At 61.2% G+C, this 111177-nt stretch carries 114 protein-coding genes and 2 riboswitches (2 of these 116 only partly in view); of the genes, 67 read left to right on the forward strand and 47 right to left on the reverse strand.

The genetic code is table 11. From position 1 onward, the window contains the following. Positions 1 to 430, forward strand: partial view of a PIG-L family deacetylase gene (locus ACP7B9_RS02125; protein ID WP_425860312.1) — the 3' portion only. Its footprint begins 449 nt before the window's first position; only the last 430 of its 879 coding nucleotides appear in the window; its start codon lies beyond the left edge, outside the window; it ends in the stop codon at positions 428 to 430. Beyond that, positions 427 to 831: a hypothetical protein gene (locus tag ACP7B9_RS02130; protein ID WP_425860314.1), complete on the forward strand. Its 405-nt coding sequence runs from the start codon at positions 427 to 429 to the stop codon at positions 829 to 831. The genes ACP7B9_RS02125 and ACP7B9_RS02130 overlap by 4 nt, the downstream gene beginning before the upstream one ends. A gap of 147 nt (positions 832 to 978) precedes the next feature. Here the strand turns inward: ACP7B9_RS02130 and ACP7B9_RS02135 are convergent, their stop codons facing one another. Continuing rightward, positions 979 to 1212 carry a hypothetical protein gene (locus ACP7B9_RS02135; RefSeq protein WP_425860316.1) on the reverse strand — a complete coding sequence of 78 codons (234 nt, stop codon included), beginning with the start codon at positions 1210 to 1212 and terminating at the stop codon, positions 979 to 981. A 110-nt stretch (positions 1213 to 1322) separates the two neighbouring features. Here ACP7B9_RS02135 and fdxA point away from each other — a divergent pair, with 110 nt between their 5' ends. The 6 genes from fdxA (at position 1323) to ACP7B9_RS02165 (ending at position 6110) form a co-directional block, all read left to right on the forward strand. Next, positions 1323 to 1646, forward strand: a complete 324-nt coding sequence (gene fdxA, locus ACP7B9_RS02140) for a ferredoxin (RefSeq protein ID WP_044572552.1) — start codon at positions 1323 to 1325, stop codon at positions 1644 to 1646. 10 nt (positions 1647 to 1656) lie between these two features. After that, positions 1657 to 2805, forward strand: a complete 1149-nt coding sequence (gene dapC / locus ACP7B9_RS02145; protein WP_425860318.1) for a succinyldiaminopimelate transaminase — start codon at positions 1657 to 1659, stop codon at positions 2803 to 2805. A gap of 216 nt (positions 2806 to 3021) precedes the next feature. After that, on the forward strand, positions 3022 to 4305 hold the full coding sequence (locus ACP7B9_RS02150; RefSeq protein WP_425860320.1) for a citrate synthase: 1284 nt from the start codon (positions 3022 to 3024) through the stop codon (positions 4303 to 4305). Positions 4306 to 4401: 96 nt separating this feature from the next. Beyond that, positions 4402 to 4587 (forward strand): hypothetical protein, encoded by a 186-nt coding sequence (locus tag ACP7B9_RS02155; RefSeq protein WP_425860322.1) that lies wholly within the window; start codon positions 4402 to 4404, stop codon positions 4585 to 4587. Positions 4588 to 4654: 67 nt separating this feature from the next. Next, entirely contained in the window at positions 4655 to 5281 is a 627-nt protein-coding gene (locus ACP7B9_RS02160) for a TetR/AcrR family transcriptional regulator (RefSeq protein ID WP_425860324.1), read from the forward strand. A 217-nt stretch (positions 5282 to 5498) separates the two neighbouring features. Further along, positions 5499 to 6110 (forward strand): hypothetical protein, encoded by a 612-nt coding sequence (locus ACP7B9_RS02165; RefSeq protein ID WP_425860326.1) that lies wholly within the window; start codon positions 5499 to 5501, stop codon positions 6108 to 6110. Positions 6111 to 6113: 3 nt separating this feature from the next. On the opposite strand, the gene ACP7B9_RS02170 is transcribed toward ACP7B9_RS02165, so the two are convergent. The 6 genes from ACP7B9_RS02170 to ACP7B9_RS02195 all read right to left on the reverse strand — a co-directional run bounded on the left by ACP7B9_RS02170 (position 6114) and on the right by ACP7B9_RS02195 (position 11912). Then, positions 6114 to 7004 (reverse strand): hypothetical protein, encoded by an 891-nt coding sequence (locus tag ACP7B9_RS02170; RefSeq protein WP_425860328.1) that lies wholly within the window; start codon positions 7002 to 7004, stop codon positions 6114 to 6116. A 42-nt stretch (positions 7005 to 7046) separates the two neighbouring features. Next, on the reverse strand, positions 7047 to 8036 hold the full coding sequence (gene dapD, locus ACP7B9_RS02175) for a 2,3,4,5-tetrahydropyridine-2,6-dicarboxylate N-succinyltransferase (RefSeq protein ID WP_425860329.1): 990 nt from the start codon (positions 8034 to 8036) through the stop codon (positions 7047 to 7049). A gap of 61 nt (positions 8037 to 8097) precedes the next feature. After that, entirely contained in the window at positions 8098 to 9681 is a 1584-nt protein-coding gene (locus ACP7B9_RS02180; protein WP_425860331.1) for a molybdopterin-dependent oxidoreductase, read from the reverse strand. A gap of 109 nt (positions 9682 to 9790) precedes the next feature. Beyond that, on the reverse strand, positions 9791 to 10573 hold the full coding sequence (locus ACP7B9_RS02185) for an anti-sigma factor (RefSeq protein WP_425860332.1): 783 nt from the start codon (positions 10571 to 10573) through the stop codon (positions 9791 to 9793). Next, the gene (gene sigK / locus ACP7B9_RS02190) at positions 10573 to 11184 is read right to left on the reverse strand and encodes an ECF RNA polymerase sigma factor SigK (RefSeq protein WP_425860334.1); all 612 of its coding nucleotides are present in this window, start codon (positions 11182 to 11184) and stop codon (positions 10573 to 10575) included. The genes ACP7B9_RS02185 and sigK overlap by 1 nt, the downstream gene beginning before the upstream one ends. A 50-nt stretch (positions 11185 to 11234) precedes the next feature. Beyond that, positions 11235 to 11912, reverse strand: a complete 678-nt coding sequence (locus ACP7B9_RS02195) for a fasciclin domain-containing protein (RefSeq protein ID WP_425860342.1) — start codon at positions 11910 to 11912, stop codon at positions 11235 to 11237. Between the two features lie 176 nt (positions 11913 to 12088). On the opposite strand from ACP7B9_RS02195, the gene dapE reads away from it, so the two are divergent. Then, positions 12089 to 13240, forward strand: a complete 1152-nt coding sequence (gene dapE, locus ACP7B9_RS02200; RefSeq protein ID WP_425860344.1) for a succinyl-diaminopimelate desuccinylase — start codon at positions 12089 to 12091, stop codon at positions 13238 to 13240. A gap of 83 nt (positions 13241 to 13323) precedes the next feature. Here dapE and ACP7B9_RS02205 read toward each other — a convergent pair whose 3' ends face one another. The 4 genes from ACP7B9_RS02205 to ACP7B9_RS02220 all read right to left on the reverse strand — a co-directional run bounded on the left by ACP7B9_RS02205 (position 13324) and on the right by ACP7B9_RS02220 (position 16642). After that, positions 13324 to 14166 carry an amino acid ABC transporter permease gene (locus ACP7B9_RS02205; RefSeq protein ID WP_425860346.1) on the reverse strand — a complete coding sequence of 281 codons (843 nt, stop codon included), beginning with the start codon at positions 14164 to 14166 and terminating at the stop codon, positions 13324 to 13326. Further along, on the reverse strand, positions 14163 to 14813 hold the full coding sequence (locus ACP7B9_RS02210; protein WP_425860348.1) for an amino acid ABC transporter permease: 651 nt from the start codon (positions 14811 to 14813) through the stop codon (positions 14163 to 14165). The genes ACP7B9_RS02205 and ACP7B9_RS02210 overlap by 4 nt, the downstream gene beginning before the upstream one ends. 89 nt (positions 14814 to 14902) lie before the next feature. Continuing rightward, complete coding sequence (locus ACP7B9_RS02215; protein WP_425860722.1) at positions 14903 to 15739, reverse strand: glutamate ABC transporter substrate-binding protein; 837 nt, start codon at positions 15737 to 15739, stop codon at positions 14903 to 14905. A 144-nt stretch (positions 15740 to 15883) separates the two neighbouring features. Continuing rightward, the gene (locus tag ACP7B9_RS02220; protein WP_425860349.1) at positions 15884 to 16642 is read right to left on the reverse strand and encodes an amino acid ABC transporter ATP-binding protein; all 759 of its coding nucleotides are present in this window, start codon (positions 16640 to 16642) and stop codon (positions 15884 to 15886) included. Between the two features lie 121 nt (positions 16643 to 16763). On the opposite strand from ACP7B9_RS02220, the gene ACP7B9_RS02225 reads away from it, so the two are divergent. The 5 genes from ACP7B9_RS02225 (at position 16764) to ACP7B9_RS02245 (ending at position 20151) form a co-directional block, all read left to right on the forward strand. Further along, a complete protein-coding gene (locus tag ACP7B9_RS02225; RefSeq protein WP_425860351.1) occupies positions 16764 to 17540 on the forward strand; it encodes a TIGR00730 family Rossman fold protein in 777 nt (258 codons plus the stop codon). Positions 17541 to 17584: 44 nt separating this feature from the next. Continuing rightward, on the forward strand, positions 17585 to 17965 hold the full coding sequence (locus tag ACP7B9_RS02230) for a DivIVA domain-containing protein (RefSeq protein WP_425860353.1): 381 nt from the start codon (positions 17585 to 17587) through the stop codon (positions 17963 to 17965). Further along, a complete protein-coding gene (locus ACP7B9_RS02235) occupies positions 17955 to 18524 on the forward strand; it encodes a DNA-3-methyladenine glycosylase I (protein ID WP_425860355.1) in 570 nt (189 codons plus the stop codon). Before ACP7B9_RS02230 ends, ACP7B9_RS02235 begins: the two co-directional genes overlap by 11 nt. Positions 18525 to 18526: 2 nt before the next feature. Beyond that, entirely contained in the window at positions 18527 to 19780 is a 1254-nt protein-coding gene (locus ACP7B9_RS02240; protein ID WP_425860356.1) for a hypothetical protein, read from the forward strand. Positions 19781 to 19983: 203 nt separating this feature from the next. Next, positions 19984 to 20151, forward strand: coding sequence for a DUF3117 domain-containing protein (locus ACP7B9_RS02245; protein ID WP_110485976.1), 168 nt, complete (start codon positions 19984 to 19986; stop codon positions 20149 to 20151). 87 nt (positions 20152 to 20238) lie between these two features. On the opposite strand, the gene ACP7B9_RS02250 is transcribed toward ACP7B9_RS02245, so the two are convergent. Next, entirely contained in the window at positions 20239 to 20871 is a 633-nt protein-coding gene (locus ACP7B9_RS02250; RefSeq protein WP_425860358.1) for an O-methyltransferase, read from the reverse strand. Positions 20872 to 21077: 206 nt separating this feature from the next. On the opposite strand from ACP7B9_RS02250, the gene sigE reads away from it, so the two are divergent. Together sigE and ACP7B9_RS02260 are read left to right on the forward strand one after the other, a co-directional pair. Next, positions 21078 to 21761: an RNA polymerase sigma factor SigE gene (gene sigE, locus ACP7B9_RS02255; protein ID WP_425860360.1), complete on the forward strand. Its 684-nt coding sequence runs from the start codon at positions 21078 to 21080 to the stop codon at positions 21759 to 21761. 128 nt (positions 21762 to 21889) lie between these two features. Beyond that, positions 21890 to 22324: a Sec-independent protein translocase TatB gene (locus ACP7B9_RS02260; protein ID WP_425860362.1), complete on the forward strand. Its 435-nt coding sequence runs from the start codon at positions 21890 to 21892 to the stop codon at positions 22322 to 22324. A gap of 130 nt (positions 22325 to 22454) precedes the next feature. Here ACP7B9_RS02260 and ACP7B9_RS02265 read toward each other — a convergent pair whose 3' ends face one another. The 3 genes from ACP7B9_RS02265 to ACP7B9_RS02275 are packed head-to-tail and all read right to left on the reverse strand — an operon-like array spanning position 22455 to position 25464. Then, positions 22455 to 23576, reverse strand: coding sequence for an Mrp/NBP35 family ATP-binding protein (locus ACP7B9_RS02265; RefSeq protein WP_425860364.1), 1122 nt, complete (start codon positions 23574 to 23576; stop codon positions 22455 to 22457). 12 nt (positions 23577 to 23588) lie between these two features. Next, a complete protein-coding gene (locus ACP7B9_RS02270; protein WP_425860724.1) occupies positions 23589 to 24143 on the reverse strand; it encodes a DUF1003 domain-containing protein in 555 nt (184 codons plus the stop codon). 37 nt (positions 24144 to 24180) lie between these two features. After that, on the reverse strand, positions 24181 to 25464 hold the full coding sequence (locus ACP7B9_RS02275; RefSeq protein WP_425860366.1) for a magnesium transporter MgtE N-terminal domain-containing protein: 1284 nt from the start codon (positions 25462 to 25464) through the stop codon (positions 24181 to 24183). Positions 25465 to 25599: 135 nt separating this feature from the next. On the opposite strand from ACP7B9_RS02275, the gene ACP7B9_RS02280 reads away from it, so the two are divergent. The 3 genes from ACP7B9_RS02280 to ACP7B9_RS02290 all read left to right on the forward strand — a co-directional run bounded on the left by ACP7B9_RS02280 (position 25600) and on the right by ACP7B9_RS02290 (position 27328). Then, positions 25600 to 26439 carry a general stress protein gene (locus tag ACP7B9_RS02280; RefSeq protein ID WP_425860368.1) on the forward strand — a complete coding sequence of 280 codons (840 nt, stop codon included), beginning with the start codon at positions 25600 to 25602 and terminating at the stop codon, positions 26437 to 26439. Between the two features lie 152 nt (positions 26440 to 26591). Further along, positions 26592 to 27047, forward strand: coding sequence for a hypothetical protein (locus tag ACP7B9_RS02285; protein WP_425860370.1), 456 nt, complete (start codon positions 26592 to 26594; stop codon positions 27045 to 27047). Further along, on the forward strand, positions 27044 to 27328 hold the full coding sequence (locus tag ACP7B9_RS02290; RefSeq protein ID WP_425860372.1) for a transcriptional regulator: 285 nt from the start codon (positions 27044 to 27046) through the stop codon (positions 27326 to 27328). The genes ACP7B9_RS02285 and ACP7B9_RS02290 overlap by 4 nt, the downstream gene beginning before the upstream one ends. 105 nt (positions 27329 to 27433) lie before the next feature. On the opposite strand, the gene ACP7B9_RS02295 is transcribed toward ACP7B9_RS02290, so the two are convergent. After that, positions 27434 to 29008, reverse strand: coding sequence for an aminopeptidase P family protein (locus ACP7B9_RS02295; protein WP_425860374.1), 1575 nt, complete (start codon positions 29006 to 29008; stop codon positions 27434 to 27436). A gap of 93 nt (positions 29009 to 29101) precedes the next feature. Here ACP7B9_RS02295 and ACP7B9_RS02300 point away from each other — a divergent pair, with 93 nt between their 5' ends. Further along, positions 29102 to 29950, forward strand: coding sequence for a PHP domain-containing protein (locus ACP7B9_RS02300; protein ID WP_425860376.1), 849 nt, complete (start codon positions 29102 to 29104; stop codon positions 29948 to 29950). Between the two features lie 85 nt (positions 29951 to 30035). Here ACP7B9_RS02300 and ACP7B9_RS02305 read toward each other — a convergent pair whose 3' ends face one another. Continuing rightward, positions 30036 to 31757: a DEAD/DEAH box helicase gene (locus ACP7B9_RS02305; RefSeq protein WP_425860726.1), complete on the reverse strand. Its 1722-nt coding sequence runs from the start codon at positions 31755 to 31757 to the stop codon at positions 30036 to 30038. 267 nt (positions 31758 to 32024) lie between these two features. Further along, positions 32025 to 33497 (reverse strand): RNB domain-containing ribonuclease, encoded by a 1473-nt coding sequence (locus ACP7B9_RS02310; protein ID WP_425860378.1) that lies wholly within the window; start codon positions 33495 to 33497, stop codon positions 32025 to 32027. Positions 33498 to 33562: 65 nt separating this feature from the next. Here ACP7B9_RS02310 and ACP7B9_RS02315 point away from each other — a divergent pair, with 65 nt between their 5' ends. Then, positions 33563 to 34267: a ferritin-like fold-containing protein gene (locus tag ACP7B9_RS02315; RefSeq protein ID WP_425860380.1), complete on the forward strand. Its 705-nt coding sequence runs from the start codon at positions 33563 to 33565 to the stop codon at positions 34265 to 34267. Positions 34268 to 34271: 4 nt separating this feature from the next. Here the strand turns inward: ACP7B9_RS02315 and ACP7B9_RS02320 are convergent, their stop codons facing one another. Both ACP7B9_RS02320 and ACP7B9_RS02325 read right to left on the reverse strand, forming a co-directional pair. Continuing rightward, positions 34272 to 34772 carry an AAA family ATPase gene (locus tag ACP7B9_RS02320; protein WP_425860382.1) on the reverse strand — a complete coding sequence of 167 codons (501 nt, stop codon included), beginning with the start codon at positions 34770 to 34772 and terminating at the stop codon, positions 34272 to 34274. A gap of 101 nt (positions 34773 to 34873) precedes the next feature. Further along, entirely contained in the window at positions 34874 to 35329 is a 456-nt protein-coding gene (locus tag ACP7B9_RS02325; protein WP_425860383.1) for an Lrp/AsnC family transcriptional regulator, read from the reverse strand. A gap of 110 nt (positions 35330 to 35439) precedes the next feature. Between ACP7B9_RS02325 and ACP7B9_RS02330 the strand changes: the two genes are divergently transcribed. Together ACP7B9_RS02330 and ACP7B9_RS02335 are read left to right on the forward strand one after the other, a co-directional pair. Continuing rightward, on the forward strand, positions 35440 to 35907 hold the full coding sequence (locus ACP7B9_RS02330; RefSeq protein ID WP_425860385.1) for a DUF2000 domain-containing protein: 468 nt from the start codon (positions 35440 to 35442) through the stop codon (positions 35905 to 35907). A 66-nt stretch (positions 35908 to 35973) separates the two neighbouring features. After that, positions 35974 to 37386: an MFS transporter gene (locus ACP7B9_RS02335; RefSeq protein WP_425860386.1), complete on the forward strand. Its 1413-nt coding sequence runs from the start codon at positions 35974 to 35976 to the stop codon at positions 37384 to 37386. Positions 37387 to 37580: 194 nt separating this feature from the next. Here ACP7B9_RS02335 and ACP7B9_RS02340 read toward each other — a convergent pair whose 3' ends face one another. Next, a complete protein-coding gene (locus ACP7B9_RS02340; RefSeq protein WP_425860388.1) occupies positions 37581 to 38834 on the reverse strand; it encodes an MFS transporter in 1254 nt (417 codons plus the stop codon). 176 nt (positions 38835 to 39010) lie between these two features. Between ACP7B9_RS02340 and ACP7B9_RS02345 the strand changes: the two genes are divergently transcribed. Continuing rightward, complete coding sequence (locus ACP7B9_RS02345; protein ID WP_425860390.1) at positions 39011 to 39964, forward strand: LysR family transcriptional regulator; 954 nt, start codon at positions 39011 to 39013, stop codon at positions 39962 to 39964. Here ACP7B9_RS02345 and purU read toward each other — a convergent pair. Both purU and cycA read right to left on the reverse strand, forming a co-directional pair. Then, the gene (gene purU / locus ACP7B9_RS02350) at positions 39961 to 40866 is read right to left on the reverse strand and encodes a formyltetrahydrofolate deformylase (protein ID WP_425860392.1); all 906 of its coding nucleotides are present in this window, start codon (positions 40864 to 40866) and stop codon (positions 39961 to 39963) included. The two genes, ACP7B9_RS02345 and purU, sit on opposite strands and share 4 nt — an antisense overlap. Further along, the gene (gene cycA, locus ACP7B9_RS02355) at positions 40863 to 42356 is read right to left on the reverse strand and encodes a D-serine/D-alanine/glycine transporter (RefSeq protein ID WP_425860393.1); all 1494 of its coding nucleotides are present in this window, start codon (positions 42354 to 42356) and stop codon (positions 40863 to 40865) included. The genes purU and cycA overlap by 4 nt, the downstream gene beginning before the upstream one ends. 154 nt (positions 42357 to 42510) lie before the next feature. Next, positions 42511 to 42627, reverse strand: a riboswitch (glycine riboswitch). A gap of 213 nt (positions 42628 to 42840) precedes the next feature. Further along, positions 42841 to 42936, forward strand: a riboswitch (glycine riboswitch). A gap of 149 nt (positions 42937 to 43085) precedes the next feature. On the opposite strand from cycA, the gene gcvP reads away from it, so the two are divergent. The 10 genes from gcvP (at position 43086) to ACP7B9_RS02405 (ending at position 54537) form a co-directional block, all read left to right on the forward strand. Next, positions 43086 to 45956 carry an aminomethyl-transferring glycine dehydrogenase gene (gene gcvP, locus ACP7B9_RS02360; protein WP_425860395.1) on the forward strand — a complete coding sequence of 957 codons (2871 nt, stop codon included), beginning with the start codon at positions 43086 to 43088 and terminating at the stop codon, positions 45954 to 45956. Between the two features lie 34 nt (positions 45957 to 45990). Then, positions 45991 to 47112 carry a glycine cleavage system aminomethyltransferase GcvT gene (gene gcvT / locus ACP7B9_RS02365; RefSeq protein WP_425860396.1) on the forward strand — a complete coding sequence of 374 codons (1122 nt, stop codon included), beginning with the start codon at positions 45991 to 45993 and terminating at the stop codon, positions 47110 to 47112. A gap of 205 nt (positions 47113 to 47317) precedes the next feature. Then, entirely contained in the window at positions 47318 to 47701 is a 384-nt protein-coding gene (gene gcvH, locus ACP7B9_RS02370; RefSeq protein WP_425860398.1) for a glycine cleavage system protein GcvH, read from the forward strand. Next, complete coding sequence (glyA, locus tag ACP7B9_RS02375; RefSeq protein ID WP_425860400.1) at positions 47698 to 49020, forward strand: serine hydroxymethyltransferase; 1323 nt, start codon at positions 47698 to 47700, stop codon at positions 49018 to 49020. The genes gcvH and glyA overlap by 4 nt, the downstream gene beginning before the upstream one ends. A 140-nt stretch (positions 49021 to 49160) precedes the next feature. Further along, positions 49161 to 50558 (forward strand): L-serine ammonia-lyase, encoded by a 1398-nt coding sequence (locus ACP7B9_RS02380; RefSeq protein WP_425860402.1) that lies wholly within the window; start codon positions 49161 to 49163, stop codon positions 50556 to 50558. Positions 50559 to 50607: 49 nt separating this feature from the next. Next, entirely contained in the window at positions 50608 to 51624 is a 1017-nt protein-coding gene (gene lipA / locus ACP7B9_RS02385) for a lipoyl synthase (protein ID WP_425860404.1), read from the forward strand. Positions 51625 to 51626: 2 nt separating this feature from the next. Then, a complete protein-coding gene (locus tag ACP7B9_RS02390; protein ID WP_425860405.1) occupies positions 51627 to 52439 on the forward strand; it encodes a methylenetetrahydrofolate reductase in 813 nt (270 codons plus the stop codon). A 76-nt stretch (positions 52440 to 52515) separates the two neighbouring features. Further along, positions 52516 to 52914 (forward strand): LexA family protein, encoded by a 399-nt coding sequence (locus tag ACP7B9_RS02395; RefSeq protein WP_425860407.1) that lies wholly within the window; start codon positions 52516 to 52518, stop codon positions 52912 to 52914. Between the two features lie 316 nt (positions 52915 to 53230). Beyond that, positions 53231 to 54190, forward strand: a complete 960-nt coding sequence (locus ACP7B9_RS02400; RefSeq protein WP_425860409.1) for a tyrosine-type recombinase/integrase — start codon at positions 53231 to 53233, stop codon at positions 54188 to 54190. After that, positions 54187 to 54537 carry a helix-turn-helix domain-containing protein gene (locus ACP7B9_RS02405; RefSeq protein WP_425860411.1) on the forward strand — a complete coding sequence of 117 codons (351 nt, stop codon included), beginning with the start codon at positions 54187 to 54189 and terminating at the stop codon, positions 54535 to 54537. The genes ACP7B9_RS02400 and ACP7B9_RS02405 overlap by 4 nt, the downstream gene beginning before the upstream one ends. Before the next feature lie 208 nt (positions 54538 to 54745). Here ACP7B9_RS02405 and ACP7B9_RS02410 read toward each other — a convergent pair whose 3' ends face one another. After that, complete coding sequence (locus ACP7B9_RS02410) at positions 54746 to 55165, reverse strand: hypothetical protein (RefSeq protein WP_425860413.1); 420 nt, start codon at positions 55163 to 55165, stop codon at positions 54746 to 54748. Between the two features lie 795 nt (positions 55166 to 55960). Between ACP7B9_RS02410 and ACP7B9_RS02415 the strand changes: the two genes are divergently transcribed. Further along, on the forward strand, positions 55961 to 57007 hold the full coding sequence (locus ACP7B9_RS02415) for a hypothetical protein (RefSeq protein WP_425860414.1): 1047 nt from the start codon (positions 55961 to 55963) through the stop codon (positions 57005 to 57007). Between the two features lie 87 nt (positions 57008 to 57094). Here the strand turns inward: ACP7B9_RS02415 and ACP7B9_RS02420 are convergent, their stop codons facing one another. Both ACP7B9_RS02420 and ACP7B9_RS02425 read right to left on the reverse strand, forming a co-directional pair. Continuing rightward, positions 57095 to 57676: a recombinase family protein gene (locus tag ACP7B9_RS02420; protein WP_425860416.1), complete on the reverse strand. Its 582-nt coding sequence runs from the start codon at positions 57674 to 57676 to the stop codon at positions 57095 to 57097. Positions 57677 to 58912: 1236 nt separating this feature from the next. Further along, positions 58913 to 59203: a hypothetical protein gene (locus ACP7B9_RS02425; protein ID WP_425860417.1), complete on the reverse strand. Its 291-nt coding sequence runs from the start codon at positions 59201 to 59203 to the stop codon at positions 58913 to 58915. A gap of 384 nt (positions 59204 to 59587) precedes the next feature. On the opposite strand from ACP7B9_RS02425, the gene ACP7B9_RS02430 reads away from it, so the two are divergent. Continuing rightward, entirely contained in the window at positions 59588 to 59761 is a 174-nt protein-coding gene (locus tag ACP7B9_RS02430; RefSeq protein WP_425860418.1) for a hypothetical protein, read from the forward strand. Continuing rightward, complete coding sequence (locus tag ACP7B9_RS02435) at positions 59758 to 60432, forward strand: hypothetical protein (protein ID WP_425860420.1); 675 nt, start codon at positions 59758 to 59760, stop codon at positions 60430 to 60432. The genes ACP7B9_RS02430 and ACP7B9_RS02435 overlap by 4 nt, the downstream gene beginning before the upstream one ends. Positions 60433 to 61008: 576 nt before the next feature. On the opposite strand, the gene ACP7B9_RS02440 is transcribed toward ACP7B9_RS02435, so the two are convergent. Then, positions 61009 to 61692, reverse strand: coding sequence for a TetR/AcrR family transcriptional regulator (locus ACP7B9_RS02440; protein ID WP_425860422.1), 684 nt, complete (start codon positions 61690 to 61692; stop codon positions 61009 to 61011). 173 nt (positions 61693 to 61865) lie between these two features. On the opposite strand from ACP7B9_RS02440, the gene ACP7B9_RS02445 reads away from it, so the two are divergent. Together ACP7B9_RS02445 and ACP7B9_RS02450 are read left to right on the forward strand one after the other, a co-directional pair. Beyond that, positions 61866 to 62771 (forward strand): VOC family protein, encoded by a 906-nt coding sequence (locus ACP7B9_RS02445; RefSeq protein ID WP_425860424.1) that lies wholly within the window; start codon positions 61866 to 61868, stop codon positions 62769 to 62771. Between the two features lie 302 nt (positions 62772 to 63073). Beyond that, a complete protein-coding gene (locus tag ACP7B9_RS02450) occupies positions 63074 to 63610 on the forward strand; it encodes a hypothetical protein (protein ID WP_425860426.1) in 537 nt (178 codons plus the stop codon). Between the two features lie 715 nt (positions 63611 to 64325). Here the strand turns inward: ACP7B9_RS02450 and ACP7B9_RS02455 are convergent. After that, entirely contained in the window at positions 64326 to 64871 is a 546-nt protein-coding gene (locus ACP7B9_RS02455; protein ID WP_425860428.1) for a hypothetical protein, read from the reverse strand. Between the two features lie 230 nt (positions 64872 to 65101). On the opposite strand from ACP7B9_RS02455, the gene ACP7B9_RS02460 reads away from it, so the two are divergent. After that, a complete protein-coding gene (locus ACP7B9_RS02460) occupies positions 65102 to 66271 on the forward strand; it encodes an IS30 family transposase (protein ID WP_425860430.1) in 1170 nt (389 codons plus the stop codon). A 486-nt stretch (positions 66272 to 66757) separates the two neighbouring features. Here the strand turns inward: ACP7B9_RS02460 and ACP7B9_RS02465 are convergent, their stop codons facing one another. The 3 genes from ACP7B9_RS02465 to ACP7B9_RS02475 all read right to left on the reverse strand — a co-directional run bounded on the left by ACP7B9_RS02465 (position 66758) and on the right by ACP7B9_RS02475 (position 68186). Then, on the reverse strand, positions 66758 to 67309 hold the full coding sequence (locus ACP7B9_RS02465; protein ID WP_425860432.1) for a pyridoxamine 5'-phosphate oxidase family protein: 552 nt from the start codon (positions 67307 to 67309) through the stop codon (positions 66758 to 66760). Between the two features lie 84 nt (positions 67310 to 67393). Beyond that, positions 67394 to 67834, reverse strand: a complete 441-nt coding sequence (locus tag ACP7B9_RS02470; protein ID WP_425860433.1) for a cytidine deaminase family protein — start codon at positions 67832 to 67834, stop codon at positions 67394 to 67396. Between the two features lie 49 nt (positions 67835 to 67883). After that, positions 67884 to 68186 (reverse strand): helix-turn-helix domain-containing protein, encoded by a 303-nt coding sequence (locus ACP7B9_RS02475; protein WP_425860435.1) that lies wholly within the window; start codon positions 68184 to 68186, stop codon positions 67884 to 67886. A 67-nt stretch (positions 68187 to 68253) separates the two neighbouring features. On the opposite strand from ACP7B9_RS02475, the gene map reads away from it, so the two are divergent. Beyond that, complete coding sequence (gene map / locus ACP7B9_RS02480; protein WP_425860437.1) at positions 68254 to 69024, forward strand: type I methionyl aminopeptidase; 771 nt, start codon at positions 68254 to 68256, stop codon at positions 69022 to 69024. A gap of 22 nt (positions 69025 to 69046) precedes the next feature. Here the strand turns inward: map and ACP7B9_RS02485 are convergent, their stop codons facing one another. After that, the gene (locus ACP7B9_RS02485) at positions 69047 to 69628 is read right to left on the reverse strand and encodes a nucleotidyltransferase family protein (RefSeq protein ID WP_425860438.1); all 582 of its coding nucleotides are present in this window, start codon (positions 69626 to 69628) and stop codon (positions 69047 to 69049) included. A gap of 55 nt (positions 69629 to 69683) precedes the next feature. On the opposite strand from ACP7B9_RS02485, the gene ACP7B9_RS02490 reads away from it, so the two are divergent. The 5 genes from ACP7B9_RS02490 (at position 69684) to ACP7B9_RS02510 (ending at position 73588) form a co-directional block, all read left to right on the forward strand. Further along, on the forward strand, positions 69684 to 70130 hold the full coding sequence (locus ACP7B9_RS02490; RefSeq protein ID WP_425860440.1) for a GNAT family N-acetyltransferase: 447 nt from the start codon (positions 69684 to 69686) through the stop codon (positions 70128 to 70130). Between the two features lie 94 nt (positions 70131 to 70224). After that, positions 70225 to 70695, forward strand: a complete 471-nt coding sequence (locus ACP7B9_RS02495) for an NUDIX hydrolase (protein WP_425860442.1) — start codon at positions 70225 to 70227, stop codon at positions 70693 to 70695. Then, the gene (locus ACP7B9_RS02500; protein ID WP_425860444.1) at positions 70692 to 71969 is read left to right on the forward strand and encodes a Y-family DNA polymerase; all 1278 of its coding nucleotides are present in this window, start codon (positions 70692 to 70694) and stop codon (positions 71967 to 71969) included. The genes ACP7B9_RS02495 and ACP7B9_RS02500 overlap by 4 nt, the downstream gene beginning before the upstream one ends. A gap of 34 nt (positions 71970 to 72003) precedes the next feature. Further along, the gene (locus tag ACP7B9_RS02505) at positions 72004 to 72420 is read left to right on the forward strand and encodes a DUF2809 domain-containing protein (protein ID WP_425860445.1); all 417 of its coding nucleotides are present in this window, start codon (positions 72004 to 72006) and stop codon (positions 72418 to 72420) included. Positions 72421 to 72460: 40 nt separating this feature from the next. After that, positions 72461 to 73588: an FAD-dependent oxidoreductase gene (locus ACP7B9_RS02510; RefSeq protein ID WP_425860447.1), complete on the forward strand. Its 1128-nt coding sequence runs from the start codon at positions 72461 to 72463 to the stop codon at positions 73586 to 73588. Here the strand turns inward: ACP7B9_RS02510 and ACP7B9_RS02515 are convergent. After that, positions 73565 to 73891, reverse strand: a complete 327-nt coding sequence (locus ACP7B9_RS02515) for a hypothetical protein (RefSeq protein WP_425860449.1) — start codon at positions 73889 to 73891, stop codon at positions 73565 to 73567. The two genes, ACP7B9_RS02510 and ACP7B9_RS02515, sit on opposite strands and share 24 nt — an antisense overlap. A gap of 85 nt (positions 73892 to 73976) precedes the next feature. Between ACP7B9_RS02515 and ACP7B9_RS02520 the strand changes: the two genes are divergently transcribed. Together ACP7B9_RS02520 and ACP7B9_RS02525 are read left to right on the forward strand one after the other, a co-directional pair. Then, positions 73977 to 74966, forward strand: a complete 990-nt coding sequence (locus ACP7B9_RS02520) for an LLM class flavin-dependent oxidoreductase (protein WP_425860450.1) — start codon at positions 73977 to 73979, stop codon at positions 74964 to 74966. Positions 74967 to 74975: 9 nt separating this feature from the next. Then, positions 74976 to 75338, forward strand: coding sequence for a VOC family protein (locus tag ACP7B9_RS02525; protein ID WP_425860452.1), 363 nt, complete (start codon positions 74976 to 74978; stop codon positions 75336 to 75338). A gap of 6 nt (positions 75339 to 75344) precedes the next feature. On the opposite strand, the gene ACP7B9_RS02530 is transcribed toward ACP7B9_RS02525, so the two are convergent. After that, on the reverse strand, positions 75345 to 76802 hold the full coding sequence (locus ACP7B9_RS02530) for an FUSC family protein (protein ID WP_425860454.1): 1458 nt from the start codon (positions 76800 to 76802) through the stop codon (positions 75345 to 75347). Positions 76803 to 76875: 73 nt separating this feature from the next. Here ACP7B9_RS02530 and ACP7B9_RS02535 point away from each other — a divergent pair, with 73 nt between their 5' ends. Further along, a complete protein-coding gene (locus ACP7B9_RS02535; RefSeq protein WP_425860455.1) occupies positions 76876 to 77376 on the forward strand; it encodes a MarR family winged helix-turn-helix transcriptional regulator in 501 nt (166 codons plus the stop codon). Positions 77377 to 77445: 69 nt separating this feature from the next. Then, entirely contained in the window at positions 77446 to 78021 is a 576-nt protein-coding gene (locus ACP7B9_RS02540; RefSeq protein WP_425860457.1) for a DinB family protein, read from the forward strand. Between the two features lie 16 nt (positions 78022 to 78037). Here the strand turns inward: ACP7B9_RS02540 and thiE are convergent, their stop codons facing one another. Beyond that, complete coding sequence (thiE, locus tag ACP7B9_RS02545; RefSeq protein ID WP_425860459.1) at positions 78038 to 78718, reverse strand: thiamine phosphate synthase; 681 nt, start codon at positions 78716 to 78718, stop codon at positions 78038 to 78040. Positions 78719 to 78853: 135 nt separating this feature from the next. On the opposite strand from thiE, the gene thiO reads away from it, so the two are divergent. From thiO to ACP7B9_RS02565, 4 genes are all read left to right on the forward strand, one after another. Further along, the gene (gene thiO, locus ACP7B9_RS02550; RefSeq protein WP_425860461.1) at positions 78854 to 80119 is read left to right on the forward strand and encodes a glycine oxidase ThiO; all 1266 of its coding nucleotides are present in this window, start codon (positions 78854 to 78856) and stop codon (positions 80117 to 80119) included. After that, positions 80116 to 80355 carry a sulfur carrier protein ThiS gene (thiS, locus tag ACP7B9_RS02555; RefSeq protein WP_425860463.1) on the forward strand — a complete coding sequence of 80 codons (240 nt, stop codon included), beginning with the start codon at positions 80116 to 80118 and terminating at the stop codon, positions 80353 to 80355. The genes thiO and thiS overlap by 4 nt, the downstream gene beginning before the upstream one ends. Positions 80356 to 80424: 69 nt before the next feature. After that, positions 80425 to 81240: a thiazole synthase gene (locus tag ACP7B9_RS02560; RefSeq protein ID WP_425860465.1), complete on the forward strand. Its 816-nt coding sequence runs from the start codon at positions 80425 to 80427 to the stop codon at positions 81238 to 81240. A 24-nt stretch (positions 81241 to 81264) separates the two neighbouring features. After that, entirely contained in the window at positions 81265 to 81921 is a 657-nt protein-coding gene (locus tag ACP7B9_RS02565; RefSeq protein WP_425860467.1) for a 4a-hydroxytetrahydrobiopterin dehydratase, read from the forward strand. Positions 81922 to 81988: 67 nt separating this feature from the next. On the opposite strand, the gene ACP7B9_RS02570 is transcribed toward ACP7B9_RS02565, so the two are convergent. From ACP7B9_RS02570 to ACP7B9_RS02595, 6 genes are all read right to left on the reverse strand, one after another. Further along, positions 81989 to 82294, reverse strand: coding sequence for a hypothetical protein (locus ACP7B9_RS02570; protein WP_425860469.1), 306 nt, complete (start codon positions 82292 to 82294; stop codon positions 81989 to 81991). A gap of 47 nt (positions 82295 to 82341) precedes the next feature. Further along, the gene (locus ACP7B9_RS02575) at positions 82342 to 82566 is read right to left on the reverse strand and encodes a DUF3107 domain-containing protein (protein ID WP_425860470.1); all 225 of its coding nucleotides are present in this window, start codon (positions 82564 to 82566) and stop codon (positions 82342 to 82344) included. Between the two features lie 62 nt (positions 82567 to 82628). Beyond that, complete coding sequence (locus ACP7B9_RS02580; protein WP_425860472.1) at positions 82629 to 83267, reverse strand: TetR/AcrR family transcriptional regulator; 639 nt, start codon at positions 83265 to 83267, stop codon at positions 82629 to 82631. A 137-nt stretch (positions 83268 to 83404) separates the two neighbouring features. Further along, the gene (locus ACP7B9_RS02585) at positions 83405 to 84208 is read right to left on the reverse strand and encodes a MetQ/NlpA family ABC transporter substrate-binding protein (RefSeq protein WP_425860474.1); all 804 of its coding nucleotides are present in this window, start codon (positions 84206 to 84208) and stop codon (positions 83405 to 83407) included. A gap of 70 nt (positions 84209 to 84278) precedes the next feature. Further along, positions 84279 to 84980, reverse strand: coding sequence for a methionine ABC transporter permease (locus ACP7B9_RS02590; protein WP_425860476.1), 702 nt, complete (start codon positions 84978 to 84980; stop codon positions 84279 to 84281). Then, positions 84974 to 85957, reverse strand: coding sequence for a methionine ABC transporter ATP-binding protein (locus tag ACP7B9_RS02595; RefSeq protein WP_425860478.1), 984 nt, complete (start codon positions 85955 to 85957; stop codon positions 84974 to 84976). Before ACP7B9_RS02595 ends, ACP7B9_RS02590 begins: the two co-directional genes overlap by 7 nt. Positions 85958 to 86253: 296 nt before the next feature. On the opposite strand from ACP7B9_RS02595, the gene moeB reads away from it, so the two are divergent. Together moeB and ACP7B9_RS02605 are read left to right on the forward strand one after the other, a co-directional pair. Beyond that, complete coding sequence (gene moeB / locus ACP7B9_RS02600; protein ID WP_425860480.1) at positions 86254 to 87447, forward strand: molybdopterin-synthase adenylyltransferase MoeB; 1194 nt, start codon at positions 86254 to 86256, stop codon at positions 87445 to 87447. A gap of 87 nt (positions 87448 to 87534) precedes the next feature. Next, positions 87535 to 88521 (forward strand): SDR family NAD(P)-dependent oxidoreductase, encoded by a 987-nt coding sequence (locus ACP7B9_RS02605; RefSeq protein ID WP_425860482.1) that lies wholly within the window; start codon positions 87535 to 87537, stop codon positions 88519 to 88521. A 27-nt stretch (positions 88522 to 88548) separates the two neighbouring features. Here ACP7B9_RS02605 and ACP7B9_RS02610 read toward each other — a convergent pair whose 3' ends face one another. Next, on the reverse strand, positions 88549 to 89901 hold the full coding sequence (locus ACP7B9_RS02610; protein WP_425860483.1) for a glutamyl-tRNA reductase: 1353 nt from the start codon (positions 89899 to 89901) through the stop codon (positions 88549 to 88551). A gap of 184 nt (positions 89902 to 90085) precedes the next feature. On the opposite strand from ACP7B9_RS02610, the gene hemE reads away from it, so the two are divergent. The 8 genes from hemE (at position 90086) to hemL (ending at position 98972) form a co-directional block, all read left to right on the forward strand. Next, a complete protein-coding gene (gene hemE, locus ACP7B9_RS02615) occupies positions 90086 to 91141 on the forward strand; it encodes a uroporphyrinogen decarboxylase (RefSeq protein ID WP_425860485.1) in 1056 nt (351 codons plus the stop codon). A 62-nt stretch (positions 91142 to 91203) separates the two neighbouring features. After that, positions 91204 to 92730 carry a protoporphyrinogen/coproporphyrinogen oxidase gene (locus ACP7B9_RS02620; RefSeq protein WP_425860486.1) on the forward strand — a complete coding sequence of 509 codons (1527 nt, stop codon included), beginning with the start codon at positions 91204 to 91206 and terminating at the stop codon, positions 92728 to 92730. 74 nt (positions 92731 to 92804) lie between these two features. Further along, positions 92805 to 93500 (forward strand): hydrogen peroxide-dependent heme synthase, encoded by a 696-nt coding sequence (gene hemQ, locus ACP7B9_RS02625; protein WP_425860488.1) that lies wholly within the window; start codon positions 92805 to 92807, stop codon positions 93498 to 93500. Continuing rightward, the gene (locus ACP7B9_RS02630) at positions 93497 to 94675 is read left to right on the forward strand and encodes a ferrochelatase (RefSeq protein WP_425860490.1); all 1179 of its coding nucleotides are present in this window, start codon (positions 93497 to 93499) and stop codon (positions 94673 to 94675) included. The genes hemQ and ACP7B9_RS02630 overlap by 4 nt, the downstream gene beginning before the upstream one ends. A gap of 17 nt (positions 94676 to 94692) precedes the next feature. Beyond that, on the forward strand, positions 94693 to 95673 hold the full coding sequence (hemC, locus tag ACP7B9_RS02635; protein ID WP_425860491.1) for a hydroxymethylbilane synthase: 981 nt from the start codon (positions 94693 to 94695) through the stop codon (positions 95671 to 95673). Beyond that, the gene (locus ACP7B9_RS02640; RefSeq protein WP_425860493.1) at positions 95673 to 96632 is read left to right on the forward strand and encodes a uroporphyrinogen-III synthase; all 960 of its coding nucleotides are present in this window, start codon (positions 95673 to 95675) and stop codon (positions 96630 to 96632) included. Before hemC ends, ACP7B9_RS02640 begins: the two co-directional genes overlap by 1 nt. 14 nt (positions 96633 to 96646) lie before the next feature. After that, positions 96647 to 97627, forward strand: a complete 981-nt coding sequence (hemB, locus tag ACP7B9_RS02645; protein WP_425860495.1) for a porphobilinogen synthase — start codon at positions 96647 to 96649, stop codon at positions 97625 to 97627. Positions 97628 to 97670: 43 nt separating this feature from the next. Beyond that, a complete protein-coding gene (hemL, locus tag ACP7B9_RS02650) occupies positions 97671 to 98972 on the forward strand; it encodes a glutamate-1-semialdehyde 2,1-aminomutase (protein ID WP_425860497.1) in 1302 nt (433 codons plus the stop codon). Positions 98973 to 99143: 171 nt separating this feature from the next. Here the strand turns inward: hemL and ACP7B9_RS02655 are convergent, their stop codons facing one another. The 4 genes from ACP7B9_RS02655 to ACP7B9_RS02670 form a co-directional block, all read right to left on the reverse strand. Next, positions 99144 to 99881: an amino acid ABC transporter ATP-binding protein gene (locus tag ACP7B9_RS02655; protein WP_425860499.1), complete on the reverse strand. Its 738-nt coding sequence runs from the start codon at positions 99879 to 99881 to the stop codon at positions 99144 to 99146. Between the two features lie 2 nt (positions 99882 to 99883). Continuing rightward, the gene (locus ACP7B9_RS02660) at positions 99884 to 100642 is read right to left on the reverse strand and encodes an amino acid ABC transporter permease (RefSeq protein ID WP_425860500.1); all 759 of its coding nucleotides are present in this window, start codon (positions 100640 to 100642) and stop codon (positions 99884 to 99886) included. 12 nt (positions 100643 to 100654) lie between these two features. Beyond that, complete coding sequence (locus tag ACP7B9_RS02665; RefSeq protein ID WP_425860502.1) at positions 100655 to 101587, reverse strand: ABC transporter substrate-binding protein; 933 nt, start codon at positions 101585 to 101587, stop codon at positions 100655 to 100657. Between the two features lie 344 nt (positions 101588 to 101931). Further along, positions 101932 to 102618 carry a 3'-5' exonuclease gene (locus ACP7B9_RS02670; protein WP_425860504.1) on the reverse strand — a complete coding sequence of 229 codons (687 nt, stop codon included), beginning with the start codon at positions 102616 to 102618 and terminating at the stop codon, positions 101932 to 101934. Between the two features lie 78 nt (positions 102619 to 102696). Here ACP7B9_RS02670 and ACP7B9_RS02675 point away from each other — a divergent pair, with 78 nt between their 5' ends. From ACP7B9_RS02675 to ACP7B9_RS02685, 3 genes are read left to right on the forward strand one after another with little or no spacing between them, the layout of a single operon-like run. Further along, the gene (locus ACP7B9_RS02675) at positions 102697 to 103131 is read left to right on the forward strand and encodes an MGMT family protein (protein ID WP_425860506.1); all 435 of its coding nucleotides are present in this window, start codon (positions 102697 to 102699) and stop codon (positions 103129 to 103131) included. Beyond that, positions 103128 to 106517, forward strand: coding sequence for an ATP-dependent helicase (locus ACP7B9_RS02680; protein ID WP_425860508.1), 3390 nt, complete (start codon positions 103128 to 103130; stop codon positions 106515 to 106517). Before ACP7B9_RS02675 ends, ACP7B9_RS02680 begins: the two co-directional genes overlap by 4 nt. After that, on the forward strand, positions 106514 to 110020 hold the full coding sequence (locus tag ACP7B9_RS02685; protein WP_425860510.1) for an ATP-dependent helicase: 3507 nt from the start codon (positions 106514 to 106516) through the stop codon (positions 110018 to 110020). Before ACP7B9_RS02680 ends, ACP7B9_RS02685 begins: the two co-directional genes overlap by 4 nt. Positions 110021 to 110059: 39 nt before the next feature. Here the strand turns inward: ACP7B9_RS02685 and ACP7B9_RS02690 are convergent, their stop codons facing one another. Next, positions 110060 to 111177 carry the 3' portion of a macrolide 2'-phosphotransferase gene (locus tag ACP7B9_RS02690; RefSeq protein ID WP_425860512.1) on the reverse strand. The gene runs 103 nt beyond the window's last position, so only the last 1118 of its 1221 coding nucleotides appear in the window; the start codon falls outside the window, past its right edge; the stop codon is at positions 110060 to 110062.

The raw sequence follows: 111177 nt of genomic DNA on the forward strand, positions 1-111177 counted from the left end.
CCCACTGTCGGAAACGGCGGCGTTGTTGGCCGCAGCCATCCGTGCCCTGCGTCCCGCCGTCGTAGTGACGTACGCGGCCGACGGCGGTTACGGTCACCCCGATCACGTGCGGGCCCATGAACTCACCCTGGCTGCCCTGCGGCAAGCCGCCGGGCCTGAAGGAGTCGGGCCTGAAGCCGCCGATGCCTGGGTTGTTCCGCAACTTTACACGATCGTCAGTGACCGGCCGGACCGTCCCCTGGAGGAAGGCGTACCGCGGCTGGCTATCGAAGGGGATCTGGCTGCCAAGACAGCCGCCATGCGGGCCCACCGTACGCAAATTACGGTGGACGGGGCGCGCTATGCACTCTCCGATGATGTCTGGAAGGACATCTCGGCCGTAGAAGAGTTTGTGACCCTGGACCCCCAGACTGTTTATGGGACACCATGACAAGGTCCCAGACTGAACGCAGGACCTCCACACCGAAACGCTGGGCCGTGCTGGCAGCCGCCGTAGGCGCGGGCGTTGGCGCAGGATTGTTAGGCACGTCGCTGCACGGGCACGCGTGGTACCCGGGCGGGGCAGAAAGCGCCATTCCTTATGGTTCGGCGCTGGCCCTGCTGCTATTGGCCGCCGTGAGCATGTTTGTTGGCCTGTGGAGTAAAAGTTCCTGGATTTCGGTGTGGTGCGGGGCCGCTGCCTACGCCACCGCCGGCCTACTGTCCCTGCAGCTGGGCACCTACGGCCTGATCTTCGACAACACCCAAGGCAGGGTGTGGCTTTACGGCATCGCCTTCATCACGCCGCTGGTGGCCCTAATTGTGTGGCGTCTGCTCCTGCCCAAAAAGTAGCTCGCCTCTCACACTCAACCCTCCTGCAGTTGTGGGGTGTTTTTCACCAACGCTCCTGCAGACGTAGGGGTCCCTCTGGGACGAACGCCCCGGATGTGACTGAGCGTTGGGAGAGGGGCAGCTGCACGGCCCACCATGCGGCCCGAATTAGGGCTGCAGGCGTCGCTCGCGCCGCGCGGGAGGCGGGGGAACAGGCTTGGCCAGCTGGACGTCGTCGTACATTATGGTGACCGGACCCAGGCGGGTGGTGATGGTGCAGCCGTGGCTGTCGCGGGCCGTAAGATCGCCGAGGGCGTCGGTCAGACCGCCGTCAATCCGGTAGCGGACAACCATGCGGGTGCCTAGGGGAAGTTCGGCGAGTCGGTCAAGTGCACTGTTCACCACTTCATACTAAGTCTCGCCAACGTGCGCGGGGCGGTGGCGGTGGGGGATAATGGGAGCGCCGGTGACGATTTGTGCCGGAATGAGACTTTGAAGGAAGGTTGGGGTTCGTGACGTACGTAATTGCGCAGCCGTGCGTGGATGTCAAGGACAAGGCATGCGTTGAGGAGTGCCCTGTTGACTGTATCTACGAGGGTGAACGCTCGCTCTACATCCACCCCGACGAATGCGTTGACTGTGGTGCCTGTGAACCCGTATGCCCGGTAGAGGCCATCTACTACGAGGATGACACTCCGGACGAGTGGGCCGAATACTACAAGGCCAATGTGGAGTTCTTTGACGTTCTCGGCTCGCCGGGTGGTGCTGCCAAGGTTGGCAACACGCACACCGATCACCCGTTCGTCGCGGCCCTTCCGCCGCAGAACCAGGACTGATTCCAGCACCATGACCTCAGCACCGCGCACGTTTGGCTTGCAGCTTCCCGACTACCCGTGGGACGCGTTGGCGCCTTATCACGCAATCGCCGCCGCACACCCTGACGGGTTGGTGAACCTTTCCATCGGCACGCCCGTGGATTCCACCCCTGCCTTGATTCAGGACGCTTTGGTTGCCGCGGCTGACGCTCCCGGCTATCCCACCACCCACGGCACGCTGGCCCTGCGCCAGGCGGTTGTGGACTGGTTCGCGCGGCGCCGCAACGTGCTGGGGCTCGATGCTGCCGATGTCATGCCAACGGTTGGCTCGAAGGAATTGGTGGCCTGGCTGCCGCTGCTGCTGGGCCTTGGTGCCGGCGATGTCATTGTGCGGCCCACCGTGGCCTACCCCACCTATGACATGGGTGCGGTCTTCGCCGGTGCTACCTCTGTGGCGGCGGATTCCCTTGACGAGCTCGACGCCGAAACTCGCGCCAAGGTGCGTCTGGTGTGGGTTAACTCGCCGGGCAACCCCACCGGGATTGTGCGTGGCGTTGAGGAACTGGCTGCTTTGGTGGCTGCGGCACGGGAGATTGGCGCCGTCGTCGCTTCCGACGAATGCTACGGGGAGCTTGGCTGGGGCGAGTGGGATCCGGAACGTGGCGGGGAAGCGGTTCCCAGCGTGCTTGATCCGCGCGTCTGCGGCGACTCTCATGAGAACTTGCTGGCCATCTATTCCCTGAGTAAGCAGTCCAACGTTGCGGGCTACCGGGCAGCATTCGTTGCCGGCGACAGCGCCATCGTGGCGAACTTGGTCAACAGCCGCAAGCACGCGGGCATGATTGTGCCTTATCCGGTGCAGGAAGCCATGCGTGTGGCGCTGGGGGATGACGCCCACGTCAGCGCCCAGAAGGCCCTCTACAGGGCACGCCGCGAGCAACTGGTGGGTGCGCTGGAGTCATTCGGTCTCACCATTCACCATTCCGAGGCCGGCCTGTACCTGTGGTGCACCGCAGATGAGGACACCTGGGTCACCATTGGGCGCCTGGCTGAACTGGGGATTGTTGCCGGTCCTGGCACGTTCTACGGCGATGCTGGTGCAGGTTTTATCCGTGTCGCCCTGACCGGAACAGACGAACGCATCGGTGCCGCAGTGGAACGACTCAACGCAAAATCATAGCGTTTTGGCGGAAACCGCCGACTTTTCGCCCTCAGGATTAGTGTTGAGGGCCTACTAAGCGGTAGTTTCGTAGATAGCCGTCTCGGCTACCGGACGCTTTTTGTGCTGTGTTTTTCTTGGGTATTACCTCCACGGGCGCGGGCGCCCGTGGATTTATAGAAAACAAGCATTGAACCAACCAAAGCCTTTCGAAGGCTACCTCATGAAGGGGACTCCATGTCTGATTCCACGAGCGCATCACTGCGCTACGACGGCGGAGAACTTGAACTTCCGCGCATTGAAGCGGTAGAAGGCAACGCCGGCTTCGACGTGTCCAAGCTTCTGGCCACCACTGGCGCTGTCACCTATGACCCCGGCTTTGTGAACACCGCGGCAACATCCTCGGCCATCACCTTCATCGACGGTGACAAGGGTATCCTGCGCTACCGCGGATACCCCATCGAAGAGCTGGCTGAGCACTCCAACTTCCTCGAAGTTTCCTTCCTGTTGATCTACGGGAACCTGCCCACGCCGGCAGAACTGGAAGCCTTCGATCAGCGCATCCGCCGTCACACCATGCTGCACGAAGACCTCAAGGGCTTCTTCAGCGGCTTCCCGCGCGACGCGCACCCCATGCCGGTGTTGTCCTCTGCCGTTTCGGCGCTGTCCACGTTCTACCAGGACTCCTTGGACCCGTTCGACGACGAGCAGGTTGAGATGGCAACCATCCGCCTGATGGCCAAGATGCCCGTCATCGCCGCCTACGCGTACAAGAAGTCCATTGGTCAGCCCATGCTGTACCCGGACAACTCCATGAACCTTGTGGAGAACTACCTGCGCCTGAGCTTCGGCCTGCCGGCCGAGCCCTACGAAATGGACCCGGTAGTTGTCAAGGCTCTTGACCTGCTCCTGATCCTGCACGCAGACCACGAGCAGAACTGCTCCACGTCAACGGTCCGCCTTGTTGGCAGCGCCAACGCCAACCTGTTCGCCTCCGTTTCCGCTGGCATCAACGCACTTTTCGGCCCGCTGCACGGTGGCGCCAACGAGGCAGTGTTGAACATGCTCCGCCAGATCCAGGAGAGCGGCGAGCCTGTCGAGAAGTTCGTCGAGCGCGTCAAGAACAAGGAAGACGGCGTGAAGCTCATGGGCTTCGGACACCGCGTCTACAAGAACTACGATCCGCGCGCCACCATTGTTAAGGCAACGGCTCACGAGATCCTGCAGAAGCTCGGCGGCAACGACGAGCTCCTTGACATCGCCATGCGTCTGGAAGAGGTCGCGCTGACGGATGAATACTTCATCTCCCGCCGCCTGTACCCGAACGTGGACTTCTACACCGGCCTGATCTACAAGGCCATGGGCTTCCCCGAGAAGATGTTCACGGTTCTGTTCGCGATCGGCCGCCTGCCGGGCTGGATTGCCCAGTGGCGCGAAATGATGAAGGACCCGGCCACCAAGATCGGCCGTCCGCGTCAGCTGTACACAGGCGAACCGGAACGCATGTACCCCTCGCGTTAATTTTTTAGGCACGACGGCGGCGGGAGACTTTTCCTTGGAAGAGTCACCCGCCGCTTTTCTTTTGCGTAACCTGGGATGAAAGTAAAAAATATGAAAATGTCGACACTTCTGCTGCACACCTTCTCCATGGCCTTCCCGATTGTTGTGCTGGTTCTGGGCATCATGGTGCTGGTTGGCAAGAGCGTTTTCCTGCCGTTCTTTATCGCCGCCCTGGTCATCATGCTGGCTCTGCTGGTGTTGATGCACCTGGACAAGAAGAAGAACCGCGCCGCCGGCAACTGAACGGGTCCTTCCGTCCTGTCGCGGCGCTGATTGAAGAATCATGAAACATCTGTGCTAAAAAAGATGTGTGCCTAAAATTGTTGATGCCGACGACCGCCGCGAGCTGGTTGCCAATGCTGTTTATGAAGTCATTGCCGAGCATGGGCTGACACAAGCCTCGCTACGTAATGTGGCCAAGGAGGCGGGCCTGGCGCTGGGCTCGGTGCGGCACTACTTCGACAACCAGGCCGAGCTCATGGAATTTGCCTTTCGGGTAAATTCCGAGCGGATCCACCTGCGTGCGCTGGAATCCCTGGAGGCGTTGGAGCAGGACCCGCTTCCCGAGGACCGTAGCGGACTGCTGGATAAGTGCGGAGCGGTTCTAGAGGAACTGCTGCCTCTGGATATCGCACGCCGGGCAGACGCCGTGGTGCACATGGAATTCATGCTCGACGCCAGGACCAACACCGGCCTCCAAGAGGCCGCGCAGGATGATTATCGCGCCACCGGAGCCGTTGTTGGCCGAGTCCTGCTCCAACTTATGGAAAGCCCGCTGGCAGCCGAGTCGCTGGTTCCCGTGGATGAGGCCGAACGGCTCATTGGCCTGTTGGACGGATTGAGCCTTCGCCTGGTCCTTCAGCCAGCCTGGGCTGCTCCTGAACAGGGCCGAGCAACGCTCCGCCGCCACCTGGAATCCCTCCTGGCCCCCGCCTAATTCAAACGCCGCACCACCTTACGGGGTTTAAACCGTTTCGCTCCCTCAGTCGTATGCACAGAGTGAGGGAGCGAAACGGTTTAAACCCCCGAAAGTGATGGGGCGTCTGGAGAGTGGGGGCACCTGAAGAGGGGGGAGTGCCGGAGGTCTGGCTTCGGAGTAATCTTGTCTTCAGGGATTGCTGCGCTCACAGTGCAGCAGGCTGGAGGCAGAAACTATGCATCATACCGGTGGCCCAGGCTGGCGGATCACCATGGACACGTGCACGCCCATGCTGATGGCACTGTATTTACGCGACGTAGCCGGGCTCGTTGGCGCCGGTACCCCGGCACTGTCGAACGTTGTGCCGTCGATCAGGGCGGCAGATCATTCCATGCTCACCTCCGGAGTCGGAGGAAAAGATGCCCTGCGCGATCAATGGGAAGTCTGGTGGGCCCGGTTGCTGCGCAGCCTCCCCGACGGCCCGTACGACCTCACGCCTCCTGAATTTCCGGAATTGGCCGGGATGCCTGCGCTCCAAAGGGTGGCTCACGCACACTATGGCGCTGCGTTGAGCTGGTCCCGGGAACAAGCGCAGCTGTATTCCATCATGACGGCTGAGCGGGAAACGCTGGGCGGGCACAAGATTCTCGCGGATCTGGTGCAAAACCGAGAGATGGAATTGGGTCGCAACGCCAGGGATTTCACGCTGACCATTGTGGAGGTTCCCTTGGCGGAACAGCGTGCCTGGTTCATTGAACCTGACCGCCTCATCATGAGTTCACACCTGCTAGCCGACCAAGAGGCCTTTCGCAGCTTTGTCCAGCCGGTCGTTGAAATGTTGGTCTAAGACTCAGCCCGCGGCAGGTGCTGCGGGCAGCAGGATGGAAACCTGGCCGCCGGTTGTTGCCTCGCTTGCCTGCCAACCCACGTTGTGACCATCCACATTGGCGTTCCTGTTCCAGACCTTGCCGTCGTAGCCGACTTCGGTAATGCCGTACTGATTGGCGTTGGCAAGAGCCCAGTGAGCCAGCATCCAGCCGTAGGCGTCAGTGACCTCAAGATGGACTGTTGTGCCAGCCTCCGCAGCGGACGTCGTTGCGGTTGTTGTAGTTAGTTGGCCGATTGCGGTCTGCGCTCCCGCTATGACGAGATCGGGGGTGCTGGCAGTTGTTGCCGGTGCGAGGGTGCAATTCAAGCCCTCTGGAGACTGTCCGGTCATGGCCGAGGCGAAGGCGCGGGAAAGTGATTCATGCTGGGCATAGGCGTGCGGGAACCCGGAGCGCTGGACGATCTGGGCTGCGTCGTTGATGGGCAGGTCCACGTAGTTTGGTACCTCGGCCAGGACGTCGTAAAACGCGTTGGTTGAGTACACCGGATCCATGATTTCTTCCACTGTGCCCCAGTCTTGGGACGGGCGTTGTTGGAAGAGCCCCACGGAATCCAGATCACCGTAATCGATATTGCGAAGCTTGGACTCCTGCAGGCCCGTGGCCAGTGCAATGGTGGCGGCACGTGCAGGCATACCCCGCTGTATGGCGATTGTGGAGATGAGCGCGGCGTTCTCACTCTGGTCCAATGCCAGTGAATATTCGGCATCTGCGACTGTGGCAGTACAACCAAGCGATAGTCCAGGGGCAAACGTGCCCTTGACTGTGTTGACTACCCAGATGCCGCCACCGATCAGGGCAGCAGCAGCGACGGCTAGAACCACTAGCCAACCGAGGGTGGCACGGCTTTTCATCGCCGGCCACCCTCTGGGTATGCAACTGCGGTAAGCAGGTGATTAGTTAGCATGCAGGCTTTCGTTCAGGGCAACGGTGGTGCCGAGGCGAGGAAGCACCTCTACCTCACCCGTTGTGGAGTTGCGGCGGAACAAAAGGTTCGCCACTCCGGAGAGTTCGCTGGCCTTGACGATCACGGTGGTGTCGTCGCCGTCGTCGTTCTTGGGGCCCAAAACCCGCACCCGGGTGCCGGCTGTGACGTACAGGCCAGCCTCGACCACGGAGTCGTCGCCGATGCTGATGCCGACGCCGGAGTTGGCGCCGAGCAGTACACGCTCGCCCAGGGTGATTCGCTGCGTGCCGCCGCCGGACAGGGTGCCCATGATGGAGGCGCCGCCACCAACATCGGTGCCGTTGCCTACAACAACTCCGGCGGAGATGCGGCCCTCAACCATGGAGGTGCCGAGGGTTCCGGCATTAAAGTTCACGAAGCCCTCGTGCATGACGGTGGTGCCCTCGGCCAGGTGCGCGCCGAGGCGGACGCGGTCGGCGTCGGCAACACGCACGCCGGCGGGGATGACGTAGTCGACCATGCGCGGGAACTTGTCGACGGAGTAGACGGTCACCGGACCGCGCGCACGGAGCTTGGCGCGAGTGAGTTCAAAACCTTCGACGGCGGCCGGACCGAAGTTGGTCCAGACGACGTTACTGAGCTTGCCGAAGACGCCGTCCAGATTGATGCTGTTGGGGGCAACCAAGCGGTGTGAGAGCAGGTGCAGGCGAAGGTAGGCGTCGACGGCGTCGGCGGGTTCGGCGTCGAGGTTAATCTGGGCAAAGACAACGCTCTGGTGCACGCCACGGGCGGCGTCGGTGCCGGATTCGGCCAGTGCGGTCAGTTCAGGGCTGGCCTCGGGAGCCTTGCCCAAGGCGTCAGCGGCGACGCCCAGAGAGGGTGCGGGGAACCAGACGTCCAGCACGGTGCCGGAATCTGTGATGGTGGCAAGGCCAAAGCCATGGGCGGAACGGTCGGTCAACGTCGCAGATTCAGTCATGGCCCCAGTCTATCGAGGCAGCCCCGGGTCCCCAACATCTGCTACCAGCGCTGGACACAGTTTAGGTGACCGTGAAGTTGATGGAGTGCCAACCGGTGGAACCGTCCGGCTCCGGGGGTGCCTGATCCTCAATCTGAAGCTCACCAGCGGTGTCGTAGGCGCGTACACGCACCTTGTGGTTGCCGGCAGGAGCGTCGTTCCAGATGTAAGACCACTGGCGCCACGTGTCCACCGAGGCTTCGGCGGCCAGCGTGGCCTGCTGCCAAGCGCCGTCGTCCAGCTGGATCTCCACTTTAGAGATGCCTTTGGTCTGGGCCCAGGCACTGCCGCCGATGGATACCTTTCCGGCCGGGATCCGGCCGAATGCGCGAGGCACCTCAACCCGGGAGGCTGTCTTAATCGGTCCGTGCGAGGACCACCCGCGGGACGTCCAGTAACCGGCCTTCTCCGCAAAGGTTGTGACCTCCAGATCGACGACCCACTTGGTTGCCGAAACAAAACCGTACAGTCCGGGGACCACCATTCGGACAGGAAAACCGTGTTCCAGCGGCAGCGGTTCGCCGTTCATGCCGATCGCCAACATGGCGTCCCGGTCGTCTTGGAGGACGGGTAGGGGAGTTGAGGCACTGAACCCGTCGCTGCTCGTGGAGAGGACCATGTCGGCACCGTCTTTTGGCTTCGCACGGGCCAAAACCTCCCGCAAGGGGAATCCTAGCCATTTGGCGTTGCCGGCTAGATTTCCGCCCACAACATTGGAAACACAGGTCAGGGTTACATGAGATTCAATCAGCTCCGATTTCAAGAGTTCATCGAAGGTGATGCTGAATTCTTCTTCCACCATGCCGTGGACCCGCAGTTCCCAGGACTCCGGATCGATCTCCGGCACGATCAAGGCCGTATCGATGCGGTAGAAGTCCTCGTTGGGGGTAACGAACGGGGTCACGCCGTCCACGGGCGCTTGTACGCCGGCTGGCAGGGCGGCCGCCCTGACCTTCGGTGTGGGAAGTTTTAAGGCCTCTCGAAAGGCCCTGGCCGTGTTCCGTGTTGCGGAAAGTACGCTGCCACCAAGACCGGCCACTACGGCCACTCCGGCCAAGGTTGCCGACTTGATGAGGAAGATCCGGCGGCTAGGGGCGACGGGGTGCGAGGACCGGGCCTCATCGGTGATATTGGCTTCTTCCGCCTTTGATTCCGTGGAGCTGAGGAAACGCAGGGCCCACAATCCGGCGGCCGTTCCAAGCAGGAGGGGCAAGAGATCGAAGGGTCCGGCGCCTGAGCGGGTAATGATGCAGGCCGCCATGACTATGGCGAAGGCGAGGACCATGCCCATGGCGGTACGGAGGGATTTCCGTGCCACTATTCCGGCGACGGCCGAAAGCGCGGCGGCCGCAATCCCCATGGAGAGCAACAGCACCATTTTGTCATTCGTGCCGAAGGTGGCGATCGCAAAGTTTTTCAGCCAGCCAGGCGTGAAGTCGATGAATGTTGAACCAACGGACGTCAGCGGTGAAGCCACCGGCCCAAAGAACGCCGCAACCAGTTCGGCTATGGCGAAGAGGACTCCTGCAGAAATGACCCCGGTCAGGGCTCCAATGCCTAGGCCGCGCCAGTCCTGCTTTTTGAACTCGGTGCTTCGCTTGCCCATGGGAGGCTCCTTTGAACTCTTTATTGGCTACCGCAGAATAGCCGGTAGAAGTACTTGTTGGTACTTCGGAGCCAAACACCCTCCGGATTGCTCCGGAGGGTGAAGGATTCTAGATTTCCTGTACCAAGATCGGTGTTGTGGTGGGTTTCTCCGAACCGCCGGCTGGCTCCACCGTGATGCCAACGTGGGTTGCCCCGCCCATTTCACCGTTGAGAAGTTGCATTGCGGGTGCTGTGGGGCTGTCCATCAATCCTGCTGGCACGGCGCCGGCGGCCGAGATGAACCAGAGTTCGTAGGTCTTGCCATCTGGCAGTGGCGGCATGTCGTTGACCATGACGGCAGCTTTGTTGGCCTTGCCCGAGGAGGCAACTGTCACCGTTCCGCCATCGGAGAGCGGAGTGGTTGCGATTTGGGCGTCAGGGGAACTCATGATCGCCAGCATGGCTTCCTGTTGTGCCTGTGAGGCGACCAGTTGCTCCTTGATGTCCTGTTCTGAGGAGTTTTGGCCAGCTACCCAACCGCCGACGCCAACGCCAGCAAAGATTGCCAGTGCTGCCGCGACGCTGAGAGCGGGGACCCAACGACGGCGCTCTGAAGCCCCACCCTGAGATCTCGCCTTTGCGCTGCGGGCCGAGGAGATATCCCGCACCACCGAACTTGCAGGGAGCTGGCGGGTATTGCGGATCGCTGCCATGACATCAGCCTTCAAAGCCGGTGGCGGGGTTTCCTCGAGTGTTCCGTAGGCCAGGAGGGCAGCCGTCTCGCTGAGACTGCGCACCTCCTCCAATGTTTGTGGATCGGTGAGGGCATGTCGTTCAAAGTCGCTACGCTCACCATTGGTGAGGGAGTTCAAGGCGTAGGAGCCGGTCAGTAAATGCAATTGTTTTTCCATCACGCCACCCCTAACTTGTCCCTGAGCCTGATCATGCCGTCTCGAATTCTTGTTTTTACAGTTCCGACCGGGATTTTGAGTAGCTCTGCCACTTCTTGATGTGTGTATCCACCGTAGTAGGCCAGGCTGATAGCTTCCCGTTGCGGGTCTGTGAGAGTCTCGAGAGCCTTTCGGACTCGTTCGCCTTCCATCTGTGTTTCCACGGTGTCGGCGACGTCGTCGTAACTCTCTTGAAACTCCTTGATGCCTTGTCGCAGGTCCCGGTCTGCGCTGGCTTGGCTGGCCCGGACTCTGTCAACGGCCCGTCGATGGGCTATAACAAGAATCCACGACATGGCCTTGCCTCTATCCGCATCAAAGCGCGAAGCTTGTGTCCAGACGTCGACGAAGACTTCTTGTGTGACTTCCTGGCTCTGGGCCGGGTCTCTAACTACGCGTCGCACCAGTCCGTAGACCCGTGGTGCCACTGCATCGTAGAGTTCTTCGAAGGCCGCCTCGTCGCCAAGGGCGACGAGGCGGATCAGGTCCTCATGGGTTGGTGGTGCCAAAGGCTCCACGGACCGCATCCAAGGTAAACGCATGGTGTCTACCTTGCCACGGTCCGTGCCCATGAGCCCATTCCTTCTCAGTTGTGTTGCTTATTATTTGTTGTCGCCGAGTGTTACTTCTTGGCCGGCGGCATCAGCACGGTGTCGATGAGGTAGACCGTGGCGTTGGCGGTCTTGACGCCACCGCAGATGACCTTAGCGCCGTTGACCATCAGGTCGTCTCCGCTTCCGGTGACTTCAAGGTTGCTTCCCTGAGCCGTTGGGTGCTCACCGGCAACATCGCTCGGTGCCAACTGGCCGGGGACCACATGGTAGGTCAGGATGGAGGTCAGCGTGTCGGAGTCGGTCTTCAGACCCTCGATGGTTTCTGCCGGGATCTTGGCGAAGGCATCGTCAACAGGTGCGAAGACTGTGAAGTCGCCGGAGTTCAGCGTGTCAACCAAGTTGACATCCTTGTTCAACTGGCCTGACACGGCTGCCGTCAGGGTCTTCAACAGCGGGTTGTTTGAAGCTGCTGTGGCAACGGGATCGGCGGCCATGCCGGCAACCGAGCCTGCACCGTCGGGAACGGCTGCTGCGTAAGCTGCACAGCCCGAGCCAACCAGATCTGACGCCGGGGCCATGGCTGCGCTGGTTGCCGGGGCCGGAGCCGAGGTAGCCATCGGTGCCTCAGAGGAAGCGCTGGGAGTTGTCGCTGAGCTACAGGACGTCAAGCCCAAGGCTGCGACGGCCAAGAGGCCAAGTCCCATGGTGATGCTCTTACGGGTTCCAAACTTCTGGGTAACGTTCATGATGATTCTCCGTAGTGTGAAGGCGGAAGGATTCCGTGGTGCTTCTCCCGTGTCGCTTCTCAAATGCTGATCTGCAACGGTGGGCTGTCAGGTAGTACTTCGGAGCCCCTAGGGAAGCGGATTGGAATGTCTTTGAGAAATCTTTTGACGTTTTCAAACGCCGGTAAACTGACCCAATGACCAACTCCACCAGTGCCGCCGCCCAACCCAAGCCCCAGCCACGTGAGTCAGGTGCCCTCAGGGGAGCCGCCGCCGTCGTTCTTGATTTGACGCAAGATGTGGCGCTTTTGACGGCGGCCCTGATGGACATCGAGAGTGTCTCCGCCAATGAGCAGGCCATAGCCGACGCCGTTGAGGTGGCCCTGCGTGCCCTGCCGCACTTGTCCGTCACCCGCAATGGGGATTCGATCGTGGCCCGGACCGAGCTGGGCCGAGCCGAGCGCGTGATTCTGGCGGGGCACCTAGACACGGTGCCGCTGCCCACCACGCCCGGATCGCGGGGCACGGTCCCGAGTAGCTGGGACGGTGAGGTTCTCTACGGCCGCGGCGCCACGGACATGAAGGGCGGCGTCGCAGTGCAGCTGGCCCTAGCCGCCACGATGACCGAACCCACCAAGGACATCACCTTTATCTTTTACGATCACGAGGAAGTTGCCGCGGTCAAGAGTGGATTGGGACGCCTGGTGCGGGAGAACCGGGAGCTGCTCGACGCCGATTTCGGCATTCTGCTGGAGCCCACCAACGGCACGGTTGAGGGCGGTTGCAATGGCACCATCCGTTTTGAGGCCACCACCCGCGGGAAGGCGGCGCATTCGGCCCGTGCGTGGATGGGGGAGAACGCCATCCACGCAGCCGCCCCGATCCTGGCTCGACTTGCCGCCTATGAACCGGCCACGATCAACGTTGACGGACTGGACTACCGCGAATCGTTGAACGCGGTCAAGGTCCATGGCGGCACCGCCGGAAACGTGATTCCGGATCTGTGTGTTGTGGAAATCAACTACCGCTTCGCCCCGGATAAGAGTCCGGATCAGGCCGAGGCGCACGTTCGTGAGTTGCTGGACGGTTTTGACCTGGTGCGCACGGATTTCTCGGCGGGCGCACGTCCTGGGTTGAACGCTCCTGCCGCGGCGTCGTTTGTTGCCGCCGTGGGCCGCGAACCCCTGCCCAAGTACGGCTGGACAGACGTTGCCCGCCTCAGTGAGATGGGTATTCCGGCCGTTAACTTTGGGCCCGGCGATGCACTCTTGGCGCACAGCGACAACGAACACGTCCACGCTGACGCCATCCGTGAGTGCCTGGCTGCCCTGACCCGCTGGCTCGCCTAAGGCGCGTTAAAAGGACGACGGCGGGAGGTTACCTTTTCGATGAAAAGGTAACCTCCCGCCGTCGTACTGGCGGGAAGCTGGAATCAGCCGGCGATGCCAGCCTTGGCCTTGACGACCTTCACGCGGGAAGACATCTTGTATTCGGTGTACTTGGCAATTCCGGAGAGGATCAAGCACAAACCGACGTAGATGACTGCCGCGACCATGAGTGCCGGGACCACTGGCGAACCGTACTGACCCTGGGATCCCAGGAAGTTCGCGTAGTACAGGATCTCGTTGTAGGTGATCAGGAAGCCAAGCGCGGTGTCTTTCATGATGACCACGAGCTGGGCAATAATGACCGGAAGCATAGCGCGGACTGCCTGCGGCAGCAGGATGGTTCGCAGTACCTGGCCGTTGGACAACCCGATGGCCAGACCGGCCTCACGTTGTCCCTTGGGCAACGACTCAATGCCGGCGCGGAATACTTCCGCCAGCACGGATCCGTTGTACAGGATCAAGCCAACCACCACGGCGATAAAGGGTGTGATGCCCTTGACCCCGGCCGAAGGGAGACCGTAGTACATGATCATCATCAGGATTAGCAGTGGTACGGCACGGAAGAGTTCCGTGAACCAGTAGCACGGGATCCGGACCCATTTGGTGTCGGCAAGCCGGCCGAAGGCCAGAATAATGCCGAGCACCAGGCTGCCCACAGCCGCCACGGCGAAAGCCTTCAGCGTGGCGCCGATGACCGTCAAGAACATTTCCTGAACGCGTGGGAAGGTGAAGATCTCCCACTTCTTGGCCGTAAATTGCCCCGATTCATTGAACCGGAACAGGATGAAGGCAATGACGCCGACAACGACAATGACTGTGACGATGTTCAGGTAGACGTTGCGGGTGCGGGCCTTGGGGCCGGGCACGTCAAAAAGTACAGCACTCATCGCGCCACCTTCCACTTCTTCTCAAGGTAGCGTTGCAGCGGTGACAAAATGCCCAAAACAAGCACCACAAAGATCAGGGCAACCCACAACAAACCGGGCAACAGCGGTTCGCCGAGGTCGCTGAGGGTGGCCCGGATGGCGCCTGCTTCCAAGACCGAGAATCCGGCGGCAACCGTGGTGTTCTTCAACAACGCGATGAACACGCTGAACAGCGGCGGCACTACCGAGCGGAATGCCTGGGGCAGCACTATCAGGCTCAACGTCTGCATAAAGGGAAGGCCGATGGCCCGAGCAGCCTCGGACTGGCCCACTGACACCGTGTTGATGCCGGAACGGATGGCCTCGGATACGTACGTGGCGGTGTAGAGCGAAAGGCCGATGATGGCGGCATTCATGAAATCGATGTGCGGCAGTCCCAGCTTTGGGTAGCCCAAGGCAAAGAACGCCAGGATAAGTGTCAGTGGCGTGTTGCGGACGGCGTTGACATATAAGGTGCCAGCTGCCCGCATGGCAGGGGCAGGGGAGACCCTCATGCCCGCCACAATGGTGCCAAGGATCAGGGAAAAGATCGCCGAAAAAATGAACAGGATTCCGGTGTTCTTGAACCCGTTGAGAAACAGCTCGCTGTTATCAGTAATTACATTCACAGGCCAGTGTCGCTTTCAGTGAATTAGAGAGGACGAAGTGGTGGTGTTGTGCCTGCCATGGGCTGGCGCAACACCACCACTGGCGGGTTTTAGTACTGGTCGACCGCGGGCTGCTCAACCTTGGTGCCCGAGAGGCCCAAGGTTGCATCGTAGATCTTGGTCCACGTTGCGCCACCATCGGTGAGCGTCTTGTTCAGGAACGTACGCAGAGCCGTATCGCCCAACTTCATGCCAACGCCGTACTTCTCAACTGTGAACGGCTCACCAACAACCTTCAACTTGTCCGGGTTCTGGGAAGCGAAGCCCAACAGGATGGCCTGGTCGGTAGTGACCGTATCGACAGTGCCGCTCGTGAGTGCCTCAACACACTTGGAGTAAATGTCGAAGCTGATCGGGTCTGCCTTCGGGAAGTTTTCCTTGATATTTTGGAAGGGTGTGGAGCCCGTGGCGGAGCAAACCTTCTTGCCGTCCAGATCCTTCTCACTCGTGATGGTGGTATTGTCCTTGGCCACCAAAAGGCCCTGACCGGTGATGAAGTACGGGCCGGCGAAGTCGACGAGCTTCTTGCGCTTGTCGTTGATGGAGTAGGTACCTACGTAGAGGTCAACGTCGCCATTGGCCAGTGCGGTCTCGCGGTTGGCTGACGGGATTGCCTTGAATTCAATCTTGTCTGCGGCTACGCCCAAGGAGGCTGCCATCCAGGTTGCGATCTGAATATCGAAGCCTGTGCGCTCACCCGTTGCGGCATCGAGGTAGCCCAAGCCGGGCTGGTCTTCCTTGACACCGATCCGGATTTTCCCGGAGGACTTGATTGCGTCAAAGGTGGGGCTGCCTGTCAGGGCAACATCCTTCGCTACCTCAAATGCGGGGGCGTCTCCGCCGGCGGACTCGCCGCCAGTGGTGTCGCCACCACCACAACCGGTCATGGCTAGGGCCGATGCCGTCAGTAGTGCGGCGAAGCCGAGAGTTGTCTTGCTAAAGAACTTTTTCAAGGGAGGTTCCTTTCATAATCGGCCAGATACGGCCGGTGTAATGAGTGGCTGGAATAGCCGGAATTCTGTGAGGGGTGACTATCCGTTGGTCAGGATCTTCGAGAGGAAGTCCTTGGCGCGCGGCGTCTGCGGATTGGTGAAGAATTCCTCCGGAGTGGCTTCTTCAACAATCTGACCGTCCGCCATGAAGATGACCCGATCGGCAGCCTTGCGGGCAAAGCCCATCTCGTGGGTGACAACCACCATGGTCATGCCTTCCTTGGCCAACTCGACCATGACATCCAGGACCTCATTGATCATTTCGGGGTCAAGGGCGCTGGTGGGCTCATCGAACAGCATGACCTTTGGCTTCATTGCCAAGGCCCGTGCAATTGCGACGCGCTGTTGCTGCCCACCGGAAAGCTGGGCGGGCAGCTTGGCTGCCTGGTGCCCAACACCCACTCGTTCCAACAGGCTCAAGGCGAGCTTGTCGGCGTCGGTCTTGCTCATGCCCTTGACCTTGATGGGGCCGAGGGTGACATTTTCCAGGATGGTCTTGTGTGCAAACAGGTTAAAGGACTGGAACACCATGCCGACGTCGGCGCGCAGGTTTGCAAGCTGCTTGCCTTCCTTGGGGAGTTCCTTGCCATCAATGGTGATGGACCCGGTATCGATGGTCTCCAGCCGATTGATGGTGCGGCACAGTGTTGATTTGCCGGAGCCGGAAGGACCAATGACAACCAGAACTTCGCCCTTGGCGACCTCTAAGTTAATTTCTTGAAGCACATGGAGGGAGCCGTAGTGTTTATTGACAGCTTTTAGCTCCACGAGCGCAGGAGCATGTGCGGGATTTGTCATGGATCGAATCTATCGACATTTCCGAGGGACAGTAAAGGTTTCGGCCATGTCGGTGTGGATCGTAACGGTAACGAGATGTTGTGACACTGGACACGGCGGTTGATCGCGTACCCTTGGGGGCATGAGTGCACCTACAGGATCCAGCGGCCCCGCCAATTCCCCGATTAAGGGCTTTGGTGCGTGGCGAAAAAATGGTGCTATCCATGAGACCGCAGACGCAAGGCTCCTTGAGACACCGCGCAGCAGCGACTTCACCCACACCGACCCGTGGCGAGTGATGCGCATCCAAAGCGAATTCGTCCAGGGTTTTCAGGCCCTCGCCGAGGTCGGCCCGGCCATCAGCGTCTTTGGCTCTGCCCGCACCAAGCCCGAATCCCCGTACTACGCCACCGGCATGGAGGTGGGCCGGCGTTTGGTGGAAGCCGGCGTTGCCGTCATTACCGGCGGCGGCCCAGGTTCAATGGAGGCTGCCAACCGCGGCGCCGCGGAGGCCGGGGGACTGTCCATTGGCTTGGGCATCGAGCTCCCCTTTGAACAGGGCATGAACGAATGGGTCGGCCTAGGCGTCGACTTCCGCTACTTCTTCGCCCGCAAGACCATGTTCGTCAAATACGCCCAAGGTTTTATTGTGTTGCCCGGCGGACTTGGAACCCTCGATGAGTTGTTTGAAGCCATGGTCCTGGTGCAGACAAGCAAGGTGGTCCAGTTCCCCATAGTCCTCGTCGACAGGACGTTCTGGGGACCCTTGCTCGACTGGATCCGAGACGTCATGGTCGCCGAGGGGCTGGTTTCGCCGGGAGATCTAAACATCATCTCCCTAGCCGACACGGCCGAAGAAGCCGTGGAACTTGTCATGTCCGGCAAGGCCGGGGACAGGGTCGCCGCGCAGGAGGGATGAGTGCATAACACGCCAAGCCGCTGCGCATCTGGCACCATGTACCTGTGACCTATTTCCTGATCTTTCTTGCCGTGATACTGGCCGCAGTGGCCGCGTTTTACGTGGTGGGGCTCAACAAGCCAGCCGCTGACGCTTCCACGCGCGCTCCTGTGTATGACGACGCCCTGGCACCTCCGGTGGCGAACCTCCCACCGGTGCTGTTGCCGGGTGCGCCAGTGCCCGCCGATGTTGACCGGTTGCGTTTTTCGTTGGGCTTGCGCGGCTACCGGATGGATCAGGTGGACGAGGTCCTCGACGGGTTGCGCGATGAGCTGGCTGCCAAGAACCTGCGCATTGCTGAGTTGGAAGCTTTGGCCGCCGTCACGCCCGCGTCTGTCACGCCCGCCGCCGGAACGCACGACGTCGGAGACCTCCGTGAGCAGTGATGGCAAGATCCGCTGCGCCTGGCCCGGACTTGAAAACGATGAGCTGTACCAGCGATACCACGACACCGAATGGGGCCGTCCGGTAACCGGCGAGGCCGAACTGTTTGAACGGCTGAGCCTTGAAGCTTTCCAATCCGGGCTTAGCTGGATCACCATCTTGCGCAAGCGAGAGTCTTTTAGGGCAGCTTTCTCCAACTTTGACCCCGCGGCCGTTGCCGAGTTTGGGCCAGAGGATTTTGACCGGCTCATGGCCGATGCCTCGATTGTGCGCAACCGCCTGAAGATCAATGCCACGATCGGCAATGCCAAGGCCATGTTGGCGCTTCCGGACGGCGTAACTCTTGGTTCCTTGATTGCCGGCCACGCCCCGGCGGCCAGGCTGGCGGGTGAACCGGTTCCGGCTCAAACGGTCGAGTCCAAAGCCCTTGCCAAGACCCTGAAGAAGTATGGCTTCGCGTTCGTGGGGCCGACAACTGCCTACGCCATGATGCAGGCCATCGGCATCGTCAACGATCACCAGCACGACTGTTGGCTGGCTGGCGGCACGGAACCGCGTTGACGGTGAGCGGCGATAACACGGGGGATTCCTTAGCGGGGCGGGCTGCCAGCGGCACCATCAACGATGCGTTGTACGCGGCTGTGCGCCGGCTGCTGGCACCCCTGCGCCGGGCTCCGTGGTGGCTGAAGGTAACCCTGCTGTATGTCGGGGCGCGAATCGTCAGCTTTGCCATCTTGCTGGGTGCTGCATGGCATGCCGAGGAGTCGCCCTGGGGTGGACGGCAGCCCGACTACCTGACGTTCATCGACCGCTGGGATGCCGGCTGGTACGAGAGAATTTTCGACGGCGGCTACCCCACCTCCATTCCGCGGAACGAGAATGGCACGGCCCAAGCTAACCAGTGGGCGTTCTACCCGGTGTTCCCGTTGTTGGCCCGCGGGTTGAGTGCCGTCACGGGGCTCGGCTGGCCGGCCGCCGGTGCCATTGTTGCCACGACAGCAGGGTTGGGCGCGGCGTTGATGATCTACGTCCTGTTCAGAAACTTTGCCTCCCCCGGGACAGTGTTGTGGGGAGTGGCCTTCTTCGCCATGTTCCCCATTTCGCCCATATTGCAGGTTCCCTATGCGGAATCGCTGGGCGTCCTCTTCCTTGCGGCGGCGCTGCACCTGCTCGTCAGGGGCAAGTACTGGGCGGCGTTGCCCATGGTGGTGCTGCTGTGCCTTTCGCGACCGGCAGGAGTGCCGTTTGCCGCCGTCGTTCTTGTTCATCTAGTGCTGCGGTGGCGGAGGCGCGATCCTTTCCCGCGGCGGGACCTAGTAGCCGGTGCGGTGCTGCTGGTCGCCAGCGGGATCATGGCCTTCGCATGGATGCTGATTGCGTGGTGGGTGACGGGTGAACGTACCGCCTACACCGACACTGAAACCGCCTGGCGCGGCTCGAAACTGGTGCTTTTCAAGCCCTGGTTCGACGCCGGTGTTGACTTGGTGGGACCACTGTGGGGACCGGTGCTGCCCGTGCTGTTTGTTGTGCTGGTGGCACTGTACCTGAACTCGAAGGCGGTGCGGCGGATCGGCCTTGAGTTGCGGATCTGGTGCGCCATGTACCTGCTGTATTTGCTGGCCGTGCTGCATCCGCAATCGAGCACGTTCCGTATGCTGCTTCCGCTGTTCCCGCTGGCGTTGGCGGCCGCCTTCATTTCACGGTCACGGGCGTACCGTTGGACTGTCTTGGTGATGTTCTCTACCCTGCAGATTGTGTGGGTTGTCTGGCTCTGGCAGTTTTCCGCCATTAGCACCGGTCAGGCGTGGCCACCCTAAGGGACGGGCCTAAGAGACAGGTGAGGTTACCAATCGGTAGCTAGATGTCAAAAAACGTGCTCCGGTGACTCGTCGAAGAACGCGCCGATTAGCACCCGGGCCCTCACATACGGAATAATAGGCTGTGAGCAAGACAACATCAAACGCCGCGATGAGGAAAACTCAGGCGCGGCGTGAATGCACTACGAAAAGGGGAACTCCTGATGGCAGCCATGAAACCGAGGACCGGCGACGGTCCAATGGAAGTGACTAAAGAAGGTCGGAGCCTGATCCTTCGACTGCCATTGGAAGGTGGCGGACGGCTCGTAGTCGAGATGAATGCAGATGAGGCAGCAAGCCTCAAGGAGTGCTTGGTAGGCGTGACCGAATAAGGTCCGCACTTTAGCCTTAAACAAAGAACCGGCGGAACAGCTCAAGCTGTCCCGCCGGTTCTTTTGCTTGGCGTGGCGTTAGTTGGCTCAGCGCTTGACGGCCAGCAGCAGGCCATCGCCGGTCGGCAGCATGGCGCTGACCATTGACTCGTTCTCGCGGATCATCTTGCCAACCCGGCGCAGCACCACGGTGCTGCTTTCGCGGATGGCCGGGTCGGAAACACGGTCCTTGTCCAGTGCGTCGTTGATGATCAACAGGCCACCGGACTTCAGCAACCTGATGCCCTGCTCAACATATTCAGGGAAGCTGGGCTTGTCGGCGTCGATGAATACCAGATCGTAAGCTTCATCGGTCAGACGAGGGAGGACATCCTGCCCGCGGCCGGAAATGGTGCGGGTGCGGTTGGCGGGGGAGCCCGATTCCGTAAACGCCTCGCGAGCGGCCCGCAAATGGTCGATGTCCGGATCGATGGTTGTGAGCACTGCGCGCGGGCCCAAACCGCGCAGGAGGGCGACGCCGGACACGCCAGCACCGGTGCCGACCTCCACGGCTGTTTGTGCCTTGGACGTGGCAGCAAGGACCGTCAGCGTTGCCGCGACTCCCGGGCTCACGGCGAACAGGCCCAGCTCGTGTGAACGTTCGCGGGCACGTCGCAGGACACTATCTTCCACGGGTAGGCCCTCTGTATAGGACCAGCTGGTGGATTTATCGGCGCTCATGGGTGGTATTTCCTAAACTGTTGCGGTGACTAGCTCTAGCCTACTGCCTGCACGCCGGGAGACCCCGCCGTAACCGTTCAGCAAAATGTCAGCTTTGTTTGGCACACTGAGTGGACTCAAGGGATGTATTCCTGTGTATTACCAGTCACTGGATTTCCCGCCACTGTATGTCCCGTCAAGGGGAAGAGTAGAAGCGAGGTGCAGCGATGAACCCAGCCGTCGGCTCCGCGTTTCGTCCTGCTGAAGCAGCCCAAGGTCAGGCCACCGCGTCCACAGAGTGGGTCACGCCGTCGTGGGATGAGGTTGTCACCAACCATTCGGCAAAGGTTTTCAGGCTCGCGTTTCGCTTGACGGGCAATAGGTACGACGCCGAGGACCTCACCCAAGAGGTATTTGTGCGCGTCTTCAAGTCCCTCGCCAACTTCAAGCCGGGCACCCTTGACGGCTGGCTGCACCGCATCACCACGAATCTGTTCCTGGACCAGGCGCGACGCAAGCAGCGGATCCGCTTTGATGCTCTCTCCGAAGACGCCGCCGCACGCCTTCCCGGAAACGATCCGGGCCCCGAGCGCACCTTCGAATTCAACAACCTTGACCGGGACATTGCCGCCGCCTTGGAAGCGTTGCCACCAGACTTCCGTGCCGCCGTGGTGCTGTGCGATATGGAAGGCCTCTCCTACGACGAGGTGGCGCATGCCCTGAACATCAAGCTCGGCACGGTGCGTTCTCGCATTCACCGCGGGCGTGCCATGTTGCGCGAATCACTGGCCGACAGGGCGCCTGGCCGGGAGTTGGGCAAGGGTTCGGGCAGGGGATCCGGCAAGGCAAAAGAACTGCGCCCTGCGCGAAAGCCGTTGCTGTCTCTGCCACGAATCGCCGGCGCACGCTAGACTTTTGCTCTGGCTGCCAACGTTCTCGAAACTGCCAGGTCGTCGTGTCCGCGTCAATAAGCTAAATACTTTCGAGCGTTACCGCTAGGAATCGTTGCTTTGAGTGTTGAGAGGGTAATCTTCCTAACGTGTTTGGTATCAATACCCCTGAGCTGATCCTCATTGTCATATTGGCAGTCTTGGTCATTGGCCCCACCCGGCTCCCGGGCTACCTGGAGAAGCTGAAGAACCTCATCCGCGAGGTGCGCAAGATGGCTTCCGGCGCGCGCGAAACCATTAAGGAAGAGGCCGGGGTTGATATCGATGACATCGATTGGAAGAAGTACGACCCCCGCCAATACGATCCCCGCCGCATCATTCGCGAGGCGTTGCTGGATGACGATGACGTCGAAAAGCTGAACTCACTTAAGATGGCCCCGGGCGCGGCTATTGCCTCCATGATGGGCAAGGAAGAGCTCAAGGCCAAGGAACTTAATGCGAACGGCGAGTCCGTTCCGGCAGCACCCGAGATTGAACGTCTGGCCGAAGGTCAGCGCGCCCCGTTCGACGTCGAAGCCACGTAACTAGTTCCCACCCCTTTTCTCAACGCCGCATCACTTTACGGCGTATTTTCACGAACGCCGCATCACCTGCTGATGCGGCGTTCGTGTTTTAAGGCCGTAAAGTGGTGCGGCGTTTTTGTGCGGGGTGCTGCTAGCGAGGGGTGACGCCCAGCTTCATGCCGGCCAGGCCTCGCGGACGAACGGCGAGCTTTCCGGCAATACTAATCAACGCCTGCGCAGCCGGTGATTCCGGTGCGGATAGCACTATAGGCAGTCCGGCGTCGCCGCCTTCACGCAGGGCCACGTCCAAGGGAATCTGACCCAGCAGTTCCACCTCCGCGTTGACGGTTTGGCTCAGGCGCTTGGAGAGGATGTCCCCACCGCCGGATCCAAACACCTCCATGGTGCTGCCATCGGGCAACGTCAAAAATGACATGTTCTCGATGACTCCGGCAACCTTCTGCCCGGTCTGGACGGCAATGGCTCCGGCCCGTTCGGCCACATCGGCAGCGGCCGCCTGCGGGGTGGTCACCACCAGAATCTCGGCCTTGGGCAGGAGTTGCGCCACCGAAATGGCGATGTCTCCGGTGCCAGGCGGCAAATCGAGGAGTAAGATGTCCAGATCGCCAAAGTACACGTCACCGAGGAACTGCTCAAGCGCTCGGTGCAGCATGGGCCCGCGCCAGGCAACAGGTTGGTTGCCCGCAACGAACATGCCAATGGAAATGACTTTTACGTCGTGGGCAACGGGAGGCAAAATCATCTCATCCACCCGGGTGGGGGTCTGCGTAATACCCATGAGCCCGGGCACGGAGAAACCGTAAATGTCGGCATCAACAATGCCAACTCGTAGACCCTTCGCTGCGAGGGCGCAGGCAAGATTCACCGTCACGCTTGACTTACCGACGCCACCCTTGCCGCTGGCCACGGCGTAAACCCGGGTCAGTGAATCCTCGGCGTTGAACGGGATGCCGCGATCGGCGGCACCGCCCTTCAAACGATCCTTGAGCTCCGCGCGTTGCGCGGCCGTCATAACGGTGAGATCCACGGTGACGTCCGTGACGCCGTCGAGCTTGGCCAGGGCAGCCGTAGCATCCCGGGTAATGGTCTCGTGCAGGGGGCAGCCGGCGATGGTGAGCCGGACGACGGCGGTGACGTGGCCGGCGTCGTTCATGCCAACCGATTCAACCATGCCCAAATCCGTGATGGGCCGGCGCAGCTCGGGGTCGATAACCGTGGCGAGGGCGGCGAGCAGTACGGGCTGGGCGATCATGGGGTGCAGGCCTTAGGAATTGGTGGGTCGCTTTGATTTGCCGTTTTTGCCGGAGACGGACTTGATGGAGGAGGTGGGAGGATTGCGGACGTTGTCCCGGGGATCCCTGGCATCGTCGTCATCCTGGATCGCAATTAATTCCTCGAGGAGGCTGCGCAGCTCTGAGCGGACAAAGTCACGGGTGGCCACTTCGCGCAGGGAGATGCGCAGGGCTGCCACCTCACGCGTCAGATACTCGGTGTCGGCAAGGTTGCGCTCATTGCGGGATCGGTCCTGTTCAATCTGGACACGGTCACGGTCATCCTGACGGTTCTGGGCAAGCAGAATCAAGGGTGCCGCGTAGGAGGCCTGGGTGGAGAAAAACAAGTTGAGCAAGATGAATGGGTACGGGTCCCATCTCAATCCGAACAGGCCAATGACGTTGAGGGCGATCCAAATGACCACAAAAACGGTCATGTAGAGCAGGAAGTTTGCCGTGCCCATGTAGCGGGCAAAACGTTCGGCGAAGCGGCCAAAGAAGTCCGGATCGCTGGCGAGGTTGGGTAGGAGCCGAGACTTCAACTCCATGGGGGTATCGAGACCGCCACCTTTTGCATGATGCCGCTCAGCCAATGCGTCCTCCTAGCTTCCTGAACGGTGCGCCATCTTCGTGGGTGCGCCAGTCGTCAGGCAAGAGATGATCCAGCAAGTCATCGACGGTGACCGCACCAACGAGCCGGCCCTCCTTGTTGACTACCGGGAGTGAGTTCAAGTTATAGGAAGCCATGATGTGGCTGACAGTGCTGATGTCATCCTGATCCGAGGCGGGCTTCAAGTTTCTGTCCACAATGGTACCCAGTTGTTCCGGGGGAGCGCTGCGGAGTAATTGCTGGATATGCACAACACCCAAAAAACGGCCCGTTGGAGTTTCCAGCGGAGGACGGCAAATGAAAATCGCCGAGGCCAGGGCCGGGGAAAGGTCCTCGCTACGAACGTGGGCCAGTGCCTCTGCCACCGTGGCTTCCGGTGGCAGGATGACCGGGACGGGCGTCATGAGCGCACCGGCGGTACCTTCTTCATACTGCAGGAGCCGGCGGACGTCCTTGGCTTCCTCGGGTTCCATGAGGAGGAGAAGCTCTTCTGCTTTGGCCTGGGGAAGATCGGCCAGGAGGTCGGCGGCGTCGTCGGGATCCATCTCTTCCAGGACATCTGCGGCACGTTCATTGTCCAGGGCGCTCAGCAGCGTGACCTGGTCGTCCTCGGGGAGCTCGGACATGATGTCTGCCAGACGCTCATCCTGGAGCTCACTGGCGACTTCAACGCGCCGTTTATCGCTCATTTCCTGCAGGGCGTCTGCGAAGTCGGCCGCCTTGAGGTCCTCATGCGTGGCAACAAAGTGTGTGGCGCTTTGCGGTTCTGCGGCGGATTCGGTGTGTGCCTCGGACCAGTTGATCAGGATTGTGTGGCCACGGCGCAGACCACGCAGCCTCGATGTGGAGGAACCGCGGCGGACAAAAAGCTTGGTGATCAGCCAGTCGCCATTTCGCTGCTGATCCATGGCGATGTCTTCGATGACGGCAATGCTGCCGTCGTCGACAAGGGTGACCTTGCGGTCAAAGATACCGCCGACCACCAGCTGCTCGGCGCCACGCTGCTCGAAGCGGCGCAAATTGACCAAACCAGTGCAGATGATTTGGGACTGATCCATGGACGTCAAACGGGTCATAGGCACAAAAACGCGCTTCTTGCCGGGCACCTCCACCACAATGCCGACGGCGTGCGGGGCGGTGTTCGCTCGGCGTCCCAGGACCACAACATCCCGCAATTTTCCAAGCCTGTCGCCCCTGGGGTCAAAGACGTCCAGGCCTAAAAGTCGTGCGACAAAAATGCGCGTAGGTTGAGTGCTCACAGATACAGGCTACTTCCCCTATATGGCAATATCCCAAACAATGCCACTGGGTGATCTTGTGGCTGTGGCGCACTCTTCGTTTCACTCCCAGCGATACTCCAGCCAACGTGCAGGAACATGGTGAACAATGGGGGTATGGCAAACCTCTTTGGACGCACCCGACCCCTGGACGAGGCTCGCCTTGTCCCCACGGGCGAAACAATCGGTTCCTACATTTCCTACCTTGATGCTCAGAAGGCGGTTGATTACCTGGCGGACGAGAAGTTCCCCGTCCGCCACGTTTCTATTGTGGGCAACGACCTGAAAATTGTGGAGCGCGTGACCGGCAAGCTCAGCTACCCCCGGGTGGCTCTGACCGGTGCCATGACGGGTGCCTGGTTTGGTTTGTTCATCGGCGTCATGCTCTCGTTCTTCGATTCGACCAGTAACGCCGGCGCCCCCTACGTGAACGTTTTCACGGCTGTCCTGCTGGGCGCTGCCCTGTGGATGTTGTTCGCCATCATTGGCTACGCCGCCCAGCGTGGCAAGCGTGATTTCACATCCACGAATCAGGTTTTGGCCTCCAGCTACGACGTCATAGTCACCGCTGATGTGGCTGGGGAGGCCCGCCGACTGCTGGCACAACTGCCCATGAACTCCAACGCCCCGCGCCCCGTGCAAGGCCAGGCAGCGCAGGGTCAGGGTTACCGGCCGCCAGTTCAGCCGCCTGCTGCCTCTGGCCCGGCGCCAACGCGTCCGGAAGGCTGGCACGATCCATACGCCGCCGCAGGTCCCGGCTCGGACGCCACCGCTGCAGCCGAGGATACCGACCGTCCGGGTCAGGCGCCGTTGGACGGTCCCCGCCGCGGGCAGTTCCCTGATTTGCCGGACGGCCGCCCGCAGTACGGCATCCGCGTAGAGTCGCCGGAGTCGAAGGCGCCCAGCGATCCAGAAGTGCCCGCTGCACCCAGCACCCCGGAGAATCCGGAAAAGTAGTTCTCGGCCCAGAAATGCCGCCGTTCCTGACAATTGCCGCCGTTGTAACTGCGGCAATTGTCAGGAACGGCGGCATTTTTTGATTGGGGCGCTGACGGAAGCAGGGTACCCGTTATTGACTTTCCACTATGGAAAGTCATTGACTTTCCGCTATGGAAAACGAATTAGCGCAAGATGCACGCGAGGCATTGGCTACTGTGGCGGACGCCCGGGCCAATGCGGCCGACCGGCTCGTGACACCGTGGTGGTACCACCCAGTTCTAGGACTGCTTGTCGCGGTGTTCGTGGTCGCCATCACGATCGGCAACATCGCGGTCATGATCAGCGTCACCGTGGTGTATTTCGTAGGCATTGGCATCCTGGTGAGGGCCTACAAGAAGAAGACTGGACTGTGGATCAATGGCCTCACGGCGGGTAAGGCCAGCTGGTGGACGGTGCCGCTGATGGTGGCCATGATTGCCAGCATGGGCGGCGCCTACTATTTTCACGCCGAGAAGGGTCTTGACTGGCCCGCATGGGTGGCCGGGGCCATCGTTTTTGTGGCCGTGAATATATTCGGGCGGCTCTTCGACGGCGCCTTGCGGACACAGCTGCGGACCGCCCCATGACACCCGCACTGAACGAGGTGATCCACGCGCCGAACAGGCTGCGGATCTGCGCTTTTCTCAGCACAGTGGAACAGGCCGAATTTGGCGTCATCCGAGACATGCTGGAGGTGGCCGATTCCGTGGCCAGCAAGCAACTCAAGGTGCTGGAAGAAGCCGGGTACGTGACGCTGAGCAAGCCCACGGGACGGGGCAGGGTCAAGACATGGGTGGCGCTGACGGCCCATGGAAAGGCGGCGTACCAGGAACACGTCGCGGCGCTCAAGGCACTCATCGAGGGGTAGGCGAGTGCCGCCGTCGTCCTTAACGAACTGTGTCGCACTTATTACACGAAAAACACCCTTTCCGGGTGAAATCGGTGCAACAAGTGCGACACAGATACCAGGGGGCTAGGCGGAGAGCTTAGCCATCCAGGCTTCCACTTCCTCCGGCTTGCGGGGGAGTGCGGCGCTCAAGTTGACGGGGCCGTTGGCGGTGATGAGGATATCGTCCTCGATGCGCACGCCGTTGCCGCGGAACTCGGCCGGAATGGCCAGGTCCTCGTCCTTGAAGTACAGGCCGGGCTCGATCGTGAAGACCATGCCCTCGGTGATGACGCCATCGAGGTACAGCTCGGCGCGGGCCTGGGCGCAATCGTGCACGTCAAGGCCGAGGTGGTGGCTGGTGCCGTGCGGCATCCAGCGGCGGTGCTGCTGGCCCTCGGGGGAGAGCGCAACGGATGCCGTGACGGGCAGCAGGCCCCAAGCAGCCAGACGGTCAGCCAAAACCTCCATGGCGGCAGTGTGCACCTCGCGGAACTTGCGGCCCGGGACGGCCACGGCAAACGCGGCGTCGGCTGCGTCCAAGACCGCCTGGTAGATCTTGCGCTGAACATCCGAGTACGTTCCCTTGACCGGAATCGTGCGGGTGATGTCAGCCGTGTAGAGGGAATCGGCCTCAACGCCGGCGTCCACGAGCAGCAATTCGCCCTCATTGACGGTTCCGGTGTTGCGGTTCCAATGCAGCACGGTGGCGTTGTTACCGCCGGCGGCAATGGTGTCGTAGCCGAGTTCGTTGCCGTCTTCGCGAGCACGGGCAAAGAACGCACCCTCAACAACGCGTTCGCCGCGCTTGTGGGCAACCGCGCGCGGCAGGGCCTTCACGATGTCTTCGAAGCCGCTGATGGTGGCCGCAACGGCAACCTTCATCTGCTCGATTTCCCAGGCGTCCTTGATCAGGCGCAGCTCGGAAAGCGCTTCGGCCAACTTGCCGTCCAGATCATCCAAGGCGCCGAAGTCCACGGCGTCAGGGTTCTTGGCCGTGTTGTAGCGGGCCGTATCCACGAGAGCGTCGATGTTCTCGTCGACCTTACGCACCAAACGGATGGACGTGCCACCCACGGACGTCTCGCCAACGTTCTTGGTGATGGCCACCTCAAGGTCGGTGACATCGGCGGTGGGCAGGCCAAGCTGGGCCTGGAATTCTGCCAAGGTGGGGCGGCGGCCAATCCAGAACTCGCCGCTGCGGGCATCGGCGTAAAACGCCTTCGTGTCGCGGCCGGCCATGGGACGGAAGTAGAGAGTGGCGCGGTGATGGCCGCCGTCGTCCCCTTCACCTTCGGCAACGGGGTCCATGACGAGCACGGCGTCGGGCTCGTGGTCAACGCCCAGCCCGGTTAGGTGCGCGAAGCCGGAGTGGGGGCGGAAGCGGTAATCGCAGTCGTTGGAGCGGACCTTCAACGGGCCCGCCGGGATGACAAGGCGTTCGGTCTTGAACTGCTCGGAAATCGCACGACGGCGGCGGGCGGCATGGTCTGCCACCTCGGCTCGGGCGGGGAGTTCAGTGGACGACGGCGCCCAGCTGGAAGCCATGAAGGTCCGGAAAGCGTCAGAGTCGGGGCGCTGCGAACGGTTGTTCACGCGCTCCTCGAGGGGCTGATCGCTTGAGTGGTCGGGGTGCGCGGAGGATTGCTCAGTCTGGTTCACCCCTTAAGTCTCCCACCGAGGGCGCAAAGGGACAAAGAAGCGCCGCGGCCCGGTGATTCAGCCACGTGGGCGCAAGCGACGTACGCTTGGAATGTGAGAATCGATTTGCACGCCCACTCAAATATTTCCGACGGCACGCAGCCCCCGGCAGAACTGCTCGCGGCCGCAGCGAAGGCTCGTCTGGACGTTGTGGCGCTGACCGATCACGACACCACCGACGGCTGGACCGAGGCGCTCACGGCTGCGCGGCAGCACGGCGTCGGCCTGGTTCCAGGCATGGAAATCTCCTGCAAAACCTCACAGGGCATCAGCGTCCACCTACTCTGCTACCTCCACGACCCTAGTCATGACAGCCTCTTGGATGAGATCACCAAGGCAAAGGACGCGCGGCTAACCCGTGCCGAACGCATGGTGGAACGCCTGGCCGAGGACTACCCGCTGAGCTGGGACGACGTCAGCGCCCATGTAGCCCCTGGCGCCACAATTGGCCGCCCGCACATTGCCGACGCCCTGGTCGCCGCGGGCATCGTGGGGGACCGGAACGAGGCCTTCGCCAGCATCCTCACATCCCATTCACGCTATTTCGTCAGCCACTACGCCCCGGATCCGGTGCACGCCGTGGAACTGGTCCGCGCGGCAGGTGGCGTCCCCGTTTTTGCGCACCCGCTGGCCTCGGCTAGAGGACGGGTTGTTGCGCCGGAAATCTTCCATGACATGATCGACGCCGGACTGCTGGGTTTGGAGGTCGAACACCGGGACAATCCGCCCGAGGGGCGTGCCTGGCTGCGTCGGCTTGCGCTGGAAACCGGCCTTTTCATGACCGGGTCCTCCGATTATCACGGGGCCGGCAAACCGAATCTGCTGGGCGAAAATCTCACAACACCTGAGGCGCTGGAGCGCATCCTGGCCCAGGGAACGGGCACCGCGCCGTTCCTGCCCTAAAACAAAACAAACCCGCAGTAGTGGTTGAAAATATCCGCGAATTCGCGTTTTTTCGACCACTACTGCGGGTTAGCTGTTAAGAGGGTTACTCTCCGGTTTGAGGTGCTGCTGCTGCATCGCCGGTGCGACGGCGGGTACGGGTCCGGCGTGCACGCGGTGCTGCGGCCTCGGCCGACGCTGCCACGGGGGCGCTGTTCTCTGCCGGTGCGGCACTTGCGGAAGACGGACGACGGCGGCTCCGGCCACCCTCGCGCTTCTCGCCTGTGCTGGTGGGGGCTGTGCTGCTGGAATCGCGGGTGGTTGCTTCGCGGCTGCCACCGTCGCGGCCGGACTCCTCGCGGCGCTTTTCACCGTGGCGGGCACCTGTATGGTTGCCGCCGCGGTTTGCGCCGCGGGCGCCGCCACGAGGTGAATCCTGCTTGGGGGAGTTGCGCTTGCCCGTCTCGCCCAAATCCTCCAGTACCTCGGCGTCAATGCCAGCGTGCGTGCGCTTGTCGCGCGGCAGGCGGCCCTTGGTGCCGGCCGGAATATCCAGGTCCGTGTAAAGGTGCGGGGAAGATGAGTAGGTCTCGATGGGTTCGGGGACGCTCAGGCCCAGAGCCTTGTTGATGAGTCCCCAGCGAGGCATGTCATCCCAGTCAACGAAGGTCACGGCCGTGCCCTTGTTGCCTGCGCGGCCGGTGCGGCCCACACGGTGCAGGTAGATCTTCTCGTCTTCAACACACTGGTAGTTGACCACGTGCGTTACGTCATCGACGTCGATACCGCGGGCGGCGACGTCGGTCGCCACAAGAACGTCAACCTTGTTGTTGCGGAAAGCACGCAGTGCCTGCTCGCGGGCGCCCTGGCCCAGGTCACCGTGGATGGCTGCCGCGGCGAATCCGCGGTCAACGAGTTCCTCGGAGACCTTGGCTGCGGTGCGCTTGGTCTTCGTGAAGATGATGGAGCGGCCGCGACCCTTGGCCTGCAGGATACGGGCCAAAACCTCGATCTTGTCCAAGTTGTGGGCGCGGTAGATCAGCTGGCGAATGTCGCGCTTGGTCAGACCCTCATCATCGGGATCTGCGGCACGGATGTGCGTGGGCTGCGTCATGTAGCGGCGTGCCATGGCAACAACCGGGCCGGGCATGGTTGCCGAGAACAGCAGGGTCTGGCGAACCGCAGGAGTCCCGGCGATCAGGGTCTCAACATCGGGCAGGAAGCCCAGGTCCAGCATTTCATCGGCCTCATCGAGGATCACCATGCGAACGTGCTTGACGTTCAGGTGACCCTGCTTGAGCAGGTCGATCAGGCGGCCGGGCGTACCAACAATGAGTTCAACACCCTTTTTTAGGGCATCGACCTGGGGCTCGTAAGCGCGTCCACCGTAGATCGTGGCGATGCGGATGCCGCGGTGCTTGGAGGCGGTGGTGAGGTCTCCGGCTACCTGCACGGCCAGTTCACGCGTGGGAACAATAACCATGGCCTGGGGAGCGCCCGGGGCTGCGAGCTTCTCAAAGCCCTCATCCTTGGGGGCAACAATGCGGTTCAGCGCCGGGATGCCGAAGCCGAGCGTCTTACCCGTTCCGGTCTTGGCCTGACCGATGATGTCGTGGCCCGTCAATGCGATGGGCAGCGTCATGGCCTGGATGGGGAAGGGGTGGAGGATACCGGCCTCGGTCAGGGAGGAAACGATCTCGTGGTGCACGCCAAAGCTGGCGAACGTTTCCTTTTCTTCGTGGCGGGCAGGCTCGTCGCTGCTCAGGGACCCGTCAATTTCAACGATCTCGCTGCTGTCTTCTGCCTGCAGTAGTGAATCTGCTTCAATGCTCAAATGCTTACCATTCAATTCGTCTATACAAGGTGTCGTCAGCCGGGCTCAACGCGGGCACTTGGGAGGCCTCACGGAACGCAGGACGGCGGCACTATCTAGGGAAGCCGATCGCGGGCTAACAAAAACTTAGCCCTCCCTGCGTTGCGAATAACGGGTTCGGGAGGAGCTGAAAAGACGCGCGTTGGGGCGGGTTTGTTGAATCAATACTTTTTAATCAACGACCGGGCATCCATGTCTACATCATCAGTCTAGCCGTACACCCTAGCTTTGCGCTGACGGCACGAAGGTTACGCTTCGCTTCGCAATATCGACCGCGGCAAGCTTCACCCGCACCACCGTTCCGGGCGTCAGCTCGCCTTCGCAATAGCCCGTCACCGCCGGGACGCTGATCTGAATGGAACTGCGCGGGGTTGAGGACTTGGAATTGTGCCCGTTGCTCCGCGGCCCGGCAAGTACGACGGCGTCAAACTCGCCTCCAACTTGGTGGCTTAGCAGGGCGGCCTCAACGGTGTCGATAGCTGCCCTGTCTACCTTGCTGGCCAGTTGGTTTGAGGCGCTCATGATGTCAGGGAGTTCCGCAAGTGCCTCGATTGCCCACGCCGGAACCTCTTCATTGGCGCTTAATGCCGCGCAAATCGCCAGCACAAACCGGTCCACAAGCCTACGCAGCGGTGCCGTGGTGTGGGCGTAGGGGGCGGCGACGGCTGCCTGCAAGACGTCCTCGGGCACCGTGCCGTTGAATGGGGTGTAGCCGGCGCCCCTGAACAGGGTCGTTGCGGCGTGCATCAGCGCCAGGTGTTTGGGATCGTCGGTGTTAAGGCTGCGCAGATATTCCCCATAGGCGATGTCCTTGGTCCACGGGGTTCCCAGCGCCACGGTTTGCAGGCGGTAGGTGGCAATCGATTCTTCATCGGGGGCAGGCATGGTGCGCAGGATGCCAACCTTCCCTTCGATCATGATCGCGGCGGCGGCCATGCCGGTCAGGAGTGAGATCTGTGCGTTCCAGTCCTCGATGGGCAGGTTGGGGCGGAAACTCAGCACGTAGCGGCCGTCAACAAATTCCACCTCCTGGGCGGGAACGTTCAGGCTGGCGCCGCCTCGGGCGCGCTCCAGCTCGATCCGCTTGGTCCCAATCTCGGCCAACAGCGCCAAGGTTTCGGCGAAGGCGTCAGGTGCGGTCCCGGCGTCGTACATTGTTTGGGCTTCCTCATAGCCAAGCTTTGCGACGCTCTGCACGGTGGCCCGGCGGACGGTTGCCGTGGTCTGAGTACCGTCAGCGGCCAGATGGATCTCCCAGACATAGGCGGATCGGGGATCGTTCGCGAAGAGGCTCGCGGCACCCTCGCTCATGGGAGCCGGGTGCAGTGGAATGCGCTGGCCGGGTGTGTAAATGGTCTGGCCTCGGCGGCGGGTTTCGGCATCGAGGGGACCGCCGGCGGGAACGAATGCGGGGACGTCGGCGATGGCGTAGTGGACAACATACCCGTCGTCATTGCGCTCAAGGTGCATGGCCTGATCGAGGTCCTGCGAGGTGGGCGGATCGATAGTGATGAAGGGCAGCGCTGTCAGGTCCGGCGCGGGCAGCTGATGGGCGGCGATGACCTGATCGACCTCCGCCAGGACCTCAGGGGAGAAAATGCCAGGGAGCTTGAATTCCTCGTTGAGGGCGCTCAAGGCTTGGGTAAGGGACTTTTCTGCGGCGCTGCTTCCGACGCCAATGTGAGAGTACGGCACGGTTTCAGCGTAAACGAATCTTGGGCGGGAGCAAGGGCGGCGCGGCACGGACTACGCTGGTGAGTATGAGTATTTCAGCTTCCGACGCCGATGATTCCGTTTCCGCAGGTGAACTGAGCGCCCGCTACGACAATTTTGTGGTGGACCTGTTGGGCAGCATCGCCTACGGGGAGCTCTCCGCGTTCGAGCGTTTGGCGACAGATGCGCGGCATTCGCCGTCCCTGGCCGACAGGGCGGTGCTGGGGAAGATGGCAGTGGCGGAGTACGGCCACTACGAATCCATGTGCGCACGGCTCAACGCCATGGGCATGGATCCGGAGCTGGCCATGGCGCCCTATCAGCGCATGGTCGATGCCTTCCACGAGCGCACCCGCCCAGCCGATTGGCACGAGTCCCTCATGAAGGCCTATGTGGTCGAGGCAATTACGGAAGAGTTTTATGCCGCCATTGCCGAGCACTTGGATGAGCCAACGCGTGTGGCGATTGCCCAGGTGCGCACCAGCGATGAGCAGGTTGAGGTGTTGACGGCATTGCTGGCGAAGATGCTTGACGAGGATCCGCGGCTCTCCTCCCGCCTGGCCCTGTGGGGTCGGCGCATGGTGGGGGAGGCTCTGACGCAGGTGCAGCGCATTGGTGCCAAACACAGCTTCCTCGTGGGCTTGAGTCCGGATGCCACCCACGAACAGGCGGCCGCCGAGGTGTCCGCGATCCTGAGCATGCTGACCCGCAACCACTCCAAGCGCATGAGCAAGCTGGGGTTGACGGCTTAGGCCGCTACTTAGATGCGTTGCGGACATCGTTGAGGATGCGCGCCACCGTTTCGGCCAATGGTTCCTCTGCTGTGATCCGCTCCTGATCGATTCCGTCCAGTGGATCCCAGCCGTGGTACCAGCCGCGCATGGCTTTCTCGCCGAAGTCGGCCTGCTTGTCGGCGCGTGTGGCGTGCCTGGACAACGTCTCCTCAAGCGTGAGGTCATAGGCGTAAAACAGGCTCGGCCCGGAATGCCCTGCACGCAGCGCCTTGAAGGGTTCACTGTAAATGTTGGCGTTGAACACCCCGTCGGCAATAACCGTTCGGCCGTGGCGGAGCGCCAGCGCTGCCGATTGCGCAATCAATTCCACCGTCAGTAGCGAATAGTTTCCGCTTTCACCCAGAACTGTCCGGCGGAAGTAGTCCTGTTCTATCCACACCCCGGCCAGTTCCTGCTGCAGCGCACGGGCCACGGTGCTCTTGCCGGAGCCGGAATTGCCACGCACCACAATGAGCAGGGACATGTATTTATCCAAGCACGTTGAGACGCGCTTGCCACCTGCCCCGATGCGCTAGCTCCTTAATAACCGACTCGTAACCGCCGCTTGGTGCGGCTTGACGCCGCTTACACGAGCGGAACGACGTGGGAGTTTCGGATGTTTTCGTACACCACAGATGTCCGCACATCGGCCACCTCAGGACGCTGCGTGAGCTTGTCAATCACGAAAGCGTAGAGGCTGTTGTTGTCCGGGACGGCTACATGGATGATGAAATCTTCGTTGCCGGTGGTCACGAACACGCCCAGCGTCTCCGGCATGGAGGTGGCCCAATCCCGAAATGCCTCGATGACTTTTCGCGACGGCGGACGGATTCGAATGGCGATCAAGGCCTGGACAGGTCTGCCGATCGACGCCAGATCGACGTCGAGCAGGGCGCCCTTGATGATGCCTTTCTCCCGCAGTGCCCGCGTGCGGTCCAGCGCCGTCGTGGCGGAGATGCCCACCGCTGCCGCCACATCGCGATTACTCATCCGTGCATCCGACTGCAATTCCCGCAGGATTGCCTTATCTATGACGTCCATAGACGCCAGTTTAGTGGAATTGCCTTATTTAGTCCGAAATCTTCAGATCAACACCGAATAAGCGCATAGTCTTTCTGGAAATAGCCCGGGTAGATGACAAAGGAATAGACATGACAGGCGCCATCGGTTTTGCCCCGGAAGAGATAGACACCAGCGCACCGACCCGAGCAGCAAAACTTAAATGGGTCGTCGTGGTCAATGAAGACCTCCCACCGGGACTCGCGGCGAATGCCGCCATTTGCACCGCCGCAGCGACGGCGCCGAACATCGCCGGAATTCTGGGTGAGGGTGCCGAAGACGCCGACGGATTCCTCCATCCCGGACTGCCCTGGGCCGGCTGCACGGTCCTGGTCGCCAATGCCCAGACACTCCGAACCATTCGGGCCAAGGCAGCTGCCCACGAGCAAACGTTCGTGGCCGATATGCCAGCGGCCGCCCAGCAGACTCGCGTCTATGACGAATACCGTGCGTCGGTGGCGCTATCCCGCGCCGACGAGATTGAATACTATGCCGTGAGTCTGGTTGGCCCGCGCAACCGGGTGGACAGGATCATTGGGCATCTTCCCCTGCTGTCCTGATCACCCTGTCCTGAGTGGACGTAATGTGTCACACGGTCTCGGCTTGGCTAGGCTTAGGCGGTGATTGTGAGAAGTACGACGACGACCGGCAGCAGTTCCTTCAGCCGAGCCTTGGCGCTTTTGGTCGCCGGGACATATTTCATGGAGATCCTGGACGGCACCATTATTGCCACGGCCGCGCCCGCCATTGCCGCCGATCTGCAGGTCCGGCCGGTGGACATCAACCTTGCCATGACCTCGTACCTGATCACGCTGGCCGTGGGTATCCCGATCAGCGGCTGGCTGGCCGAACGCTTTGGTGCCCGGCGCGTCTTTACGGCAGCTATTGCCGTCTTCACCATCGCCTCATTGCTGTGCGCGCTCAGCCCCAACCTTGCCGTCCTCTGTGGTGCTCGCATGCTGCAGGGACTCGGAGGGGCCATGATGGTGCCGGTTGGCAGGCTGGTGGTCCTGCGTGATGCGGATAGGAAAGAGTTCTTGGAAGCCATTGCCTACCTGACGTGGCCGGCGCTGATTGCCCCCGTACTTGCGCCCGTCTTGGGCGGTCTCTTGGTTAGCTATGCGAGTTGGCACTGGATATTCCTTATCAATGTCCCACTGGGCATCATCGCTTTTGTTGTAGCGCTCAAGGTTGTTCCTGACATCCGCGCTCGCAGGGTGCCGCCGCCGGACTGGATAGGGTTCATCCTGTGTGGAGTGGCACTGGCCGCGCTGGTGATTGGCATGGAAACGGTGGGCTCGGCACCTACGCCGTGGACCGTCGTCGTACTGTGGCTGGTGCTTGCCGCGGCGAGCACGGCCGGGGCACTGTGGTGGTTTAAGCGCTCAAGGCATCCCTTGCTGGACCTGCGCGCTCTGCGCATCCAAACCTTCCGGGTGGGCAACGCCGGTGGTGGAATGTACCGGCTGATCATCAACGCCGTACCGTTCCTGCTGCCCTTGATGTTCATGGTGGGATTTGGTTGGAGCGCGTTTCAGGCAGGTTTGATGACCATGGCAGTTTTTGCCGGCAACGTGCTCATCAAACCGGCCACCTCGCCGCTCATCCGAAGCATGGGATTTAGGAACGTGCTGCTGTTGAGTAACATCGGCGGTGCCGTGGTGCTGGGGGCTTGCGCCTTCCTCAGCCCGCAAACGCCGTTGGTGGTGATCGCCGTGGTGCTCTTTGTCAGCGGCGTGCTGCGTTCCATCGGATTCAGTGCCTACAACACGCTGCAGTTTGCGGACGTTCCCAAGGCCCGAATGGCCGGAGCCAACACCTTGTCATCCACGATCGCCCAGATTGCCACCGGGTTGGGCGTTGCCGTTGGTGCGTTGATTTTGCGGGCAGCGCAGGGCTTGCTGGAGGGAGCGGCGGTAACGGACGCCGTGGCCGCTTACCAGTGGACGTTTGCCGTGCTGGCAATCATCATGCTCTACCCCGTGGTCGAGGCGATCCTGATGCACCGAAGTGGCGGCGATCAGGTCCGCACCCGCTAGCGTCCTGGCCTAGCTGGATTCTGCCTGGATTCTCTTAAGCAGCTCCTGCGGGTGCGGACGGATATCTTAATTTCATTAAGCAGCTCCAGTGGGTGTTTGAGCCGGAAACGCGCATGTGCTGCTTAAAAGAATTCTCGATTTCGCAGCTACCCGCAGGAGCTGCTTAAACGATTCGGGCAGTGCTCTGATCTGAGCTAGCTACTACGTTCTCGGCTAGTCATAACTGGCCGCCCCGGAAGCAGAATCACGGCCGCAACTGCTGCGAGTACTGCCAACACCGTCAGAACCCCGGCCATGGCGCTCCAGCCAAATTGTTGGAACACCAGGCCCGAGCTCCAACCAACCACGCTGGAGCCGGCGTAGTAGCTGAGGTTGTAGAGCGAGGCGGCCTGAGCCCGCCCTGTCGTGGCCAGGGCGCCCGTCCACCCGGAAGCGATGCTGTGCGCTCCGAAGAACCCCGCCGTGAACAGCACCAGGCCCACCAAGATCAAGGCCACGGGACTCCCCAATGTCATGGCTAAGCCGGCCACCATGGTGCCCGTGCATACCAAGAGCACGGTCCGGCGGCCCCAGCGACTGGCAAGGCTGGCCACCGCCTTTGATGAAACCGTGCCCGCCAGATAGGCAAGGAACAGCAAGGCCACTGCCGACGCCGGGAACAGGTACGGCGGGGCCTCCAGTCTGAAGCCGAGGTAGTTGTAGACGCTGACGAACGCTCCCATTAAAAGAAATGCTTGCGCGTACAGGGCCATGAGCTTTGCATTGCGCAGTTGAGGGAGCAGCTTGCCAAGAACTGCGCCGAAGCCCTCGGCCCGCGACGGCACAAAACCGAGTGGTTTCGGTGCCAATACGAGGAAAGCCGCAGCCGCGGCGGCAGCACAAAGGGACACCGTCAGCGTTCCCATTCGCCAGCCGGCGACGTCGGCCACCGGGCCGGCCAGCAACCGGCCGAACAAGCCGCCCAGTGTGGTCCCGGCAACGTATGCCCCTGCTGCGGCGGCCGCGTTGCGGGGGCTGACCTCTTCCGTTAGATAGACAATGGCCAGGGCTGGGATTCCGCCCAGGGCGGCGCCCTCTAAGACCCGCAAAATCAGCAGGGCCTCAAAGGTGGGAGATAGCGGAACGAGGAGGCCAAGAATTGTTGCCAGAATAACGGCCAGCCCCATGGTTCGTACACGCCCCCAGCGGTCGGCGACAAATGACCACGGCAGAACAGCGACGGCAAGCCCCACGGTGGCCGCCGAGATGCTGAGAGAGGTCTGCGCAGCTGTGACATTGAGGTCTCGCGAGATGAGGGGCAGGATGCCCTGCAGTGAATACAGCTGCGCAAAAGTTGCAACTCCTGCGCATGCCAGTGCAGCCAGAACCCTGCGGTAACCGGGGCTGCCGTGGAGATGCCCGACCCACGGCTTGCCTGGGTTTAGCGGAGGTATGGCTGTGCTATCCAACTTCAACACTGTTCACTTCGATCTCAGATTGCCTCGACGAGCAGATTTGACGAGCAGAGTGGCTCGATCACTCGTTCAACCGTAGATCGCACGAATCAATGCGTCTAATGCATTGAAAATGACTTATTTATCCATATTTGGATGATTTGTGGGCCCTGCCCGTGGTTCCATGAAGCATGGACAATGACAACCGGGACCTGGCAAAACTGTTGCCGGCCCTTCCCATACTCGTGGAGCTCGGGGCCAGCCGCCACGTAACTGCAACGGCCGAGGCACTGGGGATTCCGCAGTCAACCGTGAGCCGGGCGCTGGCCAGGGCGGCGGAGGTGGTGGGTACACCACTGGTGCTGCGTAAGGGGAGGGGCGTGGAACTGACGCCAGCGGCCCTTGCTCTGATCCCGAGGGCTGCTGAGGCGATGGACCAGGTTCGCGCTGGCTTGGCTTTGGCGCGGCAGGAATCCGGGAAACAATTTGGCCGCATCCAAGTGGCTTTTCAGCATACTTTTGGCGAGGTGGCATTACCGATTCTTATTAGGGCGTTCATGCAGGAGCATCCGGGGGTTACCTTTGATCTGCAGCAGGGGAGCCGGGCCTTTTGTTTGGATCTGCTGACGACCGGATCTGCCGATCTTGCACTGGTGGCGCCGCCGCCAGTGCCAAGTAGAACTATCGGGGCGGAGGTGCTGTATTCGGAGCCATTGAAGTTGGTGGTGCCCGCCGGCCACCCTCTGGCCAGCTCGGGCGGAATCAAGCTCGACGCCGTACGGGACGAGCCATTTGTCATGCTCGAACCCGGATACGGCATGCATTCCATTGTTCAATCACTGTGTAAGCGCGCTGGTTTCCGCCCCCGTGTGGCGTTTCAAGGCCAAGACCTGCATACCGTCCGGGGACTTGTTTCGGCGGGACTAGGTATAGCTGTCGCGCCTCCGGAGAGATTTGAAACCCAAATGTTGAACACGGGCGGCCTGGGCTGGTGCGAGGTGGACATTATTTGGCCCACCGCTCATCGAGACGTGGGCCTTGTCTGGCGGAACCGTTCGGATGGTTCTGCCCAAGCCACCCGGTTCAGGGACATGGTGCTGGCGGAGGGGAAGGACCTGTTGGGCGCGGCCAATGGAGCGGGCTAGCGCAGGACTACAGTCCGGTTCCCCGACAGAATGATTCGGCCTTCGGCATGCCAACGCACGGCATTGGTAAGTGCCTTGCACTCTGCATCCTTGCCGACAGCCACGAGATCCTCCGGGCTGTATGTGTGGTCCACATCGATGACCTGTTGGGCGATGATCGGGCCCTCGTCCAATTCGGCATTCACGTAGTGGGCCGTGGCGCCTACCGTCTTGACGCCACGATCGTAGGCCTGGTGATACGGTTTGGCGCCCTTGAAGCTTGGCAGGAAGGAATGATGGATGTTGATGGCCCGTCCGGAGAGCACAGACGTCAGGTTGTCACTGAAAACCTGCATGTAGCGTGCCAGAACAACCAGCTCAACCTTGTACTCCTCGACCAGCGTCAGCAACTCTGCTTCGGCGGCCGGCTTCGTTTCAGGCGTCACGGGGATGTGGTGGAACGGAATTCCGTGCCAGTCAACCAGGTCCTTGTGGGTCTCGTGATTGGACACGACGGCAACAATTTCCACCGGCAATTCACCGGTTCGGGCGCGAAAAAGCAGGTCGTTGAGGCAATGGCCAAACTTCGAGACCATGACCATGATGCGTTCCTTGCGGCCCTGCGGTTCAAGACGCCAATTCATGCCCCATTGCTGGGCCACGGGCGCGAATTCCCGCCGGAGGTCTTCAGGACTTGGCCCATCAACGCCGGCTATGAAATGAACTCTCATGAAGAAGTGTCGCACCTGCTGGTCACCGAATTGCTTGATGTCCACGATGTAGCATCCGTGGTTCAGCAGGTACTGCGCTACGGCATGCACGATGCCAGGGGATTCGGAGCAATCGAGGGTGAGGATGAATGCCCCACCCGCCTGGGGATTCGCAGGATCAATGGCCGACGGCGTCAGTGGACCCGTGCTCATTTTCCTGCCGAGCTCTCTGCTCCTAGTGACCCCTGCGCGGGCGGTCCCTGCGCGGTAACTCGTTCAGATTCAAGGTCTTCCTTGAACTTCGCGTAGCGGGCCCGGTGACTAGGGGTCTTGCCAACCAAGTACCAGACCACGGCCAGCACAATGAACCAGATGGGTGTTACCAGCAGGGCAATCAGCGTATCTACCTGAGTGGTCAGGGCCCACAGGACAAAGGCAAAGAAGGCGAAAACAACATAGACCATGGGAATGCCGCCAGGCATTTTGAACTTCGAGGATTCATGCAGTTCAGGGCGGCGCCGACGGAAGGCGAGGTAGCTGGCCAGAATGATGGACCAAACAAAGACGAAGCAGACAGCGGCCACGGTTGTGACCATTTCAAAGGCCTTGCTGACGTCCTCGCCGACGTACAGCAAGACGATGCTTGAGAGGAGCAATACGCAGGAGAGAAACAGCGCATTATTGGGGACCTTGCGCTTGGACAACTTGGAAAACCGGAAAGGGGCATCGCCCTCTTGCGCTAGGCCATAGACCATGCGGGAGGTGGAGTAGATGCCGGAGTTGGCTGAGGACATCGCGGACGTGAGCACCACGAGATTGATGATGGTGGCAGCCGCACCGAGTCCCGCCATGGAGAACATGGCGATAAAAGGGCTTTGGCCCGCGGCGAACTGCGTCCAGGGAATGACCGACATCAGGATGACCAGGGCACCTACATAGAAAAGCAGGACGCGGATGGGAATGGAGTTGATGGCCTTGGGTAGGTTCTTTTCCGGATCCTTGGCCTCGGCTGCGGTGGTTCCCACGAGCTCAATGCCCACGAAGGCAAAGACGGCGATCTGGAATCCGGCGACAAAGCCCATGAATTCATTGGGGAAAAGTCCGCCGTGGCTCCACAAGTTCGTGAAGCTGGCCGTTCCGGTGTCAGATTGGAAACGGCTAAAGATCATGAACAAGCCCACGCCGATCAAGGCGACAATGGCAACGATCTTGACGAGCGCAAACCAAAATTCCGTTTCGCCAAAGGCCTTCACGGTGGTCAAGTTCAGGACTAACAAGATCCCGATGGTGACTACTCCGGGGACCCACAGCTCGATCCCCGGTATGAGGACCTCCGAGTAGGCTGCAATGGCGATGACATCGGCGATGCCGGTGATGACCCAGCAAAACCAGTACGTCCAGCCGGTAAAGAATCCGGCCCAGGGGCCCAAAAGATCCGCGGCAAAATCGCTAAAAGATTTGTAATGGAGGTTGCTCAACAGCAGCTCACCCATGGCGCGCATGACGAAGAACAGCATGAAGCCGATGATCATGTACACAAATATCACTGACGGGCCGGCTGCGGAGATGGTCTTTCCGGAGCCCATGAACAGGCCGGTTCCGATGGCGCCGCCGATGGCGATGAGCTGGATATGCCTGTTACTCAGCTGCCGCTCAAGGTGGGGCTCGGCATCGGGTGTGGTGGTGGATTGGTGAATCGTCAAGGAAGGCCCTTCGTTGAGGTGGCAGGGTGCACCACGAAGATTTGCTTCCTCCCCACTCTGTCTTGGACCTGAGAGTTTCCGCGTTTCCTTAGAAATCAAGGGGACGCTTGCACCGTCGGTGAGCCCGGATGTTTGGGCTACTTTCCAGAGTTGCCTCGCCACGGCGGTACATGGGCCTGAGAGATTCCCGGGGAGGGTTTGCTCCTTCGGCGCCCACTGAATGTCTGCGCTTCGCACAGATGTACCGGCGGAACTCTCCCGCCGCGGATCATAGGCACTTCATAACAACTTTATTTGGTGACGCGAGTCACAGATTATCCTGAGCTGTGACCGTGCGCAAGATGCGTTCAGAATGTGGCCGGGCGTTCGAGGTGATGTCCGGCAAAATCAGTTAGCGGGCCGGACAATTTTTGGACGGAGGTTGGACGGGCATCATCTATCGTGTAATGTGTGGTTCGAATCACCCAAATCTTAATACGCCTTTCGAACCGTGGCGGGAGAGTCCTCCCAGCAATGTGGCGGCGCCGTAGGAGCAAATCCTCCCCAGGAATCTCTCAGGCCCCCGTACCGTCATGGTGAGGCAACTCTGGAAAGCAGCTACGGGAAACCGCAGCTCACCGACGGTGCAAAGTGGATGACAAATCCACGGAATCTCTCAGGTCCAAGACAGAGCGGGGAGGAACCCACCCATGCCGCACCCTCTGGTTCGGCCGTAACTTGGAGTTCCTCATGACGATTCAGTCCAGTCCAACGGCGTTTGTAGACCGACACATTGGCGCCCGCAAGCAGTCCCACATCGAGACCATGCTCAAGGCCATCGGCTATGACAGCGTCGATTCCCTTGTAGACACGGCTGTTCCCGATTCCATCCGTCAGGCCAAGCCCTTGGAGCTCCGCTCTGCGTTGAGCGAAGTGGAGGTGCTGGCCGAACTCCGCGCCATCGCAGCCAAGAACAAGATGGCAGTCCAGCTGATCGGTCAGGGCTACTACGACACCGTGACCCCGCCGGTGATCATGCGCAACATCCTTGAAGCCCCGGCCTGGTACACGGCCTACACGCCCTACCAGCCCGAAATTTCCCAGGGCCGCCTCGAGGCGCTCCTGAACTTCCAGACCATGGTCAGCGACCTGACCGGACTGCCCGTTGCAAACGCCTCCTTGCTCGATGAAGCAACAGCTGTAGCCGAGGCAGTGCTGCTCATGCGCCGCGCCAACAAGTCAAAGACCGCCGCAAACGGCAAGACCGTTCTTGACGCGGACCTCCTGCCGCAGACCATCGCCATCGTCAAGGGCCGCGCCGAAGCCCTTGGCTTCGAGGTAGAAGTCGCCGATCTCGCCCAGGGCCTGCCCGAAGGCGACATCAACGGCGTCGTTCTCCAGCAGCCGGGCGTATCCGGACGCGTCTTCAACCACGCCCCCGTGATTGCCGCAGCGAAGGAGCGCGGTGCACTTGTCACCGTTGCAGCCGATCTGCTGGCCCTGACCTTGATCACCCCTCCCGGTGAACAGGGTGCCGACATTGCCGTTGGAACTGCCCAGCGCTTCGGTGTTCCGCTGTTCTTTGGTGGACCGCACGCAGCGTACATGGCGGTCCGCAATGGCATGGAGCGCACCTTGCCCGGACGCATCGTTGGCGTCTCCACCGACAACACCGGCCTGTCCGCCTACCGTCTGGCCCTGCAAACCCGCGAGCAGCACATCCGCCGCGAGAAGGCCACCTCCAACATCTGTACGGCACAGGCGCTGTTGGCGATTGTCGCCTCGATGTACGCCGTTTACCACGGTCCCTCCGGGCTGAAGGCCATTGCCGATACGGTCAACGGCCACGCCCGCACCTTGGCAGCGGCACTGCAGGCATCCGGCGTCGAACTGCTTCACACCTCCTTCTTTGACACCCTCACGGTGCGCGTTCCGGGCCGCGCCAACGCACTTGTGGCGCTGGCTGAGAAGGATGGCATCAACCTACGTCCCATCGACGCCGACCACGTTGGCATCTCCGTGGATGAAACCACGACGGCGGACATCGTGGCTCGCGTAGCCGCCGTGTTTGGTGCCGCACCGGCAGGAGACGGTACGGACCAGGGCAGCAGCTCAGAATTCGGCTTTGCGGCAGACACCTTGCGCGGCTCGGACTTCCTGACCCACCCCGTGTTCAACACCCACCGTTCCGAAACCCAGATGCTGCGTTACATCCGCCGCCTCAGCGACCGCGACCTGGCACTTGACCGCACCATGATCCCGCTGGGCTCCTGCACCATGAAGCTCAATGCCACGGCCGAGATGGAAGCCATGTCCTGGCCCGGATTCGCCTCCATCCACCCGTTCGCTCCGGATTCGCAGACCGAAGGCTGGCGTGAACTGATCGGTGAACTGGAAGCCGATCTGGCCGAGATCACCGGGTACGACCAGGTCTCCATCCAGCCCAACGCCGGCTCACAGGGCGAACTTGCGGGCCTGCTGGCCATCCGCGGCTACCACCTCTCACGCGGAGACGTACAGCGCACCATCTGCCTCATCCCGCAGTCAGCCCACGGCACCAACGCTGCCTCAGCCGTGCTGGCCGGCATGAAGGTTGTGGTCGTGGCCACGGCGCCCGACGGCACCATCGATCACGCGGACCTGACGGCCAAGATCGAAACCCACAAGGATCAGCTCTCGGCCATCATGATCACCTACCCGTCCACGCACGGCGTTTACGACGCCGATGTTCGCGAGGTGTGCGACGCCATTCACGCAGCGGGAGGCCAGGTCTACGTTGACGGCGCCAACCTGAACGCGCTTGTTGGCCTTGCCCAACCGGGTAAGTTTGGCGGCGACGTCAGCCACCTGAACCTGCACAAAACCTTCTGCATCCCGCACGGCGGTGGCGGCCCCGGCGTGGGCCCCGTTGCAGCCAAGGCCCACCTGGCTCCGTTCATGCCCGGCGATGCCAACGCGGCGTCTCACGACGGTACCGGCGTCCCGATCTCGGCTACACGCTTTGGCTCGGCCGGCGTTCTGCCCATCTCTTACGCTTACGTAAAGCTCATGGGCGGCAAGGGGTTGACGGAAGCCACGAAGTCGGCATTGTTGGCAGCGAACTACATCGCCTCGCGGCTCAACGAGCACTACCCGGTCTTGTACACGGGCGCCGGTGACCTGGTTGCCCACGAATGCATCCTGGATCTGCGCGATCTGACGGCCAAGACCGGTGTCACGGCAGAAGATGTGGCCAAGCGCCTCATCGACTACGGCTTCCACGCACCCACCCTGTCCTTCCCGGTTTCCGGCACCTTGATGGTTGAGCCGACCGAGTCCGAGGACTTGGGCGAAATTGACCGCTTCATCGACGCCATGATCAGCATCCGTGCGGAGATCGATCAGGTCGCCGACGGTGCGTTCACCTTGCTGGACAGCCCGCTGCGCAACGCACCCCACACGGCCGCCGCCGTCGTGGATTCCAACTGGGACCGCGGCTACTCGCGCGAACAGGCCGTGTTCCCCCTGCCCGCCCTGCGCCAGGACAAGTACTTCCCGCCCGTTGGCCGCATTGATGGTGCAGCCGGAGACCGCAACCTGGTCTGCTCCTGCCCTCCGATCGAAGACTTCGAAGAAAACTGAAGCGTTCACTAACCACCACCGCGAAGGAATTCCCATGACTGAGAACCACACAGCCCTTTACGGCGAGCACGAGAAGGCCGGCGCGTCATTCACCGACTTTGGTGGCTGGCAGATGCCGTTGAAGTACTCCTCCGAGTTGGCTGAGCACCACGCTGTCCGTACCGCCGCCGGCCTCTTTGACCTCTCCCACATGGGTGAAGTTTGGGTGACCGGCCCGGACGCTGCGGCGTTCCTTGACTACGCCCTTGCTGGCAAGTTGTCAGCCGTTGCCGTCGGCAAGGCCAAATACTCGCTGATCTGCAACGCCGACGGGGGCATCATCGATGACCTCATCTCCTACCGCCTCGCGGACGAGAAGTTCCTCGTTGTCCCGAACGCCGGCAATGCCGTGACGGTGGCCGGGCTCCTGGCAGAGCGCGCGGCGGGCTTCGATGTTGTTGTTGAGGACGCCTCCGCGGAGACCTCGTTGATAGCAGTTCAGGGTCCCAACGCCGTGGCCATCTTGTTGACCCTGGTGCCTGCCGAGCAGCATGCCCTCGTGACCGAGATGAAGTACTACGCAGCCTCGGAAGTAACCATCAACGGCCAGGATCTGCTGCTGGCTCGCACTGGTTACACCGGCGAGGATGGTTTCGAGATCTACGTGCCCAACGCCGACGCAGCCGGCCTCTGGCAGGTTCTGTTGGAAAACGGTGCTGATCAGGGTCTGATCCCGGCGGGCCTTGCCTGCCGCGACTCCCTCCGTCTGGAAGCCGGAATGCCGCTGTACGGCAACGAGCTTTCTGTCACCGGGCACGCGTACTCCGCTGGACTTGGTCCCGTGGTCTCGCTGGCCAAGGAAAGCGACTTTGTTGGTAAGGCCGCCTTGGCTGCCATCAAGGAAGCGGGCGACGGCGTCACGGCTGGCCGTAAGTTGGTCGGCCTTAAGGGCACGGGCCGTCGCGCGGCACGTGGCCATTACTCCGTGCTCAAGGATGGCGTCACGATTGGTGAAGTCACCTCGGGTCAGCCCAGCCCCACCCTTGGCTACCCCGTGGCCATGGCCTACGTAGACGTTGCGTTCTCCGAGGTTGGCACGCAGATCGATGTAGATCTCCGTGGCAAGGCCGAGCCGTTTGAAGTTGTTGCTCTGCCGTTCTACAAGCGCCAAAAGTAGTTTCTGCCCGGACCCCGGGCCGGTGCTTTCGCGAGGTGGAGGCTGGTGCCCGCACCGCGCCACACACGACTTCGTCGGTGTGTCCGCGGCGGCGCCCACCACGCCGCCAGCCCCCACCTCGCTGCACACCGGTCGAACTCGGGACACACCGGCTCCGTCGCCTCATCTCGAGCGTCACCAACACATTTCTTAGACAAGGATCATCATGAGCAAAGTAGTAGCAGAACTGAAGTACTCCGTTGAACACGAGTGGATTGCCCGCGACGGCGCGGGTCCCTCCACCATCGGCGTCTCCGCCGTGGCCGCCGACGCACTCGGCGACATTGTCTATGTGGACCTGCCTGAGACCGGGGCAACCGTCACTGCAGGTGAAACTTGCGGCGAGATCGAGTCAACGAAGTCCGTCTCGGACCTGTATTCCCCGGTAACCGGCGTTGTCACCGAAGTGAACTCCGCCGTCGTCGATGATCCGGCCTTGGTCAATGCAGACCCCTACGGAGCCGGCTGGCTCTTCAAGGTTGAGGTTGAATCCGAAGGCCCGCTGCTCAGCGCTGAAGAGTACGCAGCGGCCAATGGCGGCGAGCTGTGAGCGGCGTCGGTGCCACCGTGGACTTTGTCCCGGTAACCTCGCCAAGCCTCGATGCCCAGCTTTCGGAATTGGATCCGGAAGTAGCTGTTGCGATCGACGCCGAGCTGGCCCGCCAGCGTACCGGCCTGGAAATGATTGCCTCGGAAAACCACACCGCAGCTGCCGTCATGGCAGCCCAGGGTTCGGTGCTGACCAACAAGTACGCAGAGGGCTACCCGGGCCGCCGTTACTACGGCGGTTGCGAACACGTTGACGTGATCGAGCAGTTGGCAATTGATCGTGTCAAGGCTTTGTTCGGCGCCGAGTACGCCAACGTGCAGCCTCACTCCGGTGCACAGGCTAACGCCTCGGTCATGCACGCGTTGATCAAGCCAGGCGACACCATCATGGGCCTGAACTTGGCCCACGGCGGACACTTGACGCACGGCATGAAGATCAACTTCTCGGGCAAGCTGTACAACGTGGTCCCGTACCAGGTTCGCGAAGATACGCACCAGGTGGACATGGCCGAGGTTGAGCGTCTGGCGCTCGAACACAAGCCGGCCCTGATCGTTGCCGGTTGGTCGGCCTACGCCCGCCAGTTGGACTTCGCCGAATTCCGCCGCATTGCCGATCTGGTGGGTGCCTACCTCATGGTGGACATGGCACACTTTGCCGGTCTCGTGGCCGCGGGCCTGCACCCTTCACCGGTGCAGCACGCCCATGTCACCACGTCCACGACGCACAAGACACTGGCCGGCCCGCGCGGCGGCATCATCTTGAGCAACGACGCCGACATCGCCAAGAAGATTAACTCGGCTGTCTTCCCCGGCCAGCAGGGTGGTCCACTGGAGCACGTGATCGCCGGCAAGGCCGTGGCCTTCAAGATTGCCGCTTCACCGGAGTTCAAGGAGCGTCAGGAACGCGTCTTGGCCGGTGCACGGATTCTGGCCGAGCGCCTCATCCAGCCCGACGTCGCCGCCAAGGGAATCTCCGTGATTTCCGGCGGAACCGATGTGCACCTGGTCCTGGTTGATCTGCGTAATTGCGAGCTCAACGGTCAGGAAGCCGAAGACCGCTTGGCAGCGATTGACATCACCGTCAACCGCAACGCTGTGCCGTTCGATCCCCGTCCGCCCATGGTGACCTCGGGTCTGCGCATTGGTACGCCAGCCCTGGCCACCCGCGGATTCGGCGAGGATGCCTTTGCCGAAGTGGCAAACATCATTGCCGAGGCACTCATCACGGACGCCACGGCAGATCTCTCGGGATTGCGCGCCCGCGCGCAGGCCCTGGCCGCTGCCCACCCGTTGTACCCGTCGGTAGGGAATCTCTCCTAGCGATACAGTTGCTCACTGCGGTGGATGCCTTGGAGGGTGCCCACCGCAGTGACCGGCCTTGCTTGCACCGACGTGGTGCGCCCGGCCCTCCGTCTGGTTTTCTTGACGGAGTAGTATTTGCCCTTGAGTGAGGTACTCACATGTCTGTTGGCGTTTTTGACTTGTTTTCCGTGGGGATTGGCCCGTCCAGTTCCCATACTGTGGGGCCCATGCGTGCTGCCGCAGCGTTCGTCCGCGAGCTTGCCGCGAAGGGCTTGCTGGAAAGCGTGGCAAGTGTTCGCGTGGATCTTTACGGATCCCTGGCTGCCACCGGCCGCGGCCACGGGACCATGACGGCTGTTCTTCTGGGCCTTGAGGGCCGCGAACCAGAACTGATTCTTCCCGCCGAGGTGGAATCCCGCCTAGCCGCCTTTGCCACCGGGGAACCGCTGCTGCTCGGCGGCAGCGTTGCCCTTACTTATGGTGCCGACGACATCATCCTGCACCCCTTGACCATCTTGCCCCGGCACACCAATGGCGTGAAGTTCAGTGTGAGCGATGAAGCGCAGACTGTCCTGCATGAAGCCACCTACTTCTCCGTGGGCGGTGGATTCATCATTCGTGAAGGCGCCGTCGATGAAGCCGTTGCCGAGCTGGAATTCTCCAAGGCCCTGCTGCCTCACCCCTTCCGGACCGCCGCCGAATTGTTGGCGCATTGCACAACAATTGGTGGCAACTTCAGTGACGTCATGCTCGCCAACGAACTTGTCGAACGCAGCGAAGACGAGGTTGCCAGCGGCTTGCTGCACATTCGCGACGTCATGGAAGAGTGCAAAGATGCCTCGCTGACCCGTGAAGGTTTGCTCCCCGGTGGCTTGGGTGTTCGACGGCGTGCCCCGGGTTGGCATAAGCGCCTGCGCGAGGAGGATACCGACCGGGATCCAAAGTTTTGGCAGGAGTGGGTCAACCTCGTGGCGCTGGCCGTCAATGAGGAAAACGCGTCAGGCGGGCGCGTCGTTACGGCCCCCACCAACGGTGCGGCCGGCATCATCCCGGCCGTCATGTTCTATGCGACCCACTACACCGACGGCATGCGGAACGCCTCGCAAGAGGCGATTGACGCCGTCGTGGTTAAATTCCTGCTGGCTGCCGGCGCCGTAGGGGTGCTGTACAAGGAACAGGCATCCATTTCCGGCGCCGAGGTTGGCTGCCAGGGCGAGGTTGGATCGGCGTCGTCCATGGCTGCAGCGGGCCTGGCTGAAGTCATGGGCGGCACTCCGCAACAGGTGGAGAATGCGGCCGAAATCGCCATGGAACACAACCTGGGACTGACGTGCGATCCCATTGGCGGGCTGGTGCAGGTTCCGTGCATCGAGCGCAATGCGATTGCCGCCGCGAAGGCCATCAACGCCGCGAAAATGGCGCTGTGGGGCGACGGCCAGCACCGTGTGTCCCTCGATGAAGTCATTATCACCATGCGTGAAACGGGACGCGATATGTCCTCCAAGTACAAAGAAACAGCCATGGGCGGACTCGCCGTCAACGTGGTGGAATGCTAGACCGAACAGCAGGCCGGGCACCTTTCGTGCCGGGCGAAGGAGTTTTCTCATGACGTTGGCGCCTGAGGGTCGTAAGTTGTTGCGTATTGAGCAGCGTAATGCTGCTGTTCCGGTGGAGCGTAAGCCGGAGTGGATGAAGGCCAAGGTCGAGATGGGCCCGGAGTTCATCGCGATGAAGAACCTGGTCAAGGGCGAGGGCTTGCACACGGTGTGTGAAGAGGCTGGCTGCCCGAATATTTTTGAGTGCTGGGAAGACCGTGAGGCAACGTTTCTCATTGGTGGTTCCGAGTGCACCCGCCGCTGTGACTTCTGCCAGATTGACACGGGCAAGCCGTCCCCGATCGACAGGTTCGAACCCACGAAGGTCGCCCGCTCGGTCGTGAAGATGAACCTGCGCTACGCCACCGTCACCGGTGTGGCTCGTGATGATCTCGCTGATGAGGGTGTCTGGCTCTACGCCGAGACGGTGCGGAAGATTCACGAGTTGAACCCGAACACGGGTGTCGAGTTGTTGATCCCTGATTTCTCCGGCAAGCCCGAGCACATCACCGCGATTTGTGAGTCCAAGCCCGAGGTGTTCGCGCACAATGTGGAGACCGTGCCGCGGATCTTCAAGCGCATCCGTCCGGCGTTCCGGTACGAGCGCTCCCTGGATGTCATTAGCCAGGGCCGTGACCACGGGATGGTGACGAAGTCCAACCTGATTCTGGGTATGGGTGAGACGCGTGAGGAAATCTCTCAGGCCCTGCAGGATTTGCATGACGCCGGGACGGACTTGATCACGATCACCCAGTACCTGCGTCCTTCCGAGCGGCATCTGCCGGTGGATCGTTGGGTCAAGCCGCAGGAATTCCTTGAACTCTCGGCCGAGGCTGAGGAGATGGGCTTCCTGGGTGTCATGAGTGGACCGTTGGTGCGTTCTTCGTACCGGGCCGGGCGTTTGTGGGCCACGGCCATGCGGAAAAAGGGCCTCGACATCCCCGAACACCTCGCACACATCGCTGAAGGCATCGAAGATTCCGGCCATACCCGCCAGGAAGCCGCCTCCCTGATCGCAAGCCACTAACCATGGCAGCAGATCTGGGTGAGCTGAAGGCCGGGCAGGAAGTTCTTCCCTCACGGGTGGAAATCATTCCCACGTCCGGGATTGTGGCTGCGGTGGTTGCCCAACTTCCCGCTGGTGCAATGGTCACGGTCACGTGCCTGCCGCACCACGGCATTGAGCGAACCATGGCTGCTTCGCTGGAGCTGGCCGGCCACGGGTACCGCGTTGTCCCGCACCTTGCTGCGCGATCCATTGGATCGCGCGAACAACTTGCATCCATTGTCCGTGATTGCATCGCGGCAGGGATCGTTGAGGTGTTCGCCATTGGGGGCGACAAGGCGCAGACGGCGGGACCTTACGAATCCAGTGAGGCCCTCATTCGGGACATCGCGGATCTGGGCGGCGGCACCTTACGAATCGGCGTGGCCGGATATCCCGAGGGGCACCCTGCCATCAGCGAGCAGCAATTATTGGACTCCCTGCGGGCGAAGGCTGAACTTGCCGACTGCATCGTGACCCAAATGTGCTTTTCGGCAGAACTGATAGACAGCTATGTGGCCATGCTTCGGCACGAAGGGATCATGCTGCCGGTGTGGGCTGGAGTGGCGGGTTCGGTTCCGCGCACCAAGTTGATCTCCTTGGCCACGAAAATTGGCGTGGGCAGTTCGCTGCGTTTCATCAGCGGCAAGGGTGCGCTGGGGCTGCGCCTGCTCGGCGGAGGCCGCTACAATCCCGATGACCTCGTGTCGGAACTGACAGTCCTGACCCCGTCACTGGCAGGCATCCACCACTACAGCTTCAACAACCTGGACAGCTTCGCACCGCTGCCCGCCTGAGAGTCTGGCCGCATTGGGGGAGTGGTAAGCTGGGCTTCTTCGAATCTTTGTACTAGGCGGTGATGGCGTGTTTGGCATGGACCCGACTCCCAGAAGGCCGCCCGGTTCAGAAGCCAGCGGGTTTCCCTCGCCTGCTCGCGACTACTTTGATGGCGGGATCGATCTCAACCGGCATCTGATCCGCGACCGCACCAGTACATTCGTTATGCGGGTGGCCGGCGATTCCATGGCAGGTGCGGGAATTGCCGATGGCGATGAAGTCATTGTGGACCGGGCCCTGACGCCGCGCAATGGCTCGGTGGTGGTGGCCGTCGTCGAGGGTGAACTCTTGATCCGCCGCATATTTATGAACGACGGCGTGACCTCCCTGGCTACCCAGCCCACCCTCCTGCCGTCCCCGGAAGATGTGGGCGAGGTGGCGGGCGAGGTCACCGTCTGGGGCGTCGTCACGCGCTGCCTGCACTACGTGTTGTAGCTGCTTTTCCGTTAAATGCGAATTATCAGCCGCCAAATGGGTTGTTAATGCCATTCTGGACCTAAGTTCGACGAATGAAAAGGGCGAAAAGCTCTAGACAAGGCCAAAAAATTCCCGTGTAATGCATGAATAATGCATTAGACGGGAGGGAATTGTGGTCATATCTGGTGTTCCGCCGGGCTTCGCCTCGTTGTCTCTCCGTCCCGGAATCTCATTCCTCAATGAGAAGGAAGCGGTTTTCGCTGCCATGGTTGAGGGTTGGCAGATGCGTCAACGAGGCGGGCGAAATCTCAAGGAATCGTCTGTTCGGAGCACCGTGGGGCAGATTCTGAAGTTTCAAACTTTCACGAATGAGTGGCCCTGGACGTGGACTGCCGGTGACTTCGATGAATGGATGCTGCATCTTGTGGCGGTCAAAAAATTTGCGCCGACCACCATCCGGATGTATCAATACTCAATCAAGGCATTCTGTAGCTACCTTTGTTCGGAGCACTATGGCTGGGTTGAAGAATGCATGTCGCGGTTCGGTACGCACCCGGTACAGGTTTGCCACGAATGGAACACTGTTGCCCATTTGCAGGATTACGAGGGACGGCCCGGCCGCCGGCCAATGTCCCGGGAGGAGATCCAGAAAGTCCTGGACCGCGCGGATCGGATCGTTGAAGACTGCCTGAGCGCACATCGCAAGGGAGCGCTGCCTGCTTATCGGGACGCCACCATGCTCAAGGTGATCTACGGCTGGGGGCTTCGTATCAACGAGGCCGTTCACCTGGATGAAACGGACTTCTTTGCGAATCCACATGCCCCAGCATTCGGTCGATTTGGCGTCTTGCAAGTGCGCTATGGAAAATCTTCCGCCGGGTCGGCGCCGAAACGTCGCTCGGTCATGTCCCTTCACCCCTGGGCCGTGGACGCCGTCCGGGACTATGTGGAAAACGTGTGGCCACAAGTACGCGCGAAGAATTCCAACGCACTTTGGGTCACCGAACGAGGCACACGAACAGGCACTCAAGAGTTACGCAAAACTTTTGGAGAACTCAGAGACAGTCTTGGCCTGGAGCATTCCCTATCGCCACATTCACTGCGCCACAGCTACGTGACGCATCTGGTCGAATCAGGGGTGGACCCTGTCTTCATCCAGCAACAGGTCGGCCACGCTTACCAATCCACGACAGCAATTTACACGGCCGTTAGCGGGGACTTCGCGAACAAGATGATGCACGACGCTCTTGCCAAGCTACTGCCGAACCCCAACACAGAAAGTGGTGCAGAATGAAAATCATCGGTTACGAATGGCGGCTCCGGGAAATCATGGCCGCTGCAGGAATGTTCACCACCTCAAAGCTGATCCATGAACTGAATGAACGTGGCATTAGTCTTTCATCGAGCCAGGTCTATCGCCTCGCTGCCGAGAAGCCTGAGCGGCTAAACCTTCACGTCCTCGTGGCACTCATGGACATATTCGACTGTACAGCTGACGACCTCGTCCAGCGCGTTGAGCTAAGCCATGCAGCCGTTATTACCGGGACGGACGATCAAGTGTTAGAAGCAAACGCCGAGTTCCTCCGAGCATCTGGGTTTCGCCCCAAACGCGCCCGTATAGTTCCCGGTCATGAATCGTGACGATGCGCTTGATGCTATAGCCGGTATCATCCAGCGCGTAGAGCCTGGACTTGAGGCGAGCATCATTCGCCAGGCTGTTGCAGGATCCGTCACTTTGAAGCCGATGGCCCTAGAACTCCTGGCGGTTCTGCAGGAGGACAAAAGTCTCCTGACCTCTGGGAGCGATACGATGCCCCCGAGCTTGGGCAGCATCATCGATCAGCTCCTATTAGATGGTGCAACCAGAATCAAACGCACTCGATGCTATCGCTGTCTCGAGGAACGGAAGCTGTGGACCCGGGTGGGTGTTCATGGCATCTGCGCTTCTTGCTATGCGCGAGGCCGCCGCGTTCGGATCGAGTGTTCCACTTGTGGAAAATGGCGCTGCCGGCGCGCCTTTGTGGTCGGTCTGGAATGGTGCGGGACCTGTTGGGATGGCCAATTGGCGAACGTCGACAATGTGCTCAGAACAGCAGTTATCGGCAGCGAAATCGACGTTACCGCCAGCCAGCTTGATGCCGTGGAGAATGCCCTGAAGCGCACATGGAAAGCGGGCACTATCCTGAGGGTTGCCATGGAATTGGAGGTTCATTCGCTGCAGTGGTTCGACCGTCCCGCAGCGGGATCCGCTCTTTTCCTCAAGCTTCATGCCGCAATGAAGGAGGCCGGCGTGATTCTGAATCCGGTGGTGTGTGGGCGTTGCGGTCGGGAGGCCCTCCTACCCAACATCATCGAGGGCTTGCATTGTTGCGCCAGATGCTACGGCGAAAGCAAACGAAAAATCTGTTCTCAATGTGGGCGATTCCAGATCCTGGTGTTGCACGCTGGGGACGGCTCAGGGATGTGCCAGACGTGTATGAAGAAGCTGCCGGAACGCATGGCCGCATGCATCGAGTGTGGGCAACAGCGCTTTGTTTCGTGGAACGGGCCCGACGGGCCCGTCTGTAGCAGATGTAGGCCGAAACAGCTCATTGACTATTGTCCCGGCTGCAAACGACGGAAGCCGTGCCTTTTTGCAGGAACTCCTATGGCGCAATGCCACGACTGCTCACGCCGTAAGGAACCCTGTGCTGTCTGCGGAGCAGTCAATCGGGCCAATACCCGTGACACTGAGGGAAGAGCCATATGCGGTCGTTGCTCGCGCAAGCCAGAAGATTGCTCCAAGTGCGGGCGGTATCGGATCGTCGTTAGCCGGGCCAACGGAAAACCACTATGCGACTATTGCTATCGGAGGGACCCAGCATCGTTTCGTGATTGCGACCGCTGTGGACGGTACGAAAAGCTCCATGCCGCCGGTCTGTGTGAGCGTTGCGCAGCCAACGATTCGATTGAACTTCTACTTCCCGTGAAGTTGCGCAATGACAATGCAGTAGCCGGAGCCGTTTTTGAGGTGTTAAGAACGGCCTCACCAAGCATCCAACTTCTCGCCTCAAGGAAATCATCCATGAGATTGCTTGCCACCATCATGGAGTTGAAGGTGTCTCCTAGCCATGAATACCTAGACCAGGCTGGAACCGATCAGGAAACGCGTGCCGTTCGTGCTTTGCTCGTGGACGCGGGGCTGCTTCCTCGCAGAGACGATCACATTGCTCGGTTTGAGAAATGGATCGTGGCCAGTGCAGAAAGGATTCTAGAGCCGAAGATAAAAGTGGCGTTTATCCAGTTCGCTCGATGGCGCCATCTCAGACGGCTGTTGAGGCAGCCGACACCGATCCCGGGCAGTCTAGCCGTGAGTTGCCGTCGCGAGCTCCGCCTCGTCATCGAGCTCTTGGAATGGATTCAATCCTGCAAACGGACACTTGAGACCCTCACGCAGTCCGATGTTGACTGCTGGCGCTCCACAGGTTCGGCTGAAAAATTCCGGGTCAAGGAATTCCTCCGATGGGCCCACACTAATCAGCTGGTACGCCAAATCGAAATACGCCGGCCACCACGAACGCCACTCGGAGTTACCGGAACCACCGCAAATGAACGCCACCGACTGCTGAGCTACATCTTGGATCCGGAATGTCCCTTGCCAGCAGCGATCCGATTCAGCGCCTCCCTCGTGCTTCTCTTCGGTGCACGGCCACAGCAAATTGCAGCATTGAAGCTTGTAGATATTGTCGTCTCTGGCGGTTCGGTCCACCTTCGCTTGGGAACGGAACCGGTGCTACTCCCCAAAGCGATCGTGGAATTGGCCATGGCCACCCATGAAAACCGCAGAGCACCTCGAATCTTCGCACCAACCACAGACAACATCTGGCTCATACCGGGATCCCGCTCCGGATATCCCATTGCCGCCGTTACATTGGCCAAACGACTGAGGCTAATCGGCATTTCGCCATCAAAGGGGAGGACCGGAGCGATGGCGTCTTTGGCACAGGAACTGCCACCAACAATTCTGGCCCGGCTAACGGGCGTTGACCCGAGCACAGCGATCAGGTGGGCCAACGCCGTTTCAGCCTCGAATGCCAGATATGCCGGGCTTGTTATCCAACCTGTCACTTAGAGAAACGAATGGAATCCTGGGGCGGTGCGACGCAATCGTCAGTATTTGGGCCTGAGGAGGAGCAGTAGGGAAAGTCACGCTAAGGATCTATGAGGGGTCGTCGGCGCGCTTGATGGCGCGGTAGACGGTGGAACGGGCTACTCCGAAGAGTTCGGCAATCTCAACGGTGGTGTGTGTTCCCGCCCGGTGAACAGAGACCAGGTGTGTTTCCTGTGCTTTGGAGAGCTTGGGCTGTTTTCCGCGCAGCTTGCCCTTTGCCTTGGCGACGGCCATGCCCTCACGGGTTCGCGCACGGATCAGGTCTGCCTCAAATTCGGCCACCATGGCCAGAACATTGAAAAGGAGCCTGCCCACGGGATCGGTGGGGTCATGGACGGAACCACCGATACTGAGCTTGACCTCGCGACGGGTGAGTTCATCAACTATGTCCTTGGCATCGCGCAGCGACCGGGCCAGACGGTCGAGCTTGGTCACCACGAGGGTATCCCCGCCCCGGCAGGCTGCCAGTGCTTGCCCGAGCCCAGGACGAGCCCTGTTGGCACCGGTGAGGCCCTGGTCGGTGAAAGTTTGCTCTTGTGACACCCCGAGGGCAAGCAAGGCATTCTTTTGGGCGGTGAGGTCTTGGTCATTGGTGGATACGCGCGCGTATCCAATCAGGAGTCCAGTCATGGTTTTTGAGTGTAGCGTTTAGCCCCCCATCACCGGGTATTAAGTCGGGCACCCTATACGGGAATCTGGCTGCTGCGGAACAATGCTGTTTCGAAAATTTCAGAAGTCGTCTGCACATGCCCCGGTGAAGGACCGGCTTGCGGGACAGTTCCAAATTGATATTCGGACATACCCCTTGCGGGACGGTGCAAGCGTGGCAGGCAACAGAATTGTTGTGGACGTTCCCTACAAACGGGGCATATCTGGGCTGGCTTTTCGTGAAATTCTGCGCATAACAAGCCTGGCAAGTATTTCTAGTGAACGCGACTAGATCTTTTTCCTATTCCTCTGGAAATAGCATGATCGTTGGAATAAGGTCAAGATCAGTGACCACGAAAGGCTGAGCACACACTCGTTATAGCTAGCAAGTCAGGAAGCGGCGACTGTGGAACAGATACGAGCGGCGACTGTGAAACTGGTACGTGGACCGACCGACGAAGCGTGGGCAAATGCCGACTGGCTGACAGTACTCGTAGTTGCAGCACTTTTCGTTGCGGCCTTGGTGATTACTCAAATTGTACTTAGGAAGCTATTCAACCGCCGAAAAATCAAGAGAAGCGAAATAAGTCCTCCTGCACACGATGACACAAGCCAATGACGAGCAGCGCCATGGGCCGCCCAGAGATTAAGCTGGATTCCGCTAGGTTACCTAGGTTTCTTGACGAACGTCTTCAAGGTCGCCAAGGCGCCTCTTTAGATTGGAGTCAGGATGTTCCCCAAAAAAGGGCAAGTCTGGACGTATAAAGAAAGAGGCAGACTCTGGGGTCTCGTCTTAGGAATCGCAGCTATTGTGTCGTGGATATTTGCGGTTTTCGTATTTGTCACAACGTCTAATTGGCTCATACTTTTGCTCGCCGTCGTCATGACAGGCTGTGCAATCGTATACGCCATTAGCAACGAACGGCGCTATCGCGGTGAGCCCTAGCCTCATGAGCAGTATCTTCACTAGGAAGTTTGGGCTGACGCTTCCCTTGAACCGTTCCGAAGCTAAAACTTTGCTCATATTCGGCATCAGTCCTATCCTGCTTCTCAGCGTTACATTTCCTGGGAATGGACGATCCCCTTCGGACATTAGCGAAACTTGTTCCGCTAATGGTTCGGCTTGCAGGAACGTCATGCGTGCAGAGTGCCATTTCGCGTCCACACTGCGGGCAGCTGGGCAGAAGGTAACCAGCCGGTCACAGCGGTTCTGTTGGGTCATAGTTCCCGACCCCGCCGATCCCAATCATCTCTCGTGGCGTCCTCCGCATCCCAGAAATGTCCGTCGTGATGACGAACATACAAAAGGAACCCCAATGCCACCACGCCTAGGATTACTGCTGCGACGAACAGGTAATCCGAAAGTGCCCAGACAGGTTCAAAGACCACCTTCATGACTACGATGACTAATTGCAGCGCTGTCCAAATTGACCACCAAATGAACTGTACGCGGAAGCCGCCCCGGGTCATTTTCGGTTGTAGTCTTTTGGGCACTTCATCCTCGGCCATGAGCTGAGGCTACTAGCCGCTTCAATGCCTGGGAAGGGGCCGACCCGCGCTTGATTCCCCGTGGCCTCACTATCGTCTCCCATCGCTTCAACTGAATCGCTAGTGGTATTCACAATCTCCAAAGTCATATTGCGACCGGTCAAGGTTCCGCTGCGGACAGCACCATCGGCCTTGCTACTACTCTTGTTTTGAGCGATCCCGCCGACCGGAGCTGGACCGACTTACGGGACACAAGGCACGGCCGTTCTGGCGACAAATACGTGCTCATCCTGAGCGGCTACAAAAACGCGAGCTTGGACCGCCTAAGAATGCTCCATTTTTAAGGTGTCCCTGAGATGATAATGGCGTGCCCCTGCTGGGGCGGACATATGCGGAGGAACGAGCATGTTGAAGAATTTCCTGCACCTGAATGAACGGGCTCTAAGTGATTATCTGAGTGCGCTCGAAGGAGATCTTGGCTATCTATCGTTGATCGAGGCTCCAGTGTGTGGCGCGGCCACCGTTGTCACAGCGGCACTTAATGTTCTACGTCCTGAATCAGGCCGGATGCCGTCGTGAGCAACAAATGGTCTTGGATATTCGGCATTCTTACCGCGGCGGCCTTCATCTTTGGGCTTGTCTTTTTCGCAGTAACTCAGGAATTGACCGGACGCGACTGGGCAGTGCTTGGAATCGGCGTCCTTCTTGGAGCAACAGCTACGGCTCTAATTGCGACCTTCATTTTCCATTCAAACGGACGCGCAAAGAAACTCGGCGTGGAAACATCGCGTCGGCAGCTGGCTGCCGATTCTGAGTCGACGAGGCTGGACAAAGAGTCCGAGGCGAGACTCGAATTAGAACGACTGAGTGCGGATGCTGAGAAAGACCGTCTAGACAAGATAGCAATCGCTAAAATGGCTTTCATCCAGCAGCGCACTGCGCTGCTGGATGCGCTACCGACGCGAAGCGAGCGTCTTGATGAGTTGGAAGACAAGGCCGTCGAACTTCGCATCAGCATCAAAGAAGCTGACGGAAGCTTTAAGACTGGGATGGCCCAGGCGTTGGAAGCTTCCAATCACGGTTTTCAAGACATGGCCTTGGAGAGTCAATCTGACGCGGACATTTGGAAGATCAGAAAAGCGCACTTTGAGACTCAGCTAGAGGCGGCCGAAGCGGACGTCGAACGGTTGAAGAAGAATACCGACGAGGAATACCTCGATGAGCAAAAGCGCCTGCGAGGGTTGGACTAGGTTCCTCGACGTCGGGCTCGACTGGGAGAGTTTTAAGGCCGTAGAGCAAACGGCATTTCACCACTATTGCGCGTGCCTGAGTGTGCCCGCTGAGGGTTCCCCTGCGAGACTCTGTGGCTGTGGCGAACATGGAAAAATTATTGTCGTGGCGGCTTCCTCAGCGTGGGCGACGATCGAATGTGGCTATTGAATAGACACTCATAACGATGAGAGCGGCAGCAAGGATCGTGAGTGGTATGGAATGGAGATAGATTCCTCCAACTAGTGCGACAAGACCACATGACAGTGCAATGACGGCTGCCCATCGTCCTTTGCGCATGATTGGTTCACACCCCTTTATGCATTGTCCGGTGGCAAGAGTTTGACCTAAAGCGAACCATACGCATGCTTAAGGGCGGTGTCCATGGCTTCCCGAAGACAGTTCAATGAGGCAACGGGCCGCCAAGAGTGCAGGCCCCTCGACGCGAGTGCATGTGGTGTCCCGCTGAGCGTTCCGCTTCCGGGCGCGCCTCTAGAGGACCCCCTTACGGAACACCGCAGCATCTCTTTCCGGACAACCCCCTTACGGGATGCGGCTCAGCGTGATTTGCTGTGACTTTCCGTCTTTCGGCTTTGGATCCGTTCGAGTGCGAAGGTGCGGTAAAGCTGTTGGGTGCTTGGCGCCGCCGGTAGCTGCTCGCGTTGGGACTGTAGTGCCTCGATCGATAATGCGGCAACCCGTCGCCAGGCCTCAGGTGCGCTTTTGCGAGTCGCATTGACGACGCCCGCGATCGCTAGGAGCAGTAGCGCCACGTCTTGGTGGACGAAGTCCGGGCGCAGGCGACCGGTGGCCTGCGCTCGCTCGACAAGCTGGGGCAGCAGCCGACTTGCTCGTCTTTGTTCGGCCATGAATTCCGGAGCTTCAGGAACACTCATAGTGAGCACGTCAGTGAACGCGCAGTTCTCGGCCTGAATCTCGAATGCCGTTTCCAGATAGGAACGAAACCCGCGCCACGCATCGGGATCGTCCAAAGCACTGTCGATCGCATTCACGTATGCTGCGACTTTCTCTGTGAACACTGCCGCTAGCAGCTGACCCCTCGTGGGAAAACGGCGGAACAAAGTCGCGATGCTGACTCCGGATCGACGGGCAATCTCGTTCATCGACGCCGAAGATCCGTCCTCCGCGAAAACCTGCCGGGCGGCGACCAGGATAGCTTCACGGTTGCGTTCGGCGTCGGCTCGAAGTGCCGGCGCGGTTTCAGATTGTTTGATGCTCATTTCTCTAGGATACCAAAACGTAGCGCCCACTACGCTTGTCTGCTAAGGTTATCTAAGTGCAGCACCCACTACACTTCTGAATCGAAGTCGATTGTGTCGTTCTGATTTTTCGATATCCCGCACCACCGTCATGGCCACAGCCCTCACCTCACCAAATCCGTAAGGACAGTAGAATGTTTCCCCAGAACCCGCATCCCGATTCCCTGAAGAAGCGTTCGCGCGACGAGCTGCTCTCCCCGGAAACCAGCATGGGCGCAGTCGAACTCCTGGTCCGCGACCTCGACCCGATGCTCGCCTACTACTCCGAAGCGGTAACCCTTGATGTGCTTGAACACACCGGCCACACCGCAGTGCTCGGCAAACAAGGCCGGACGATCATGACCCTGCGACAGGAAAAGGACCTCCCGGCGGCCGACCGCCGCCAGGCAGGTCTATTCCACACCGCGGTCCTGTTCGACACCGCCGAGGAACTGGCAGCATCCGTCGCCTCGACAGCCTCAAAGGCCCCGGGCACATTCACCGGCAGCACCGACCACCTCTTCAGCGAGGCCTTCTACTTCAATGACCCGGAAGGCAACGGCGTCGAACTCTACGCCGACCGCCCGCGCGACCAATGGATCCGCGAATCCTCCGGCTTGTACGCCCTAGCCTCTAACTACCTCGACCCGAACGCCTTCCTCGGCAAGCACCTGCCCCAGGCTCCCGCATCCCCGCGAGCCACCCTTGGCCATGTACACCTGCAGGTCGGCGACATTGGCACGGCACGAGATTTCTATGCCGGGATCCTGGGCTTCGAAGTCACCGGGGAGATGGACGTCGCCCTATTCGTATCGGCCGGGGGTTACCACCACCACATAGGCATGAACACCTTCAACAGCCTCGGAGCCGAAGCGCGGGCAGCGTCCCTAGGCCTCGGCCGCGTCGACATCGACGTGCCCACGGTTGATGATCTGGAAGCCCTTCAATCCCGCCTCAAGGATCACCGGATCAGCACGCGCCACGACGGCCAGACGCTCTCCTTCGAGGACCCCTGGAACACCACCATCCACGTCAAGACCGGCGAGCCGCACACCAACTAAACCGCCAACTCAACCATCAGACCGAACATTTCCCTATAGGAGGCCCCATGTTCATTTCGGGCACCCCACCACGCCCAGGAGCAACGCCTTGGGGTCCGCACTGAGCGCATAGCTTCCGGTCGGTGGTGCGGTCAGAATTCCGGACCGCACCACGTGGGAATGCCGATGCGGGCGGCTGAAAGTAGGCGTCCCGGTGAGCGTTCCCTGCAGGACGGATTCAGAGGCCGGCTGATCTACGCCGCATTCGACCGGCATCTTCTGGCTCTCTAGCTATCTCCGAGCTATGGGCCTAGCGTGGCATCATGACATCCCCAGATCGTTTCATGAACGAAATCCCACAGCCTGAAGCCATCGTTACCCTGGTTGAAGAACTGACCCGGTACCCCTGGCCTAAGGATCAATCCGAAAAGGACGACTTGTTCAAGCGTCTGGGATGGGGCCACGGAAAGAAGTCTCCCGCGAACACTAACGATGTTCGTGACATCGCGGATCATTTCCACCTAGAAACTAGCGATGACGGTCCCCCCATTTTCGCAACGTCACGGGAACTTGACGGGCTCGTAGAATCGATACATTTACAGCTGCGACTGGATTCAGCACCGCCAGACGCTGAAGCAACCCAGTGTTTCGACGCCATTCTTAGCCGGCTGGCAGACCTCCACGGCGAGCCAACTATTCCATGGCACGGCCAGAGAGGCCTGCGGAAGATGTGGAACGTCAACGGCATCGACATTGACGTCACCTACAACGACAGCCGCAGCTCCCTCACGATCGGTATTCAGGACGAACGATTCTTTGCCGAAGTGGAAGCTTATGCCCGAGCCAACAGCGTGGAATGAGTTCCGCATCCTTCACCTAGTCACCGAGTGCCGCAGGCCGTCCCGCAGGAGGTTCCTCAAACGAGGGAGCTTTCTTAGAGGCGCAACACCTGACCAACCGCTACGACCGCAATGACAATGAGCGCTAGAGGAACCAGACGAAGCCACCACCGGCCGGACCATGGCCGTGGTCGATTGCGTGTGGCCTCTTCAGATTCTGTGATGCCTATGAAATCGGTGATTCGGCGCCAGCGCCGCGGTTCGGGTGACATATTGGAAAGTATTGCACTCGGCAGCCCGAGTGTGCGGCCGCTCACCCTTCTCAAACGGCCGGCTGCCCATTTGAGCGAAGGGGCTAGGTGGTTGGTTTTTTCGACTGATCTCGAAGTGCAAACCGTCGACACGCCGTGAGTTTGCCTGTGTTTTCTCGGCGTGTTGCTTACTTTTTGGCTTCGCCCCTCTGAAAAACACCAGCCTCCTAGGACCTCTCGCATTTCACTTGGGCGATGAGATTCAAGGTCCTGCGACTTCCCGGCTATTCATCTGCGGCGTGCGCGGAGGCTATCCAGCTACCGTCCCGCAGGTGGCTTCTCTTCGAGGACCGTCCGAACTCCCCAGCCTTGTCTTACCGCCAATTCTGAGGCGGCGAAGCCGTCTCTTTGATGAGTGAATACTGATCCGAAATGCCGCATGGGATGCCGCCTGCACGCCATGAATGTCAGTCCAGAGAACCCGGTTATGGCGCGCCCTTGGCCTGACGCTTTGTTGCCCTGAACCGTACCAAGATGACCGCCACAAAGACCAGAGCCACTATGCCAAATGGCAGCGCCAGCGCAACAAGAGTCAAGTTGCCGGCGACTGCAGCCACCAGACTGATGCAGCAAAGAACCACTCCCACAATGGCTGTCACGCGAAGGACGCGCTTCCAAGCCGCAACATCGCGCTCGGTCAGCGTCGCCATCGTGTACGCAGCTACCGCTTCCGGTTCAAACAACTGAGCAATGAAGACGCCTATGAAAAACGGGAACAGCGCCAGAGCCGGATTGCCGCCTGGACGATTAAAGAAGATAGCGACAACTGTGAAGACAACGACGATGCCAATGAGCAAGCCATACTTCCACCGACGGCGTGTCAGGACCATCCGCCCGGTGCGCGTCTTGCCCACCACAATCGTGACGCCGAGTACCAGGGCAACGGCAAACGCCACGCTAGCCAGGGTTCGGTACCAAGCCGCTGGCGGCTGGCTCCAAATCATGAGCAGGGAGACAACAGCAAGAACCATAATCAGTAGACCGCCTGTTATACGCAGTCTCGTCTCAACCCTCCGGGATGCCATGTGCCCATTGCACTCCACCAGCGAACCGGTGTCAATGATTCACCGCCTCGAACCCAGGGATGCTGTGGTGGCAACCATGGCTCCACGACGTGGATAGACCCCGCAGGTTTCACATACTTCTTGGAGGGCCCGGTAAGGGTTCCTTGGGTTCTTGCGGTGATTGCAACACTTAGTGAATGAGTGTTGCTATGGCGAAGTATTCAATCCTTTTCCGGCCGGATCTATTGCAGGTGTTTTGGGCTGGGATGCAGGCAGGTGATTTCATTACCGATGCTGTGATTCCCATCAATACCAGTAGGCGTACAGGGCACACTGTCTTGGCCGCTGCCGGTGGCGTCCGACCTCGCCGCGGCAGGAATTTGAAGGGCCGATGTCTGACTTTCGCTCAACGTGAAGAGATCGCGATTCTCCGCGCACAAGGTCAGTCCTTGAGGGCCATCGGGGAGGTTATTGGCCGATCTGCCTCGACGGTATCCCGAGAGTTGAACCGCAACACGAAACCCGGCACCGCCTACCGGGCAACGTCGGCCCACATGCTCGCCTATGAGCGTGCCAGCCGGCCGAAACCGGCCAAACTCCACACGAATATGGCCCTGCGTACAGTAGTGGAAGATGATCTTGCTAAGAAGTATTCACCGGAACAAATCGCAGGGCGACTGCGCGTCCAGTTCCCCGACCAGGAGGAGATGTGGGTGTCACCGGAGACGATTTACCAGTCCCTGTACGTCCAGTCGAGGGGCGCCTTGAATCGGGATCTGGCCGCGTGTTTACGCACCGGGCGGGCCGTGCGGCGCCCCTCTCGCAAGACAGGACAGCGTAAGAACCGGATCCCAGGAATGATCAACATTTCCCAGCGCCCACCGGAGGTAGAAGACCGTGCCGTGCCAGGGCACTGGGAAGGGGACCTCATCATTGGCAAGGGTAACCAGACGGCCATCGGAACCCTGGTGGAGCGCACTACCAACTACACGATGCTCGTTCACCTACCCGATGGCTACAAAGCCGAGCAGATGCGTGAAGCGTTGACCGCGAAGATCAAAACGCTCCCGCAAGCGCTGCGCCATTCGCTGACGTGGGACCAAGGTATCGAAATGCAGGACTGGAAAACGGTGAAGATGGATACCGGGATCGAGATCTACTTTTGCGACCCGCATTCGCCCTGGCAGCGTGGTATCAACGAGAACACAAATGGACTGCTGCGCCAGTATTTCCCCAAAGGCACTGATTTGAGCATCCATAGTGCCCAGGATCTTGACTGGGTCGCCGCCGAACTCAACGACAGACCACGCAAACGACTAGAGTTCAAGAAACCGATCGAACTGATCGAACCCCTCCTGTTGCAATAACCGCCAGAATCCGCCGTTCCCGTTCCGAGACGGTTCGATCTAAGCGTCCACGCTTTCGCTCCACCGATTTTCGCTTCGGCCCGCGCCCTTGCACGTTGCACTTCGCGGACGCCCAAATGCGAAACCCCATACGGAACGGTCCAACCTGATTCAAAGCCCGGCGGCGGCGTATCGCTCAGAAATTGTCCAAGCGACCCCCCCGATCTCTGTTCATATGAATTCCTGCAACGCGTGGTACTCCATCACTGGGACAGACAAGGCCGGCAAAGTCGCACGTCTCATTCCGTTTGGGAGAACGTGTCCCCACTGTCGTGAGGTGGAGGCCAGCAATGTCAGAGGCCGCAGATAGGCTGTCATCGTGATGTCAGTCCGCGCCAACGCCAGGGAATACCGTCAAACCAAATATCGTCGACTACCGGCATAAGGGCTGCTTTTGGTGGCCGAGCTCGTTACCCGCTGGTCGAGCTTGTCGAGACCTAGGTTGGGCTACGCGTCGAGGGGGAATCCAGGAAGTCCGTCGATGCTCCGCGCATTCCGTTCTGTGCGGTATGCGGACATGCCATCGGCGCCCTTCTTCTCGGCCTGCAAGCGGAGCAGATCCCGCTCCCCGGTCATCTCCATGATGGGGACACCCCAGCCGCACGAGTCACTGATGCGGGTGACGTCGACCGTAATGACGGCCCTCGTGCTCGGGTGGTCTGGGTGGAGGGACACCACTTTGTCGAATGTTGCATCGCCTGGGAGGAACACCGATCCGCGGCCGTGTAGGCGCACGATACGGGGACGGCTGCCAAATGAATTGAACATGAGGCACACTCGGCCATTTTCTCGGATGTGCGCGATGGTCTCAACGCCGCTGCCGGTGTAGTCAACCCAGGCAACTCGGTGCGAGTCCAAGACAGAGAAGGAGTCATGGCCGCGCGGGGACATGTTCACATGCCCGTCTGCTCCGAGCGGTGCAGTTGCGACGAACCACATGGGTTGTTCCTTGATCCATGATTGGAGCTCGTCATCAATGGAATCGAATATCTTAGCCACGGCCCGAGCCTAATGCATCGAAGCGTGGACCCCCTAGAGCTGGCCGCTTAGAAGGTGCAGCGTTGGTCGCCTATAGGGCTTGGTCTAGATTTGTTCGGCCTGGTAATCAAACGCGAGAGGTAGCAACTCGCTGGCAATAACACTCACGAGTCCTTCCGGCGACGGCATGATCACGCGCATCGCGGGATAGTGATCGGCGAAGATTTGCCGATCACGCCCGCAAGGGCTCTTCACTCCACGCCCGTGGTTGCCCACGGCCACGATGCACATAGGTTTAATGGCTCCCGCAGCGCGCGCAGCGCCGAGGGCTACAAGTTCTGCGCACGGTCCACCGGTGAAATGGTAGAGGTTGACTCCGGTGAACGTCTGCCCATCCGCGGTTCTCACGGCCGCACCCATGGTGTGAATGCCGTCCTCGCCTGGACCGGCGTCGGTGGTGGCGTTGATAGTTGCCTTTGCTTCCTCCACCAGCTCAAGTTCGAGCGCGGAAAGGGAGCGCGCGGATGAAGGAAGGAGAGGGCTCATACTGAGATCCTAGTGCGAGGGTGTCCTGGGCTCAGTTCGCCCCCAAAGCTCAGGACGCGATTCGGTCCATCTGCATCGTCATTGCTGGAGCTGCCCCGGATTCCTGCAGCCCAGGATTGATGCGAGACCAGACTTCGTCGAGCGACAGGCCAAGCACGGTGGCGATAGCCGCGATCGTGGAGAACGAGGGGGTGGCAATGCGGCCCGTTTCGATCTTGCGAAGCGTCTCTGGGGAGATATTTGCGGCCACCGCTACGTCGAACATTGAGCGATCTGTGCGTGCACGGCGCAGCAGTGCGCCCAAGAGTTGTCCGCGTTCAAGCTCTGCCGCAGTGAGGGGAAGTCTTACCATGAATCCAACTATAGTACCGGTATAGTCTTACCGGTATAGTTATTGGAAACGAGATGAGGAATTACACATGATCGAGATTTATGCTCCAGCTGATCTGGACCGGGCCAAGGCCAGCGGGCGATTCATCGGCACAACCCTTCAAGAGCTGAAGGGGCGCGTCAAAGTCGGCACGAACCTGCTGGAGATCGATCAATGGACCAAGGAGATGATTGCCCAAGCAGGCGCCGTTTCCTGCTACGTCGATTACGATCCGTCCTTCGGCGATGGGGCCTTCGGATACTACATCTGCACCTCCGTGAATGACGCTGTTCTGCATGGAAAGCCGCATGACTATGCCCTTAATGACGGCGATCTGCTCACCCTTGACCTCGCCGTGTCGCTCAATGGAATCGTGGCCGATGCGGCCATTAGTTTCACGGTTGGGGAATCTGCCGACCCTGCGGATGTAAAGATGATCGAAACGACAGAGCGAGCCCTTGCGGCAGGCATCGCCGTAGCCAAGCCTGGGGCGCGCATCGGTGACATCTCCCACGCCATCGGCACCGTGTTATCGGCTGCCGGTTATCCCATCAATACCGATTTTGGTGGCCACGGTGTTGGATCGACGATGCATCAAGATCCCCACATTGCCAACGACGGCCGCCCCGGACGAGGATATCAACTCCGCTCGGGACTGCTGTTGGCCATTGAACCGTGGATCATGGCGGGAACGGCGAAACTTGTTACCGATGCGGATGGTTGGACGCTGCGCAGCGCAACAGGAAGCCGCTCGGCGCACAGCGAACACACCATAGCCATTACCGACGACGGGCCCGTCATCCTCACGGCGGTGGACTGACTCGACAAGGAGCTGTCGTTTTCTATGGGGTGGGCCAGGGGAGAATATTCAGGGACGGCCAGACCTGACCCCACCGTTTGGTCTTCGCCTCATAAACCTCTCGGGGAGCCAGCACCGGGTTCGGCACCACCCTTCGACCGAATAGGTCATCAAATCCGTGCGGTGCGTAGATCTTTTGCGCCCCTGCCGCATCGGCGGTGACGGCAAAGCAGCAAGTCTCGGCGGCGAAATGATCAATGGCATCGGCCGTGCTCGTAAATGCGATGGCGGGGACGCCAAAGTGCTCCTCGTACCAAAGGTGGACGCGCGCCTCATTGCGGACCTCTACGTCCACCCCGAGATCGCTAAATAGTTCTTTGGCCCGCAGAATGACAGCGTTCTCAGCCTCGTAGGAGGTGTCTTCGTCGAAGTAGAAGAGGTCGTAGTCGCGAATGCCGGCCTGCGGATCCTTGCCTTCAAGGACATTCCATACTGTTTGGAATAACGCGCCGGCTGTCAACCACCAGTCCGTTACCCCGAGAAGGGGCGCCAACTGCAGTATCTGTCCGTTGACCGGATTCTGATGGATGTATGTCAGGAATTTCTGTTCGTCGTGGTGGGTCACGGCTCCATCCTGCCCGAATTTTGTGGTCACCGGGGTAAGCCGCTTGACTTGATGAATGAAGCCCCTATTTTCACTCCGATCCGCCACCGCCTCCGATGCCCTGTGGATCGCAGAGCTTCGTGCAGTGGTGCTCAAGGAAGACCTTGAACGATTGGGGCGTTACCATCCGGTGCGAGTGCGCCAGCGTTTCCTTGACGGATTCGACGCCGAACTTACGCAGATCATCCTTGTCGACGGCGAAGCCGTCGGTAGTATTGCCGTCCGTCCTGCCATCGATGGCCATTGGATCGAGCATTTCTATATTGATCCGGCGCAGCAAGGCAGGGGCCTGGGCGGCTCTGTTTTGACTGAAATCATGAGGCGAAACGCGGACTCTCGCGCCTTCCGCCTCAATGTACTTACCGGCAGCCCTGCGCAGCGGCTCTATCTGCGGCACGGTTTCACTGTCGAGTCACAGGACCCGGTCGACGTTTTCATGGTCTCGAGTGGCAGTGACGTCTAAGAACCTTAAGTCGGGCTTGCCGTAGACCCCAAGAGTTTGGGAACATAGATTCGAGTAGTATTCGGCAGATACACGACGCGACGAGGTGCAATGAATGAGTGAAAGAATTGCCCTGGTTCCGGCCAGTTACGTCATATTTCGCCGCGGCAGTTCCGTGCTTCTCCAATTGCGTCAGGGCACCGGCTACATGGACGGCCACTGGGCCACGGCTGCTGCCGGCCACGTTGAGGCTGGCGAATCTGCGGAGACGGCCGCCATACGTGAAGTGCAAGAAGAACTCGGTGTGGGGATTGCAGCCGAAGACTTGGTGCCGCTGACCGCCATGCACCGTTTTCAGCCACAGGGAACAGCCCTCGAACAACGAGTGGACTTCTTCTTCAGCACTGAACACTGGTCCGGTGAGCCGCGCATCATGGAACCGGATAAGGCTGCGGAGCTGCAATGGTTTGCTCTGGATGCGCTGCCCTCACCCTTGGTTCCGCACGAACGCTACGTTTTTGAACGTATGGCGACGGGGATTGCACCCATCATCAACCTTGAAACGTCATTGCCGGGGAACCCTTGAGCAACGCGCGAATCGCGCTCGTAGACGTGAACAATTTTTATGTCTCCTGCGAGCGCGTCTTTGACCCAAGGCTGGAAGGCCGTCCCGTCGTCGTACTGTCCAATAATGACGGTTGCGTGGTGGCGCGCTCCGCCGAAGCCAAGGAACTGGGCATCGCCACGGGGACTCCGTGGTTTCAGATTCAATCGCAGGCCAAGGCATGGGGTTTGGTGGCGCGCTCAAGCAACTATGAGCTTTACGGGGATATGAGCGCACGGGTCATGGAGGTTGTGGGCCGCTATGGCACCTGGCAGGAGGTGTACTCCATTGATGAATCGTTCGTTGGGCTGGTGGGGGACCCTGGTCAGCTGCAGGCCGCCGGGCGCGATATTCGTGCCGCCGTGATGAGTCATGTGGGGGTGCCCGTCTGCGTTGGTGTGGCCACCACCAAGACCCTGGCGAAGTTTGCCAACAGGATCGCGAAGCAGAACCCTGCCCTCGGCGGTGTGTGCGCACTCGAATCCATGCCCGATGAGCATGTGGCGGGCATTCAGCGAAGGGTGCCTGCGTCGGGTCTGTGGGGAGTGGGTGGCAGGACGGCCACACGGCTCAAGCTGATGGGTATTGAAAGCATCGCCGATCTCAAGGCGGCCGACCCCGCGCTCATTCGCAAGAAATTCTCCGTGGTGCTGCAGCGGACGGTCATGGAGCTCAACGGCACCGAGTGCATTCCCCACACGGAGGAGCGCGCCGACAAACAGCAAATCATGTTCTCCCGCAGCTTCTCCGCTCCCGTCACCACCGTTGAAGAGATGGAGCAGGTCATGACCGTCTATGCCCAGCGCGGTGCGGCAAAGCTCAATGAGGAAGGCCTGCGCACCTCATCCATGACTGTTACGGCAGGAACGAGCCGGTTTGCCGGCGGTGAAGGGAGCTTTCCGGCCGCCACGATCCGTTTCGCCGCACCGACCCAGGACCCCATTGTGCTGGTCCGGGCCGCTGTCGCTGCCATGCGGCAGAGCGCTGTTCCCGGAGCGTCCTACCTGCGCGCCGGCGTCATGTTCCACGGGCTCGAACCCATCTCCGGGCCGGACATGCTGGACGTTTTCGGTGCCGGGGAGCAAGCCCCGGACGTGGGTGGAGTGCTGGGAGATGTACGCAGCAAATTCGGCAGCACAGCCATCGGCATCGGAATTGGCGGCATGGCGCAGGCCCCGCAGTGGTCCATGAAACGCGAGCATTCCTCTCCGCGCTACACCACGGAATGGAAGGAACTGCCCGTTGTGCGGGCGTAAAACCGGCCAACAATGCCCCGCTAGACTCGAGCCCATGGCCCCATTCAAAGCACCCATGTCCCGGCGCACCGCACTGTTTATTGCCGCCATCGATGTTGTCATTCTGGGTCTGGTAATCCACTTTTTCGTTGCAGGCGACATCGCCAGCCTCATCGCCGACGCCCTCTATACGGTTCTCGTGTACCTGGTTCTGGCCTTCATGCTGCCCAAAGCCGGGCGCCACTGGATTGCGCTCGCAGCCTTTGCCTTCAGTGCCCTGATTGAGCTGGCCCAGCTGACGGGCGTCCCGGAACAGCTCGCGGTGAGCTTCCCGCCGTCGCGCCTTGTCTTTGGCACTACATTCTCCGCGCTGGATCTGGTGGCCTACGCCGTTGGGGCAGCAGCTGTCTTCCTTGCCGATACCGCACTGTCGCGGCGAGGCGGCACGTGGCGTCGAACACAAACGGAATAGGCCTCCTTCCCGACCTGTTTGACCACTATAGGAGGCAGCGATGCTTGATGTAGTGGTTATTGGTGCAGGTCAGGCCGGACTTTCGGCCGCGTATTACCTTGCCCGTCAGGGGCTCCGGCCCGAGGTGGATTTTGTGGTGCTGGATGCAAATCCGGCTCCCGGCGGAGCATGGCTGCACCGTTGGCCTTCGCTCACCTTGGGTGCCGCGCACGCTGTCCATGACCTGCCCGGCATGAAATTGCCGCAATCGGATCCGTCGGAGCCCGCATCAGAAATTGTGGGCCGTTACTACGGCGACTATGAAAAGACGTTTGGCTTGCCCGTCCACCGGCCCGTGAAGGTCCGCGCCGTGCGCTCGCTAGTGCCCGTTGTCCCCGCGAACGACGCCGGTGCAGCCGACGCCCGTGTTCCCGGTGCACCCCAGAACCTGACCGGCCAGCCTCTCGTAGTGGAGACGGACAAGGGTGACTTTGCCGCCCATCTGGTCATCAATGCCACGGGTACCTGGGACAAGCCGCACTGGCCGCACTATCCGGGCGTCGAGACTTTTACCGGCCGTCAGTTGCATACTCACGATTTCAACTCGGTCGCCGAGTTTGCCGGGCAACGGGTTCTGGTGGTTGGCGGTGGCACATCGGCCGTGCAGTTCCTCTTACAACTCGCCGAGGCCGGTGTTGAGACGGCCTGGTCTACAAGGCGTCCGCCGGAGTTCACCACACGCGCCTTCGATCCCGACTGGGGGCGGGACGTTGAGGCCCGCGTCAATGCGCGGACGGCCGCCGGACTCCCGCCGTTGAGCGTTGTGGGCGTGACCGGATTGCCATTAACGCAGCAGTACCAAAAAGGCATTGCAGCCGGCACACTGGTGTCCCGCGGACCGCTGGCGCAGCTAAACGCCGGGGGTGCCGTTTTTGAAGATGAGTCAACGTTTGCGGCCGATTCCATCCTCTGGGCCACAGGATTCCGTGCCGCAATGGATCATCTGGCTCCGCTTAAACTGCGTGAACCTGGTGGCGGCATCGTCATGGACGGAGTGAAGGTTGCCAGGGAACCACGCCTGATCATGGTGGGCTACGGAGCATCAGCTTCCACGCTTGGCGCCAATCGTGCTGGGCGGGCAGCGGCACTGGCAGCCCTGGATCGGCTAAACGTGCCCGTCGGTGTCTAGCGCGGACGTTTCGATGACCACCTTGGTGGGGACACCGTCGTCGTCCATCTCAAAACGAACACCCTTGGGAAGGTCTCCGGGGGAGGGGATGGGTGCCCGCTGGCGTGACTGCTCCTCGCGTTCGAGCTTCGCGTCTGCAGCCTGAGGGTTGAACACAGCATCCAGGCCCGCGATGGCTCCGCCCATTGCGCCCATGTTCCCGTGAGCGCCGGGTTTGGACATGCTGCGCTGGAACAACGTGATCGCCACGATGGCGACCACGATCATGCCAACCATGATGAGAGCCGTCCACAGCCATTCCATGTGACGAGTCTAAAGCTGCTGGGCGGAAATATCCCGGGGGACTTTGCGGTTGGCGCAAGAGAGACCACTTTGAAAGGCACCATCCATGACACTTCCACTTTCCATCCTTGACCTGGCCCACGTGGGCGATGACGGTATTGCCGAAAGCTTCCGGGCATCCGTAGAGCTGGCGCAGAAGGCTGAAGGATGGGGGTACTCGCGCATTTGGTTTGCCGAGCACCACAACATGCCTTCCATTGCTTCCTCCGCCACGAGCGTGCTGATTGCCCACGTTGCCGCACACACGAAGTCGATTCGCCTCGGCGCTGGCGGAATCATGCTGCCCAACCACTCGCCGCTGCAGATTGCCGAACAGTTCGGCACGCTGGAAACGCTTCATCCGGGTCGCATTGATCTGGGTCTTGGCCGTGCTCCGGGCAGCGACCAAAACACAATGCGGGCATTGCGCCGTGACCCAACGGCGGCGGACACGTTCCCGTCCGACGTGCAGGAATTGCAGGCCTATTTTGATGGCCAAACCCGTATCTCCGGCGTCAACGCCTACCCGGGCAAGGACACCAAGGTGCCGCTGTACATCCTCGGATCGTCACTATTTGGTGCCCGGCTGGCTGCGGCACTGGGGCTGCCGTACTCCTTCGCATCGCACTTCGCCCCGCAGGCGCTTGAAGACGCGGTGCGTATCTACCGCCGTGAGTTCAAGCCGTCGGCCGCGCTGGCCGAACCGTATGTGATTGCCGGCGTCAACGCCATCGTGGCCGATACCCAGGAAGAAGCCGACAAGCTGGCGCTGGATGCCCGACGTCGTCGGGTAGTTTCGCTGGTGGGTCGCGGCCAGAGCTTCACGGAAGCCGAAATGGACCTGTTGTTGGATTCCCCGGCCGGTCAACAGGTGAACACCATGTTCCGATACGCGGCCATCGGAACCCCGTCCGTGGCGCGCGCGTATCTGGACGAGTTCGCCACAACGGCCGACGCCGACGAGCTCATCGTTGCCACGCAGGTCACCGACCGCACCGCCTGGATTCGCAGCTTTGAATTGCTCGCAGGGGTTATGGAACTTGCCCCGTCCGTGTAGCGTTCAGGCATGGCGATTGCGCGGTTACCCGGAGTAGTTATTGACTGTCCCGAACCAGCCGAGTTGGCGGACTTTTACGGTTCGTTGCTCGGCTGGGAGGCCACGGCTGAAGACGGCTGGGTTGAGCTCCGGTCCGAGGATGGCAGCAGTTGGCTGGCCTTCCAGCAGGTGGACGCCGGCTATCAGGCGCCCGATTGGCCGGGACAGAAGAAGCCGCAACAGATGCATCTTGACTTTGTGGTTGATGATCTCGACGAAGGTGAAGCCGAGGCCATGAGGCTAGGTGCCAGGAAGCCCAAGTTTCAGCCGGGGACTTCGTTCCGGGTCTTCCTGGATCCGGCTGGCCACCCGTTCTGCCTCTGCGAGCCCTAGGACTTCTTAGGGGTTCTTAGGCAGGTGGTGACGATCGGCCAAGGAAATACTCAGGGCTGCAACCAATGTTCCGATCACGACGCCCACGAGGGTGTCGGCCACGCGGCTTAGCGCGGCATCCGGACTCAGGTGCGTGCCGAGTCCTGTCATGATCAGTGCCATGGGTGTCACCGCAATGGTAGTCAGTGTGTAATTCTTGAGGACCAGCAGTTCGGCCAAAACCTGGAACAGGATCACCAGGACCACCGACGGCCAGAATCCCAGCGACAGTGACAAGATGACCACTGCCACGGCCGCACCCAGGACATTGCCCACCAAGCGCTGAATGCTGCGCTGCACTGTGCTGGCATAGTTCAACCCTTGCAGTGCCGCAATGGCACCCATGGTTGCCCAGAGTGAATGCTCAAGGCCAAGCGCCACGGCTACCCAACCGGATAGCGCGGCTGCTATCGCCATGCGCAGAGCCTGATGAATGCTGCTCCGCGAGGTAAATTCGCCTCGAGCTGCCGACAAAAAACCTTGCGGTGAAGTACCACGGCTCGAGACGGCAGCGCTGTCATTCGCGGGGAGCTGCATCGAAACTGCTGGGATGCCGCGAACCTTGCGCAACCCTGATTCAAGCTGAGTCAGGCGGGCAAGTGCGTCCCCGTATGATCCGCTGGCTGGAATCTCGAACAGTGCCAGGGTCGCTTCGGCCTCATCAAGCAAGAGGTGAAGCTGCTCTGCGTCCTGGTGGAGACGACGCGAACGTGAGCTGTTTTCACGCAACGTTCCGGCGCTTATCGTCACCGACCCGCGCGCAGAGCGCAAGGCGGCGGCAGCAGCGGCGCGATGGGGACCGGCGTCGTCCGTTCCAAGGCTGACAACGGCCGCAATACCGCGCGCAACGGCCAGCCGCGAGGGGGCCAAGGGGACCCACAGGACAGGTGCCATGGCGGCGAACCAGCCGACCAGCACACCGATCACCATGGCCATGATGGGCAGGGCCATGTCGGCGAACGAGTGTGCGTAGCCCGAACCAGCACCGGCCGCGAACACGAGGATCACAGCGCCGGGGCCGGAGATGCGGAAGGCCGTGAAAACGTGCGATGCCAGGCCGGCCAGAAGCGAGAGGACCAAGATTTGAAGTGCAATTGGGACTCCCGTGGCGCCCATGAGCACCCCAATCGCCATGGCTACGATCATGCCCACGCCCACAATTCCCATCATGCGCCCGAGCCGGCGGTAGGGCTGGTAGCGACCAAAAGCGCTGGTCAACGCCCCGAGCGCGGCCATGCCGGCAAGCTGTGGTTGGCCCGCCAGTCCGCCCGCAATCAGCACCAGGGTGGCCGCGATTCCCACTTTGATAGCCGTTGTGAAAATGGCATCGGCCGGGCGCATGGAGAAAGCCCCGCGCCATGTTGCTGGTGCGAGCGAGTGGGCCAGGGCGGTGCCAGTGTGGCGGAATCGGGGGTTGGAGATCATTCACCTATCTTACAATCTATTTTACTAGTAAAATAGATACTGAGCATGTGAGTGGGATCTCTAGACTGGTGGGATGACGGTGAAAGTAAAGGATTTTGTGGACGACGCGCGGCTTGGGTGGGAGCGATCGCGCCCGGAGCTGGACGTCTCCAGTATTGAGGTGATGGCGCGGATTGGCCGCATCGGCGCACTTGCGGCGCAGCGCGCGGGGCGTGAACTACTGCCGGCGGAGGTGAGCCGTGCCGAATTCGATGTTCTCTGTACCTTGGCGCGCGGTGATGGTCCCATGCGAGCCAGCGAGGTGACCACCGCAACCATGCTCAGCGGAGCATCCACAACAAAGAACGCCGAACGTCTGGTCAGGCGCGGGCTCATTGAACGTCTGCCGTGGGAGCATGACGGCCGGGTGGTCCTGATGCAGCTGACGGCTCAAGGTGAAGAGTTGATTGACCGCGAATTTCCGCGCATGTTGGCCGGCGATCGGAAGATGCTCGCCGGGCTGACGGGGCGTGAACAGGCGCAGTTGGCCGCTCTGCTGCGCAAGCTCGCACTTACGGTTGAGGCGATCGACTAACTGAGAATGCGCTGGTTTCGGACCGGGAGTGCGTGGCGCTTGTGGGCCCGATGGGGAATAGTGGCAGGCATGGATGACAAAGCCGTACTTCTGAATTACCTGCAGCTTCGCCGAACAGATCTACTCGCAAAAATTGATGGCCTGAGCGACTACGACGCCCGCCGGCCCATGACGCCCACCGGAACAAGTCTCCTTGGCTTGATCAAGCATGTTGCCAGTGTTCAGCTCGGGTACTTTGGCGAGGTCTTCGGCCGGCCCAGCGAGACGAAATTGCCGTGGTTTGACGACGATGCACCTCTCGATGCGGACATGTGGGCCGGGCCGGATGAGAGCAGGGCCAGCATCGTTGAACTTCACGAACTGTCCGCCCGGCACAGCGATCAGACCATTGACATGTTGTCTATGGACGCCAAGGGCGAGGTGCCCTGGTGGCCGGGCGAACGCCGCCATGTCACGCTTCATCAAATCTTGGTCCACATGTGCGTCGAAACGGCCAGGCATGCAGGGCATGCCGACATTCTCCGTGAACTCATTGATGGGGCCATTGGCAATGGACCCAAAGACGGGAATGTCTCGCACCGAACTCCGGAGGAGTGGGCCACCTACAGGGACGAATTGGAGGCCGTGGCCCAGACCTTCCGTTAGGAAGGCCTAGCAGAAATTAGCCCAGCGCGGGCAGGTGCGAGAGCAATTCTTGGGCGGCCGCCGTCGGATCTTCCGCCTCGGTAATGGCTCGCACCACCACAATCCTCGAGGCCCCGGCAGCCACCACCTCGTCCACGTTGCTCAGATCCACCCCACCAATGGCGAACCACGGCTTGGTGGTTTCAAGGGACGCAGCATGCTCAACGAGGGAAAGCCCGACGGCGGCCCGGCCCGGCTTGGTGGGGGTGGCCCACAGCGGTCCAACACAGAAATAGTCGGCCTCGGGATCGGCAGCGGCAGCCGAAACCTGGGCAGGATCATGGCTGGAAAGACCCATCGAGACGTTCGTGCCAACCAAGGAACGCGCGGCTGGCAACGGCAAATCTTTTTGGCCGATATGGAACACCGGCGCACCGCTCAAGGAGGCGATATCGGCCCTGTCATTGACGGCCCACAGCTTGCCACTTTCCTGCGCAACGGAACGCAAAACGGCGAGCAGTTCGAGCTCTTCAGCGGCCTCGACGGACTTGTCGCGCAGCTGGATGATGTCCACCCCACCGGCATACGCGGCACGCAGGAAATCGGCAAAATCGCCCTGCTTGGCGCGTGCATCCGTGCACAAATACAGCCTGGCGCTTTCGAGCGAGGGGGTGGGAAGGATGGTCGCGGCGTCATGGATGAGAGAAGTTGTGCTCATGTCTCATAGACTAGTGCAGTACCGCGGGAGCCAGTGAAGCTGGCTGAGAGGGCGCCGACTGCGCCGACCGATTGACGTCCTGCAAGGACGTAAGAACCTGATCCGGATCATGCCGGCGTAGGGAAGGAGAACATTGTGGCGCCCGTTGTGCCTGAAATTGTGACCACCGAGGTGGCCGTTATCGGTGCCGGAATCATTGGTCTGGGCATCGCGTGGGAGGCCCAACGTGCCGGCCATACCGTCACCGTGATCGACCCCGCACCTGCGACAGGTGCCACCTTCGCGGCCGCCGGAATGTTGGCTCCCGTCAGTGAACTTCACTACCAGGAAGATGAGCTGCTGGAGCTGACGCTCGCCTCAGCGGCCCGCTGGCCAGAGTTCGTGGCATCCCTGCCAAAGGGCGCTCACACCGGATTCAACACCGCCCCAACATTGGTCTTGGGCGGGGATCCTGCCGACCGCACAGCACTGGCGGATCTGCGCGAAGTTCAGGCCAGCCACGGCTTGGCGGTGGCCCAACTGACCGTCCGCGAGGCCCGTACGTTGGAGCCCATGGTTGGCCCACAGATTTCTTGCGCCTACAAGGTTGAACAGGATCATCAAGTTGATCCACGCGCCATGGCTGCGGCATTGCGGGCAGCATTAGTGGAGGCCGGTGACGTTAGTTCGGCACCGACGTTCCTGAAGCAGTCCGCCACCGGGCTGTTGCATCAAGACCCCAGCGACACGCTTTCGCCGGTGACGGGCGTGCAGCTTGCCGATGGCAGCCAAGTGCACGCGAGGGAGGTCATCGTGGCCAACGCCTTGGGTGCAGCCAAACTCGAAGGGCTTCCCGAAGGGCTGAAGCTGCCAGTTCGTCCTGTGTATGGCGACATCCTGCGGCTGCGCGTCCCCGAACACCTGCGCCCGCTCATCACGGCCACAATCCGCGGCATGGTGCGTGGCCTGCCGGTGTACATCGTCCCGCGTGAGGATGGCACCGTGGTCATTGGCGCCAGCAGCCGAGAAGACGGCAACCCGGGCGTCAGCGCCGGGGGAGTGCACCAGCTTTTGCGGGACGCTCAAGTGCTGGTACCCGCCGTGGCGGAACTTGAACTGCTTGAAATGACGGCTCGTGCCAGGCCCGGAACCCCTGACAACGCGCCACTGCTGGGCCGGGTTGCGGGCATCAACGGAAAAGACATTCCCGGGCTCATTATCGCCACCGGGTTCTTCCGCCACGGTGTTCTATTGACCCCGATCGCTGCCCACATCACCCGGCAATTGCTGGGCAATATTACCGATCTGGCGTGGGAATGTTTCCGCCCGGACCGTTTCTCACCGGTGCTTCAACCAACCCTTCAGCCAACCCAGCCTTCCACCCGGCCCGCCGCCGGCCAACCCGCGCAGGAGCAACCATGAGCAGCATCAACATCAACGGGACGGCGCAGCCCCTCGCGGCCGGAACCACCGTTGCCGATTTGGTCACGTCCATCACCGGAAAGGCGCTGCTGGCCAATGGTCAAGCGGCCGACGGCGGACGGCTGGGAGTTGCCGTGGCCCGCAACTTTGACATCGTGCCGCGCAGTCAGTGGTCCGCAACGTCGGTGCAGGCCAACGATCAGCTCGAGATCGTCACAGCCGTCCAGGGCGGCTGAAACATGCGTCACCGCAAGGATTTATGCTTCACCTACCGCTCACTTCTTCGCTCCGAAAGTGCTTAGCCCATGACGCAAACATCCATCATCAACGACGCCCTGGTAAACGACGACCTGGTTATTGACGGCGTGGCACTGGGCTCGCGGCTCATCATGGGCACCGGCGGTGCGCCCAGCCTGTCCGGCTTGGGGGAGGCCCTCCTCGCCTCGGGCACCGAGCTGACCACCGTGGCGATGCGCCGTTACTCGGTGGACAGCAACGGGGATTCCGGCACCAACCTGTTCCGGCTCCTGCTGGAAAACAACATCCGCGTCCTGCCCAACACGGCCGGTTGCTTCACGGCGCGCGAAGCCGTCATGACGGCGGAACTTGCCCGTGAGGCGTTGGAAACTGACTGGGTGAAGCTGGAGGTGGTCGCCGATGAGCACACCCTGCTGCCCGACGCGCTGGAACTAGCCGACGCCACCGAGCAGCTGGTCAACCGCGGCTTCAAGGTTTTCGCCTACACCAATGACGATCCCGTTCTGGCCCTGCGCCTGGAGCAGCTCGGCGCGGTGGCCGTCATGCCGTTGGGCGCGCCCATCGGCACGGGACTGGGCATCCTGAACCCGCACAACATTGAGTTGATCGTCTCCCGCGCAGGTGTCCCCGTGGTGCTCGATGCCGGAATAGGAACGGCCTCCGACGCCGCCCTGGCCATGGAGCTGGGCTGCGACGCCGTATTGCTGGCCACCGCCGTCACCCGCGCCCAGAACCCTCTGATCATGGCGCAGGCCTTCAAACACGCCGTGATCGGTGGCAGACTGGCAGCACAGGGCGGCCGCATTCCCAAGCGTGCCCACGCATTGGCATCCTCGGCCATGGCAGGACGCCCCGACCTCTAACCGGAGCATTCCAAGGAGACAGTCATGGCCGCGAACGATGTCTTGACCCGAGAGAAGATCGACGCCGAGTTGGCCACGCTGCCGGGGTGGCGGTTCCGCTTAGGTGGGCTGGCGACGGTACTGAAGTGTCCGACGTCGGCCGCGGCACTTGAGCTGTTTGCCGCCATCGGGGAGTTGGCCCAGAAAGCCAACCACCACCCGGACGTTGACTGGCGCTACGACACCTTGTTTGTGGCCTTGACCTCGCACGATGCCGGGTCGAAGGTCACCGCGCGGGATGCGGCGTTGGCCAAGTCCATCTCGGCTGCCGGGCAAGACGTGGATGCGGTGGAGGTGCCGGAGCGGTTGAGAAGCCTTGAGATCGCGCTGGACACAGCCGATATTGCGGAGATAGCACCTGTCTGGGCTGCGGCTCTTGGGTTTGTTGCGGGCGAGCCTGATGAGTTGAAGGATCCGGCCGGCCGGCTGCCAACGCTGTGGTTTCAACAATCGCCCACGCCTAACGCCAACCGTTTCCACTTTGACATTCAAGTGCCCGCCAGCGAAGCGCAGAAGGTGCTCGCCGCGGTAGAAGCAGCCGGGGCCACCTTGGATCGCTCCAACGCTCCACAATTCGTTATCGCCACAGATGCCCAAGGGAACCGGCTGTGTATCTGTACCGAAGAAGGTCGAGGCGCTTAAACACGCTTAAACACGTAGGCGCAGGACTCAAAATGAGTCCTGCGCCTACGTGTTTAAGTAATGCGTGTTAGTGGATCTGTAGGATCGCGTTGGTGCGTGCCATGTGCTGGTGATGGCGGGTGCGTCCCACAAATCCGGCCGTGGCCCACGCAGCAGCGCCGCCAACCACGATGGAGAGAATCCACGGGATCCACGCGGTCGCCGGATCGTCATCCAGGCCAATGGCCATGGTGATGATCCATACGAGCAAGGATGCGGTCACCGCGGCACCTGCGGGCAATAGGGCGCCGAAGGTCTGGCGGTGCTTGTCCACGGCCCAGGCAATGGCGCCAAGGGCACCTGCGATCAGGGCGATGATGACCAATGCAACCATGAAGTGGAACCGTCTCTCTCAGGGGTTACTAGTGGGACTCGTGGGGGTTAGAGCGCGGCGAAGCCTACGCTGCGAGCCTTCTCGCCGCCCAGTTCAACGTAGCCCAAGGCATTACCGGGAACGATGACAACGCGGCCCTTTTCGTCCTTAAGGCTCAACGCGGTGCCCTTGGTCAGTGCCTCGGAGACCAAGGCGGCGACGTCGTCGGCCGTTTGATCGGATTCAAGGACAATTTCGCGGCCGATGTTCTGGATGCCGATCTTGATTTCCACAGTTGTCTCCTCGGTGCAAGCTACAAATAGATCTAAGTACAAACCACTTTAGGGGCAGGTGGTCAGGATTCCTTGGGGAAGCGGCTAATTCCGCGCCAAGCTAAACGGTAGACCAGATCGCTGGCCACCTCGATGTCCAGATCTCCGTTGGCCTCGAGCCAGTAGCGGGCGCTGACCTGTGCCATACCGGCCAAGGCGCGGCCCAAAAGGGTGGCCTCGACAGGGGGCAGTTTGGTGTCCTCGGCAATGACCTTGCCGATGGCGTCAGCATAGTTGGCGTTGAATTTTTCGAGCCGGGCGGCAACCTCGACGTCATTGACAAGATCCGATTCAAAGACCAGGCGGTGGGCCTGATCATCATTGGCCATGAAGAGGAAATAGGCCTTCATCGTCGCCTGGACGCGCAATTTGTTATCCGAGGTGGAGTTCAATGCCGCGACCAGCATCGTGGTCAGAGCCGCCAGATGGCTGTCCAATAGGGCCAAATACAGCTCGCGCTTGCTCGGGAAGTGCTGGTACAGCACGGGCTTGCTGACCTTGGCGGTCTCGGCAATCTCGTCCATGGCGGCGCCGTGGTAGCCGTGGTTGACGAACACTTCGAGCGCGGAGGCCAGCAACTGGGCCCGGCGTTCGTCTCGGGGCATGCGGGCCGGTGCCGTGCGTGCTGCGGGGCGCTCCTTGGCGGAGGGTTCCGAACTCATGGTGGCAGCCTTTCTCTGAGTTGCCCCGTGGTTACTGCTGGGCTGGTCTGTGACATTCTACCCGCCAGTAGACGGCAAACGGGGTACTGCAATTTGACGGCGACCCCCGTGGCCCACCGGCGGGACGGGGTGTGAAACTAGGACGCGGGGATGACAAGACCCTTGAACTCGGTGTTGACGAAGTCCTTCATCTCCTGCGAGGTGAGAATCTTGAAGAGTTTCTGTACGCGGGGATCGTCCTTCATGTCCGCCCTTACGGCCAGCACGTTATAGAAGTTACTGTCTTCTCCCTCCACCAAGAGCTGCTTGTCCGCGCTCAGGCCCGCCGGCAGGGCGAAGGCCAATGTGACGATCGCCGCGTCCTTGTCGTTGAGGGCTTGCGGGAGGCTGGCGTTCTCAATCTCCGTGAACTCGAAGTTCTTGGGGTTGGCGGTGATGTCCTTCAGCGTGATAGGGTTCTCCTTGACCTCAATCAGGCCCTTGGACGCCAACAGCAGCAGGGCGCGGCCTTCGTTGGTGGGGTCGTTCGGGATCGCGATGGACGCGCCCTCGGGCAGCTCGGCAAGTGTGGCTATCTCGTTGGAGTAGAGGGCCATCGGGGGCAGATACACCTTGCCGACGCTGACCAGGTCCTTGCCGGTGGCCTTGTTGTAGGTCTCCATGAAAGTGCTGTTCTGGAACAGATTGGCGTCGATGTCGCCGTCACTGAGGGCCGCATTGGGAGTGTTGTAGTCGCTAAATTCCTTGTAGTCGACCGTGAGCCCTTCCTTCGGGGCGAGCTCTTCGGCCACGTGCTTGAGCATGTCGCCGGCCGGGACCGCTAGTGCACCCACCTTGATGGTGTCAGCGGCGGAGGTCTCTGAGCCTGCACCGCAGGCGGTGAGCGCAAAGATGGCGGCTACACCGACGGCGGCGGCCTTGAAAATGGTGGAACGGATCATGGTGATTCTTTCGATAGAAGTGTCTGCGTGCGCGGATCGTTCCGCAGCATGACTAGGGGACATGCGGTGCTTAGCGGTGCGAGAGACGCCGCGCAGCAAAGTTGCCAAGGGACTGGAACAGCTGGACAAACAAGATCAAGATGATGACAACGGCAAACATATATTCCGGGCTGTAGCGCTGGTATCCGTAGCGGAAAGCGACATCTCCTAGCCCGCCGCCGCCCACGGCGCCGACCATGGCCGAATAGCCGATGAGCCCCACAATGGTCGTGGACAGGCCCAGTGCGAGGGCAGGAACAGCCTCAGCCACCATGACCTTGGCAAGGATCGTCCAGCGAGTTGCGCCCAACGATTCGGCGGCCTCGATGAGCCCAACAGGTACTTCACGGATACCGATCTCCACCAGCCGGGCGAAGAACGGATTGCCGGCAATAGTCAGGGGCACAATGGCTGCTGTTGGACCGATGAAGGATCCTACGAGCAGCCGCGTGAACGGAATCAGCAAGATCATCAGGATGATGAACGGAATGGATCGGCCTACGTTGACCAGAAGATCCAAGACCCTGTTGATGACGATGCCAAGTGCGCGGCTACCGAGGGGCTTAGCCAAGAGCCCGCCGGCTTCGGTGGTCACCAAGACAACACCGGCGGCAAGGCCAAAGATGATGGTGAAAAGCAGGCTAAAGCCAACCGTGTATAGCGTTTCGCCGGATCCCTGCAGGACGGTCTCGAAGAGATCGGACCAAAAGGATGGGTCATTGCGATCTAGCATCCGATTACCTCCACAAATAGTCCTTGACTGCGTAGATCGGCGATAGCCGCAGCGACGGTTTCTTGCGATCCGGGAAGTTCCAGCCGGGTTCTGCCCGTTTGGTGCCCATGAATGGTTTCGATGGCGGCCCCAAGGATGCCCACATCGATGCTGTAATTTCGAGCAAGCTGAGCGATGACGGGGCGGTCTGCAGTGACGCCATTGAAGGTGATCTCAATGATCGTGTTGCCGTTTTTGGGGATCTCGCCGAGCGGGAACAGCGCCTGTCCCAGAAGTGACTTCTCGGTGGTCAGCAAGCCCTCGACCGAGCCCTGTTCCAGAATCCTGCCCTGGCTCATGACAGCGGCGGAATCGCAGATACGCTTCACGACGTCCATCTCATGGGTGATCAGCAAGACAGTCAAGCCCAATTCCCTGCTGAGCTTGCGGATGAGATCTAGGATCTGCTGGGTAGTTTCTGGATCCAAGGCGGATGTTGCTTCATCGCTGAGGAGCACCGAGGGCTTGGATGCCAGCGCACGGGCTATGCCAACACGCTGCTTCTGTCCTCCGGAGAGCTGCGAGGGGTAGGCCGTGGCCTTGCCCTCCAGACCAACGAGCTCCAGGATTTCCGCTACACGCTTGCGCCGTGCGCCGCGGTCCATGCCGGTGATCTCCAGCGAGAGCTCCACATTGGACTGGACCGTCCGGCTGCTCAACAGGTTGAAGTGCTGGAAAATCATGCCGATGTTGTGGCGGGCCGATCGCAGCCCCGCGCCCTGCAGGAGGCTGATGTCCTGGCCGTCAACAGTGACAGTGCCACTGTCGGGCCGTTCTAAGGAATTGATGGTCCTGATCAAGGTGCTCTTGCCGGCACCGCTTTGGCCTACGACGCCGAAAATCTCGCCCTTGGCGATGGTCAGGGAAACATCGTCGAGTGCACGAACAACATTTTCCCCCGAACCATAGCTCTTGCTGATCCGATCAACTGAAATCATGTTGCTCCTGTCTCCGCTGATAATTCCGGCTTGTCCCACTGACTCGCACAGGCCATGCGGACCGCATAAAATTCTCTCAAATGGTGGAGTTGAAGAAAAATTAGAACTATTGCAAGCTCAGGGCCGAAATCGCGGCACGTTGTTCATTCAAAGTGCCAGCATTGTCGTGACCTGGGCCACTATGGTGAATAACGGCAGGGAAATCATCAGGGCCGCGGCCGCCGTCTGACGCTGAGAGCTTCCTCACAGGGCTCGGTGGCTGGTCACTAACGGGGGCACCGCCTAGATTTATAGTTATGGTTTCCTTGATCCAGCCGCTTGCCACCAAAGCACTCTCCCTGCCGCCGCTCGTTGAGCCCGGCCCGCCGCTGGCTAGGGAGGAATTGGAACGTTATTCGCGCCATGCGCTGATCCCGGAAATTGGTCTGGAGGGACAGCGGCGATTGCGCAATGCGCGTGTCCTGGTCATCGGCGCCGGTGGGCTTGGATCGCCCGCGCTGCTGTATCTGGCCGCGGCCGGCGTGGGCACGCTGGGCATCGTGGACGATGACACGGTTGAACTCAGTAACCTGCAGCGTCAGGTCATTCACGGTGTCGGCGATATTGGCCGTACCAAGCTGGAATCCGCCCGCGATTCGATTCTTGAACTGAACCCAGGTGTCAACGTGGTGCTGCATCCGCTCCGCCTCGATTCGAGCAACGCGCTGGAAATCTTCGCCGATTATGACGTCATCCTCGACGGCGCCGACAACTTCGCCACCCGCTACCTTGTTAACGACGCCGCGGCCCTGCAGGGTAAACCCTATGTATGGGGTTCGATCCTGCGCTTTGACGGTCAGGTCAGTGTCTTTTGGGACAAGTTCGGGCCCAATTATCGTGATCTCTACCCCGAGCCACCGGCCCCTGGAACCGTACCGTCCTGCGCCGAAGGCGGGGTTTTCGGCATGTTGTGCGCCTCGATTGGCGCCATGATGGTCACCGAAGCCGTCAAGCTCATCACCGGGATCGGAACCACCCTTCTGGGCCGCCTCCTGATCTTCGATGCGCTCTCAGCCCGCTGGCGTGAAATCCGCATCGCCAAGGATCCAGAGGCGCCGCCCATCACCGAGTTGGTTGACTATGAGATTTTCTGCGGCTTCACTCCCGCCGCCTCGGTGAAGGACGACGACGATCTCATCTCTGCTGAGCAACTCGCCGTACGCTTGGCGAGCCGGGAGCGGGGCGAGGACAACTTTGTCCTGGTTGACGTGCGGGAACCGGTGGAATTCGAGATCGCCCGGATCCCAGGATCGGTGCTGATTCCCTTGGCCGGAATCCGGGACGGCTCGGCCCTTGGCCAGGTTCCGCGCGGGGTGCCGCTGATCCTGCACTGCAAGGCTGGAACTCGCTCGGCCCAAGCGCTGGCGAGCCTGGTAGCGGAAGGTTATGACGACGTCGTGCATCTCGAGGGTGGGATCGACGCCTGGGCCAAGGCCAGCCGGCAGCACTAGCGGCGACAAGCGCGGGCCAGAGGAGTACATTTCGAACAAAGGGTTCCGCTCGCCAGCGAGCGGCTCATCGTCGTGGAAGAGGCCATCATGAATCGCGCGAATCATCAACCGACGCCGCAACGGCCGCTTGGATCTGGTTTTGGTCATGACAGCTCGGCAGTTTCCGTTGTCGACGGCATGGATCTTTCGGGATGCGCTGCCATAGTTACCGGTGGATACTCGGGTCTGGGGCTGGAGACGGTGCGGGCGCTGGCAAGTGTTGGCGTTGCCGTGAGTGTGCCGGCCCGCCGGGTCGAGCACGCCCGCGGCGTGCTGGCGGCGGCAGATCTAGGTAGCGTGGAAGTCTTCGACTTGGATCTTGGCGATCAAAACAGCGTGAAGAAGTTCGCCGCTGGGTACGTGGGATCTGGGCGAAGGCTGGACATCCTGATCAACAATGCCGCCATCATGGCTTGTCCGGAAACACGGGTGGGGCCAGGATGGGAGGCCCAATTTGCTACCAACCACCTTGGTCACTTCACCCTCGTCAACGAGTTGTGGCCCTTGCTGGCCGACGGCGGGGCGCGAGTAATATCGCTCTCGTCCACCGGACATAAGCGTTCGGGAATTCACTTTGATGATCCCCACTTCACGACAGGCTATGACAAGTGGGAGGCCTACGGCCAGGCGAAAACAGCCAACAGCCTCTTTGCCGTGGAACTCGATGCCCGGGGAGCCGACCATGGGGTGCGGGCCTTTGCCGTGAATCCGGGTGGCATCATGACCGGGCTGCAGCGTCACCTGAGCCAGGCGGAAATGGTGGCAGCCGGGTGGATGAACAAGGACGGGAAGCTCCGGGCAGGTTTCAAGACTCCGGAACAGGGAGCGGCAACGTCGGTCTGGACTGCGACAGCACCCCAACTGGACGGCAAAGGTGGAGTTTACTGCGAGGATTGCGACATTGCCCTGCCAACCGATCCGGAATCCGAGCTGGCGCGCTTTGCTGGCGTGGACGCCCACGCCGTGGACCCTGAAGGGGCCAAGCGTCTGTGGGAGTTGTCGGCGAAGCTGACAGGTATCAACGCGCTTGGCTAGCAGCTCCGCAAAGAACTGGACCGCGAACTAGACAGCTGTTTCGCCTTCGACGCGGCTCGTGATGGCCGTGCTGATGGTTTCCGGTGAGATCTTCAGCCCATACAGGACATCCAGTGCCGCAAGGTAGCTCTCGGCATCGCCGGCAGCAGCGATTTCCTTGGCCCGGACGGTGGGGACGTGCAGGAGCTGCTTGACCATGCGACGCATAGCGAACTCCACCTGATCGGCGGCAGCGGTGCAGCCATGTTGCTTGCGGACCTTGGCAATTTCGTCGTCAAGGACGGCCATGGTGTGCCGTCGCAGCGCAACGATGGCGTGGTCCAGTGAGCGGGAATTCTGGGACTGCTCAAAGCTTCGGGTGGCTTCGGCAACCATGGCCGAGGCCTCGGCCAGTGTGGATTCTTGTTCGGCCGGAGCCGCCTGCCGAACCGTCTCGAGTGTCAGCAGGTCGACGCCGGGAAGATCGGCGATGTCGGGGGCAAAATCGTGCGTCAAGGCCAGATCGATGGCGGTCAACTGCCGGGAGGGATCCCGACGCATCTCGCTCAGATCCGCACTAGAGAGCTGGTTGTCCGAGCCGCTGCAGCCAACGAGCAACGAGGCCTTGGCCACCGCTGCTGGCAAGGCCTGATCGTCAAGTGCCGTGCCGCCGCGGGAGGCAACGAACGTTTCCGCCCGTCCAGATGAGGAGTACACCGAAATGTCTGTACATCCGCGCTGGATCAGTTGAGCCATCGCGGCGCCGGCATAGGCGCCTGTGCCAAAGAGAACCGCTGATTTGCCGGCGAGGGGGCCGGAAAGTGATGCGGCGTTGGGCGAAACACCGCCGGAAAGTGATGCGGCGTCCTGAAGATCTGCGGCGAGGTCGAGGGCCACGGACACAATGGACATGCCGCGGCGGCCCAGCGCGGTCTGCGCGCCGACGTCCTTGGCCGTCTTGGCTGCGGCCTGGAACAGTCGGACCAGGGGAGGGGAGGTCACACCCTGTTCCTGTGCGGTGCTCAGGGCGCGGCGTACCTGGCCGGCGATCTCGCGCTCACCCACAACAGCGGATTCCAGGCCGGTGCTGACAGCGAAGAGGTGGCGGGGAACGGCGTCGGCATGCAGGGTCGCAAGAGCCTGTGAAACTTGAGGTTCGCTCAGGCCCGAATGCTTGCTGACGGTCTCGATGAGAGAGCTGCGCGCCGCCTCGACGTCGTCAGTACTGCGGGCATGGACATAGAGCTCAAAGCGGTTGCAAGTCGCGAGGGTGACCAGACCGGCCACAGCGTTGTCCTTCTCAATGACGTCAGCACTGACAGCCGCGGCCCCGGCACTTAGGCGGGCAACGGTTTCCAGATCAATGGATGAATGAGAGGCAACGAGCGAAAAGACAACCACAATTTCAATATGGTAGACCCCCAACCTGATGGTTTGCGGACAGGGAGGGCAAAAGCGTCACCAAGAATCTGTGATGCTGCTTACCTCAGCCGAGGCGCCGTGCCTTGCTGTGACCTACTACGCGCCTACCGCGGTGACAGTTTGTGCACAAAATAACCCCAGATTGGCTCTGTAGGGTGGTGCCATGACACTGAGCCCCAGCCACCCCTTGATGGATGGCCGCACCGCCAATTCCCCTCTGATCACGGCTTACCGGGGTGGAACCCCCAGCCGCCGTCCCGTCTGGTTCATGCGCCAGGCCGGCCGTTCGCTGCCTGAATACCGCGAACTGCGGGTAGGCACCACCATGCTGGAATCCTGCCTGAAGCCGGCAATGGCCGCCGAAATTACGCTTCAGCCCGTTCGTCGCCACGATGTTGACGCCGCCATTTTCTTCTCCGACATCGTCATTCCGCTCAAGCTTGCTGGCGTGGGCGTGGACATTGTTCCCGGTGTTGGGCCGGTACTGGAGAAGCCCATTCGCACGGCCGAGGATATCGCGAACCTGCCCGAGCTCACCGATGAGGCGCTGGATCCGATCCGCGAAGCCGTTGCCTTGACGGTTGCCGAATTGGGAAGCACCCCGCTCATCGGCTTTGCCGGAGCTCCTTTCACCGTTGCCGCCTACATGGTCGAAGGCAAGCCGTCCCGCGACCACCTCGGCCCGCGCACCATGATGCACGCACAGCCCGAACTCTGGGCCGGCCTCATGAACTGGGCGGCCGACGCGTCAGGCAAGTTCCTGCGCGCCCAGATCGAGGCCGGAGCCAGCGCGGCACAGCTTTTCGATTCCTGGGCAGGTTCGCTGGGCCTTGCCGATTACACCGAGCATGTTGCTCCGGCGTCGGCCAGGGCCTTGGACCACGTCCGCGATCTCGGTGTGCCCTTGATTCACTTCGGCACAGGCACCAGCGAACTCCTGCCGGCCATGTACGGCGTGGGCGTTGACGTCATGGGCGTCGATTACCGCCTTCCGCTGGATGAAGCCAACCGTCGCCTCGGTGGCACCGTGCCGCTGCAGGGCAACATTGACCCGGCCCTGCTGAGCGCTCCTTGGGAAGTCCTCGAGGCGCACGTCCGCGCCGTCGTGGCTGCAGGAGCGTCTGCGCCGTCTCATGTGGTGAACTTGGGTCATGGTGTGCCGCCCGAAACGGATCCGGCCATCCTGACCCGCGTTGTGGAACTGATTCACTCCATCTAGCACCACTCGCACCAGCCAGTACCAGGGCAGCGCAGCCCAGCACCAGACCTTTAGGGGACACCATGGAACACCGCAAACACGCAGCGAAGCCGCAGAGCCACTCGGTCACCAACCGGGCCGTGGTGGTGGGCGGTGGCGTCTCCGGACTGCTGGCCGCTAAGGATTTGCAGGCCGCCGGGTTCCAGGTGGCAATTTACGACGCCGCGGCCTCTTGGGGTGGCTGCGTCTCCAGCCACGAGGTGGCTGGGGTGGTGCTCGACGGCGGTGCGGAATCATTCGCGACCCGCACCACCGCGGTGGCCGATCTGGCCGAAGAACTCGGGCTGGCAGCAAAGATTGTGACGCCCAATCCTGCAGGCGCCTGGGTCTGGTTGCCGGATGGCCCGGTGCCGTTGCCGCGCACGGGAATCCTGGGCATCCCCGCTGATCTCAACGCCCCTGAGGTCCGTGCGGCCTTGGGTGCATCGGGCGTGCTGCGGGCGGCCCTTGATGCGAAGATGCCGGCCACCATCGGCACCACCGAGGCCGTATCCAGCGTGGCCGATCTCGTTCGTGCCCGGATGGGCAAGCGGGTCCTGGAGCGGCTCGTGGCGCCCGTCGTTGGCGGGGTGCACTCTGCCGATCCGGAACTGCTTGACGTGGACATGGTGGCTCCGGGCCTGCGCGCGGGGATCCGCGAACATGGCTCACTGGCGGCAGCCGTTGCGGCGCAGCGAGCCGGTGGCAGCAAGCCTGGTTCGGCTGTTGGTGGTTTGGTGGGTGGCATGCACACGCTGGTTACGGCGTTGGTGGAACACCTTCTTGCGGCCGGCGTTCAGATGCATGCCGGACATCGAATCAAGGCGATCTACCGCGGTGCCGCCGAGGCTGCGGAGGGGCAACGTCCAAGCGATCACGACGCCGCTGCCGCCCTGCCATGGCAGCTTGACTGGGAGCATGGCACCGAACGGGGCAGTGACACCGCACAGCTGCTGGTGGTTGCCACCGACGGACCCACCGCCGTCAAGCTGTTGGGCGCCGAGCTGCCGCAGCTGCTTCCCTTCGCCCCTGCGCTCGGACCCGACATCCGGCTTGTCACCTTGGTGGTAGACGTGCCCGAACTCGATTCGGCGCCGCGCGGAACAGGTGTGCTGGTTGCCCCAGGTGTCTCCGGCATCAAGGCCAAGGCCCTCACTCATGCCACCTCAAAGTGGGGCTGGCTGGCCGATTCCACAGGTCCAGGAACTCACGTCCTGCGGCTCTCCTACGGGCGTGCCGGCGTCAAGGCTTCAGATGCGGTGCGACTGACTTCCGCCACGCCAACCGAAGAAGACTTGGTGCCCACGGCCCTGGCTGACGCCTCAACGCTGCTGGGCATCGAGGTAACCGAAGATGATCTCTTGGGTGCGGACATTGTCCGGTGGAAGGGCGCCTTACCGTTTGCCGCCGTCGGGCATCAGGCAAAGATGGCAAAGGTTCGGGCCCTCGCAAGCGATGTGCCGGGGCTGGCCCTGGCCGGCGGCTGGTTGAGCGGCAACGGGCTGGCGGCCGTGGTGGGCGGGACGCGGGGAACTATCAGTGCACTGATCCAAGGTAGCGCCAAGGCGTGACATTGGGCACTTTCTACGCAATGTAGAGAACCCTGATTTAAGCTTTCGGGTCACTGGGGTGCAAACTTGAAACCATGAGCCACACAAACGCAGAATCTGTCACCAAAACCCCGAGTGAGACCCCGTTCACGCTGTGGACAGTCTTCAAGCGGACCGGATCCTTCACCGGCGCGGACGCCGCCATTACAGAATTTGATGACCTGGTGGCCGCCTTGGCCGCAGAAAGCATCACCCTGCGTGGAGCCTACGACGTCTCCGCCATGCGCAACGATGCCGACATCATGGTGTGGCTCGTCGGGGCCGACGCGGAAGGCCTGCAAAAGGCTGTTCGCTCCATCCGCCGCACCGAGCTGTTCGCCGCCACCGAGATCGCCTGGTCCGCCATGGGCGTGCACGTCGAGGCCGAATTCGCCAAGTCCCACGCCCCGTCCTACATGGGCCCCAACGCTCCCAAGGGCTGGGTCTGCGTCTACCCGTTTGTGCGCTCCTACGACTGGTACATCCTGCCTGCTGAGGATCGCTCCCGCATGCTGCGCGAACACGGCATGCTGGGCCGGGAATACCCGCAGGTCCAGGCCAACACCGTCTCCGCCTTCGCTCTAGGCGACTGGGAATGGCTGCTGGGACTGGAAGCTGACAACCTCATCGACCTGGTCGACATGATGCGCAGCCTGCGCTACTCCGATGCCCGCCTGCACGTGCGCGAAGAAGTTCCTTTCTACACGGGCCGCCGCGTCGCCAGTGCCGAGGTTGCCGAGGTTCTCCGATGAGCCCCGTTGCCGCCCCAGTCGCTGCCCCGGCAGAGTACGACGCGATCCTGCTCGCCTCCTTTGGCGGTCCCGAGGGTCAGGATGATGTCATTCCCTTCCTGCGCAACGTCACCCGGGGCCGCGGCATCCCGGACGAGCGCCTCGAAGAGGTCAGCCACCACTACCGCAAAAATGGCGGCATCAGCCCCATCAATGCTCAAAACCGTGCGCTGAAGGCGGCCCTCGAGGCCGAGCTGGCTAGCCGCAACATCGAGCTGCCCGTGCTCTGGGGTAACCGGAACTGGGACCCGTACATCCCCGCCGTTTTGCAGGACGCGTACGACGCCGGCCACCGCCGACTCTTGATGGTCACCACCAGCGCCTACTCCTCATACTCGAGCTGCCGCCAGTACCGCGAGGACATCGGCATGGCCCTGACCGAGTCAGGTCTGGACGGCAAGCTGGCCGTGGACAAGGTGCGCCAGTACTTTGACCACCCCGGTTTTGTTGAACCCTTCATCGAGGGAACAGCCGCATCCTTGGCCAAGGTTCGTGCCTTGTTGGCTGAGGCAGGAACTCCCGAGGCCCCGATTCACGTCATGTTCGCTACGCACTCCATCCCCATCAGGGATGCAGAGGCTTCGGGTCACTCCGAACTTGAACTGCGCGAATTTGCCGAGAATTCCGCCTACGTCGCGCAGCACCTTGCGGCGGCTGAGGCCATCATGGCCGCCGTTGACCCCGCGCAGGAATGGTCGCTGGTCTACCAGTCGCGTTCGGGTGCCCCGCATGTGCCGTGGCTTGAACCCGACATCAACGATGCCCTGGCGGAACAGGCCGCGGCCGGCACCAAGGGCGTTGTTGTGGTGCCGTTGGGCTTTGTCAGCGACCACATGGAAGTCCGTTGGGATCTTGACACTGAAGCAGCAGAAACGTGCGCCGAACTGGGTCTGGCCTTTGATCGTTCGCCCACTCCGGGAACGCACCAGAAGTTTGTCAGCGGCCTCGTGGACTTGATCTGCGAACGCACCATTGAGAACCACATTGAACAGCGCCCCGCCATGACGAAGCTCGGCCCGTGGTTCGATGTGTGCAACCCCGGTTGCTGCGCCAATTTCCGTGGCGAAAAGCCCGTCATTTCCGAGGTCGGCAGCACCATCGGGCTCCTCTCCGCTTCCACCCAGGCTGGTTCTTAATCCCCATGGCTGAAACAATGGCAACTGTGAAAATTGGAACCCGCGGGAGCAAGCTGGCGCTGAGTCAGACCGGACAAATTACGGAAAAGCTGAGTGCTGTGGGCGGCTTCATTGCCGAGATCGTGCCGGTCAAGACCGAGGGTGACATTCTGACCGGGCCGCTCTCCCAGATGGGTGGCACGGGAGTCTTCGCGGCAGCCCTGCGCGATACCCTCCTCAACGGTGGCGTTGATGTGGCCGTGCACTCGCTCAAGGATCTGCCCACTACCGCGGTTCCCGGTCTGACTCTAGGAGCCATCCCGGTCCGGGCCGACGCCCGCGACGCCCTGTGCGCCCGGGACGGCCTGAAGCTGGCCGAGCTGCCCCAGGGTGCAAAGGTCGGCACAGGTTCACCGCGCCGTGCCGCCCAGCTCCTAGCTGCCCGCCCTGACCTGACCATCGTCGATATCCGCGGCAACGTCGATACCCGCCTGGGCCGCGTACCCGGGCTGCCCGGAAACCCCGAGGCCGAGCCGGTGCTCGGCAAGGTAGGCGACCTCGACGCCGTCGTACTCGCCGCCTCAGGTCTTGGCCGCATTGACCGGCTGGACACGGTGACCGAGTTCCTCGACACCGACGTGATGCTGCCGGCTCCGGGCCAAGGCGCACTTGCCCTGGAATGCCGCACGGCCGACGCCAGTCTCACGACGGTCCTGGGACAGTCACTTTCCGCCATTGACGATCAGGACACGCGCCTGGCCGTCACCGCTGAGCGCGCGCTGCTGGCCCGCCTCGAGGCCGGCTGCAGCGCACCCGTAGGGGCCTTGGCGCATCGCAAGGGTTCCATGCTGTATCTGGAAACCGTGGTCTGCTCGCTCGACGGCACCCGTTCGATGCGCCTCAAGAAGGCAACCGACGGGCTCACCTCCGTTGGTGCCACACTCCTTGGCATCGAACTAGCCGAGGAACTGCTTGCCGGCGGCGCAGGAGACCTGGCCGATCTGGCCGGCCTCGCCTAATGACGCAAATCCCGCCGGTCGAGCTTGGGCCTCCGCTGGTCGAGCTTGTCGAGACCAAGGCGCCGCTTGCGGGTCTCCGCGTGGCTGTGACCCGCAGCGTTGACCGGGCTGGTGGCCTGCTCGCTGCGCTCGAGGCGGCCGGGGCAGAACCGGTGCTGGTGCCCGTTATCGATTTTGAGGTTGGCGATCAGGACGTCCTGAGTGCCGCGATGAGACGTTTGGCTGCGGGGGAGTACGCCTGGCTCGTGGTCAGCTCCATCACCACGGTGCGGGCCATGAAACAGTGGTGCGAAGCCGCTGGAACTACGCTGGCAGAGCTCATTCCAGCCGCCACCGCTGTGGCCACGATCGGCCCCACCTCGGTAGCTGTCCTGGCTGCCGAGGGCATCCATGCAACGCTGGCACCCGCGGACATTCAGTCTGCGGCCGGGCTCGTGGAGCTGTGGCCGGACTATGCTCCGGCCGACGGCGGATCCTCTCGAGTTCTTTTGCCGCAGTCGAACCTTGCCGAGCCCACCCTGGTGGCTGGGCTCACGGCCAAGGGCTGGGACCCGGAGATAGTCACGGCCTACCGGACTGTCGATTACCCGGCCGATCCAAACCGCAGGCTGACCGCCACACTGGCGGGCCGGTCCCCGGATCTCGACAAGATCGATCAACAGGGCGGCGCCGATCAACGGAGCAGCGCCCCACCGGTACTCACCCCAGCCGAAGCGGCACGGGAGATTCAAGCGGGCGCGATCAACGCCGTCGTACTTGCCTCCGGAAGTGCCGCCCGTCGGGTTGCAGCAACCATGGCGCCGCTGCCGAACGGTTGCCTTTTGGTAGCGATCGGCCAACCAACTAGGGCTGAGGCGGAGCGGCTCGGCATGCACGTGGCCGCCACCGCCGAACATCCAACGCCGGAGGGCATCGTGGCAGCATTGGCACGGGCCCACAATAATTTACAAACCCAGTAATTTACGGAGTCATCATGAGTTTCCCCCAGCACCGTCCCCGCCGCCTGCGCACCACCAACGCCATGCGCCGTCTGGTCAGCGAATACTCCGTGGCGCCGGCAGACCTGATTCTGCCGGTGTTCATCCGGGAAGACCTCACCGAACCCAAGCCCATCAGCTCCATGCCGGGCGTAGTGCAGCATACGACGGCGTCGCTCGTCGAAGCTGCCCGCGAAGCCGTGGCGCTGGGGCTCGGTGGCATCATGCTTTTCGGCATTCCGGCCGAACGCGATGCAACGGGCACGGCCGGTGTTGATCCCTTTGGCGTGCTGAATAAGGCCATCAGGGACGTGCGCGCAGCTGTGGGCGATGACCTCGTGATCATGAGCGATCTCTGCCTAGATGAATTCACGGACCACGGTCACTGCGGAGTTTTGGATGCCGCCGGCCAGGTCGACAACGACGCCACCTTGGAAATTTACGCCAAGATGGCCGTGGCCCAGGCTGCTGCGGGAGCGCACATCGTGGCGCCCTCCGGCATGATGGACGGCCAGGTTGCCGTGATCCGTGAGGCACTGGATTCCGCCGGTTTCACCACGGTGTCAGTGCTGGCTTATGCGGCCAAGTACGCTTCGGCATTCTATGGCCCGTTCCGCGAAGCCGTCGATTCCCAGCTCGACGGCGACCGCAGCACCTACCAAATGGACCCCGGGAACCGCAGCGAGGCCCTCCATGAGGTGGAACTGGATCTCGCCGAAGGCGCCGACATCGTCATGGTCAAGCCCGCCATGAGCTACCTGGACATCCTGGCTGACGTAGCCGCCATGAGCCCCGTGCCGGTGGCCGCCTACCAAATCTCCGGTGAGTACGCCATGATCGAGGCAGCCGCCGCGAATGGCTGGATCAACCGCCGTGCAGCCATCGAGGAATCGGTACTGAGCATCAAGCGGGCCGGTGCCACCATGATCCTGACGTACTGGGCGGCCGAACTAGCCGGCTGGCTCCGCGAAAACTAACGCTTACTTCCCTTTTCAGATCCCCTTTAGCCAAGGACTTTTCATGACCAGCTCGCAGGAACTTTTTGACCGCGCCAAGACCCTCATGCCCGGTGGGGTGAACTCGCCCGTTCGCGCCTTTGGCTCCGTCGGCGGAACACCGCGCTTCATGGTCAACGCAAAGGGCGCCTATCTCACCGACGCCGACGGTCGCGAATACGTTGACCTCGTCTGCTCGTGGGGTCCGGCCTTGCTGGGCCACGCCCACCCCGACGTCATCGCGGCCGTTCACGAGGCAGTGGACCACGGCCTGAGCTTTGGCGCCTCCACCCCTGCCGAAAGCGAACTGGCCGCTCTGGTCCAGGGGCGCGTGTCCGGCGTCGAACGCCTGCGCATGGTGTCCACCGGCACCGAGGCAACCATGACGGCCGTGCGTTTGGCTCGCGGCTTCACCGGCCGTGATCTGATCATCAAGTTTGCTGGCTGCTACCACGGCCACCTGGACTCCCTATTGGCCGCTGCCGGCTCCGGCCTTGCCACTCTGGCGCTGCCCGGTTCCGCCGGTGTCACCGCCGCTACGGCTGCCGAAACGTTAGTCCTGCCGTACAACGATCTGGCAGCCGTGGAGGCAGCGTTTGCCACGCACGGTGACCGGATTGCCGCCGTCATCACCGAGGCCGCTCCGGCCAACATGGGTGTTGTGACGCCCGGCGAAGGCTTTAACGCTGGCCTGTCTCGCATCACTACCGCCCACGGTGCACTGCTGATCTTTGACGAAGTCCTCACCGGATTCCGTACCGGTCCTGCCGGCTACTGGGGCCTCACCGGCGCATCAGAGGGTTGGACTCCTGATCTGTTCACGTTCGGCAAGGTCATTGGTGGCGGCCTTCCGACGGCGGCTCTCGGCGGCCGTGCGGAGGTCATGGACTACCTGGCTCCGTTGGGCCCGGTGTACCAGGCCGGCACACTGTCTGGTAACCCGGTTGCCATGGCTGCCGGTGTCGCCACGCTGACGGCTGCCACCTCGGCCGTCTACGCAACGGTGGATGCCCGCTCGCTGGAACTGTCCGCAGCCCTGTCCTCGGCGCTGTCTGCCGAGGGTGTTGACCACTCGATCCAGCGCGCCGGCAGCCTGTTCTCGGTGGCGTTCGGCACCTCGGCGAATGGCGTTCACAACTACGACGACGCGCAGGCGCAGGAAGTCTTCCGCCACGCACCGTTCTTCCACTCCATGCTGGATTCTGGTGTGTACCTGCCGCCGAGCGTGTTCGAGGCCTGGTTCCTCTCCGCAGCTCACGACGACGCAGCCATGAACCGCATCTTCGAGGCACTGCCCGCCGCGGCGAAGGCTGCAGCAGCCGCCTAATCTGACGCGAAAACGGGGCCAAGCTCGGCCCGGACTCGGCGCATGCTGGCAGCGGCAGGCGGGGTACCGCCGTCGTACTTCCGGATGGGCCGCATGAGGCACTTGAGCGTGTTTAAAGACAGCGACCCCGAAAGACTCAGATGAGTTTTTCGGGGTCGCTGTCTTTAAACGCTAGAGGACGTCCGAGAGGAAGCCCTTCAAACGGTCCGTCTTTGGCTCGGAGAAGAGCTGATCCGGAGATCCGGTCTCCACCACGACGCCGGCATCCATGAAGGTCACGGTGTCGGAAACGTTGCGTGAGAAGCCCATCTCGTGGGTCACCACCACCATGGTCATACCGCCCTTGGCCAGATCGGTCATAAGCGCCAGGACGCCCTTGACCAACTCGGGGTCCAGAGCACTGGTGGCCTCGTCAAAGAACATGACCTCGGGCTCCATGGCCAGCGCACGGGCAATTGCCACACGCTGCTGCTGCCCGCCGGAAAGGTTCCCGGGGCGAGCATCTGCCTTGTGCGCCAAGCCCACAAGTTCAAGCTGCTCGAGGGCCTTGGCGCGAGCCTGATCCTTGGGCAGCTTCTTGATCTTGTGAAGGGCCAGAGACACGTTGTCCAGGACCGTCTTGTGCGGGAACAGGTTGAACTGTTGGAAAACCATACCAATACGACGGCGCAGCTCGTCCGGGTTGTCCTGCAAGACGGAGCGTCCATCGAGCTGGATATCGCCCTGATCCGGCTCGATCAGCCGGTTCATGACACGCAGCAGGGTCGACTTTCCAGAACCCGAGGGGCCGATGACCGAAGCCGTGGTTCCTTGAGGAACGTGGAGATCGATGCCGCGCAGCACCTTGTTGGCACCGAAGGCCAAGTGAATATTGGTGGCTGTCAGGGAACCTGAATTAAAGTCACTCATGTCTAGGCGCCCTTTCCAACGACGGCGGCAGCATCATCGGGTTCAATTTTCTGTGCCCGGCCTTCACGCATTCGCTTATCAATGAAGTTGACGAGGTGAGTCAGTGGAATCGTCATGCAGAGGTACAACAGACCGGCTGCAATCAAGGGAGACATATTTCCCGAGTTTGCCGCCGCGTCGTTGCCCACACGATAGATTTCGCGCTGGCTGGAGAGCAGCCCCAACATGTAGATCAAGGAAGAATCCTTGATCAGGTGGATCAGCTGGTTCACCAGGGCCGGCAGAACCCGACGGATACCCTGCGGGATAACCACCAGCATCATGGCCGATGTGTAGCTGAAACCCAAGGCCCGGGATGCTTCCAGCTGCCCCTTATCAACACTCTGAATGCCCGAACGGAAGATTTCGCCCATGTAGGCGGCAGCCATCAACGTCAGTGCGAAAATCCCCAACGGGAACGGGTTGTTGATGCCCATGGTCTGGCGCAAGATGGGGCCCAGCCCGATACCGATGATCACGATGACCAAGATGGCCGGAAGCCCACGGAGGATGTCCGTGTAAATCCGCGCTATCCACCTTAAGAACGGGTTGCGTGAGATGCCCATGATGGCCAGAACGAGGCCAAGAATGGATCCCAGGATGCCCGAGGAAATGGCCAGGATGAGCGTGTTGGGCAGGCCGACAGTGAGCATGTTGGGAATAACTTCCCCCATGGCCTGCCAGTCAAAGAATGTTTTAAGGAACTGCTGAAATGCGTCCACGAGTTAAGTCCCTTAGGAGATCTTTGCGGCCTTGGACCCCGGGGTCCAATCAGCGGGCGTAACGCGCTCCGGGTACCATTCCTTGGTCAGTTTGGCCCAGGTGCCGTCGGTGATGACTGCGTCGAGTGCGGAGTTCAATGCATCGATCAGAGGCTTGTTCTCAGAGTTCACTGCATAAGCGGTGAAGTTCTGAGTGTTGACCACGGACTCGGCGATGACAGTGCCGTCGCCGTCCTTGACCTGACCGGTTGCCTGCTGTGAAGGAGCAACCCAGGCGTCAACCTGGCCGTTCTTCAAGTTGGCGTAGGCGGTGTTGTAGTCGGAGAAACGAACCGGCTCGAGCTTGAGCGTGTTGGTGACGTAGTCATCCTGAACGGTGCCCTGAACAACGGCGATGCGGGTGTCGGCGCTCAAGTTGGCGAAGCCCTTCACAGCGGAGTCAGTCTTGGCAACAACTGCCATGTAGCCGAAGTCGTAACCGTTGGTGAAGCCAACGGTCTCACGGCGCTTGTCAGTCGTGGAGATCGAGGAGGATCCGACGTCGAACTGCTTGTTCTGAACCTGGGAAAGCAGGGCGGAGAAGTCAGTGGACTTGAATTCAACCTTCAGGCCCAGCTTCTCGCCCATGGCGCGCAACAGTTCGTTGTCGTAACCGGTGAACTTGCCGTCTTTGTCGATGTAGATGTTCGGCGGGGCATCGGACAAGGTGCCGACCGTGATGGTGCCGGGAACGATCAGGCCAAGGGCAGCGGTATCAATCTTGTCCAGCGCGGTGACATCGGCGGTGGTGTACTTATCCAGCGAGACCTGGTCGCTGCCGGCAAGGGCATCCGTAGGCTTGGCCGAGCTGTTTGCATCGGTGCCGCCGCCGCAAGCTGCGAGGGAGAAAGCCAGGGCAACGGCAATCGGAGCGGCTGCGAACCACTTCAGGGCTGTTTTCTTCATCGATCTATCACTTTCATTGCAGGTGCCCAGCCCGAAGGACAGCTCGGGAGGGGAATAAGCTTGGCGTGGGAGACGGGCTAAAGCTCACAGGAGCTTCTTAGCAGAACTCAACCAACAAAACTAAATTATGTCACCCACACTAAAAATGTGGCCGATATGAACTTATGCGTGCTTAATGGGGCACTTTGCCAAAGATGATGCGATCATGCGGTCAGGGGCACCTGCGCTGACCGAGCGCGGCGCTTCAGTCCCGCACGACTGACGCGCCACTATTTGTGCAATTGAAATTGATTGCCAGTGTGATTTGAGTCACCAGCCCTAGGGGTTGCCAGACGTTATGGACCTTAGGGCAGGACAGGCCAGTCACCTTCAATGACGGCCGCGGGGTCCTTCATTCGGCGCAAATATTGTTGGAAATCGGCGGCCTGCTCGCGCGCCCACACCACCTGCGCGGCATGCAAATCCTTCAGTTCTACCCGCAGCGCGCTGTATTTTGCGGCAAGGGCATCCGCCAGGCGAAGCGTGGCTTCAGCGTCGGCGGCCGAGGTGTGAGCGTCGTCGAGCTTAATGCCGTATTCCTCACACAAGGCGACCAGGGTGCGGCTGCCCTTGCGGAATTTGTCGACCTGCTTGTTGCAGATAAAGGGATCGATCACGGGAGCAGCGGTGATTTGCGGAAGCTCGTGCCGGCGGGCCTCGTTGGCCAGGACGGTGAAGTCGTAGCTGGCGTTGAAGGCGATGACGGGGATGTTGTTGGCGAAGAGGGTAGCCAATACGGCGCCTACCTCTGCGGTAACCTCATCGGACGGGCGGCCGTTTTCGCGTGCGTGTTCGGTGGAGATGCCGTGGATGGCGGCGGCTTCCTCAGGGATTTCGACGCCAGGATCGGCGAGCCACTCGTACGTTTCCGCCACAGCGCCGGCCTCGTCAACCATCACGATCGACGCGGTCACGATCCGGGCCGTTCGCGGATCCTTGCCCGTTGTTTCCAAGTCAAATGCGGCACGGGGGTGCATGCTCCAGCTAGTCATTCCCCAACGCTACCTGCTGGCATGGACAAAGACGCATCCGCGGCGCGTTTGCCGACGGCGGCGAACTACGCTTGAGGCATGCGTGAGCAGTATCTTGAAGCGGTTTTGGCGGTGGCGGACTTGATTCCGCCTGCGCGGGTTCTTTCCTACGGCGACATTGCGGCCCTGTTGGAGAGTGGCGGGCCGCGGCAGGTTGGCGCTGTCATGGCCGCGCAGGGTAGCGCCGCGCCGTGGTGGCGGGTAGTCCGTGCCAGCGGTCAGGCGCCCCAGGGCCACGAAAATCAGGCGTTGGAGCATTACCGTCACGAGCAGACGGTCCTGCGTGGCGATACGGCGACCTCGTGGCGTGTTGATATGAGGGCTGCACGCTGGAATCCCACGGACGCCGATTTTGACCTCATCGACGTCATTGCCGCGGGTCTGCATGAAATGGACGACGTCGGATCGGGTGCGGCAGGTGCCGCTGCCGCTGGTCCAAAAATGTCAGTGCCTCATGATGGAATACAGGCATGAGCACGCAAGCAGAGCAGCCGTATTCAGAACAGTCAGCGAAGCAGGACAGGTTTGCCGTGCCCAAGCTGGCCCTCGTGCCGCCCGTGGACAGCGTTCGGTCTGCCCCGCGGCTCAGTGCCGACCAGCAAGTTGTTGTCGACTTGGCACCCGGCTCGGGTCCGGTTTTGGTGTGGGGCGCGCCGGGCACCGGAAAATCGACAGTCTTGATCGAGGCATCCGTCAAACGGATGGACCATCACGGGATTGATCCGGCGGGCGCCCTTCTGCTGGCACCATCGCGTTTGGCTGCCGCCCGCCTTCGCGATGGCTTTAGCGCAAGGCTCAGCAGAAGTTTGAGTACCTCACCGGCGCGAACCTGGTCTTCTTACGCCTTCGATCTGCTGCGCCGGGCCAAGGTTGAGGGGCGTATGCCGCACCTCGACGGCCCTCCGCGCCTCATGAGTGGTCCGGAACAGGACTTGATCATCAGGGACTTGCTGGCCGGGCATCGGATGGGCTTGGGCTCCGACCCGCACTGGCCTGCCGAACTGGCCGACGCTATTGAGACCCGCGGCTTCCGCCAGGAAATTCGCCAACTTTTTGACCGCGTCATCGAATACGGGCTGGCCCCGGAAGAACTGGCCGAGTTGGGTGCGGCAAACCAGCGGCCGGATTGGGTTGCCGCAGCATCGCTGTACCAGGAGTACCGCGATGTTGTGGATTGGGGAAAGTCGGGCTCCTTTGACCCGGCGGGCATCATCACGGCGGCCACAACACTTTTGCAACTGGACGCGGAGTTCCTAGCCCAGGAACGCAACCGGTTGACCCTGATTGTGGTCGATGACATCCAGGAAGCCAATAAGTCGGTGCACGAGCTCCTGCGTCTGGTGGGCCGCGGCAAGGACGTCCTCGTGGCTGCCTCGCCGGACACCGTGGTGCAGGGCTTCCGCGGCGCCCGCCCGGATCTGGTGGCCTCGCTGGCGGACACCCTGTCCACGCCCGAGCATCCAATGCAACATTTTTCGCTGTCCACCTCGCACCGCATGGGCCAGCCCCTAGCGGCGGCATGGCAGGGCGTGGCCGAGCGCATCTTCCAGATCCGCGGCGGCCACAAGGCCCGCGAACTATCCTGGCCGGACGGACAGAGCGAGCCAGCAGTAGAAGGCGAGGTGGACGCAACGGCCGGGGACCCGGCGTCGTCCGCCCCCGCGAATTCCTATGTGAGCGCGCACGTGGTGGCCTCCGAGGTGCACGAACTTCGTCTGGTGGCCGAGCGCATCCTGCACCTGCAGCACCTCGGCGGGCGCGGCCTGAATGAGATCGCCGTGATTGTGCGCACCGGTTCGGCATTGGCCGCGCTGCAGCGGTATCTGAGCGCGCAGGGGATCGCCGTCAAGGTGCCCGTTGCCGAGAATCCCGTCCGCGATGAGCCCGCCGTGCGCCCACTATTGGAGGCGTTTGGCATAGCGCTGGCCCCGGAGAAGCTCGACGCCGAGGCGTGCGTTGCGCTGTTGACCTCGCGTCTGGGACGCTCAACGGCGCTGCACCTGCGCCGGCTCCGGCAGGCGTTGCGGCAGCAGGAACTGCATGCGGGCGGTGGCCGGGCCAGCGACGAATTGCTCGTCGAGGCCCTGTTGAATCCTGAAAAACTTGAGCCGCTGGGCTGGGAAGCCGCCAACGCTCGGCGCATCGCCGCCATGTTGGCGGCTGGCCGAGTCGCCGTGGTTGAGGCCGGGGCCAACGCCGAGACCGTGCTGTGGGCGCTGTGGGATGCGTGCGACAGCTCCAGGACGTGGGAGACGCAGGCGCTGCGTGGTGGGCCAACGGGCATCCGTGCCGACAGGGATCTTGATGCCGTCATGGCGCTGTTCCAGACGGCCGAACGCTATGTTGACCAGCTGCCCGGTTCCAGCCCACAGCAGTTCCTTGATTATTTGATGAGCCAGGAACTACCCATGGACACCCTGGCTGCCCGCGCCCAACGCACGGACGCCGTGGAAATTCTTACCCCCGCCAGCGCTGCCGGACGGGAATGGCCGGTGGTCATTGTGGCCGGATTGCAGGAGGGCGTCTGGCCCAACACGCGGCTGCGCGGGGAAATGCTGGGAAGCCAGCTTCTCGTGGATGTGTTGGAAAACGGGGCACAGGCGGCCAGACAAATCGAACCAGCGGCCAGGCTGCGGGATATCCGGTACGACGAGCTGCGCAGTTTTGCCGCCGCCATCTCCCGCGCAAGCGAGATTCTCATCCTCACGGCCGCTGCGGGGCACGATCTTCAGCCCTCTCAGTTCCTTGACCTGGCCGCACCCTTCATTCCCGTCACCGATTCCGGCGGCGAATCCCAATACCCTGTCCGGCCCGTGGAACAGGTGCCCCGGCCCATGACCCTGCGCTCCCTGGTAGCCGAGCTGCGGCAGGAATCGGAGATGCATGCCGAGCCCGAGGCGGCCCGGATGCTGTCCGTGCTGGCCGAAAACTCCGTTCCCGGAGCCCATCCGCAGCAGTGGTGGGGGCTGCTGCCGCTGAGTACCGACGCCGCGATTGTGGCGCCGGGGGAGCCGGTGGTGGTCTCGCCGTCGAAGGTTGAAGAGGTGCTGAAATCGCCGCTGAACTGGTTCATCCGGGCGGCCGGCGGGGAAGCAACCACCGATTTTGCCCGCAGCCTTGGCACGCTCATTCACGGCATCGCTCAGGACATTCCCAACGGGGCCGGGCACGAATACCTTGCCGAGTTGGAGAAACGCTGGCCGTCCCTTGGCTTGCCCGAATCGTGGGAAACGGACGTTGACTTTGGGCGTGCCCAGGAGATGCTGGGCAAGCTGGCGCAGTACGTGATCGAGGCTAGGCAACAGGGCCGCACCCTGCTGGGTGTGGAGGAGAACTTCACGATTGATCTGGGCGAGTTGCCGGACAGCGACCATCCGGACGATGATCACCCGAACAATGGACTTCCGAACAATGGCCACGTGGTCCGCCTTCGTGGCCAGGTGGACCGGCTCGAGGCTGACGCAGATGGAAATCTGATCGTGGTTGACATCAAGACCGGGCGCACCAAGCCCACCAAAGATCAGGTGGCCGAGCACCCACAGCTCGGTGCCTATCAGGTGGCCGTAAGCGCGGGAGGTTTCGCCGAGCAGGCCGCCGCCGCCGGGCTTGTCGGCGCAGTATCGGGCGGGGCCGCACTGCTCCCGCTGGGCGATGGCACCAAGACCGTGAAGACGCAGGACCAGGCAGCCATGGTCTCCGGCAGCGAGAATGATCCAACGCGCAAAGTCATGGAGGCTGCCCTACTCATGGCTCAGGCCGTGTTCCCGGCCCGTCATGGCGCCGACTGGTCCGAACGCAACGGCTGCCCGCTGCCCACCATCTGCCCGCTGTGCCCGGAAGGGAAACAAATCACCGAATGAGTACTTCTGAACTCCAAAGCCCCGCGGCACCTGACGAGCTGCAGGCCCCGACCGAGAGCCGCCCAGTGCTGAGTCCCTACGAGCTGGCCGAGCTTCTGGAACAGCGCCCGCCCACGGAGGAGCAGGCCGCCATCATCTGCTCGCCCTTGGAACCGCTGCTGGTCATTGCTGGCGCCGGCTCCGGCAAGACCACCACCATGGCTGACCGGGTCGTCTGGCTCGTGGCCAACGGGCTGGTCCTGCCCGAGGAGATTTTGGGCGTCACGTTTACCCGCAAGGCCGCCGGAGAACTGGCGTCGCGGATTCGCGGGCAGTTGGCCAAACTCGGCACGCTCGCCCGCTCAGGATTGGTGGAATTGGCTCCGGCCGCGGCCGCCCGGGACGCCCTTGAACCGAAGGTGTCCACCTACCATTCCTATGCCAGCGGCATCGTCACCGATTACGGTCTGCGCCTTGGTATTGAACGTGACGCCGTGGTGATGGGGGCTGCCGACGCCTGGCAACTGGCCAGCGACGTTGTCGAAGCACACGATGGCGGCCACGAGCACTTCACGGCTGCCAAATCCACGCTGATCCAGTCCGTCATGGATCTGGCCGGCGAATGTGCCGAGCACCTGCAGGACCCCGAGCAGGTCATGGCTACTATCGAGTCCTATCTGGCCAGTTTTGAGGCCCTTCCATACATCGCCGAGACGGCTAAGCAACGCACGGCCGTGGTCAGCAAGCAGCTGAATGTCCTGCGGACCCGCGCTTCCGTGGCCGCTTTGGTGCAGAAGTACGCTGAGGCAAAGCGCCGCCGGAACGTGCTGGACTACGGGGACCTGGTGGCGTTGGCCGCCCGGATCGCCCGCGATGTCCCGCATGCCGCCGAGATGGAGCGCCAGCGTTTCAAGGTGGTGCTCCTAGATGAATTTCAGGACACCTCCCACGCCCAGCTGCAGCTGTTCGCCCAGCTTTATGGTGACGGGCACCCGGTCACGGCCGTGGGCGATCCGCACCAGTCCATCTACGGGTTCCGGGGAGCATCTGCCGGCCAGCTTTTCCGATTCCCCGAGATTTTCCTCAAGAACGACGGCGGGTACGCACCAACAGCCGAACTCACCATCGCTTGGCGCAACTCCGCTCACATTCTGGCCGCTGCCAATGTGATGTCGGCCGAGCTAACGACGGCCCAAACCCGCAAGGCCAATGCCAGGTTGGCTGCGGGGCTGACGGAGGCAGAAAGGGCAGCGGCCGGTCCGCGCGTGGTGGTTTCACCACTGCGCGAAAAGCCCAACGCCCCGGACGGAGAAGTTTTGCTGGCCCGGTACGAAACGGAACTCGATGAGGCCGAAGCCCTGGCCGCTGAGATCCTGGACCGCAAGGGCGATTTCACCCACCGCGGTGGCGCCCAAGGTGCCATGACAGTGGCTGTGTTGTGCCGGCGTCGTGCGCAGTTTTCAAGGCTTCAATCGGTGTTTGAGGCACGAGGCATACCCTATGAGATTGTGGGGTTGAGCGGGCTTCTGGGCACCCCGGAGATTGTTGACCTCGTGGCTACGCTGCGGGTTATTGCCGATCCCGGGCGCTCGGATGCATTAATGCGCCTGCTGACGGGAGCCCGATGGCGCATTGGCCCTGCAGATCTCATGGCTTTTGCCGATTGGGCCAGGCATTTGGCACGTCGTCGCGCTTGGGCGGCCAAACACAGGGTGGACTTTGATGCCGCCGCCCTGCAAGGTGAGGGCGGGCTGTCGGAGAGTTCTGCTGATGGTCCGGGCCTTACTGCTCCAGAAACTACCGTGGTGACGGCCGATCTCGTGGATGCCTCGTCCCTCATCGAGGCCTTGGACTACTTGAGCCCCGACTACTGGCCCGAGGGGTGCCGGCCGCTGAGCGACGTTGCCCGAGCTCGGCTGTTGGCCCTGCGGGACGAGCTGCGGGTGTTGCGGACGTTTGTGGGGGAAGATTTGGCCAACCTGCTCGGAGTGGTGGAGAAGACCATGCTTCTTGACATCGAGCTGGCCGCCAAGCCGGGATCCAGCATCCACCACGCACGGCGTCACCTTGATGCCTTTGCCGATGCTGCGGCCACCTTCATGCAGGCCGCCCAACGCGTCGATCTGGATGCGTTCCTTGGCTGGCTGGAAACGGCAGAATCGGAGGAAGGCGGGCTCGAGATGACGCCTGTTGAAAGCAACCCCGATGCAGTTGCGCTGCTGACCGTGCACGCCTCCAAAGGGCTTGAATGGGACGTGGTGTTTGTGCCAGGGATGAACGCCGGCGCGTTTCCTAGCGCCCGCGCCGACCGTTGGAGCACGGGGGCCAAGTCGCTGCCCTGGCCCCTGCGTGGGGACAGCGGTGACCTGCCCGAGTGGGACACGAATGTGCCGGACCTGAAAACCTTGATGGAGAACGAGAAGCTCTTTGCCGACGACGTTCTGCTCCATGCTGAGGAAGAGGAGCGCAGGCTGGCCTATGTGGCCTTTACCCGCGCCCGCGACTTCCTCATGTGCTCCACCACCGTCTGGGGTAGCGGCAAGAAGCCGCTGTCGCCGTCGCCCTTCCTTGACGAACTGCTGCCTCTGACGGAGGGCACTCGGCAGGCCGCTGCCCGTGGGCCGTGGTTGGACGATCCGGAAGAAGACGCGGTCAACCCTGTTAGTGCAGGCGCCGAAAGTGCGCTCTGGCCCTACGATCCGCTCAACGGGCCGGACATTGAGGGCCGTGCCGGAGTGGCGGCAAGGACGGGCCGTCGGGAGAATTCTGAACGGTCTGCCGCCGCTGTCCTCGCCTCCCTCGATGAGATCGGAGATCACGGCGTCCCGACGGGAACTCCCGAGTTCCTTTCACGGAACCCGCGATGGGGCAAGGAAGCCTCGGTGCTGTTGGCTCAGGACAAACTCGAATCCGACCAGCTACGCGTGGAACTGCCCCCGCACATCTCCGCCTCGCGCTTGGTTGCGTTGGGGGAGGACCCGGAAAAAGTCACCCGGGCCATGCGCAGACCTGTGCCCACCAAACCTGGAATGGCGGCCCGCAAGGGAACAGCGTTCCACGCCTGGATCGAGGATTTCTTCGCCACCACCGGGCAACTCGAGTTCGACGAAGAACCGGGCGCCGATGCCTATGTCGACGAGGCATATGGGCTTGGCGACATGCAGGAGACGTTCAAGAACTCCGAGTGGGCCACCAGAATTCCGGCGGATCTCGAGGTGCCCATCGAAACCCGGGTGGCTGAGGTTGTGGTGCGTGGCCGCATCGATGCTGTCTTCCGCGATGCCGACGGCGTCTGGGACCTGATCGACTGGAAGACCGGAAAGGTGCCAAGCAAGGGTCAGCTCGCCGTGCGCGGCGTGCAATTGGCCGTGTACAGGCTGGCGTGGTCACGTCTCAAGGGGGTCCCGCTGGATCAAGTTCGAGCAGCGTTTTACTACGTGGGTCAGGACAAGCTGATTCGGCCCGTGGATTTGGCCGGGCAAGACGAGCTGGAAGCTATCGTGAGGAACGCCTACACGGTGTGAATGGTGGTCGGGGCGCCGGATCCGGCGCCCCGAGCTAGGTCAGTCTGCCTTCAGCGGGATGACCTTCATGGCACTGGTTTCGACGTTCTCGGTCGTTGTCGTGGCTTCAGCAGGTGTGGCGCCTTCTTCGGCGGCGGGAGCAACGGCGTCGTCCGCTTCTTTGAGTTCAGCAGCCGGCACAACCGAGATTGCCGCGGTGTCGTCGGAAGCAGGAGCATCAGGAACGGGAGTAACGGAAACGGAGGCGCTTGTCGCGGCTTCGCCGGTCGAGATGGGAGCCGCAGGAGCAACAGCAGGTGTGGCCGGAACAACGGTCGGAACCACGGTGGGTTCGACGCTGATGGGCTGGCCGCCGTGCTCGGCAATATCGGCTTCCAATGCCTTAAGCATGGACTCGGCGTCCTCGACCATCCGGGCGCTGTCCGCGGCATAACCCTTGACGAGCCACTGGGCCAGCGCAAATTCAGCACTGAGAGCGGCACGGCGGAGCAGGTGCGGATCGGGGGTCTCGTTGCGGGCTGCGGCGTAGGCCTGCATGACCGTGTCAACGAACTCGGCGTCGTTGACTGCTACGAGCCAGGCGAAATCATCGGCCGGGTCGCCAACGCGCAGATCCGTCCAGCCAATGACGGCGGTGACCTTGTCGTTCTCGAGCAGGATGTTGTCCTCATGGAGATCGCCGTGGACAACGCAGGCGTTGAAGCGCCACAAGGCCACATCTTCCATGGCATGTTCCCAGCGACGCAGCAGGGACGGTGGAATCTTGCCGGTAGTGGCCGACTGGTCAAGCTCATTGAGCTTGCGCTGGCGAAACTCATTGGCTGTGTAGCTGGGCAGATCGGAATTCGTGACGAGTTCCTGCGGCAAATCGTGGATGGCGGCTATCGCGGCGCCAATCTCCAACGCGAGCGCGGCGGTGCCCGAGGCGAGTCGCTCCACGGTTTCGGCCTTGCCAGCGATGTGCGAGTAAACAAAAGTGATGAGTTCCCCCTGGCGCACGGTTCCGGCCACGGAAGGCAGCAGGAACGGCAACTCAGCACGGATTGCGGGGGAGAAGGCGCGCAAAACCTGACGTTCAGTCTCGAGCCGGGTGCTGGCTTCGGGATGCCGCGGCGAACGTACCCGCCAGCGCCGATTCTCAGCGTCAACGAGCATGG

The sequence above is a fragment of the Arthrobacter sp. TWP1-1 genome (assembly GCF_049897845.1).
Lineage (GTDB): Bacteria > Actinomycetota > Actinomycetes > Actinomycetales > Micrococcaceae > Specibacter.

What these genes read in the sequence shown, in the direction of transcription:
- ACP7B9_RS02130 (WP_425860314.1), top strand. Translation starts at nt 427, where the DNA reads ATGACAAGGTCCCAGACTGAACGCAGGACCTCCACACCGAAACGCTGG.
- dapC (WP_425860318.1), top strand. Translation starts at nt 1,657, where the DNA reads ATGACCTCAGCACCGCGCACGTTTGGCTTGCAGCTTCCCGACTACCCG.
- ACP7B9_RS02150 (WP_425860320.1), top strand. Translation starts at nt 3,022, where the DNA reads ATGTCTGATTCCACGAGCGCATCACTGCGCTACGACGGCGGAGAACTT.
- ACP7B9_RS02155 (WP_425860322.1), top strand. Translation starts at nt 4,402, where the DNA reads ATGTCGACACTTCTGCTGCACACCTTCTCCATGGCCTTCCCGATTGTT.
- ACP7B9_RS02165 (WP_425860326.1), top strand. Translation starts at nt 5,499, where the DNA reads ATGCATCATACCGGTGGCCCAGGCTGGCGGATCACCATGGACACGTGC.
- ACP7B9_RS02170 (WP_425860328.1), bottom strand. Translation starts at nt 7,004, where the DNA reads ATGAAAAGCCGTGCCACCCTCGGTTGGCTAGTGGTTCTAGCCGTCGCT.
- dapD (WP_425860329.1), bottom strand. Translation starts at nt 8,036, where the DNA reads ATGACTGAATCTGCGACGTTGACCGACCGTTCCGCCCATGGCTTTGGC.
- ACP7B9_RS02180 (WP_425860331.1), bottom strand. Translation starts at nt 9,681, where the DNA reads ATGGGCAAGCGAAGCACCGAGTTCAAAAAGCAGGACTGGCGCGGCCTA.
- ACP7B9_RS02185 (WP_425860332.1), bottom strand. Translation starts at nt 10,573, where the DNA reads ATGGAAAAACAATTGCATTTACTGACCGGCTCCTACGCCTTGAACTCC.
- sigK (WP_425860334.1), bottom strand. Translation starts at nt 11,184, where the DNA reads ATGGGCACGGACCGTGGCAAGGTAGACACCATGCGTTTACCTTGGATG.
- ACP7B9_RS02195 (WP_425860342.1), bottom strand. Translation starts at nt 11,912, where the DNA reads ATGAACGTTACCCAGAAGTTTGGAACCCGTAAGAGCATCACCATGGGA.
- dapE (WP_425860344.1), top strand. Translation starts at nt 12,089, where the DNA reads ATGACCAACTCCACCAGTGCCGCCGCCCAACCCAAGCCCCAGCCACGT.
- ACP7B9_RS02205 (WP_425860346.1), bottom strand. Translation starts at nt 14,166, where the DNA reads ATGAGTGCTGTACTTTTTGACGTGCCCGGCCCCAAGGCCCGCACCCGC.
- ACP7B9_RS02215 (WP_425860722.1), bottom strand. Translation starts at nt 15,739, where the DNA reads ATGACCGGTTGTGGTGGTGGCGACACCACTGGCGGCGAGTCCGCCGGC.
- ACP7B9_RS02220 (WP_425860349.1), bottom strand. Translation starts at nt 16,642, where the DNA reads ATGACAAATCCCGCACATGCTCCTGCGCTCGTGGAGCTAAAAGCTGTC.
- ACP7B9_RS02225 (WP_425860351.1), top strand. Translation starts at nt 16,764, where the DNA reads ATGAGTGCACCTACAGGATCCAGCGGCCCCGCCAATTCCCCGATTAAG.
- ACP7B9_RS02245 (WP_110485976.1), top strand. Translation starts at nt 19,984, where the DNA reads ATGGCAGCCATGAAACCGAGGACCGGCGACGGTCCAATGGAAGTGACT.
- ACP7B9_RS02250 (WP_425860358.1), bottom strand. Translation starts at nt 20,871, where the DNA reads ATGAGCGCCGATAAATCCACCAGCTGGTCCTATACAGAGGGCCTACCC.
- sigE (WP_425860360.1), top strand. Translation starts at nt 21,078, where the DNA reads ATGAACCCAGCCGTCGGCTCCGCGTTTCGTCCTGCTGAAGCAGCCCAA.
- ACP7B9_RS02265 (WP_425860364.1), bottom strand. Translation starts at nt 23,576, where the DNA reads ATGATCGCCCAGCCCGTACTGCTCGCCGCCCTCGCCACGGTTATCGAC.
- ACP7B9_RS02270 (WP_425860724.1), bottom strand. Translation starts at nt 24,143, where the DNA reads ATGGAGTTGAAGTCTCGGCTCCTACCCAACCTCGCCAGCGATCCGGAC.
- ACP7B9_RS02280 (WP_425860368.1), top strand. Translation starts at nt 25,600, where the DNA reads ATGGCAAACCTCTTTGGACGCACCCGACCCCTGGACGAGGCTCGCCTT.
- ACP7B9_RS02285 (WP_425860370.1), top strand. Translation starts at nt 26,592, where the DNA reads ATGGAAAACGAATTAGCGCAAGATGCACGCGAGGCATTGGCTACTGTG.
- ACP7B9_RS02290 (WP_425860372.1), top strand. Translation starts at nt 27,044, where the DNA reads ATGACACCCGCACTGAACGAGGTGATCCACGCGCCGAACAGGCTGCGG.
- ACP7B9_RS02315 (WP_425860380.1), top strand. Translation starts at nt 33,563, where the DNA reads ATGAGTATTTCAGCTTCCGACGCCGATGATTCCGTTTCCGCAGGTGAA.
- ACP7B9_RS02320 (WP_425860382.1), bottom strand. Translation starts at nt 34,772, where the DNA reads ATGTCCCTGCTCATTGTGGTGCGTGGCAATTCCGGCTCCGGCAAGAGC.
- ACP7B9_RS02325 (WP_425860383.1), bottom strand. Translation starts at nt 35,329, where the DNA reads ATGGACGTCATAGATAAGGCAATCCTGCGGGAATTGCAGTCGGATGCA.
- ACP7B9_RS02330 (WP_425860385.1), top strand. Translation starts at nt 35,440, where the DNA reads ATGACAGGCGCCATCGGTTTTGCCCCGGAAGAGATAGACACCAGCGCA.
- ACP7B9_RS02345 (WP_425860390.1), top strand. Translation starts at nt 39,011, where the DNA reads ATGGACAATGACAACCGGGACCTGGCAAAACTGTTGCCGGCCCTTCCC.
- purU (WP_425860392.1), bottom strand. Translation starts at nt 40,866, where the DNA reads ATGAGCACGGGTCCACTGACGCCGTCGGCCATTGATCCTGCGAATCCC.
- gcvP (WP_425860395.1), top strand. Translation starts at nt 43,086, where the DNA reads ATGACGATTCAGTCCAGTCCAACGGCGTTTGTAGACCGACACATTGGC.
- gcvT (WP_425860396.1), top strand. Translation starts at nt 45,991, where the DNA reads ATGACTGAGAACCACACAGCCCTTTACGGCGAGCACGAGAAGGCCGGC.
- gcvH (WP_425860398.1), top strand. Translation starts at nt 47,318, where the DNA reads ATGAGCAAAGTAGTAGCAGAACTGAAGTACTCCGTTGAACACGAGTGG.
- ACP7B9_RS02380 (WP_425860402.1), top strand. Translation starts at nt 49,161, where the DNA reads ATGTCTGTTGGCGTTTTTGACTTGTTTTCCGTGGGGATTGGCCCGTCC.
- lipA (WP_425860404.1), top strand. Translation starts at nt 50,608, where the DNA reads ATGACGTTGGCGCCTGAGGGTCGTAAGTTGTTGCGTATTGAGCAGCGT.
- ACP7B9_RS02390 (WP_425860405.1), top strand. Translation starts at nt 51,627, where the DNA reads ATGGCAGCAGATCTGGGTGAGCTGAAGGCCGGGCAGGAAGTTCTTCCC.
- ACP7B9_RS02395 (WP_425860407.1), top strand. Translation starts at nt 52,516, where the DNA reads ATGGACCCGACTCCCAGAAGGCCGCCCGGTTCAGAAGCCAGCGGGTTT.
- ACP7B9_RS02405 (WP_425860411.1), top strand. Translation starts at nt 54,187, where the DNA reads ATGAAAATCATCGGTTACGAATGGCGGCTCCGGGAAATCATGGCCGCT.
- ACP7B9_RS02410 (WP_425860413.1), bottom strand. Translation starts at nt 55,165, where the DNA reads ATGAAGCTTGAGGAAAAGAGCGGATCCCGCTGCGGGACGGTCGAACCA.
- ACP7B9_RS02415 (WP_425860414.1), top strand. Translation starts at nt 55,961, where the DNA reads ATGAGATTGCTTGCCACCATCATGGAGTTGAAGGTGTCTCCTAGCCAT.
- ACP7B9_RS02420 (WP_425860416.1), bottom strand. Translation starts at nt 57,676, where the DNA reads ATGACTGGACTCCTGATTGGATACGCGCGCGTATCCACCAATGACCAA.
- ACP7B9_RS02425 (WP_425860417.1), bottom strand. Translation starts at nt 59,203, where the DNA reads ATGGCCGAGGATGAAGTGCCCAAAAGACTACAACCGAAAATGACCCGG.
- ACP7B9_RS02430 (WP_425860418.1), top strand. Translation starts at nt 59,588, where the DNA reads ATGTTGAAGAATTTCCTGCACCTGAATGAACGGGCTCTAAGTGATTAT.
- ACP7B9_RS02440 (WP_425860422.1), bottom strand. Translation starts at nt 61,692, where the DNA reads ATGAGCATCAAACAATCTGAAACCGCGCCGGCACTTCGAGCCGACGCC.
- ACP7B9_RS02445 (WP_425860424.1), top strand. Translation starts at nt 61,866, where the DNA reads ATGTTTCCCCAGAACCCGCATCCCGATTCCCTGAAGAAGCGTTCGCGC.
- ACP7B9_RS02450 (WP_425860426.1), top strand. Translation starts at nt 63,074, where the DNA reads ATGACATCCCCAGATCGTTTCATGAACGAAATCCCACAGCCTGAAGCC.
- ACP7B9_RS02455 (WP_425860428.1), bottom strand. Translation starts at nt 64,871, where the DNA reads ATGGTTCTTGCTGTTGTCTCCCTGCTCATGATTTGGAGCCAGCCGCCA.
- ACP7B9_RS02460 (WP_425860430.1), top strand. Translation starts at nt 65,102, where the DNA reads ATGAGTGTTGCTATGGCGAAGTATTCAATCCTTTTCCGGCCGGATCTA.
- ACP7B9_RS02470 (WP_425860433.1), bottom strand. Translation starts at nt 67,834, where the DNA reads ATGAGCCCTCTCCTTCCTTCATCCGCGCGCTCCCTTTCCGCGCTCGAA.
- ACP7B9_RS02475 (WP_425860435.1), bottom strand. Translation starts at nt 68,186, where the DNA reads ATGGTAAGACTTCCCCTCACTGCGGCAGAGCTTGAACGCGGACAACTC.
- map (WP_425860437.1), top strand. Translation starts at nt 68,254, where the DNA reads ATGATCGAGATTTATGCTCCAGCTGATCTGGACCGGGCCAAGGCCAGC.
- ACP7B9_RS02490 (WP_425860440.1), top strand. Translation starts at nt 69,684, where the DNA reads ATGAAGCCCCTATTTTCACTCCGATCCGCCACCGCCTCCGATGCCCTG.
- ACP7B9_RS02495 (WP_425860442.1), top strand. Translation starts at nt 70,225, where the DNA reads ATGAGTGAAAGAATTGCCCTGGTTCCGGCCAGTTACGTCATATTTCGC.
- ACP7B9_RS02505 (WP_425860445.1), top strand. Translation starts at nt 72,004, where the DNA reads ATGGCCCCATTCAAAGCACCCATGTCCCGGCGCACCGCACTGTTTATT.
- ACP7B9_RS02510 (WP_425860447.1), top strand. Translation starts at nt 72,461, where the DNA reads ATGCTTGATGTAGTGGTTATTGGTGCAGGTCAGGCCGGACTTTCGGCC.
- ACP7B9_RS02515 (WP_425860449.1), bottom strand. Translation starts at nt 73,891, where the DNA reads ATGGAATGGCTGTGGACGGCTCTCATCATGGTTGGCATGATCGTGGTC.
- ACP7B9_RS02520 (WP_425860450.1), top strand. Translation starts at nt 73,977, where the DNA reads ATGACACTTCCACTTTCCATCCTTGACCTGGCCCACGTGGGCGATGAC.
- ACP7B9_RS02525 (WP_425860452.1), top strand. Translation starts at nt 74,976, where the DNA reads ATGGCGATTGCGCGGTTACCCGGAGTAGTTATTGACTGTCCCGAACCA.
- ACP7B9_RS02530 (WP_425860454.1), bottom strand. Translation starts at nt 76,802, where the DNA reads ATGATCTCCAACCCCCGATTCCGCCACACTGGCACCGCCCTGGCCCAC.
- ACP7B9_RS02535 (WP_425860455.1), top strand. Translation starts at nt 76,876, where the DNA reads ATGACGGTGAAAGTAAAGGATTTTGTGGACGACGCGCGGCTTGGGTGG.
- ACP7B9_RS02540 (WP_425860457.1), top strand. Translation starts at nt 77,446, where the DNA reads ATGGATGACAAAGCCGTACTTCTGAATTACCTGCAGCTTCGCCGAACA.
- thiE (WP_425860459.1), bottom strand. Translation starts at nt 78,718, where the DNA reads ATGAGCACAACTTCTCTCATCCATGACGCCGCGACCATCCTTCCCACC.
- thiS (WP_425860463.1), top strand. Translation starts at nt 80,116, where the DNA reads ATGAGCAGCATCAACATCAACGGGACGGCGCAGCCCCTCGCGGCCGGA.
- ACP7B9_RS02560 (WP_425860465.1), top strand. Translation starts at nt 80,425, where the DNA reads ATGACGCAAACATCCATCATCAACGACGCCCTGGTAAACGACGACCTG.
- ACP7B9_RS02565 (WP_425860467.1), top strand. Translation starts at nt 81,265, where the DNA reads ATGGCCGCGAACGATGTCTTGACCCGAGAGAAGATCGACGCCGAGTTG.
- ACP7B9_RS02570 (WP_425860469.1), bottom strand. Translation starts at nt 82,294, where the DNA reads ATGGTTGCATTGGTCATCATCGCCCTGATCGCAGGTGCCCTTGGCGCC.
- ACP7B9_RS02580 (WP_425860472.1), bottom strand. Translation starts at nt 83,267, where the DNA reads ATGAGTTCGGAACCCTCCGCCAAGGAGCGCCCCGCAGCACGCACGGCA.
- ACP7B9_RS02585 (WP_425860474.1), bottom strand. Translation starts at nt 84,208, where the DNA reads ATGATCCGTTCCACCATTTTCAAGGCCGCCGCCGTCGGTGTAGCCGCC.
- ACP7B9_RS02590 (WP_425860476.1), bottom strand. Translation starts at nt 84,980, where the DNA reads ATGCTAGATCGCAATGACCCATCCTTTTGGTCCGATCTCTTCGAGACC.
- ACP7B9_RS02595 (WP_425860478.1), bottom strand. Translation starts at nt 85,957, where the DNA reads ATGATTTCAGTTGATCGGATCAGCAAGAGCTATGGTTCGGGGGAAAAT.
- moeB (WP_425860480.1), top strand. Translation starts at nt 86,254, where the DNA reads ATGGTTTCCTTGATCCAGCCGCTTGCCACCAAAGCACTCTCCCTGCCG.
- ACP7B9_RS02605 (WP_425860482.1), top strand. Translation starts at nt 87,535, where the DNA reads ATGAATCGCGCGAATCATCAACCGACGCCGCAACGGCCGCTTGGATCT.
- hemE (WP_425860485.1), top strand. Translation starts at nt 90,086, where the DNA reads ATGACACTGAGCCCCAGCCACCCCTTGATGGATGGCCGCACCGCCAAT.
- ACP7B9_RS02620 (WP_425860486.1), top strand. Translation starts at nt 91,204, where the DNA reads ATGGAACACCGCAAACACGCAGCGAAGCCGCAGAGCCACTCGGTCACC.
- hemQ (WP_425860488.1), top strand. Translation starts at nt 92,805, where the DNA reads ATGAGCCACACAAACGCAGAATCTGTCACCAAAACCCCGAGTGAGACC.
- ACP7B9_RS02630 (WP_425860490.1), top strand. Translation starts at nt 93,497, where the DNA reads ATGAGCCCCGTTGCCGCCCCAGTCGCTGCCCCGGCAGAGTACGACGCG.
- hemC (WP_425860491.1), top strand. Translation starts at nt 94,693, where the DNA reads ATGGCAACTGTGAAAATTGGAACCCGCGGGAGCAAGCTGGCGCTGAGT.
- ACP7B9_RS02640 (WP_425860493.1), top strand. Translation starts at nt 95,673, where the DNA reads ATGACGCAAATCCCGCCGGTCGAGCTTGGGCCTCCGCTGGTCGAGCTT.
- hemB (WP_425860495.1), top strand. Translation starts at nt 96,647, where the DNA reads ATGAGTTTCCCCCAGCACCGTCCCCGCCGCCTGCGCACCACCAACGCC.
- hemL (WP_425860497.1), top strand. Translation starts at nt 97,671, where the DNA reads ATGACCAGCTCGCAGGAACTTTTTGACCGCGCCAAGACCCTCATGCCC.
- ACP7B9_RS02655 (WP_425860499.1), bottom strand. Translation starts at nt 99,881, where the DNA reads ATGAGTGACTTTAATTCAGGTTCCCTGACAGCCACCAATATTCACTTG.
- ACP7B9_RS02665 (WP_425860502.1), bottom strand. Translation starts at nt 101,587, where the DNA reads ATGAAGAAAACAGCCCTGAAGTGGTTCGCAGCCGCTCCGATTGCCGTT.
- ACP7B9_RS02670 (WP_425860504.1), bottom strand. Translation starts at nt 102,618, where the DNA reads ATGACTAGCTGGAGCATGCACCCCCGTGCCGCATTTGACTTGGAAACA.
- ACP7B9_RS02675 (WP_425860506.1), top strand. Translation starts at nt 102,697, where the DNA reads ATGCGTGAGCAGTATCTTGAAGCGGTTTTGGCGGTGGCGGACTTGATT.
- ACP7B9_RS02680 (WP_425860508.1), top strand. Translation starts at nt 103,128, where the DNA reads ATGAGCACGCAAGCAGAGCAGCCGTATTCAGAACAGTCAGCGAAGCAG.
- ACP7B9_RS02685 (WP_425860510.1), top strand. Translation starts at nt 106,514, where the DNA reads ATGAGTACTTCTGAACTCCAAAGCCCCGCGGCACCTGACGAGCTGCAG.